A 113,285-nucleotide genomic window follows, 5' to 3' on the forward strand; every position below is an offset into this window, starting at 1 on the left:
ACTGTCTCAGTAGCCGCCGCATTCAAGAAGTCGTTAACCGAAGCTACGTCTTGCAGGGCGTTGGAGCTGGTGGACACAGTTTCCAAACCCTGCGGCCTCCCTTGGGAGGCTTTCTATGACACGCTCTCGGGGGCAAAGCGCTGAATGATCTTCTCCACGTTCGAGGTATCACTGGTGGCACTAGCAAACCGGACATCACCAGAGAGCAATCCACGATTTTGGAACTGCTCAAAAGCCGCTTCCAGATACTTCACCGTGTCTGTGAACTGCGTAAACACGATCAGCTTCTCAGCCCGATCACCACGCTGAAGTATATCATGGGTGCCTACTCGGAGATTTCCAAGGAGTCCCCGGAGCTGTTCGACCTTGTCATCCATCGCGTAGTCGTCCTGAATTTCCTGATGGAACGGTTCCAACGTGGCTTGGAGATCAGAGAGGAGCTGAATGTCAGTCTCAAGATCACGCTTCAAGTCGTCAAGATGGAAAGCCTCCGTTTGGTACGCCGCGTACTCTCCTTCCTCAACCATCGCGTCGATTTCCTCCAAGACGTAGTCGATCTGCTCTCCACTGTTGATGAGCTCGGATACGTCGCTCCCGACAGCCACCGTTCCTTCGTCAAGGAGATTCCGGAACATCCGGTAACTCCGAAGCATCCGGTTGAGGGACGTGTAGAAGGCATGTACACTACTTTCCAACCGCTTCAGAAGGTTGGACTTCATCAACCCACGAATGCTCCTTCCCATTGAGGAAAGGTTCTGATAGGGATCCTGATTCGCGTATCCCGTCTTCAGGTACTCTTCTTGACCCAGGGAATACCGAGCGAACGTGAGGTCCTCTAACGTCTCCACGATCGCATCGTACAGAGAATCATTGACGCCGTCAGCTGTTGAGTATGTCTCGTGCAGATTGTAATCAACCGTCTGTAGGTGCCGATCCGGGAGGTACCGACGTTCCCCACCCATCTGGAGGTACACTTGACCATCCTCATCCTCTTCACCGTACTGGTCGATTATGTCTTGGCGAGTCCGCCGCACCATCACGTGGCTTAGAAGGTTCGAGAGGTCAGTCTCGTCGTTCTCTGCCATTTGGGTGAAGTCATAGAGGTTCGGCGGCGTAATCGGAATCTGCGTGAGGTCTTCGATGTGGAACAGCTTGATCTGATTGTACACGTCCCACGCACTCTTCGTGTACGGCGTCGCAGTCAGGAGGATCGTCTGATTGACCGTCGGCAGGAACGACTGTAGATTGTCGTACCGGTGCGTATCGTCATTCCGGAAGTGGTGGGCCTCGTCGACGAGACACACTGACGCGTCGTCGTGTTCTTCTAGGAGCGTTTCGTGGAAATCCTCTTTTGAGACCATCCCGAGGCTGATCACCTCCGCGTTGAAGTTGTACCGTTTGTTGACCATCCGCTCCCACATCGGCTGGAGATGCTTCGGCGAGATGATCAACATCTTCCCCTTGTTCCCGCGGAGCCGATTCCGCGCATGGAAGTGTTCGAGGAGGCCGAGGCCGACGAACGTTTTCCCCATCCCGACGACGTCGGAGACAAGCACCCCGTCGTACTTGTTGGCGATGCGAATACCTCGATTCACTGCCCACTGCTGGAACTCATAGAGATCCTCGTACACGTCGAACGACTGGAGATAGTCCTCGGCGGTCTCCAACGTCTCCTTGTAGAGTTCGTAGAGGATCTTCGCGTACACTAGGTATGGTGCAGGGAGCCCAGTTCCAGAACTGACATTTCGGAGTGTTTCTACCGTGCCGTCTGGAAGCGATTCACCCGGAAGTGCCGGTGGTTCATCGTCCGTTGAGACGTGCCCGGGGTTGTTCGAAACCCACGAATCTTCAAACGCGTCCAGAAGATCGGCATCGAATTCGACGGCGTCGTCCCACAAGTCATCAAACCACTCCTTCAGTTGGGTGACTTTCTCGTTGTAGACCGGTGCGTTGAGTTCCGTATTGCTGTGGAGGCCGCTGAGGCTGAGGTTGGACGACCCGACGACGCCGACATCCTTGGGTGTAAAAATGTCTCCTTCGTCTTTCTCAAAGAGGTACGCCTTCGCGTGGAACCGCTCCTGAAGGTAGAGCTTCGGCTGAATACGACCCTGTTCGAGCCAGTCAATCAGCTTCGTGAAGAACGCCTGATTCTCAGCAGTTGGGTCTTCGTAGAGCAGTTGGCTTGAGTAGTTGTTTGCAGTATCCGCTCGGATCTCAGGCCGCTCACTCCACTTGACGTTCTGTGACTGCTTGAATTTCGTGCCAGTAAGACGGAGATTCTGGTGTGCCTCGATAAGTTCGTCTAGCCCTTGCTGATCGGGATTACCCATTAGAACTTGGAGTGAGCCACCATTGTCAAGAAATTCATCAAGTTCGGGTCGGAGTCGCTTCAAGCCGCTCATGTAGAGGTACCCGACGGCGATTCGAATTCGATCAACGCCATCTGTTTCGAGTCCTGACTTTAGGACCTCGTCGAGATGCGAATAGCGTCGGTTGTCAATGATCCCAATATTGTTCTCTTCACTCATTGGCGGTCACCGTGAGTAATCGTACTGTGGATTATGCTCAGCGATGGTTTCGCAGAGTGAAGGGTTCTCGTCGGGTTGACGCATGAGACGGTCTCGAACCATCGAGATGATGGTTTTATAAAGCTGATGTTTCTGTTCCTCATCGAAATCAAGTACGTCGAAGAAGATTTGATCCAACGTTTTCCTCTCCGTCTTCACACTATCGAGAGAAAAGTCATCTGGGTTATAAGACCCAAGTTCTTCAAAGACATTTCCAACCTCTTCATCAAGGAGTTCTTCAACCGCATCTTCAATAGCAGATTGGGTCTCATCATCCGCAAGAAGCACAGGCAGAATGAGATACTCTGGCTTGTCAAATAGAAGGGTATTGGTCCAAGATCGGCCAGTTACTTCTTCCATGAACCATCCAAATGAGGAGTTTAGATACCCTGCGAGATATCCTGGTCGGACTTCCTCAGCGCTGGGGAGGTAGTAAAACCGATTAGACACGGTAAATCGGCAGGGGTTATAGTGAAATTGAAGCTGTGCGTTGAATGTATTCGTTAGTATGATATAGGCGTCGTTGATTTTGGGTTGAGAGTACCATTCAGGAGACCGTCCACTAAGTGAACTACGGTCAGGCAGTCTGATATCGTTACTTCGACCCCAGCGTGGTTCCTCTCCGAATTCAACGTAGTCTCCCGCATCAAACTTAGAGACTTCATTACGTGGAACATCGATGGTAATATGCACATGGTTGAGATGATTGGGTTCAATCGGACTAGTTGTAATCTCTCGATTCCGGACAAGTATTAGGTCGGGGATGTGTTCCTCGCCATCAATTTCATATCGGCACTCAAACTGGTCATGGTATGCGTCTGGGACTTCATCAATTGGCCGCATCCAGAATTTAGGTTCAATTTGGAATTCACGTCCTGTTTCCTTGTGTTTTAATTTGAGCTTCCCCGTATCGTTTTCATATTCGCTTTTGAAAGTGGTATTTTCATCCCCGGGTCGGGGGACGAAGAAGAATTTGTTCGTCCCACTCTTGAGACCATATGTTGGCTCGGTTATATCTCCTAATACGTCGAATTTCTCGTGATGGTCGCGCCACAATTCAAAATAGAGGGTGGGTGCATCCACGAACCGGCCCCAAGCACCGTCGCTATACGAGCCGCTTGGTATCTGTATCTCATTTCCGGAGTCAGGACTTGATGGGACTTGATTCGGGGTTAATCCAGTTGCTTCCGAAAAAACGTCATCAGAATCAGGGTCTGCATTTTGTGTCTCTCCTCCACCTAAACGCCAAAGACTGGCGTGATCAATACAAACCGTACGAACGTCGTTTTCTTCTTTGACTAAGAGTTGTTCGTCATCAAGTCGAATGGAACTCCAGGATTCGCCATCATCTGTTAGGAAGGGTAGGAAGTCGTCAGCATAGTCATATTGGTGAAATTGAGACGAAAGACGTACAAAACGGGCGTCGCCTGCAAGGATACCATCGTTTGATCGATTTGCCAACGTAATGTACGTATTCACATCAGCGTCTTCGAATGACTTCATACTCGTATTTCCAATAATATATGATAAATCAGTTAGATCAAGAAGTCCCTCATGAAGGCGTTTTCCGTAGCCAATGTCCATCCAGGAGTTCGAAGTGATGAAGGAAAGTGTACCATTCTCGCGTAGTAGATCAATCCCTTTGAAATAAAAGTACACATAGATGTCACTTCTTTTGTAGGGTTTGATATCGAACCTCTCTTCCACATAATCAACGAGATCGCTTTTGTATTGTTTTTTTAACTTCTTGACCTCGCTACTATCCATCTCATCAAGTCGTTCCGGATGGATTCCTTGGTCAATGATGTCTTCCTGGCGGACGTATGGTGGGTTTCCAATGACTATGTCAAATCCCCCATCGACCATCACATCGGAAAAGTCGATATCCCACATGAAGAACCCTGAATTGCCGGCTTCATCGATGGCAGCACGAACCGCCTGCAACTCTTCGATTCGTTCTTTGGTTTTCTCATCGTCTAATTTGCTACCACTAACTTCGGAAGCTTCGATACCCCCTGCCCATTCATTGAGACTTCCTTGGGAGTGATTTGATGAAAGGTTGTCAATGAGGTCGTTAATGTGCTTCTGAAGGAGTTCTACCTGCTTTTCTTCGATTTCCTGTGTCCGGTCAGCCTCCCCTTCGAAGTGTTCGCGCTTCAGCTCTTTCAGCTCCGTGAGGAGTTCCCCAGTGTCGCCATCGAGCGTGCGTGTGAGCGTGTCTAGTGAAACGAACTCTCCATCAAGCTTCTGAATCAGGCTGTCACCAACCTTGAGCTTGAAGGAAAAGTTCGGCAACACTGGGCGCTGGTCTGGGAGTTGCTCCTCGCCCTCAACGAGCGAAAGCCAAAGCCGGAACTCAGCAACCCGGACTGCCCAGTCCTTGATATCGACGCCGTACAGGTTCTCGTTGATTATCTGCTCTTTGAGGTGGTAGTCCGGGGTCATACCGAGCTTCCGGTAAAGTTCGGTGACCACTTGCTTCATCCCCACCAGGAACGCACCGCTACCACAGGCAGGGTCAACGATACGCAGTTCATGGAGGATGTTCTCCAGTTGCTCTGTTTCTCCGCTATCCGCGTCCCAGTCCTGTGGCTCGCTGAAGATGAACTCTACAATCTGCCGTTTTCCTTCAGCATCGAGATCCTCAGCATGGTCGCAGAACTGTTCGTACAGTGCCATCCGGCACATCAGATCGACCTCGACACGAGGCGTGTAGAAGATACCTGCTTCACCGCGTTCCTGTTCGGCAATCAGAGACTCGTAGATCTTTCCGAGCATTGCCGGATCGACGGCGACGTCGATGTCGTAGGGGCTCTCCTCGGTGACGGTGAAGTTGTACTGTTCGAGGAACTCTTCGATCACCGACTTTAGTGCGGAGTCAGAGAGGAACGTATCGCGTTCGTCCTCCTCAGTCGGCTGGAAGAGTCCACCGTTCATATACGGGAGCTCAGCAATAGCCGTCTCGACTTCGGAAGGGAGGTCAGCATCGATATCTCTGCCTTCCGAGCTGTTCATACCCTCGAAGAACAGCGCCGAGAGCCACTTCTCGTGAAACACGTCCTCCTCGTCGGACTCCTCGTACTGCTGGTGGAACCATCGGACGAAGTCTTTCCGGTCACCAATCCAGCCCTTCTTCTGGAGGTAGTAGAAGAACATCAACCGGTTGAGTGTCGTGTGTGCGTACCGGTCGGCGTCCTCGATTTCCAGTCCCTTGCGGCGGAGTTCCTTGCTGAGTGTGTCGAACGAGCCTTTGTATTTCTCGTAGAAATCCTTGGTAACCGGCTTAACTCGGAAGGCCTCGTCGATGCGTTCCGCCAGCCGACCTTTGCTGGCATCCATACTGGAAAGCGCTTTGGCGACGGTACGATGAGTCTCGCCTTCACCGAGCGTGTACCGACGCAGCACGGGACGACCAGTCGTGATGTCGTCCGTGTCTTCCTCGTAAGGAGTGACGAGGTGCCAGACGTCTTCATCCGGCGCGTGGAACACAGTCAGAAAAGAACCATCGATGGCCCAACCGCTTGTTTGATCGGATCGAGTAAGACTCTGGATAGCGTTTCGTTCCGCCGTCCGAGTCATTTTCTCTAACTCGACGTAGATGACGCGGAAGTTTCCTGCCTCTGCAAAGAGTCGAGCATCTGTTGCCCGGGCGGAGTCTGACCAATCGTGGACTCGGAGGGGGTGCCACGTTTCATCACCAAGAGGGGAAACCGTTTCACTAAAATTGAGTACTTGGACAAATAGGTCTTGGAAAAACTGTGTAGCAGCTTCATCTTGCGAACGGTAGTCACGCTTGAAGGCATCAAGTGAAAGCTCTTCGTCCAGTCGTCGTCGAATCTCCTGTCGTTGTGCGTCAGTCATGATTTGTTGAAGGTGAGGGGGTCGTTCGGTGTGGTGGACCGAACGTGAATACCAAAGCCTGCTTCCCCATACAACTTAAATCTCGGTATCCCTGACTGGATCTGTGTTATCCTCCTCTTTCTCTACTGTCGAGGATTCGTTGCAACATTTCTGCGTCTCGCTTCTTTTCTTCAATATCTTCCCCTAATAACCGAAGCTTGTGTGACAGCTCCGAACTTTGCTTGGAGGACATATCCAACCAGTCATTGATTCGTTCTGGGTCCCATTTCCGGTTGATGATCATAAAGGGAATTAGATTGTACACTACACTCCGAAGAAACTCATTGTCCCGGTGCGTAATCGTTACGCCAACTTTCTCGTGAACGAGCGAATTCCGTTTGTCTGCAACGGTGTCGAATCTCTCCTGAAGCAATGAATCTTGCTGAGGAATGATCGTCCTCGCACGCTCGGCGACCACCTCCATCTTATCGTCTTCATTGAATTTACACAGTGTCTCTACCGTACGCCAGTAGTCTAAGAAGGCCTGCCGGGTATCTGCCTCCGTAGCACCGGACTGGAAGTTCTTGAATGCATTAATGAGCTTTTCTTCAACCTCATTTGGATTGTTCAGTTGGGGAATCTGTTGATATCGTAGTTCCAACCGCTCCTGCCTATCCCGGTACATTTGTATGGTGTGTCTGGGAGAGATATCATCGTCAAAGAAGGCACTGTGGAAGTCGTCTCCTTCCCGAAGGATGTACACAAAGGGAAATCTCAGCTCTGACCAAGGTCGGTTCCAAACGGTCTCCTCATCAAACCTATTCGTGTAACTCCAATCGAACAAACAATAGATCAGCTGCCCCAAAATCACCCCTAAGTACCGCTCGGCAACTTCAAGAACGTGTTCCGAATCTCTTGCTTCATATTCCAACACCCAGTAGGTGTAATCGTCCGCAAAGGAATTGGGAACCTGTTCGAATTGATCGGAGAACTCTGGATTAGCGAGTGCGGGATCAGCAAACTTCTCTGTCCATTCCTGCTTAGTGATAAGTTCAAATCGGTAGTTTCCGAATCCAATCTCGTCAAATGGGATTTGGGGCGAAAGGTTGAGAGGGACACCGAGTTGGTAATTTTTCAACGGAATACTTCTGATTCGATCTGGTAGGTGTTGAAACTCGTCGTCGAAAGCCTCAATTGGGTCACCTCGAGATTGCGACTCATCCAACAAGCCACGGATCTGATTCTCTAATTCATCCCTTGAAACGCGCAGACCTTCGGCATCGGCCGGAAATTCGCTGGCAAAGTACTGAATGAGGTCATCCAAATGACGTTCTCTTTCGGAGCCGCGTAACGGCAAATCTTCTCTGGTTTTGCCCGAAGTAAGGTCAATAGCGTTCTCAATGTACTTCCGTTCTAAATCGGTCATTTGTTTCAGAATTGGCCACTACTCATTTCCGTCAGTTTCAGCCCATAAAAGTGTGTTACCAACTTTTTTTGAGGAGACTATCCCCTTCTCTTCCATTCTCTGGAGTCGTTTGTATGCAGTATCATGGGCGCAACCGACCTGATCCGCGATCTCGCCCGTACCTGCCATCCCATTCGCATTACTGATGGCATTAAGAAAGTCTTCTATAGAGTACTGGCCGGTATATCGACCAGTTTCTTCGTCGCGGTCGGGCATTACTTCCGTATTCTCGGCCGCTATGATTAGTCCTAACGGTATATTGGAGCCCATTATGAGTTCTCCGAAAGGTATTTACCAATCGGAGTCCTCATAATGGATGTGGAGCCCGGCCCCTCGCGGTACTATCACAGTCAGAAGTGCCTGGGTGCTGGAGACACCCGGGCTGGGTTCCCAAACGAATGTGAGCGAACCCATGGAAAGATCAGAACCTACGAATCAAGAAGCTGTCGACAACGGATTGATTGAAGACATATATCAATTGGATAGAATTTCGCTCGGGGAAGGGGCCGCGACGTGTCAATCGTGCGGCTCTTCTCTCCACGAAGGTGATGGGGTTGTTGTGTACGTGTTCCGGCCGGCGGGGTCGGTGCGGTACCAGCTCGGCCATGTTGTGTGTGGTGATGGTCGTCATACGCAGATTGAGGTGTTTACTTTAGGTGTGCGGGAGTTGCTTGTTGAGGGGCGTGTTGGGTGGTGTTCGGATGGGGCGACGCAGTCGTCGTGGCCGGTGTTGCTTGCGCCCGAAGTGGTTGGGGTGAGTACGGCGGCGACGAAGTCACTACGTCTGATTCCGGATGGTGGTAGCACGGGGTCGAACGGTGCCTCCGGTGGTAAGGAGCGGGAGTCCGCTAAGTCATCGGTGGAGGTGTCTGTTGGTGAGGCGCGTCGTCGAGCCGACGGGGCGGATGGTGACGTGGTTCGCGGGTTGTTGTGGGGTGAGCAGCGATGACGTCGCCCCTCGTGGATTCGCATCTTGATGTCGAGTTGGATGTGCCGCGGTCGGTGGAGGAAATGTTGCTACCGGACGTGTACGTGGGGATGGAAATCGATCTGCTGTCCCCGGGTGATGGGATCGTCACGGATCGGCATCATGCGTCAGCGGATCGGTATGAGTCGGATGATCCGATGAATCAGATTGAAGGACAGATAAGCCCGTTCACCCTGTCAGGCTGGCTGCGGCACGGGTGTGAGGAAGTCGTCCAGATTGCAGGGGCAACGGCGTGCCACCCTGGTGAACCGAATGCGGACTACATGCGTGCGGAGACGTACGAGCGTGACTTGGAGTCCGGGTACCACGAGAAGGGAACCTGTCTGGATGAACACGATGATGGGTGCGTCGTCTACGACTTGTTCGGCGGGTTCGGTAACCAGTCGGGGAAGTTGCTGCGCCGGCCAGTGACGTTCTCGCCGATCCGCAGGAACGTGGATGTCTTGGACGGGGAGGCGGAAGCGCACTACCGGCAAATCTCGAATCAGGTTCGGTCGCGGAACGAGGAAGACGGTGGGCAGCCGCTCCGCCAGGCAGATCGTGATGTGCTCGGGAACGTCGAGGGGACGTGGAAGTTGACGCTTCGGGAGTTGAAGCCGGAGTTCGTCGGCCTGCTGTTGGAGGCCGTGTCGTTCCTGGACGCGCATAGCGATGAGTTCGAGTTCCAGGTCGGCGGTGCACGGAATTTCGGCGCTGGGATTGCTGACGTGTGGGTGATCAATCCGTTGTACTCTGAGTCCGAGGTGCGGCGTGTGTTCAATCGGGCGCAGGCGACGACGTCGGCGATGGAGGAGAAGGATGAATTGTGGCGGTCGGAGTGCCGCCCGGAGTTCGTTAGGGCGTTGCAGGCGCGGGTTGCGCAGCGTGATGGTGATGTGCCCTTCCCTGGTGATGATGGGTCAGCGGGTGGTTCGGCATGACTGGTGGGCGTGACGACCGGGATGCTGGTGATGATGATCCGGGGAATGTGGATCAGGACGGTGCGGAGCTGGACAAACTAGCCGAGCCAGCGACTGATCTGCGGACCGCTCAAGAACGGACGGCATCGGAGGAGTCAATTGTTGCGTCTGGCGGTGTAGAGGCGGGTGCTGCGACTGACGGGTCATCAGCGACTGGTAATTCCGACAGTGATGGTCTCGATGAGTTGATGGAGCCGTCGACGGGGCTCCGCACAGCCCGGGAACAAGAGACGGAGACATCGACTGGCGATGACGATGATGACGCTGGTCAGGTGGGTGATCGGGATGTGTGATGCGATCGCCGATTCGGACGTGGACGCTGACGCCGATGCCGTGGACCCGTTGGTGGCGGCGTATCGGCATGATGTGCATAAGTTGCGGGCGCGGGCGCATAGCCATGCAGTGGATTGGGTTGACGGTGTGCGGGTGAATGAGTCGGTGCCGGACGGGGCGGACGGGGATGCGGCGTTGTTGAGTCGGCCGCGCGGTGATCCGGAGCAGACGGTGGATGCGTACGCGTCGTGGCGGCGCGTGTCGCTGTTGACTGGGGAGGTCATTTCGAGTGAGTCGGGTGAATCGTTGGACGAGTTGCTCGTGGCCGATGACGCCGAGCAGTTGCACGCGACGTGGGTGTCGGCGACGCTGCCGGCGGGGTTCAATGAGTCGCCGTACTACCCGTATACGTCGGTGAAGTACCACACGCTCTTGGCGGCGGTGCTGCTGGATAATTACCGGAACGGCCACGAGTTCGGCGACCTATTCCTGGCAGTTGGGGCTGCGGACACGGAGTCTGTAACACCGCATCGAACAGTACTCTCGACGGGTGGGGTATCGTTGGCTGTGACTGGGGAGCCGGGGGATCGGCCGGCAGCGCGGTTAGGTGATGTGCCGGCGCGGTCGTTCGCAGACACGTGGGCGCGGCTCCCAGTGCTCCCGTTTGACGTGGCCGGGTCACGTCGGTGGCGCGTGCTGGATTCGCAGTTGCGGCGGATCCGTTCGTGGTCGGTGGCGCTACAGTTTATCGAGGACTACGTCGCGGCGTTCGCACCGGCGCAGTGCGCTGGGCATGGTCGCCGTGGCCGTCGAGGTGGAGGTGAGGGTCGATGACGCGGATTCAACAGGTTCTCTTCGAGTTGGAGTCGTCGTACTCCGGCAATCCGTATTTCGTGTCGGGGAACGCGGCGTTCAACGCGGTTGCGTCGCGTGTGGATGATGCGACGCGTGGGGCGCTGCATGTGAGTCACGGCGTGTTTCTCCCGGGTGAGTACGGTGAGCACCCGGCAGGCGCGTCGCAGGATGGGTATGCGGGGAAGCTCGGGTTGTCGTTGCCGGACGTGGAGTCGTACGAGGACTTGTTCGTGTTTCGGGACGCGGCGCAGCGGTGGCTGCTGGATTCACGGCCGCGGGATGCGCATAACGTACACCCGTTGCAAACTCATGGTGTCCGTGTTGCGTTCGACGATTCGTGTTGGTTCGGGCGGCCGGCAGAGATGCGGGATCACCGCCGGTCAGTGTCGTGGTTCCTGCACTGCTACTTGCACGCCGGCCGTGACGGTGTCGTACCGGTCGCGGAGGATGTACTGGACGGGATTCGTGTTGGTGGGGCGCGGAATTACGGGTTCGGGGAGGTGTCCGTGGTGGAGACACAACTCGTAGATCTCGATGCGTTGGATTACGCTGGGGTGCGAGGGGCTGACGAGTTGCAGTTGGAGCTTGTGACGCCGTTCGTGTTGGTGAGTGAGGCTCCGAACGCGGATTCGCAGTCGGTGCCGTGGTGGTGGGGCGTGCCGTCTGGCGGGTTGCGTCGCCGGGAGACACGCCTCGTGAGCGGTGACGAGTCGTACGCTGTGGAGACGGTTGACCACGGGCAAGTCGTCGAGTACGTCGGGGATGACGCGGTTCGGACGGCGAAGAACGGTGTGACGCGGGTCGGAACACACTCGAAGTTCGGGTTCGGGGAGTTTCGGCTGCGCCCGAGTGGCGCGGACCGGGTGCCGGAGCGTGCGGCCGCCGCTTCGGACGGAGGTGGTGTGTGATGGTGTTGGAGCAAGTGGCGTTCGACATCGAGACGACTGGGTTCGACGCGGTCGATGTCGTGACGACGGTCGGGTTTGCGGTTCCGATGGGTGTTCGCGTGTTCCTGCAGACCGACGGGCGGGACACGCCGGGAGTTGAGTCGCGTGTTGACTCTGCGGTGTCGGAGACGCTGGTGAACGTGTCTACACACGCGTCTGAACGTGAGTTGCTGGTCGCAGTGTCTGAGTTCGTTGCGGAGCGGATCCGTGATGACATGCTGCTCGTCGCGTACAATGGAGAGAGGTGGAATGGCGGGTTCGACGTACCGTTCCTTCGAACGAGGTACGCGCAGCGTGATTTGGCGTGGCCGTTCGTGGACGTGCCGTACGCAGACGTGATGCCGCTCGTCACGGACCGGTTTAACACGACTGTTGATGGGGCCGAGCAGGGTGGGCTCGTGACGGCGTACGACGTGTTGTGCGGCGGGTCGTACGGTGATCTCGACCCGTTCGACGATAGTGCCGAGGCCGTGGCAGCGTTCGAGGACGGGCGGTTTGCGGAGCTCATGTTGCATAACGTGGCGGATGTGCTGCGGACACGGGCGCTCGGCCGAGTTGCGGAGCGGTACTGTTCGAAATCCGAGTTCAAGGTAAAATCGCTGACGCCGACGAGGTCGATCTGAGATGCAAGTGGACTGGGTTCCGCGTGGGGTTCGCGGCAGGTGGGTTCGTGACTGGGTGGTGCCGCCGGATTCACTGTAAGCGGTACGCGGCGGCGACGCGGGTACGACGGGCTGCGGATTGAAGCGATACTCCATGACTTCCCATTCGAGCGGTGTGAATAGCTGTAGAACCGACCACTGGAAATCAGCGAATGACAGAAACAGAGTCACACGATCACGACGACGCAACGAGTATGAACGAATCGAGCGGTGAACGGACGGAGCGGTTGACGCCTGAGGAGTGCCACGAGACAGTTGACCCGGAGACACGGGAAGCGGTGCTTGACGAGTACTCCCATCGCTGCCAGGTCTGCGGGCGACGCGGACCGGAGAAAGGCGGGTTAGCGACGCTGCACGTCCACCATATCGAACGCGACCCGGACGGGATGGGTGAGCATGATATGGAGAACCTGACGTTGCTGTGTCGGTCGTGCCACAGCTGGTTCCATCAACAGAGCACGCCTGACGACGCGCCCGTCGAGATCACAGAGGAAGACCAGAGCGTGTTGCTTCCGCAGGACATCGAGATCCTACGGTTCTTAGCAGATGCGGGTCCGGCGCGAACGGGTGATATTGCGTCCGGGGTGCCGACTGACTTGACGGTGTCAGCGGTTCGTGAGCGGTTGTGGGTGCTGATGGGACTCGATAACTTGGTCGAAGCCCGCGACCGGCAGATCGTCGATAAGGACGTCGAGACCGGGGAATGGGGACTCACCGAACAGATCGAGAACTCCGCTCGCGGGCACATCCCGGACGACCCACAACTGTTGCTCCAGCGTATGGAGGACGAGAAAGTCCGACAGGCACTCGACCGCGGGTGTGATCGCAGTGACGTCATCAACGTGTTCGATGTCTCGCGGCGGACGACGTTCAACAAGCAGAAGCGAGCCTGTGCGTACGACTTCCCGTTGGCCGCGTTCAACCGCGGGGGCCGGCCGACGACCGATAGCGAGCGGTCGGAACGCAGTCCGGGCACGACCGACACAGTAGAGGACGACGGTGATGAACAGCAGCGACTTGACGCAGTCCCCGAACAGGACACAGACTCGTTGGGCCGAACTGAAACGTGGGATGCGACTGAGACGACTCCCGAATCGGAGCCCTCGAATGAGAGCGTAGAGGGTACTGATCAAGCGGTGAGTAAGAACGGTGCAGATGACGAGGTGCGCGTGCATCTGGAGCACGCAATTGATGCGCTACAAGAGGTAGAGCAAGGGCTGTAACTGAAATACGAGCTAGTCGGAGGCTCGACCGGACTGGGATGTATCACCTGTTTTTATTGATACAGGTGATCTAATTACGAGCAATCAATGTGCCGGTGCTGCTTGACGGAATATATGAGAATCACACCGGAGTGTAGACCCTAAATGAGCGAAATACCGTTTCCAGAAGCGGAGAACCTCGACAAATTACCTAAAGACAAACGCGTATCCAGGATGACTGAGTTGCTCGAAGACAGTCAAGAGATAGTCGCTCTTTCCATCGGTAATACGACCGGTGAGTTACCAAAGACCGGCTCCGTTGCCCGAGGTACGTATCCTGGTGACACGGAAGCAGAAGCTCTCGGTCGAGCCTACCACATCCGTGACCAGATTCGAGAGAATGGTGGCGAGGCTGAAGTCACATACATCGAACCTGTCGCCTACATCGATGGGACGACTTTTCATGAGGTTGAGATTGAGGTCATTGAAGGAAGTGAATAACTAGGTGGTGCTTGCGGGGTGACGTTGGGTTGTGAATGAGACATATTACTGTAGCGTTGGAAACGGGTGGTATGGATACGGCCGAGATCCGGGAGTGGGCGAAATCATACGACGAAAGTTACGATGAGGAACTCCACGAGATTGAACAGACGCTCCATGAAGCGCTACAAGCACAGGAGTACATTACGCAAGGACAGCTTCGTGATGTAGTCACGTGGAAATTGGATAACCAAGCGGGGCGTCGAAGCGGGAATATTGAACGAGTGAATTTGGTTCCCGATAAGTTTGTGCGTCGGGTGAGCGAGGCTGCCTTGTTGGTTGAAGACCCAGAGATTCAACTCAAGACGTTGTCCTCGATACCTGGGATTGGGTGTGCGACAGCGACAGTCGTGCTGACGTTCTACGATCCGGAGCGGTACGCTGTGGGAGATCGGTACATGGTGGATTTGTTCTTCGGTGAAGATCGGCAGATGCGGGTGACAGATTATCCAAAGCTGCTCTCGGAGTTGCGTGACCGGAATCCAGGAGGATTCGATCTCCGAACGGTGGAGAAAGCATACTATCAGAAATATCGAGAAGAGAACGGTATCGCGTAGGCCAACGGTTGAGGACTGCTGGTGTACAGACTATCGCGTGATCTGTAGTTACTCAAGGGATGAACCTGGAGATGTTAGAGTTGCTTTGTCACGTGGTTTCGTCGCCCCTGGATCGTATCCTGCGTCTTGAAGGTTCGAAAGGACATCGTGGATGGTGTCGAGTGTGTCGTACAGGTTTTCTGTGGTGCGGCCGCTGCTGAGGAACTCGTTGCTGTCCGTGTTCTCGACGAGGAGGTTGGCGTGGGCGACGTCGTTACGAAGGTCAGTGACTTCGTGGAGGCGGGAGTCTGCACCGCCTTTCGTAGAGAAGTCGCAGGTTTGCCAGCAGGCTTCGACGCTGGTGACGATGGTTTCGAGCGTGGAGAATTGTGCGTAGTGGATCTCGTCTAACGCGACGTTGGCGGCTTGTGCGTCTTCGTACCGGTCTTCGATGTCGTCGAGTTCGTCTGCGGTGACGGGCGTGGTTTTCCAGTCTGGTTTCGTGTCGAGGATGAGCTCGCGGAGGTGTTCTTCGAGGTAGGTGATGCGGTCGAAGAGGTAGATGCGTACTGGGGCGGTGTTGAGATCGGCGCGGGTGAGGATGCCGGTGATGTTGTTGTGGCCGCCGAGAAAGTAGACGGGTTGCTCGATAAGTGCGGACAGGACGTCTGTGAATGAGGAGTCGCCGCTGATCATGTAGTCGATGGTCAGCGGGGTGAGGTGGTCGTCGAGGGTGTCGCCGTCGTCGTCGGTTGTGACGTCGTCTTTGTGGATGAATCCGATTGGGCCGTCGTCAGTGTAGACGGGGGCGGCGTCGTAGCCGTTCCCGGCGAGCCACGCGGCGGCGTCGCTTGGTGGCGTGTCGTGTTCAAGATGTTCGACAGAGTGCGTGGCGAGTTCGGCCGCGGTGCAGTTGTAGAGGTCGCGGGGCATACCGGCTGGTGGGGACGCAGGGATAGTCAAAATGAGGGAACATGCGGTGTAGTCGCGGATCGAGGCATCCATCCACCACAAAGTTAATGCCTATAGAACATATTTTTCAATTTGATTATGCTCAAAGGGCATTTCAAGTCGGCGGGGGCGAGTATCGAGTACGGTGCTGCTCGCTGTCTCTTCCCCGTCGATGAGCTGGATGCGACGGTGTTCCAGTACCGAGATGCCCAAGTCGCGCTTGACGACGTCGATGGATCGAACGTCATCGTCGTCGCCCCGACGAGCCTTGCAACCAGTTACTTCCTCACCCAGCACGCGCTCACCGCAATCCGCGTCGACAGTCTCTCCACCGCAGTCCGGACACAGATCGCCGCTGCGCTCGACGCTCGCATCGACACGTTCGAGCTCATTCAAATCGGCAAGTGGAACAGTACCAGCGCGAATCACTCGCTCGCCGAATTCACGGAAGCCTGAGCCCCAACGCTTGGACGTACGGACTCAGAAAACCCCAGCAGGACACGACTACCAATGACCGAGACACTCTCCGATGAGTACCCGGAGGCCGCCCCGTACATCCAGCAAGCCATCGATGAGCACGGTGAAGACTGGGTGCTTGAACACTACTACGAGCAACTCTATCTGCTGGGACGGGTGATGGAGATGCCTGAAAAGGACGAGCTCCCTTTCTACGATCCGGACGAGCACGACACGATGACGGAGGAAGAACGAGTGGAGATGTACCAAGCGTGGGCTGAATACCGGGAGAATCTTCGTACCGGAACGAAACCTGACGAGTAACTACCTCCCTACATTTTTCTCAGCGGTAGTTCTTGAGTGACGTATGGATTTGGATCGGGCGCGTGGGGTGCTACTTGGGCTAGCGTGCGGGGACGCGCTTGGCCGGCCAGTCGAGTTTGCGTCTACCTCAGCAATCAGTGCTGAACACGGACGGCTCGACGAGATGATCGGGCACGGTACGTGGAACCAGCCCGCCGGGACGATCACCGACGACACCGAGCAAGCGCTGTGTATCGCACGAAGTCTTGTCGAACACCAAACCTTCGATCCGGCGGATGTCGCTGACCGGTTCGTTGCGTGGTACGAGAGTGGCCCCTTCGACATTGGAGGGATGACGAGGCGGGCGCTCACCCGGCTCAAACGCGGCGACACGTGGGATGAGGCGGGCCAGCAGGTCTGGGAGCAAAGTCAGGAAGGGCAGAACGCGGGCAACGGGAGTGTGATGCGGTGTCCGCCGCTCGCCATTCCGTACGCGAGTGACTGGGATCGGCTTGTCGAGGTGAGTCGGCAGTCCTCGCAGATCACGCACGCTGACCCGCGATGTACTGATGGCTGTGCGATTCTGAATCTCACAGTGGCTGGTCTGCTCGAAGACGTGGACACGCCGTTGCAGGACGCGCTTGAGTACGTCGGTGCGGACGCGCCTGATGAGCTCGTGATGGCACTCCGACAGCTCGCGCGTGGTGACTCACCCAGCAAGCTGGAGACGTCGGGATACGCCGTGCATTCGTTGCAGACGGCACTTCACGACGGGTTATTCGCGGACAGTGCCGAGGACGCGATTGTGACGGCGGTGAATCGTGGCGGTGATACGGATACGATTGGGGCGATTGCAGGTGCAGTCGCTGGGGCGCGGTTCGGGGCGTCACAGCTTCCGGATCGATGGCTGAGTGCTATCGACGAGACCGACGAACTCGAAACGCTGGCTGAGCGACTCGTGGAGGTGGCGTGATGTACGTGTTGGCGTTCGACCGAGACTGGACGGTGGACCTGAATCCGCATCCTCGATGGGAGGCGGTGCCGTTGGAGTGGGTGCGGTACTGGGCACACGAGGCCGGTCACGAAGTCTGGGCGATTGGGAATCAGGACCTCGTCGAGGACGCTGACATTGCGGGCACGGTAGAGTCGATTCGGCGGCGTGACGGACACGTCGATGCGCTCGGCGAACAGGACGAGTACGGGTACTACGAGTGGTGGCCTGAACGTGAAGAACGCCTCCGGATTCTCTTGGAGTTGTTCCCGAACGCCGAGGGGTACATCGCCGTTGATGATCTCGATTTGGGGCACGTTGATGGCTGGGAGCACTTCCACGCGTGGAACTTCGTCGAGTATGTCCGACAAGGCGAACTCGGTCTGTCAGCACCGCCCTCAACTGGTTTGAGTCCGGATGGCGGGTTTGAATCCGGTGACGCAGTTCGGGAGGTCCTTGCCGACGGGTACGTGTTCGAACTCACACACCGGACGGACGGTGAACAGAAGACGCATCTCGTCACGCATTTCGAACCGGATCGCCCGTCGATGACGCCGTTGAAAGGCCCGCCAGCGTTCTGGTTCGAGACTGTCGGGAACGACGAGCGGTTCTCCGTTCGGCTCCCCGAGATTGAAGCGTTGCAGCCGGTCCCGTACGACCGCCTCGCTGACCCACTCGCGGGGGCCGCGTTCGCAGCGGTGCGAAAGCAACTCGAAGAGGACCCTGCGTCGGTAGATGAGGAACTGCTCCGGACGATGCTGTCTGATGCGGCAGCGGACGCGGCGAGCGTGGATCGCCGTAAAGCACTCCGTCTGGCGATGACTGCAGTGAAACACTGTGACGATTCTCGGGAGGTCGCTGTCGATGCAACGTTCGACCTACTTGCTGACGAGCCGTCGGCGCTCGACCGAGCGGCGCTCCAAGCACTTCACGAAGCCGCGACGGACGACCCAACGGTGCTGAAAGATCACGTTGGTGACCTTTCGGCGTATGCGAGTCAGGACTCGATGTACCAGGCTGCTGCGACGCACTGTTTGATGGAGTTGGCGGAAGCTGACCCGACCAGAGTCCTCGACGCTGTCCCTGCCTTGGAAGCGGCGGCGACGGCAGAGACGGAGGCGACACAGAGTTACGCGGTGTACGCTCTTTCCAGTATCGCAGCCAAGTATCCTGAAGAGGTGTTCCCAGCGAGAGACGCCTTGATCGAGGCAATGCAGAATGAAGATGAGACGACGCAGACGAACGCGTTAGCGGCGCTCGGGAAGATCGCGTCGAACTACCCGGATGCCGCAGAACCCATCGTGGACGAGCTGGTGCCGTTGTTGGACGACGACGCGAAACGCGTTCGAAACAATGCGGTCGGATTGCTCGGTGACCTCGCGCAAGAATACCCACCGATCGTGATTGAGTATGCTGATCGGATTGCTTCGCGGTTGGATGACAACAATATTCAGGCGCGTGTGAACGCGTCGATTGCACTCCAGCGAGCAGGTGAGGCAGATCCTGCTGCGATTCGAGCACAACAGAATCGGTTAGAGGCTGCGTTGGAGGATCCGAGTCCGGAAGTCCGGGCGAATGTGTGCTCGCTGATTGGGAATGCGAACGTTAGCGTGCCTATCGAGACGCTTGAAGAAGTGAAAGAGAACGATCTAGACGAGACAGTGCGTGACCGAGCGGCATGGGCGATCTCACGGCTAAACTAAGATACATGATGATTGGGGTCAGGAGGCGTACTGGAGTTGAGTAGGGTGGCGAGGGATCACGTTTGGTCAAGGACGAGTGCCGACCGATTCGGGTAGTAATAGTCGGTTCATCAGGGCGGCTAGCGAACCTACCCATACACGTCAGCATGGACGCCTCGGAGCGTCTCCATCATCTTCGGGACCTGGTCTTCACTGGCGTTGAATTCGTAGAGCGCTTCCTCGCCTTCTTTCCAGTCAATCCGCGAGGCCTCATCCTGTAGAATTGCTTCACGCTTATCGCCAGGTAGGTCAATCAGGATTTCACCCCACTCTAGGCTCACACCCGTTTCCGAGAGGTTCACATCGAACTCCGCGTCGAACGTCTCGCCCTGAAATTCGACCGGATGCTCGATCAGCAGCCAACAAATATCTCCGAGGTGAGGGTCTGGAAGTGGCTCCGTCCCTAAGTCTGCTGCGACCTGCTCACAGAACTCATTCAGTTTACCGTCGTCAGGAACATCGGACATGCGTCTGGCTTCTGATGGTGCTAATATCAATATACTTGCTGAACTCTACGATCCGCTGTCCGGTCGCACCTTCCCGTCAATAGGTTGCGTCAAGAATAGCGAGATCCCGTTCTAATTGAGGTTCGACTTTGGGGCTCCGACAGTCGATGTCGAGTTGCTCGTGTTGCCAGTGTCGACCGTCCTTCGCATTCCAAACCCCGTAGACGGTGACTTTCGGGAGCCGAATGACACCAAAGAGGATTGCAAGGTAGTACAGTAATTCAGCTGCCTGCGTCCATGTTCCCGTGGATTTCCGAGGGATGTCTATCGGGTAATCGATGTGCTGTGCTGGGACGCCAGCGTTGATGCTTCTGTCGACGAACCCGTGATCGTTGCTGAGTAACACCGCTTGCTTTCGACTGTTCTGGTTGAATTCTTGATAGGCAGCGACGATTGCTTCGTCACCGGTGTCGCACTCTATGACATCGACGGTTCGGTTGGTTCTCAAGCGACGGTACTCGTAGAGGCCGAGGAACCCTTCCCGGTTGGATCCGGCAGGCTGGTTGTCGAGACGTGTAAACACCTCGCCGAAGGCTTCGGTCAGCTCGTGTGTATTGTACTGCTTGTAATGCCAGTCCAACTCTTCTTTGACGCCAGTTGCGAGTGCGTACCCGTTGGTTGGTCGTCGATCCCGGTCGTCCGTGGCTCCTGTTTCACTGTCGATGCCCAGAATTTCGGGGAGTCTCCAGGCTATGATGTTGGCATCTAACCCGAGTACGACAGGGTCGTGTCCGGCTTCGAGATCGGCATAGCCGTGTCGTTGGATGAATTCGCCGACATCGTCGTGGTTGGCGAGTTGAACATGGCCGCTAGCGACTGCTATGCGGGTGTACGTCTCAGCATCCGGCAAGTCTTCGTAGGCGGGCTGACCGTGCTTTGCAGGGATCGTTTCACGATTGTCCTGGTACGTCATCGTGCCCTGCGTGAACTGGACCGTGGCTTGTCCATCGTCCTCCAGTTCAATTCGGACGAGTTCGCCGATGTCCTCGCAGGGATGCGTGACAGGGATCGATTTGACGTCCTGATCGTACAAGGCGTTCAGCAGGACCATCAGGCGACGACGCTCGATCTGCATTACAGCACCTCCTTAAAGTCGATCAAGTCGGTCGCGGTTCGCGGGATTTCAACGTAGAATTGCCCGTAATATCCTCCTGCTTTCCGGTGGAAATAGAAGACGTGGTCGGCGTCAAATTTGAACCCGGCCTGGAACGCGATGGCAGACATGAATTTTCGTCCAGGAGTGACGTCGACAGCAACCGTATCGCCATTCTCCCGAGCTGTTTCGATAGTAGACCGGTAGAACTCGATGATACCACGGAAGTCTGTTTCGTGATCTAAATTGTGCACAGAGACGTCGGCGTCTCCACCGTACGCCTCTATGATGACTTCGAACCGGTCGGTGGCGTCTGAGACAGGATTAGCAACTCCTGGATTCGAAAGCACCCATAGTTCCTCCGGGACAAATCCACGGTCGCAGGCGGCCATCAGTGGATTCAAAATTCCCGGCATGGTGGGAGTGCCATTGGTCACCCAGATACGAGCCATTAGTTATTGAGAGTCATTCCACTGTCAATAGTGTTCGCGTGTTCCGACGCAATACCTTCTCTCCTTGGGTGACAGCAGTGAGCGTCGGGACCCCGGGTGTTGGAGAACCCGCCGGACCTCGGCGCGGCTTGGGCTTTGCTCTCCGTTGCCCTCGCCTGGATCGGGTCGCCGAATGCGGTGGTGACGGCCGCGGAGACAGGAGCATTCGTCACGGTGCCGACGGTGGGATATCTCTACGACGTGTGGGCAGAGCGCCGCGAGCGCCGGCAAACCTCGCGGCAACTCGGTCCGGGTCGTTGATCAGGATAGGCGCTCGATTTTTTCCTTGTCAGCGTCGGTGAGTAGGTCGATATTGTGTTCATCCCCGATATCACCGATGTTCTGCAGTAGTTCGAGCGCCATCTCCTCGTTGCCTTCTTTCAGGTGGTATTTCGCTTGCTTCCGCTGGACCTTTGCAACCCCTTTCTGGCCGTCCCGCCAAGAGAGGACGTCGAAGTAGTACTCTTTCGCCTTGTTGAGGTGTGACCACCACCGGTCGGTGTCGCCCTCTTCCTTCCGGAGTTCGCTTGCCCGGTTCCAGTAAGAATCGGCGAGATCGCGGGCAACACGTTTCTTCTCGTTTTCGTCCTCGACCAGTTCGTAAGCCGCTTCCAGTAACTCGACAGCTTCTGCAGGATCCGCATCTTTGCGTTCTTCCAGCAGATCTTCGAACCGTTCGGCGTTGTCTAGTTCTTCGCTCCGCCACACCGTTTCGCCGTCGGGGGAGATCCCGCGGTATCGTTCATCGCCATCAAGGATGTACAGGACGTGCTCGCCATCGATGTATCCGAATTCCTGTGCGGGTGCGTTGTAATCGGATTCATGCCGGGCGGCGAGCTCGCCGCGTTCCAGGTCAAAGAGATAGACTGCGCGGTCGGGGTTGTGGGTCGACGTTGACGCGTACCGGCCATCGTCTGCAATCGCGCACTCCCAGATATTGGCTTCAAACTCGTGTTCGATGATAATCTCACCGGAACCGTCGACCACGGCGAACTCTCCACCGAGCTCCTGATCGTCGGCCGGCCCGATATCGGTGACTGCGATCACACCCGTGTTTGCCACCGCGACGTTCTCCGGCCGCGTGACGGTGATCGCGTAGTGTGTCTGTCCGTCTGCATCGAGAAGGACGACAGGTGATTTATCGGTCACCGCGGATCGAGCGTATAGACACGTCCAATCACCGTTTGGCGAATGTTCCTGTTCGAAGGTGACGCGTTCCCCCTGGTAGGTGCCGTGAACGAACCCGGTTCCAGACGTATCGTCGATCACCAGGTCCGGCTGAGATTCCTGTGGAGGCTCGGCTTCTTGCCCGGAATCGCTTCCACGGTCGAAAATCTTGTCGAGTAGTCCCATGGGAAATAGATCATGTGATGAGGATTAAAGATTGGTGTGCGGCGAATAGGCGGTATGTGAACATAAGTAAGCTCCAAATGAGATATGGATTTTAGACATAGGTGGGTGTTAGTCTCTGACAATCACCTATGTCGGAAGGTCCTATTGTCGTTGATCCCGGCCGTGAAAATCGGCAGGACAAACTGCCATATCCGATTGTACAGTACCCCGCACACTACGGTGTGTTCATCGGCTTCAAACCAGAGCCAGAGGGTTGTCTTCATTTCTGCAGCTGTGCGAAGGACGCCATCCGGAATTACATCCGGAATGAAATGGAGAATCCAGCTGTCTCTGGCCGCACACCAACGGTTGAGAACATTCTCACCCGGAAGTTCCCCGAGGACGCCCTCGACCAGGTCCAGGACGTGGGTCTCGACTCACCGGACGCTACCGTCAATGAACTCAACTTTGCCGACCAGCTCTGCCACCGCTGCAATGGTGTCGTCCCCGAATATCGGTACTGCCACGAGATGTACGGCACCGTCTTCATGCAGAAACACGGCTGGTACGTTAATCAGCAACAGTACGAATACGGTGTCTGCGGCGGGAACGACTATCTACACGACGTCCTCCCCGAAGATATCGCCGACATCGTGGACGATGGCTTCCGCGACCGGATCGAGCGATACGAACACCTCCGGGAGAAGAAATGGGAGAACGAACGGGAGATCCGAGAGGAGAAAGAACAAGCGATTGACAAAGTCCGCGATGAATTGCCTGACGATATCGACCGGGAAGAGCGGTATTGCCGGATCCGCGAAGTCCGGGAACCCTACGAAGAGATGGAACCACTCCCGCAATGCGAAACCGAGGAATTCGACGAGCTGCAGGAGCAGATCCAAGCGGAGCACAAAGAGATCATGGACACTGTCGAGAACGAGGTCCGACAGGCGTTCGGCCACTACAAGAAGGGCAACCGGTGGACCAGCGAAACCATCCTCTACCAGATCGTGGAATCAAACTATCCGGAGCACACAATCGAGCGTCACTACCGGCCGGCCTTCCTCGACGGACTTGAACTGGATATCTTCTTGGAAGAGGCCAGGGTCGGGATTGAATACCAGGGCATTCAGCACTACGAGGCCGTTGATCATTGGGGTGGCGAAGAAGGCCTCAAACAGCGGCAGGAGCGCGACCAGAAAAAGATGGAGCTGTGCAACGAGCACGATATCGAACTGGTGTGCATCCGGCACGACCAGGAACTGACGGACGCACTTATCGACCGGAAAATCGACCCGCTGATCGAGCAGTGATGGCAGCGTGTGGTGTCAGGCGGTGGCCGACCCTTCCGCAGAGGACCGCCGACGCCGGTACCGAAGACTACCGGCGACCGCCATCCCGAACAGGATCCCGGCGCCGTGTGCCACGATATTGGTCAACCCACCGCCGGACGTGATATCGGATGGGAGCGACGCGGCGAATCCTAAGACGCTGACCAGGATCGCCACCACGAGCACTAGACTCAACCGGCCGTTCGCCTCACCCCAGTCGGACAGTTCAGTGGCCGATGCCACGTACTCGGTTCGTGTACCGGCAAACATACCGACGATGATGAGCAGACCCATTACGATGGCCACGATCCGGCCGGTCAGGACGCCGAGCCCCAGCATCATGTACCCGAAGTAGAGGCCCATCGACAGCATGGCCACCGGTTCCTCCTGTTTCTGTGCGAACGTGTAGAGGATGGACATGAGCAGGAACCCGGCCAGCGCCCCGACAACGCCGGAGAACCCGCGATCGTTCTGGAGCTCAAGGTCTAGGATTTCGTAGAATGCGATGTAGCTGCTGGCGCTGATGATGAACGGTCCGACGGCGAAGATGATGGCCAGGCCTGTCCAGAATCGGCGTTCCATGCCGCGGTAGATGTGGAGGATCCAGCAGGGGACCACCAGGAGCAGGTAGCCGACGGTGTTGCCTATCAGGTGGCCGTCGCCGGGGCGGTGGTCGTGGACGAGGGCGTTCGTCCAGAAGTTGTAGAGGCGTGGATTTGTGTGGTCGAGGGCCAGGGATTGCTGGAAGGAGAGGGAGGTGCCGTAGTAGATGACTGCCAGTAAAGCGGGGATTGCCAGGAGGACGAGCGTTTTGAGGTGGCCCCTGGCGGTTATCTGCGGTGTCTTTGGCAGATTCATCACCTATCAGTAGTACGGCTGTTCATAAGTTAGTTGCTGAGAGAATTCAGTTTTGATAGCAGATATGCTAGGTGTGTTTAGCGAGTACGAGCGAACGGGTTACTTATATAAACGTGATTTGACACAGTTACTGTATGGCAATTAGCGGACTTGCTGAATGTGATCACGGTTTGCGACCGAGCGCTTGAGATTGGGACGCCAGACGAAGCGAAAGGAGGGTTCGAAGGGCGGAAAGACCGACACCGCAGGAAACTGGACGGCTAACACGGTCCGTTTTGAGGGTTCTGGAGTTATTTATCGTTGGGTGACTCTTGGTCTTCTCAATCGATTCGGTCGTTCGTTCGAGATCGTCAGGATTCGATGTCCGATCCGATAGCTTCGGCGGGAACGGCACTCCGACACTCGCACGAGCGTCTAAACACGGTCCTTTGGAGAGTGTCGGACCTACTGTTTCGACGGAAGCTTTTCGGACTCGATTTTGTGGCGGGTCACTCTCTCTTTAGCCCGTTTTCGGGCAGCATCAGCATCCGCCTCCGTGAAGTGCTGGTCAAGGACAGCTTGAGGAGACCGCGCACTCCCTTCAGTCGGATCGATGCCAGCTAATTCGAGTAGCACGTACCGGAGGTAGTACTCATCGAGAGACTCCGAATCATCATAGATGGTTGCGCGAAGGCCCTCACTTCCATATGCCCCGCGGTGTTCGATAGTCCTCGTTTCATGGCGATCGATGTCGACAATTTCCCGTTCAACCAGCAGATAAGTGTGACTCATTGTATTCCACTTGCCGTGGTAGAGTTCAAGTTTGAGTCGCGTTCGCTCCTCATCATCGTAATCCAGTTTTCCAGATGTCATCAGGTTCCACGGCATGGTGTCGAGCTCGAAGTCTGTGCGAACGTCGGTGTCACTCGATGGGCTCGGACCCACGAGGGTGCAGAGTCGTTTGGACTGAGCTAGCACCTCCTGAATCTCGTCAATATGGTGGTCGACTGTTTCCTCGGGAAGCTTCAATGTCTCCGCGATCTCCTCTTTGGTGTGATACGTTTTTTGCAGAGCGAGGATCTCTGCTTGCCGCGTTGACAGCGGTGTCTCTTCTTCGAGATACGTTGCGTGGGTTCTCCAGCCAGAATGGCGTAGCATCGTTATTAGACCCACATCATGTAATGAATCATATCGGTATAAAAGGTTGGAAACTGAGGGGAAGAATCGGCCGATTAAAGAGGGCACAGCTCTTTTACCGGGCGAATAGGATTTCTAGACATCAGCGACGTGTGTGGATTCCATAGAAATCATTGTACGATTTGTTTGGTCGACACTCGTCTCTAGCTCGCTCCCGAGGAGAGGTGTGCGGTTGGGGGCGGGACAACTTTGCGATTTTTTAAGTGGATCAATCGCCGAACCGAGCCTGCAATGGTGCCAGAAACCAACGGCGAGACCTCTGCAACGGGCGATCAGAATGCGAGGAATGAATCCCGGCGACCCACGCAGGTCCGGTATCCCGACGATATCAAGCGATGGTTGATCGGGCTGCGACGACGGAACGACAGTAGGGTGCTCAGCACGGCCGCGCCGATGTCCTCGGAGGCCGTCCGGGAGGCAGACGAGAAGAAGACATCGAAGATCCAACGCTCGGCAACACAGCAACTTGCCGCCCCCGAGTAGTGTCGTGGCCGTTGTTGAAACCTACAGTCGGTGAGGGGGAGCTACTGTACCCGTTGACAGACGAGAGAAGACTGAATGATGTCGTCGTTCGGGGAAGACAATGTATTCAACAGCGTTATCCAAGGTCTGTTTGATTATCGTGCTATGGCGGAACAACTCTCATTGAAGCAACTTTGCCAGTACACCTTCGCAACCGACGAACGACTCGCTAAAATGGAATCCGGGACAGAACTTGACGAGGAGCCAACTGCGTTTACGGCGTTCTATCATCGTGACCGCGGCGGCGTCGAAGAGGACGTTCTGGTACGGGATGTGAAGGAAATAATCGAGGAGTCGAAATGGGGTCCGCTGCTGGACAAAGGATTTGAGCGGATTGCGTACCTGCTTGAGGGGGCGAATACCATCCCGGTCGGAGAAAAAGAGAACGGCGACCTCTATGAACTTACCTACGGTAACGGCAAACCAGCAGCCGGGGATAAAGTACAGATCCAGTTGCGGCAGGAGTAGGGGAGGGGATCGGTTTAGCCCTTCGGCACCCGATAATACTGACGCGCTGAATACAAGGTACTAACTTACCGAAGATTCAATATCGCTTCAGTTGCTGCAATCAGAACCTTGCGTTCCTCAGAAAGTTCAGGGTGTTCTTCCCGAACATCAAATTCAATGTCATTAAATTCACTCATATAACTCATTGCGACCTCGCGCTCCTGATTCTTGTTGTCATTTCGAATGTTTACCCTTACGCTGTGCCACGGCATATCGTCAGGAAGCGGAGTCACTTCAACGTCCCACTCGTCACCGATACCGATGAGTTCCAAATTTATAGGTAATCTCGAATGGCTCCAAGTGTCGGAACTATCCTCTGACCATTCTGTGGGAGCCTCTGAATCTGACATTCTCGGCTATCAATTCAAATCAACAGATTATAAGAGTAGTCCCTGAACCCGCCATTAAACCGGATTGAAAGATTGAGTACGACGAACGACAGGTTACTGCTGGACACACACTGAATTCAGCACGACTGCTGGAACCTATCATCAACTGAGGGTCTCAACGAGGACGGAAAGGTCAGAAAGTACGGCTGGAGCGCTCTTTGTCTGTGAGAGTCGGATAGAATGCGTGGAGGTCGATATCCTGGTACAGTCGTTCATCTAAGTCATCGACTACTGTGATACATCTCTCCGACATTTTTAGCAGGTCTTCCCAATCAGAGATGTATAGAATCTGCAGAGGAGAGTGGAGGAAGTCGTGGCGGTGAGACCTTACCCGCTTCACTTTATCGTGACTTAACAACCCGGTCTCATCCATCAACCGAGCCATGTCGGTGATAGAGGACCTCCGACTATTCAACCACTGCATGATCTGTGTACCGTACGGCTCTTCACTGTCCTCGTCGAGAGCACGGTCTCGGTTCTCTTCCATCCACTCCAGAATTTGGTACCCTTCTTCCGTCTCATTTCGGAAGTGGTGGAAGCACAGAATCGGAACTCCTGCCTCGAAATAACTCACTGTCAAGCTATGTAGTTCGTACGTCTTCAACCCGACACCGCCGAAACTGAACTCCATGGGAAGATCCTCATTCTCTGCCTCTTCCCATTCCTGCTGTAATTCCTCATGCAACCGGTGAACTTCATTGTGGAACCCGTCAAGGAATGCCAACGATAATGCATTCTTGACATCATCCGGCATATCGCTTGTATGCCAGTCACTGGACTTTCCATCCTCATCACCGACTATCTCAGAAAATTCCATGGAAGCACAGACAGAACCGTGCCTCAAAAATCCACCTCAGCAAACTGATCCAATGTCAGTCTCCAATCCAGTGGGCATATACTATACCAGAATAGCCAATCATCAGTTAGCCTATTCTGAATTAGGCTATTCGAGAGTTTTATCTGGTTGGGCGTCAGTCAGAGGGTATGGAGCGATTCGTGGATCGGGAGGATGAGCTCAGTCGGCTTCGAGGGTGTTACGATTCTGACGACGCTGACATGGTCGTGATTTTCGGTCGTCGCCGCCTCGGGAAAACCGAACTCGTCCGAGAGTCACTGGAAGGCCGCGATGACGCCATTCTGTACCAGGCCACTGAAACAACTCGGCAGATCCAACTGGATGCGTTCGTGGACGTGGCAGCAGAGTGGTTTCCGGGGATCGATCGGATTGAGGGCGAGTGGGGGTCGTTGCTCGGCTATCTTGCTGACCAGGATGCAGTCATCGTACTGGACGAATTCCCGTATCTGATTGACGCTGATGAGAGTCTCCCGTCGGTGATTCAGCGATTGTGGGATCAGGAGTTGCGTGACACGGGTGTGACGCTCATACTCGTGGGGTCATCGATCAGTATGATGGAAGAAGCGACACTCCTCGGGAACAGTCCGCTGTATGGTCGGTTCACCGAGAAGATTGATCTGCGCCAGCTTGATTTTGCTGCTGCGCGCACGTTCTTCCCCGAGAGCTATTCCGCTGAACAACTGTTCCTCGCGTGGGGTGTGTTTGGTGGGACGCCGTACTATCTGGACGGCGTCGATCTGGACAACGATCTTGGAACAGTCATCCAGCAGTCGCTGCTGTCACGGCAGGGGTTCCTGCATGACGAGCCGGAGTACGTGCTTCGTACTGAGCTGACCGAGCCGAACCGGTACTTTGCCATTCTGAAAGCGATTGCGGCCGGGAACACGACATCGAATGAAATCGCGCAAACGGTCGGGATCGATGGCAAGCAAATTTCGACGTACACGCAGAAACTGGAGCGGCTCCGACTGGTCGAACGAGAGGTACCGGTGACCGAGGACAAGACCAGGTCACGCCGTGGTCGGTACCGGATTCTCGATCCGTTGTTCCGGTTTTGGTTCCGGTTCGTCTATGGAAACGAAGACCGCTACGAGCGGTTAGGTGCTGACGCCTACGAGACGGTCATCGAACCGGAGCTGGCGGACTTCGTGAGTAGAGCATTCGAAACCCGCTGTCAGGATATCCTGCCTGACCTGTATCCTGAGACGATGTTCACCGACATCGGCCGCTGGTGGTACAACGAGTACGAGGTGGATGTGGTCGGGCTCGCTGCAGACGGGACGATGGTGACGGGTGAGTGTAAATTCACGTCTGCGCCTCTCGATTACAGCGCGCTCGCCTCGCTTGAAGACCATACTGATGAGATTCGGTGGTCGCCTGATGGGAGCGAAGTCGAGCACGAGTTTGCGCTGTTTGCGCGGAACGGGTTCACGCAGTCTGTTCGTGACGCGGCCGCTGATCGTGACGACCTGCAGTTGTTCGACCTCGAACAGATTGTTGACCCGGCAAATTCGACAGCGTAAGTGATCGGCGACTAGCTGGTGACGATCGCTTCATTGCTATCTGTGTGTTGTTGATCATCGATGTGCATTAGAAATCATCTAGTTCTGTTTGTGTATCTATATACTGAGCTTGATCGAGGACGTTGGACATCACGTCAGGCAATTCATCCAGTGGGAGCAAGTCCTCAAAGTCGCGTGTTGCCAAGGCTCGAATCGTCTCTCGTTCCTCCTCGTCCGGTCTGTAACTGACTTCAACGTGCTTCTCGTTCTGCGTTCCGGCTTCGTCAGCAACCAGTTTCAACTGGACTTTGTTCTTCCGCAAGACCTTGTGGTATTGAGTGTGCCAGCACTGCCGGAGGTTCTGCATGGTAAGGGGACTCCCATCCTCGCATCTAACTCCTGCTTCCACACAGAGTGCCTCCAACCAGTTATTCAAGGTGTTTGCAGACCGCGATCCTGATTCCGTGTCCGGGTTCGGGAACGGCTTCCCATTCCAGTTCTCCCGTGTCACCTCCATGTAGTCACGGAACGCTGCCAGAAACTCAGGATGTGCGAGTACCGGAACTTCTCCGGGTAGGTTCTTGCGGACCGGGAATTCGATGTATGGATCATCATCTAAGATCCAGTGCTCTCGACAGTTGGTGCGAATATATTCCCTGGACCGAGGCCCGACCCCGACCCCAAGAGTCAGCAAGCCCATCATGAGCACTTGCCATTCTCGAAGCCCGTGGCGTGTAGCCAGATTTTCCACCGGTTCCGTAAGATTACGCCGGTCAGGAAGTTGTTTAAGAGTCTCCCATAGTGTCTGTATCTGATCGTCAGTAGGGGGATCTGGATCTGTGTCGGGTGTCGTGTCGAAGTCGTACTGTCCTTCGACTTCCACAACGGGGTTCTGATCAATCCGGGTTCGAGGTTTAGCGTACTCGTAGAAGTCCTTCAGATAGCGGGTATAATTCTCACCAGCACCACCTGATATTTCGGCTTTCAATTTATCCAGCACAGCCTCCATTTTCACGTTCCGGTCCTGGCGCTCGGGTTCCGTATCGTACCGAGCGAAAAACAGAAGATCATCGATTTCATGAAGATCCTGCATTGCTCGCAGAACTGTTCTCATCGCAGACTCCATCGTTGAGAGGGTATCGTCTGCATCATCATTTCTCTCCCTTCGAGAATCACGGTACCCGTTGAGAAGGTTGATCGTCTCTTCGTGCGTGCTTGGCCACTCACCGTCGCCCTGATGTCCGAAGCCCCGCTGTTGAAGGAAACGGTGAAGCGTCATTTCCGACCCAAAATGACGCTTTATCGCCTGGCTTAGGCCGCGGGTTTCGAATCCTTTGGCGTTGAGGTAATCATACGTCGGGAGATGAGTTGGATCAAGCCCGTCGGCCCGCAGGTGCTCTTGGAGTGTAACTGGAAACTGTTTCTCCAAGTATGTCTTATGGTATTTCTCTGCGGGCATTCTCACTAGAACTCTCAGTCCTCGTCGCTTCGGTATTCACGGAGCCGCTCAAGGTCTTCAACGACGGATGCGACCGCCGGGTCGTCTCCGTACTCAACGAGAGCTGCGAGAGCGAGCGCTCGTGGAAACGTGCTGGAAGAATGTTTGATGATCCGTGAGAGCGCTTCAGCATTCTCGTTCACGTACTGCTCAGGATCCGTTGAAGTTGTCATATCAGGATAATAGGGCCATAGGTGAGTGAGTCCTCTCCTGTGGAGCCGGCTCCACCCCGAAACAATTATATACGAACTGTCGGCAGCAACTCGCTTGCAGACAGAGGTTTAAAAGCGAGTAGTAAAAAGACGGTCTATGAGAAAAGAAGATATCATCGACTTACTCAAGCAGCGGCCTGGATACGAGGTCGTTTTCTTGTTACTCCAGTCGGATCAGAGGCGGAAAGAGTTAGCTGCGTACGCTGGTACGGATGGCGGAACGCTTCAAAGGTGGTTGAGTCTGGCTGAACAAGAGGGCTTCATCGCAAAAGACACGTTTCTCAGTAACGATGAGAAACACGTAGAGTACTCTCTTGACTGTTCCATCCCATCTGAGTTGATCTCTCTCATCGAAGAACGGGGCGGAAACGGTCCGAGGGACACTCGAACTGAGTTCGCTGATACCGCAGGTATCCATCACTGGAACAACTCAAATTCCTTCTGAACACGACCAGATCTCCTTCTATTGCGTGATCGGTCCCTCACTTCACTTGAAACAATTCTGGCAAGGATATGTGGAAAGTCTCTTTATATGAACGCCGACTGAATCTTATACACCTATTGACATTGAGACTGTACCCGTATATTCGGTCAATTGTTGAAATGCCCTAAACTCCCAAACCCTGACACGCGACGAATTATTTTCGGTGGGTATCGGATGAGCCCTCCCTATCGTCGGTTTGATGATCAACGCTTCACCGCGATCTCGACTCACGTCATAATCGATTGGAAGTCAAGATAAAACATCAAAACTGAATATGTGACAGGCCAGCCCTCTATTCTGTATCTTTTCTTTCATATAGTCTTTTATTGCTAGTTGCTACGTATATTCTGTATTCAGCCGCGGATTCGGGTTGGATCCTCTGGTTTCAGACGGGTTCGGAACCCTGTTGTATACCCGTAGCTCTCCCAATTCACTCGGTTGCTTGAACGAAGTCTTTGGCCGTACCGATGACCTCGGCATCTCCACCGAGTGTCTCAATTAAGGGCTCCAGTTCTTCAACTGCGTCCAGCAGTTCTGGATTCTCCTTGGCGATCCGGAGCAGTTCTCGGCGTTGCTCGGACTCCTCTTTTTCGAGCTTGTCTACTGCATCGGGTTCCAGCGCCTGGTGACACCAGACACAGAATGGTTCGTCGCGCGGAGTCTGCTTGTCGCACCGAGGACACGTGAGCGGTGTCCGATCCTCCGTTTTCGCCGTCTGCACATCGAGTCCTTGGAGCTCTGCGTACTGGTTGTTCTCGTTCTCTGGACCGAACTCCGCGATGTATCGCCGCGCGTGGTCGGAAGTCGCTGTTCTGCCCTGCCGGTCGTTGATGAACGACTCGTTCGCGCCCTGTTTGGCGAGCCAGTACGTATTCGACTTCCGGAAGTTCGTCGGTGTGACGGGTTTGTCGATGTCGGCACGACGTCCTGCGTCTTTGAACCGGCCGAGGAACGTCTGGTAGCTCGCGTTGTCGTACGCGTCGTCGAGGTTGCACCAGAGGTACGCCTCGTCGTCGTCCGGTGCGGGGTGCTCGCTGAGCCACTGTTGTAAGTAGGGCACGCTGTTGATCAGGGTAACCGAGTGTTCCCCCTGTTTCCCGTCGAGACTGATCTGAATCCCGTGGTCAGCATCGTTCACCTGTCCCATCAGGACGTCGTGGTTCTCCTCTCCTCGGGGACCGAGTTCGTGGGAGACGGCGATGAGGGCCTTGTCGCGGTGGTTGGTAGTTCCCTCGACGGCCATCTTTTTGGCTTCCTCCCAGTCCAGCATGTCCGACCGGCTAGGTGAGGGATCGTAGGAGTTGCTTGTGCCAGTGGGAACCCACGCTAACGAGTCCGGCACCTCATCATCAGCCATCTTGAGCGTCCGTTTCCCGAAGATTCGAAGCGCGACTCGGTAATCTTGGTTGGTTTCTTCGCTGAACTTTGGGACGCCGCGTTCTCGGTTGATCCACACGACGACTTCTTCAGCAGCGTCACGACTTTCGAGCGCGTCAGCGAGTCCGCCGACCTGCTCCGCCATGATGACGCAATGTCGGAGTAACTTGAGGTGCCTGTAGTCGGTATACTTCGAACTCAGTAGATCGAGCTGCCGACTGAATTCGAGGAGCGCCTCGGCGTCGTCCTCGGAGATCGATGGTGCGTCCTCGTCAGGTTCCTCATCGGCCATACCTGACCGTTTCTTGATGCGTTCTTGGAGGTTCTCGATTTGGTCTCTGGTTCCCATCTCTGCTTATATATTTTATTTGCTGGGCTTTAACCCTTAGCCATAAAGCCGGCCCTTGGCTTTCTTTCCGAGCCGTTCGCGAGTAGCGGTGGTCGCGTCGATCCGAATCAGGAACGACGAGCGGTTCGGACAAGTCATCTCGCTGTCGACGCTGTACCGGCGGAACGGCGCGGGAGTGCTGGGCCTACATACCTCCGGACATCCAGGAGACGACGACACCGGTGCCGGGTTCGACGGCGTCGGTCGGTGTGACCTGGACGACGCGGGCCCACGTGCCGCCGGGCGGAACGTCGTAGATCTCGCCGGAACAGTAGCAAGCGACGGTGATGTCGCCGGCGTGGCCGTCGACGGGATGCCCCGAACGGGTGTACGCCGTCCAAGAGAGGTGGTCGTCGTACTGTCCGACGAGTGTTACAGCCAGTGGCTCACCGACAGGAGTCGTTCCGTAGTGGATGTCGCGCGCGTCGGTCTCCAGGGTGTCGAGGGGCTGTGGATCCGCCGGGAGTAGCGACACTTCGTTGAGGTCCTGTGTCTCGTACGTTTCGGTCGCTTGCGGTGTCGCGTCGTCGGGCGCGTGATACACCTGCGTCGTGAACGGCAACGGCCCGTCCAGTAGATGGTAGCCGATGAGCACTTCGTCTTCGGGGACGGTGACCGCGTCGGTCAGCGTCGCGTGGAGTTCCTCGTCGTCGTGGGACTCGTGCCACTTGACCGGCGAAGCGGTGTCGTCTGCCGAGCTGGTGCGCTCCACAGTAGCGTCGTCTCGCGCTCGCGGGCTTCGTGAGTCGTGGGTGTGCGCGTGCGTGCGATCGGTATCGCCTGCCGTTTCGGCTGTCGACTCACGCTCGACTGCGCTACAGCCGGCGACCCCGACCGCCAGGGCCGCACCGAGCGCGCGGAGGGCGCGTCTACGTGTGGGGCGTTCTCTTACGGAAAGAGGTTTCACTGACCGGTCCAAAGTAGTTGTGGTGATGACATTAACGGCAGTCGAGGGGGTGGTCGGATCAGTTCTCTCCGGGTCGTGGCGTCGGAAGCGAGCGGTGGCGTCGCGGCGGGACGAGGAAGTTGCCGCGGCGGCGGACGAAGATGTACTCGAGGATGCCGTTGTTGACTCGCTGGCGAACCGCGGGGGTCGCTTCCGCGATGTCCGCGCCGTTCATCGCCTCCCTGACCTCCTCGAACGCGGAGATGTGGCGCTGGAGCGACGGGAAGTGGAGGCTGGCGACGGCCTGGTCGGAGCCGATGTCGTCGGTCGACTCGAAGTGACGCCGGAGGAGTCGGACGTCGCCGCCGTCGTCGCGGTTCGCTCTGGCGGCCTTCTGCGCGTGGCCGACGCGGCCGTACTCCCTGGCGTGTGACGCGATGTCGTCGACGAACTGGTCCACGCCGCTGTCGTCGCCGAGGTTGGTCCCGACGCCGTCGACGAGGTTCTCCTCGGCGTGGCCGGGGCTGAACATCTCGGCGACCCGCTCGAACCGGTCCTGTTCGCCGTACCAGTCCTCGAGTCGCTGGCGGACGTTGGCGATCACTTTCGTCGTCCCGTCGGCGAACGGTCCCTCGTCGATCGTCACGTAGTCCTCGGTCGCCTGGTTGCCGGCGAAGCCGGCGGTGAAGCCCATGAACAGCGGCGACGCTTCCGGGACGGGCTTCGTGTCCGGGATGCCCGCGACGTCCTGGTTCTGGGCGGGGAGCCCCTCGCCGACGAATCCGGTCCGGCGGGAGTCGACGGTCGCGACGTCGGTGAGCCGGGCCTCGACCGACTCGCCGTTGGCGCTAGTTCGGTCGCCGGTCAACGCCTCGTCGGCCTCCAGCACGACGTCCGGGCGGTTGCTGGCGAGGTGGACGACCGCGTCCTGGGTGTCGAACGCCGGGGTTTCGAACCCGGAGAGGGCGCGCGGCTCCGGCAGTTCGACGCCGTTGGGGAGGTCGGCCTCGAAGCGGTCGAAGTACGAGGGGGAGTAGGCGACAGTGTGGAGCAGGCCGTCGGCGCTCCACTCGTAGGCCCGGTCGAGCGTCGAGAGGGCGGCCTCGAGCGTCGAGCGGTCGTCGGCGGTGGGTCGGCCCGACCGGTCGACGTTCACGTAGAGGAGCACCTGGTGAGACGGGAGGACGGAGTTCCCGCTGTCGTCGTGCGGGACGTGCTCGCGCCAGGCGTGCTGGCGCGGTGGTTTCGCGGCGGGGTCGCCGCTGGGGACGGATTCGTCGTCCGTTCGGTCGAGACAGGCCGACAGCGCGGCGGCGCCGCCGAGTGCGACGGCGGCCCTAAGGAACTGCCGGCGGGGGAGGTCGGACGCGGGGAGCGGCATGCTGTTGGATAGCGAACCGTTCGACAAGGTGGTTTTGGTCGCACCGAGTCGGGGTCTCACTCCGACCGACGCCGAACTCGTGCGGAGGGCATCGAAGCTGGATCGTGGAGTGGTCACACGGCGCCGTAGCGGCGGAATTGGTAATCATTATACGCAGGGCCGCCCGACCACCCGGGTATGCAACGACGAGCCGCCGCGATATATTTCGTGTTCTTCCTCGTCATCGGGGCCGGCGCATACGGCCTCCTCCAGACGGCGGAAGAGCCGACCATCACGATGGACGGCGAGGCGTACACCGCGGGCGACACGGTGACGCTCGACGACCGCGAGTACACCGTCGCCGAGGCCGACTCGGGGAGCGGCGAACTCGCGTGGACCAACGAATCGGCGGTCCTCTCGACGACCATCGACAACGGGAGCGAAGTGCCCGTGACCGACGTGCGTTGGGAGGACCAGTCCGCGCGCATGGAACAGACGTTCGAAGCCGGCGCGACGGTCGAGTACAACGGGAGCGAGTACGAAGTGAGCGTCAACGAGAGCGCGGGCGCGTTCACGCTCACGCACGCCGACGACGCGTCGGTCAACGAGAGCTACGCGGTCGGCGACACGGTCGACTACCAGGGGAACGAAGCGACAGTGACGAGCGTCACGGGTGACGGCGCCACCATCGTCTGGGGCGGCCCGTACCAGCTCGTCGTCCAGACGGAGGCGGGGGCGAACCCGACGCAGGCGACGTTCGTCGAACAGCGCGACATCGAGGCGATGGTCCAGGCCGACCCGGCGCTGTACGACCAGATCGTCGAACAGGACGGCGTCCGCAAGGTCACGTACCGCACGAACGACACCAACGTCCCGGTCGAGGAGTACTTCCCGGACGTCGAGCGCCACACCATCGAGGAGGGCGAGACGCTCCGGTACCAGGGTAACGAGACGACTATCGACGCGGTGAACAACGAGAGCGTCGAACTCACGCGCCCGGGAGAGGTGACCAACACGATCAGCTTCACCGAGGGCGGGAACTTCACCGCCGGTGACGAGCAGTACTTCGCGCACTTCCAGGACAACTCCTCGGTCCTGCTGGAGAACACCGACGAACGCTACCACGAGTACCGCGCGGAGGAGAACCGGATCGAGTCTTACAACGAACGGATGGTCGGCCTCTGGGGCATCGCGGAACTCAGCCTCCTCGCCGCTATCCTCCTGGTCGCGACCGCGTTCCTGCCCGTCCGGGGCTGAGCCCCGACGCGCTGCGTTCGCCGGCGGCTTCTCTGACGCTGTAACTCGACGAGAAAGACTGCGCTCACGGCTTCGCAGGCTCGGCCTTCTCACTCAGTTCGGACCGAGCGCTGCTAGTCGGACCTCGACGTTCGGACGTATCTACGGCGAAAAGCGGTCGTTCAGTCGGTTCGGCTGAGCCAGACGAGGAGGGCGCCGATCGCGGCGGTCCCGATGGCACCGACGACCTGGATGACCGACGCGAGCGCGTCGCCTTTCGTCGCCCACGGAGCGCCGGCGAGCGTGGCGATCGCGACCAGGACGAGCAGGACGCCGACGGCGACGCCGATCGGCTCCAGCCGATCCGAAAACCGGTTCGTGACGTTCATACACGACGAGTCGGGACTCACCGCCGTAAACTTCGTGGTTCGCGTTCCGGTCAGCGCGAGCGGTCGTTCCCTTCGGGCGTCCAGTCCGGCGCGTCAGTCTCGGTGGCGTGTCCGCCGTTCTCGCTATCCTCACCGCGCTCGCCCGCGACGCCCTCGGCCACCAGTTTCGCCAGCGGGTCGACGGCGACCGAGAGCCGCGCCGCGACGACGACCAGCGGGCCGAGCGCGACGAGCAGGAACGCCGCGTCGTACACCCAGCGAGCGCCGTCGACGAGCGGCGTCACGGCCGGCGCCAGGCCCGCGTGGGCGACCAGCACCGCCGCGAGGACGACCAGCCAGTGGACGACCGACGCGACGTGTTCGACGACCCGGGCGGGCCCGTCGAGGGCCAGCCGCGTCAGCGCCGCCAGCCCCGAGGCCAGATACAGCAGGAGTCCGACGACCGCGAGCGTCGCGAGCGCGCCGACTACCGCGGCGAGGCTCACGGGCGTCCGCGGTACCAGCAGGTCCAGCCCCGGCAACAGCGACGCGAGTGTCAGGACCAGCGCGAGCGCGCCGACTCCGAGGACGATCTTGCTGACCGATTCGACCGTCTGCGGTCCGACGGCAGTTCGGAGCGTGTCTCCGTCGAGGTTCATGTATGCACTCGACCGCAGGAGACGGGACAGATTATAGGCACAAGTTCGTGAGCCCGGATTTCGGCGAATTAAGGCGGTTTAAGCGTTCTATCGGGGCTCTATACGACCCGTCCGCCGCAAACGACGGGCCGGGAGAGACCGAGCGAACGCGAAGCGTTCGCGAGGGTCGAGAGACGCGACGCGTCTCTCGGGAGTTGAACCACGGCCAGAGCGTGCTCCTCCCTGATTCAACTTCCCCCGGCCGGTTCGTTCACCCATTCGCGTTGCTCACGGGTTCACTGTACGGGCCGAGAGAGAGTTGAACTACGTCGAGACATTCCGGGTCGCTCCCTGCGGTCGCTTCCCGGGCTGTGACTCGCCTACTCAACTCCCTCCCGGTTGCGTTGCTGGTCGCTCACGGGTGTTCGCGACACAGCAACGGGCCGGGAGGGAGTTGAACCCCCGACCATCTGGTTAAAAGCCAGACGCTCTGCCTAACTGAGCTACCGGCCCTCGTTACCCTCTCCGGGAGTTCCCGATTAAGTACTTACGATCAACTGTGCTCGAAGCGCCGTTCGAGCGCGGTCGCGACGATCTCGCCGGGCTCGACGTCCTCCAGCGCGGCGCGGCGACGGAGTTCCCGGTAGATCTCCGGGGGAAGTTCCATCGTCAACTCGCCGAGAGTGATGCCTTCGGCGGCGAGCGCGCGCTCGACGGGCGTGCCGTCGTTGACGTCGCTGGCGACCGAGCGGACCTGTCGGACGGTCATGTCGTGGTCGAGGACGGCCCAGGCGAGCTGGAGGCGGGCGGCGCCGGCGACGCGGGCGATGTGCTTGGCGGCGGTGGGGGCGATCCGGCCCATCGCGACGTGTTTGCGGATCGAGCGGGGGAGGTCGTGAACGCGGGACCACTTGCGAATGAACGCGACGGTGGCGTCGCCGCCAGCGCGTTCGGCGGCGGCCTTGTAGGAGCCCTCGCCGCGGACGAGCGCGGCGCAGGCGGCCGCGCCGCGGAGCATGAAGACGGTGTCGGCCTCGCCGGCGGCGTCGCTGGCGAACTGTCGGACGGTCTGTGCGGCGGTCTCGAGGCTCTCCGAGTCGTCGGGGTCGAACTCGACGGCCTCTTCCGGTCGCTGCCCGGTGACGGTCGGGTCGCCCCGGATGACCGGCGCACCGACCGGTGACTCGCGGTCGGTCGGCGGATCGCCTGGCCCCTCGTGACTCATTGCTCACTCATTCGGAACGGTCTGTCAAAAGGCTCTCGTCTGTTGGTACGGGAGACACACGGGCACGCGACGGAAATCGCGTCGAAATCGAGCGATCGACGCCCTCAGTCGTCGGCGTCCGCGCGCTCTTCGGAGAGATGTTCCCAGACCTCGGCACAGCCACAGCCGTCTTCCACGTCGTCGAGGTGGCTGGTGTCCGGCTCGGGCGCTTCGTCGTCGTGGTGGTCGGTTGCCTGCGTCATCTGTTCGACGTGTCCCCTTCTATACGCCGTTCCCCCTTAACGCCGCGCGCTCCCGTAATTCCTACCCGGGCTAGGGTGTACCGGCAAGCCCTTCACCTATCTCGGACGGCCGTCTCGGGCCGCTGGCACGTCGGATTCGCCGGCGAGTGTTGTATCGGCCGACAGGCTCTGGGGGTTCGGGCGCGAAGGCGGTGTAATGACGACCGACGTTCACCAGCTCGACGACGGCGCGTGGATCAGCGTCAACGACGAGCGCCGGATCAACGTCAGCGATCTCTGGCCGCTCGCCCGTCACGACGTCTGTTCCTGCGAGATAGCGGACTTCCTCGTCGAGGGGTTCGCCGAGGTGGGCGTCGAACACCCCGACGTCCAGGCCAGGGTCGCCGGCCGCTGTATCACCTGCGGGACCGAAGGCGTCACCGACTGGATCACCGTCGGCCGCGTCATCGACCCCGAGACCGGCGAGTTCTCGCCCGTGGACGTCACGAGCGTCCACGTCCCGGACAAGCGACACCGCCTCGCCCACCCGGAGTAGGAGGCAATATTATCCTGTTCTCGGGAGAGGTGGGGTCACTTGTCGTTATGCGCGCGCGTTTAAGTGCGGGGACCATGGGATGGGACAAGAATGCCGACGAAAGTCGAAAACTGGAAAGACGAGATTTACGGGAACGAGATACGCGAGCACCTGATGGAGTTCGCGGAGAAGGGCTGGGACGCCATCCCGGACGACGAGCACGACGCCTGGTTCGAGCGCTTCAAGTGGTGGGGGCTGTACCACCAGCGGAAGGGCCAGGAGTCCTACTTCATGATGCGGATCGGGACGCCCAACGGGGTCCTGAAGCCCGGCCAGCTCGAGGTCGTCGCAGAGATCGCCGACGAGTACGCGCGCGGCCCGGTCGACAACCCGGAGTTCGGCGGCGCGTACTGCGACTGGACGACCCGCCAGTCGATCCAGCTGCACTGGATCAAGCTCGAGGACATCCCGGAGATATTCGAGAAGCTCGAGGCCAACGACCTGGGGACCCAGCAGGCATGCGGTGACTCGTGGCGAAACATCGTCGGCTGTCCCGTCGCCGGCAAGGACAAGCACGAGCACATCGACGCGTGGCCGGTCGCCGAGGAGCTCCACGAGACGTTCAAGGGTAACGACGACTACTCCAACCTCCCGCGCAAGTGGAAGGTCGCCGTCACCGGCTGTGACCAGGGCTGTGGCCAGGGCGACATCAACGACCTCGCCTACGAACCGGCCACGAAGGAAGTCGACGGCGAGGAGAAACTCGGATTCAACATCCGCGTCGGCGGGGGCCTCTCCCGCAAGGAACCGCGCTTCTCGCGGTCCATCGACGTCTGGGTGCCGCCGGAGCAGGCGGCCGACATCGGCGCCGGCATGTCCGCGCTCTTCCGCGAGTACGGCGACCGCGACGACCGCTTCAACGCGCGCATCAAGTTCCTCGTGGACGAGTGGGGAACCGAGAAGATGCGCGACGTGCTCCAGGAGGAGTTCGTCGACTTCGAACTGAAGACCGCGGGCGAGAACATGCGCGAGAGCTACACGTACAACGCCGGCGGCGAGGAACACGGCGACCACGTGGGCGTCCACGAACAGCCCGACGGCAACTACTACGTCGGCCTCGACGTTCTCGTGGGCCGGATGGGCGTCGACGACGTGTCCGAACTCGCCGAACTCGCCGACGAGTACGGCTCCGGCGAAGTTCGCCTGACCCAGCGCCAGAACGTCATCGTCACGGACGTCGACAGCGACCGACTCGACGAGTTCCTCGACGAGCCGCTGCTGGAGACGTACTCGCCGGACCCGCACCCGTTCATGCGCGGCTCCATCGCCTGCACCGGGACGGAGTTCTGTTCGCTCTCGATCGTCGAGACGAAGAACCGGCAGGTCCGCTACGCCCGCTGGCTCAAGGACAACGTCGAACTCCCCGAGGGCCTCACGGACTTCCACATCCACCTCTCGGGCTGTACCGCCTCCTGCGCCCAGCCGCAGATCGCCGACATCTCCCTGCGCGGCATGAAGACCCGCAAGGACGGCGAGCCGGTCGAGGCGCTCGACATCGGCCTCGGCGGCGGCCTCGGGGAGAACCCCCACTTCGCCGACTGGGTCGAGATGCGCGTCCCCGCCGACGAGGTGCCGGGCTACATCGAGAACCTGCTCGCCACCTTCGAGGACGAGCGCGAGGAGGGCCAGACCTTCCGCGAGTTCGTCGCAGCGCGTGACGAGGACACGCTGCAGGACCTCGCGGAGGCCGAGGAGACCAGCTACGAGGACCCGTACATGCACAACACGAAGATGACGTGGTACCCCTACGCCGACGAGGACGACATGGGCGACTCGCCCGCCCCGACCGACGGCGAGGGCAACTCGCTCGCGCCCGCCGACGACTGACCGCGCGGCGGCCGTGCTCGACTTCGCCGGCACATTCCTGCTTTGGAGTTTTGCAGTTCGAGTGTGTAGACGAACGCATGTCCGACGACCAGCACGCGCACCCGAACGAGGAGTCCCCGAACTGGGACAACCCCGACTTCTGCCCGTTCTGCGGCGCCGGACTCGTCGACGGCGGCGCCGGGTTCATGGACCACATCGACGAGGCCGACACCTGCCGCGAGCGGTTCGAGACCTGGCGCTCGAACATCGCGGGCGACGTGGGGGGCGAGTGGAGCGGCTGACCGCGCGGACACCGTTCGCCCGGGCGGAGGCGGACTCGCCGCTCCTTAAGTAGCTGCGTCGCCGACTCACGGTATGGTCGACCGCATTCTCAAGGTCAACGCGTACACTACGTTCGACCTCCTCGACGGCGTCGTCGAGGGCCACGGCTTCGACGAGGAGGCGCTCGCCGTGTTGAACGTCACGACGGACACCCGCGACGACCCGGACCACGTCGAACTGCAGGTCGAGATGGACAACACCGACCTCGACGAGGTCAGGGCCCACGCCGACACGGTCGAACTCTCGGCCGCGCAGGCCCGCGAACTCGCCGGCGAACTGGAGAAATACGCCGGCCGGGTGGAGGCCGCCGAGGCGGAGTGACCGGTCGACTCGTCAGAGCGGTGTGTACCGGTCGGTGAGGACGGCTACGGCCACGACGGCGGCCGTCAGGTGCAACAGCGCGAGGAGGGCCACGCCGGCGGTCGTCGCGCCCGGGAGCGTCGGCGCGTAGGTGAAGTCGGGAACCCACGACACGACGAGTACCACGGCGGCGACGACCACGAACGCCCGGTCGGCGTCGGCGAGCGCCCGGTCGAGGAGCGCGTACGTGATCGCCGCGCCAGCGACGCCGACTGCGGTGAAGAAGACGACCGGGCCGACCGAGAGCGGGTCGAATCCCGGTGCGACGCCTGCCAGGTCGGCCGCGAGCGTCACGCCCGCGTTCACGGCGGCGGCGACGGCGACCGCGACGAGGCCGCGCTTGCCGAGTTCGCCCGGGGTGAGGTTCTGCCGGTCCCGCTCCGTCGCACGTTCGGCGCTCATATCGGTGGATCGGTGCCTGCGGGGCTTGAGCCCACGCCCGGCGTTCGCCGGTGTGCGGGTACCACGAGGCTTTTCACGGCGACCGGCAAATCAGGGGGTAATGGAAGCGCTCACGCTCGGTCCGGCGGGGACCTACTCGCATCGCGCGGCGAAGGCGGTCGCCGACGAGGTGGCGTTCGCGGAGTCGAAGACGGCCATCGTCGAGGCGGTCGCCAGCGGCGAGTACGACCGCGGCGTCGTCCCGGTCGAGAACAGCACCGAGGGGTCGGTCACGGAGTCCCTCGACGCGTTCGCCGACTACGAGATCGCCGTCGTCAAGGAACTCATCACGCCCATCAGGCACGCCCTGCTCGCGCAGGGGCCCGAGTTCGACACCGTCGCCAGCCACCCGCAGGCGCTCGCGCAGTGCCGGGAGTACCTCGACGAGAACTACCCGAGCGCGACCCTGGAGGCCGTGGCCTCCACCGCCCGCGGCGTCGAGCGTGCTCGCGAGGACCCGGGCGTGGCCGCCATCGGCCACCCGGAGAACGCGGGGGCGGACCTGCAGGTCCTCGCCGAGGACATCCAGGACCAGTCCTCGAACGCGACGCGGTTCCTCGTCATCTCGCCGGCCGGCGAGCGCACCGAAGCGGGGTCGAAGACGTCGATCATCGTCTACCCGAACGTCGACTACCCCGGACTCCTGCTCGAACTCCTCGAACCGTTCGCCGAGCGGGACATCAACCTCACGCGCGTCGAGTCCCGCCCCAGCGGCGAACGCCTCGGCGACTACGTCTTCCACCTCGACGTGGAGGCCGGCCTCTACGAGGAGCGCACGCAGGCGGCGCTCGACGACATCGAAGCGATCGCCGACGACGGCTGGGTGCGCCGACTCGGCTCCTACGACAGCGAGACGGTCCTGTACTGACGGCCGCAGTCCCGGTGGGCCGGCCGCTCGGCGGAACCGGCAGGCGTCTTAAGGCGGACGGGGGCGTATAGTCGGAGTGACATGGCACGCGGAACCGATCCGTTCGGCGACATCGAGGAACTGATCGACGTGATGACCGGCGGGATGGGAGCGGGCGGTGACCTCCCGGTCGACGTGGCGGACGCCGGCGACGAGTTCGTCGTCGTTGCGGACCTGCCCGGCTACGACCGCGACGACGTCGACGTGCAACTCACCGACGCGACGACGCTCGCGCTGTCGGCGACGCGCGAGACCGAGTCGGTCGAGGAGGCCGACCGCTACGTCTCCCGGGAGCGACACAGCCAGTCCGTGAGTCGGCAGGTCGGCCTGCCCGAACCCGTCGTCGAGACCGAGGCCTCCGCCACCTACGAGAACGGCGTCCTCACCGTCACCCTCCCCAAACAGACCACGGAGTCCGACAGCGGGACCGACATCCCGGTGAACTGACGGCGGCCGCGACGCCGCTCGCCCGCGGGGCCACGTCGACCGCGGCCCGGTTCTCGAACCGGGCCACGCCGACCGCGGCACCGCTCTCGTACCGGTCCGACCGACCGGGGCTGTGGAACCGCAAACGGCTTTCGCCGGCCGGCCGTTGCGGGGGGTATGGTACTCGAACCCGGCGACCCGGCGCCCGAGGTGCGCGCACCGAACCAGGACGGCGAGACGGTCGAACCCGACTGGCGGGGCGTCTCGGTGGTCTACTTCTACCCGAAAGACGACACCCCCGGCTGTACGACCGAGGCCGAGCAGTTCCAGCTGGAACTGGAGAGCTATCGCGACGCGGGCGTGACCGTCTACGGCGTCTCCGTCGACGACGTGGACTCCCACGCCGACTTCGCCGAGGAGTACGACATCGAGTTCGACCTGCTGGCCGACCCGGAGGGCGACCTCGTCGACGCGTTCGACGTGGAGCGGTCCCGGGGCGTCGCGAGTCGGACGACGTTCGTCGTCGTCGGCGGATCGATCCAGGCGGTGTACACGGGCGTCGACCCGGACGGGCACGCCCGGAACGTGCTGGCGGACCTGATCGAGACCGGCATCGTCTCGCTCGACTGAACGACGGAGCGCTCGCGGCCGGAACCGTCGGGCTCGGCGGCCCGACGTGTGGCGCTTCAGAAGACTTATCATCGAAACGACGCCCGATCTGATCGTGAGAATCGCACGCGGGAGCCTCCGGTACGCGCTCCTCGCGGTGGTCGTCGCCGCGGTCGTCTTCCCGTTCTCGCGAGTCGCGAGCGGGGCCTGCGTGGTCGCGGGCGTCGGCGTCGTCTACTTCCACCGCGACCCCGCGCGCGTCGTGCCGCCGCAGGGAGTCGTCTCGCCCGCGGACGGCAAAGTGACCGTGATCCGCGAGGAGGAGGACGGACTCCGCCTGGGCATCTACATGAGCGGGTGGGACGTCCACGTCAACCGGGCGCCGATGGACGGTGTCGTCGAGTCGGTCGAACACGTTCCCGGGTCGAACACGCTCGCGTTCACGAAGGAGTCCGAGCACAACGAGCGCCTCCGCTTCTCGTTCGAGGACTACACCGCCGAACAGATCGCCGGCGCGTTCGCCCGCCGGACCTACTCGTACGTCGAACCCGGCGACGAGGTGGCCCGCGGCCAGCGCATCGGCCACATCTCCTTCGGCAGTCGCTTCGACCTCGTCTTCCCGCCCGAGTACGGCCCCGACGACCTCACGGTCGACGTGGGTCACCGCCTCTTCGCCGGCGAGACGGTCGTCGCGCCCCGGCGCTCGGCCGTCGCCGGGGACACCGACCGCCCGGCAACGGCCTCGACCTGATCGGTCGGTTCGGGCCGCGCGCTCCGTTCACGTACCAGGTACGTGCGGGGAAACTTCTTTCACACAGGAATTACTAGCCTGACATATTTAGGCTCGGGGCGACCAGTTGGGGGCGAGCGATGACAAGCAAGGGGGACGAGCGGGGGCGGTCCGGGATGGAGTCCGCCCACGATCCGTCGGTGGTCGTGCACGAGGAGTCGTTCTTCCGGACGCTCGTCGAGAGCACGCCGCACGCGGTCGTAACGTTCGACGAAACTGGGGGGATCGTGTTCGCGAACCCGGCGGTGACGGAGACGCTGGGCTACGAGCCACAGACGCTGGTCGGTCGATCGGTGACGACGTTCGTGCCGCCGGACCAGCGGACCGGGTTCCGGCAGGCGTTCGAGGCGATACGGGCTGACCCGTCGGTGGCGACCGAGTGGGACGGCGTCGAGACGGTCGCTCGCCATCGAGACGGGCGGCTGGTCCCGGTCGAACTCTCGCTGCACGCACACGAACAGCGGGACGAGTGGCTGCTGACGACGATCGTCAGGGACGTCTCTGACCGTCACGCCGAGCGCATCGAACGCCGTCGCGAGCGGGACCTGACCGAACAGCTCCTGCGGACGGTCCCGACGGGGCTGGTCGTGCTGTCGACCGAGGGCGTCATCGACCGGATGAACGACCGAGCCGGGGAGATCCTGGGGGTCGACCCGGCAACGGTCGTCGGCGAGTCCCGGGACATCGAGGCGTGGCGACTCCTCGACGCCGACGGCGAGCCGGTGCCGCCCGACGAACGGGTGTTCCAGATCGCCCGCGACACCGGCCGCCCGGTGACCGAGGTCGAACAGCAGGTCGAACGGGCCGACGGCGAGCGCGCCTGGGTGCAGGTCAGCGCCACGCCGCTGGCGGGTGGCGACACCGGGGACCGGGTCGTCGTCGCCATCGAGGACATCACGCCCCAGAAGGAGCGCGAGCGCCGGCTGCGCGAACAGAACGAACAGCTCGAACGGCTGGACCGTATCAACGCCGTCATCCGGGAGATCGACCAGGCGCTGGTGCGGGCGACGACCCGCGGGGAGATCGAGGCCGCCGTCTGTGACGCGCTCGCCGCGGCCGACCCGTACCAGTTCGCCTGGATCGGCGAGGTGACCGCGAGCAGCGACGAGGTGACGCCGCGTGCGACCGCCGGCGGCGTCGGCGAGTACCTCGACGCCGTCACGGTCACGCGGTCGTCCGACCCGACGGGTCCGGCGGGGCGCGCCATCCGCTCGCGGTCGGTACAGGTCACCCACGACGTGGAGACCGACCCCGCCTTCGAGGGGGTTCGCGAGACGGCCACCGACCACGGCATCCGCTCGGCCGCGAGCGTCCCGCTCGTGTACGACGAGACGATATACGGCGTTTTGACCGTCTACGCGGGCGAGACGGGCGTCTTCGACGGGACGGAACAGGACGTGCTCGCCGAACTCGGGGCGACGATCGGACACGCCATCAACGCGGTGACGACCCGTCAGGCGCTGGTCGCCGAGCGCGTGACCGAACTCTCGCTCACGGTCTCGGACGACGAGGAGTTCTTCGCGGCGCTGTCGGCCACCCTCGACTGTCGGGTCGCCTTCGAGGGGGCGACCGTCCAGTCGGACGAGGCGTTTCGCTACTACCTCACCGTCGACGACGCGGACCCGGACGACATCCTCGCCTTTACCGACGACTTCGACGGCGTCACGTCCTCGCGCGTCGTCAGCGTCGGGCCCGAAGGCGGGTGTCTCCTCGAAGTGACGCTGGGCGACACGAGCGCGTTCGGCGTCGTCGCGACACACGGCGGGGCGGTCCACTCGGCCCACGCCGCCGACGGCGAGTGCGAACTCGTGGTGGAGATACCGGTCTCGGCGGACGTCAGAATGCTCGTCGACGCGCTCCGTGGGTCGTTCGACGGCGTCGAACTGCGGGCCCAGCACGACCGCCCCCGGTCGGAGTCGTCGACGCTGGAATCGCGCGCCCCGCTGCAAGCGGACCTGACGGAGCGACAGCGGACGGCGCTGGAGACGGCCTACTACGCGGGCTTCTTCGAGTGGCCCCGCGAGTCGACCGGCGAGGAGATCGCCGAGTCGCTGGGCGTCTCGGCCCCAACCTTCCACAAGCACCTCCGGGTCGCGGAGCGGAAGATCATGGCCGCTCGCCTCGGAGACGAGTGACACTCCAGCGGACACTAACCGTTTAGCCACCGAACTGATTACCGTCCGAAGGTATAGCACAGACAGACATGGGACGCAACTACACCGATGTTCTAGAACCGGGGACAGACGGGCGATCGACGGAGACGACCGACGATCTTTTCTCCGTCCTCTCGGACGCGAATCGCCGGTTCGTGCTCGCCCACCTCTCTCAGCGCGACACGCCGCCCGCGCTCGACCCGCTCGCGGGCGCGCTCTGCGAATGGGACGACGATCTCTCTCACGAGGACGCCCGGATCGCGCTCCACCACGTCCACCTGCCGAAACTCGAGGACGCCGACCTCGTCGAGTACGGCGAGCAGATCGAACTGACCGACAGGGCGCCCGAGTCGCTCGCGCTCCTCGACCGCCTGTAGGGGTCGAGGGTCCGGGGTCGTCCGGCAGGGGGCCACAGAACAGTTCTCTTCTTTCGGGGGACAACCGACGAACAGCGGACGCCAGTGGTCGGCCGACCTACCCATTAGCAGACGCCAGTGGTCGGCCGACCCGCCCGATCAGCGGACGCGGCCGCCGCTCACTCGATCCGGATCGCCGGCCGACCGGGCTGTGCGTTGCCGGCGAGGTCGTCGTCGGCGTCCGCGGCCGAGTGGACGACCACGTCCGCCTCGAACTCCTCGGCGATCAGCCACGCGGCACGCTCCAGCGCGGCCCGCTCCTCGTCGGGGGCGAGCACCTCGCCGAGCGCCTCGCGCTCGGCCTGCAGGTCCTTCGCGAAGTCGGCGGCGTCGCTGCCGTGGCGCTGGATCTCGTCGCGGCCCATCAGCGCGCCGACGAGGTTGTCGGCGTCGGAGTCGCGGGCGAACTCGTGGGCCCGGTGCTTCCACTCGGGCGCGACGGCGAGCGTGATCGTCTCCGGGTCTTCTATTCCGACCGTCTCGACGATGTCGCGCACGTCCTCGCGGGTGTTCTCGACGAGGCGGCTGGCCACGTCGTAGTCCGCGGGCAGGTCCGCCTCGGGCCACTCGGCCTCGGCGAGCAGGCCCTCGCCGTCCAGCAGCGCCCAGACCTCCTCGCCGACGTGGGGCGCGACCGGACCGAGGAGTTTCGCGACCGTGCGGACGCCCCGTTCGACCGTGTCGGCGTCGGCGCCGTCACGCTCGTGGTAGCGCCGCAGCAGGGAGACGAGGTCGCGGACCGCCTGCAGGGCGTGGTTGAACCGGAACGCCTCGAACTCCTCGGTCGCTCGCGCGGTGGTCGCCGCGATCTCGCGGTCGACGTAGCCCGCGACGGGGTCCTCGCCGTCGGCGTCGCCGGTCTCGCTCTCGCCCTCGGCGACCTCCTCGGCCAGTCCGTGGACGCTCTGGAGGAACTGGTAGGCCGAGCGCACGCCCTCGGGGCTCCAGGCGAACTCCTTCTCGGGCTGGGCGGCCTCCATGATGAACAGGCGCGCGGTGTCGGCGCCGTACTCGTCGACGATGCGCTGGGGCGAGACGCCGTTGCCCTTCGACTTGGACATCTTGTTGCCGTCCGCGCCGAGCACCATCCCCTGGTTGGTCAGGTTCGTGAACGGCTCCCGGATCCCGTCGACGAGGTCGATGTCGTCGAGGACTTTCGTGAAGAAGCGGGCGTACAGCAGGTGCATGACGGCGTGCTCGATGCCGCCGACGTACTGGTCGACGGGCATCCAGTCGCCCGCGCGCTCGCTGTCGAACGGCGCCGAGTCGAGGTCCGGCGAGAGGAAGCGCAGGAAGTACCACGAGGAGTCGACGAACGTGTCCATCGTGTCCGTCTCGCGCTCGGCCGGGCCGCCGCAGTCGGGACACTCCACCGACTTCCACTCCTCGGCGGCGTCCAGCGGGTTGCCGGTGGTGTGGACGAACTCCGGCAGCTCCACGGGGAGGTCCTCGTCGGGCACCTCGACGTGGCCACACTCCTCGCAGTGGATCATCGGGATCGGGGTGCCCCAGTAGCGCTGGCGGGAGATCCCCCAGTCCCGGAGGTTGTATTCTGTCCTGTGCTCGCCGTCGAACTCCTCGACGAATTTCTCGCGGGCCTCCTCGCTGGTCAGGCCGTCGAACTCGCCGCTGTCGACGAGCACGCCGTCTTCGGGGTACGCCGCTTCCTGCACGTCGACGTCCTCTGGGTCCACGTCGGCGTCCTCGGCCGGTTCCACGACCTGCACGATGTCGATGTCGTGGGCCTCGGCGAACTCGTGGTCGCGCTCGTCGTGGGCCGGCACGGCGTACAGCGCCCCCGTCCCCACGTCGGTCAGCACGTAGTCGGCCACGTACACCGGGATCTCCTCGCCGGTGGCGGGGTTGACGGCGTACTCGCCGGTGAACACGCCGGAGGTCACGTCGAGTTCGTCCTCGTCGGCGTGCTCGGCCTCCTGGATGTACTCGGCGACCTCGTCGTTCTCCTCGGCGATCGCCTGTGCGACCGGGTGGCCGGGGGCCAGCGAGAAGTAGGTCGCCCCGTAGATGGTGTCGAGTCGCGTCGTGAAGATGTCCACGTCGCCGTGGCCGGGGATCTCGAAGGCGACGCTCGCGCCCTCCTGGCGGCCGATCCAGTTGCGCTGCATCTCGCGGACGTTGTTCGGCCACCCCTCCAGGTCGTCGAGACAGTCCAGCAGTTCCTCGGCGTAGTCGGTGATCGTGAAGAACCACTGGTCCATCTCGCGGTGGTCGATGGGGGTGTCACAGCGCCAGCAGATCTCGGCGCCGCCGGGCCCCTCTTCGACCTGCTCGTCCGCGAGGACGGTCTCGCAGGAGGGACACCAGTTGAGTTCGGCGCCCTGCCGTTCGACGAGGTCCTCGTCGCGGAACCGTTTGAACAGCCACTGGTTCCACCGGTAGTAGTCGGGGTCGCAGGTGGTGACCTCGCGCTCCCAGTCGTAGCCGAAACCCATCGACTTGAACTGCTCGGTCATCGAGTCGATGCACTTCATCGTCCAGTCGCGCGGGTTGGTGTCGCGGTCCTCGGCGGCGTTCTCGGCGGGGAGGCCGAACGAATCCCACCCCATCGGATGGAGGACGCTCTCGCCGCGCAGTCGCTCGAAGCGGGCGTAGGCGTCCGTGATCGTGTAGTTGCGGACGTGGCCCATGTGGAGTTCCCCCGACGTGTAGGGGAACATCGCGAGGACGTACTCGGGGTCCTCGGCGTCGTCCGGAATGCGGAACACGTCTTCCTCGTCCCACGTGCGCTGCCACTTGGGTTCGACCTCGGTGTGGTCGAACCCCCGGTCTCGCTCGCGTTGCTCTCCAGTCCCGGCGGTCATGGTCTCACGTCGGACAGCGACGTTGCTATACCTTTCCCTTCTCTGGGAGGGATGGACACGGTCGAGCCGTGGGAAATCGTAGCACCCGTCCCCCGCGCCACCGTGGATTTACGTCCGCCCGTTCCCTGGTCCGGGTATGCGCGTCGTCTCCCTGCTCCCGTCGGCCACCGAGATCTGTTACGCCCTCGGGGTCGAACCCGTCGGCGTCTCCCACGAGTGCGATTGGCCGCCAGAGGCCGCGGCCCTGCCGACGATGAACCGCTCGCGGATCGACCCCGACCAGGACAGCGCCGACATCAACGAACAGGTCGCACGGGCCGAGCAGGACCACGGCGGCGTCTACGAGATCAGACTGGACGCACTCGAAGAAGCGGATCCCGACGTGATCGTGACACAGGGCGTCTGTGACGTGTGCGCCGTCGACACGCTCCTCGTCGAGGAGGCCATCGCACGGACGGACGTGGACGCCGAGGTCGTCACGAGCGACATCCACAGCCTCGACGACCTCTTCGCGGACATCGAGCGCCTCGGAGCGATACTCGACCGCGAGGAGCGGGCCACGGAAGTCGTGGCGGACCTCAGGGAGCGCGTCGGGGCCGTCCGCGACCAGACCGAGTCCGTCGAGGAGCGACCGAGCGTCGCAGTCCTGGACTGGCTGGACCCGGTGATGGTCGCCGGCCACTGGATGCCCGAAGTCGTCGAAGCGGCGGGCGGGACCTATCCCCTTGCGGACACCGGCGACCGCTCGACGCCGCGCGAGTGGTCGGAGATTCGAAGCACGGACCCCGAGGTCCTCGTCGCCGCGCCCTGCGGGTTCGAACTCGACCAGACGCTCGACACGCGGTGGGACCTCACCGAGCGGCCGGGGTTCGACGAGCTCTCGGCCGTCGAATCCGGCCGCGTCTACGCGATGGACGGCCACAACTACGTCAATCGGCCGGGGCCGCGCCTCGTCGACACGCTGGAGCATCTCGCCGGCCTGCTCCACCCCGACCTGTTCGACGCGCCGCCCGAAGCCGTCGCGTGCGGGCTGGTCGCGGACGGAGCGACGAGAGAAGAGCCACGACCCTGATCGTCCGTCTCTCCTCTGTCTCTCCTCCGTCTCGCCCGTCTCTCCTCTGTCTCTCCTCCGTCTCGCCCGTCTCTCCTTCGTCGTCACTCGCGGGACGCACCTGTCGGACGAGAGGCGGGCGCCGCGTCTGGCGGGCACGGTTCGTCGACCGGCCGTTCGTGACTTCGGGCAGGAATTCGTGGAGGGGTGCGGGGCGAAACCCCGGAGCGAAGCGAACGGCTTCGCCGGCCCGTGTCAGCGGGCATGTTCCCGATTACTCGCGATCGGTATAGACGTTGACCCAACTTACTTAGGTAGTGCCGGCGCTCCAGTCGGCGGTTTCGCCGATAGGTGGGGGGAGTCGGACCGGTCAGACGGTCGAGACGGCGACCAGTCCGACGTAGACGTTCCCGAGAACGACGACGGCGCCGAGGCCGATCACGCCCAGAAACCACGCGCGCCAGCACGGCACGCGTTCGATGACGGACCGGCACTCCAGCAACACGACGCCGGCGTACAGCACGACCGCGGCCTTCAGCAGGACCATCAACATCGGGTCGTGGACCAGCAGCAGTCGGATCCACGGGTTGGCCTCCAGCGAGGGGCCGGCGAACGTCGTCGCCACCAGCGTCGACACCGCGTCGCCGAAGCCCCAGACTAGCACCAGCGACAACACTAACTCGACGTAGCCCGGCGTCTCCAGCCGGATCTCCGACAGGTCCAGCGCGTCCGCGATCGTCTCTGTCTCTGACATCCGAATCTGGAGTGTGTGTGCCACTCCAGATGCCTCTCTCGACTGCCACTAAATAAATCCACGCGACCCAGTATCACCGGTGATATTCCGATCGAGTGACGTGACGAGGCGGCAGAACTGTCCCCGCGCGGTCGGGCGGTCGTGGTCGGGTAGTCGGCTCGGGAGGTCGTGGTCGCTCGGTCGGCCCGGATGGCTGTGGTCGCTCAGTCGGCCCGGACGGCGCAGCTCTCCGAATACTCCACGTCGGCGACGGAGTCGATGGGGTCGTCGCCACAGATCCGGCAGTCGGGGTTCGGGCGGACGGTCACCTCCTCGAAGCTCATCTCGGCGGCGTCGTAGACGACCATCCGGCCGTCCAGCGACTCGCCCACGTCGACGAAGTACTTCACCGTCTCCGTGGCCTGGATGGTGCCGATAGTGCCGGGCAGCACGCCCAGCACGCCCGTCGTGGCGCAGTCGGGGACGGCGCCCTCGGGCGGCGCCTCGGGGAAGAGACAGCGGTAGCACGGTCCCTCGCCGGTGAACGTCGTCACCTGTCCCTCGAAGCGGTAGATGGCGCCGTGGGAGAAGGGGACGCCGGCGAGCGTGCAGTAGTCGTTGAGGAGGAAGCGCGTCGGGAAGTTGTCGGAGGCGTCGACGACGAAGTCGTAGCCGTCCACGAGGTCGGCCACCGTCTCGGGCGAGACGGCGGTCTCGTGGACCTCGACCGTCGCGTCGGGGTTCAGCTCGCGGACGAACTCGGCGGCGCTCTCGACTTTCGGGCGGCCCACGTCGGAGTCGCCGTGGACCACCTGTCGCTGGAGGTTCGAGCGCTCGACGACGTCGTGGTCGGCGACGCCGATGGTCCCGACGCCCGCGGCGGCGAGATACTGGAGGACGGGCGAGCCGAGGCCGCCCGCGCCGACGACGAGGACGCTCGCGTCGAGGAGCGCCGCCTGCCCCTCGGGGCCCACGTCGTCCATGATGATGTGCCGGGAGTAGCGGTCGAGTTGCTCGGGGTCCAGATCCGGCCCTGCCATACCCCCGAGTACCGGGTCGAACGAAATAAGCGCCCGGATACGGCCGGGAGCACGGCTCCGGGGCGAGGAGTCACTCCCCGACGAGGCGGTCCATCTCGCGGTTGATGTCCGTCACCTGGTCGGTCTGGTCGTCGGCCTCCTCGGCGATCTCGGCGGTCGACCCTGCGATCTCCTCGGCGGCGCCGGTCGCCTGGTCGACCATCGCCGCGACCTCCTCGGTCGAGGCGGCCTGCTCGTCGGTGGCGGCGGCGATCTCCTTGATGCCGTCGTTGACCTCCTCGACGGACTCGTGGATGTCTTCGAGCACGCCGATGGCCTCCTCGACCATCTCGATCCCGCGTTCGATCTGCTCGCCGGACTCCTCGATGGTCTCGACGGCGTTCTGCGTGTCTTCCTGGATTCCCTCGACCATCTCCTCGATGGTGCCGGCCTGCGACTGGGACTCCTCGGCGAGGCTCTTGACCTCGTCGGCGACGACGGCGAACCCCTCACCGGCTTCGCCGGCGCGGGCCGCCTCGATGGAGGCGTTGAGCGCCAGCATGTTCGTCTGGTCGGCGATGTCGTTGATCACGTCGACGATCCCGTCGATCTCCTCGACGCTCCCCTGGATCGTGCGCACGTCGCCGGCGACGCTCCCCGAGGCCTCCTGGATGTTCTCCATCGCCGTCGAGATGTCCGCCGCCGACTCCTGGCCGGTCTCGGCGAGTTCGCGGGCGGTGGTGCTGGCCGCCGACACCTCCTCCGAGGAGGAGGCGATCTCCTCGACCGCGGCGCTGAGGTTCGACACCTCGTCGGCCACCTGACTCATCCCCTCGTGCTGTTCGGCGGCGTGCTCGCGGATCTCGCCTATCTCACGGGCGATCTCCACCGAGGACCCCTGTAACTCCGCCAGCGACGTCTGGATCTCGCTGGCCGCCTCCGAGTCGTACCCCTGATTCCGGTCGATTCCCTCCGCGATGTCGTCCTGGATGTCCTTGTCGATGTCCTCGTCGATACTCCCGGCCGCCTCTAGCTCTCCGTCTGTGTTCGGACTACCCATATCTGCCATTCTATCCGAGCACGAGGGGTATCCCGAGTAAAAACTTCCCACCCGATTATTGTGTCTGAGAACCGCCTGTCGGGTCTCGGCCGGTCGCGGGAGCGGTCGAAGCGCCCGCTCCCCCTCAGAGGTCGTACAGATCGCCGAACTTCGACTGTGCGTAGTCGAGGAAGTAGTCGGCCGTGAACGACTCGCCGGTCGCCTCGCGGACGAGGTCGTCGGTCTCGTAGCGACAGCCGTGCCGGTGGACGTGCTCGGTCAGCCAGTCGTGGAGCGGGCCGAACTCGCCGGCCCGGATCTTCTCGTCCAGATCGTCGATATCGTCCTCTGCGTGGGCGTACAGCTGCGCGGCCATCACGCTCCCCAGCGAGTACGTCGGGAAGTAGCCGAGCGAGCCGTGCGTCCAGTGGATGTCCTGCAGACAGCCCTCGCTGTCGGTCTCCGGGCGCACGCCGAGGTACTCCTCCATCTTGTCGTTCCACACCTGCGGAACCTCCTCGACGTCCAGATCCCCGGCGATCAGGTCGCGTTCGATCTCGAACCGGAGGATGATGTGCATGTGGTAGGTGAGTTCGTCGGCCTCCACTCGAATGAGGTTGTCCGGGTAGATCTGGTTGGCTGCCTCGTAGAACTCGCGGGGCGCGGCGTCGACGCCCAGGTGCTCGTTCACGGTGTCGGCGAAGCGGTCCCAGAAGGGCCGCGAGCGGCCGACGTGGTTCTCCCAGAGGCGCGACTGGGACTCGTGGACCGACAGGTCGCGCGACTGGCCCAGCGGCGTCCCGTAGTGCTCGTCGGGGAGGCCCAGCGTGTAGGTGGCGTGACCGAACTCGTGGATCGTCGAGCCGATGGCGCCCATCGGGTCCTCGGGGTCGAACCGCGTCGTGATGCGCGCGTCGAACTGCGTCCCCGTCGAGAAGGGGTGAGCAGCGGTGTCGAGGCGCCCGCGGTCCCAGTCGTAGCCCAGGTCGTCCAGCGCGGCCCGGACCGTCTCCTCCTGGGCGTCGGGGCTGTACTCCCCCTCGGCGAAGGGGTCGGCCAGGCTCACGTCGCTGTCCTCGATCTCGTCGATGAGCGGGACGAGTTCGTCGCGCAGGCGTTCGAGGATCCGCTCGGCGGTGTCGAGGCCGAGGTACGGTTCGTAGTCCTCGAAGAGGACGGCGTAGGGGTCCCGATCGGGGTCGATCGCCTCGGCGTAGTCGCGCTTGAGGTCGATCATCCTCTCCAGCGTCGGCGCGAAGGCGTCGAAGTCGTCCTCGGCCTTGGCCTCTTCCCACACCGGGAGCGCGTTCGAGGCGGTCTCGGATATCTCCGAGACCAGGTCCTCGGGGACCTCGACGGCGCGCTCGTGCTCGCGGCGGATCTCACGGGTGACGGCCCGCTGGCCCCCGTCGAGGTCGGTGTCGTCGAGTTCGTCGAGCCACTCGCCGACGCGGTCGTCGGTCAGCCGTTCGTGCGTGACGGCGGAGAGGGCCGCGGACTGCTTCGAGCGGGCGGGCGTCCCGCCCTCGGGCATCGTCACCTGCTGGTCCCACCCCAGCACCGAGCCGACGTTGTTGAGATAGGTCAGCTGCTTCACGTGGTCCTCGAACTCGGGATAGGGAGCGGGTGCGGACTCGGCGTCGGAGTCGCCGTCCGACTCGGGGGTATCGGTTGCCATCGTCACCCGTTAGCGGGCGATGCTGTATCAAACCCCTCTTTTTCGCGGGTGGGCTCGGACGACCGATTCTCGGTCCCGAGTCGATACGGCGGACACGTTCAGTCCTGCCGACACATGATTCTTCACGCTTCGGTACGTGGGTCCGCTGCGACCAGTCAATGGGTACCAGCCGAGTCGCGGGCCACGTGGAGCGAGTTCGAGGGTCGCTCCGAGTAGCCTTCTCCGAAGACCACCCGCCGCGACTCGTCGCCGTCTGTTTCGCGGTCGGGATATTCCTCACGGCCCTCCCCAACCTCGGTGCCGTCGTCCCCGTCTTCACGTGGGTCGGGTATCGGTTCCAGTGGGCCAGCAGACTCGCGTTACTCGCCGCAGTCGTCCTCCTGAACCCGCTGACGAAGGGCGGCGTGTACGTCGCGAGTTTCTTCGTCGGCGTGCGAGTACTCGGCCCGATTCCGGGCGTCACCCGCGCCGACGTCGGGCTACACGCCGGGGTCGACGTGCTCGCTCGGTTGCTCCTCGGGAACGTCATCCTCGCGAGCGGGTTCGCGGTCGTCAGCTACGTCGTCGCGTACCGGACTGCCCGGAGGGTCCGCCAGCGCCGGCACTGACAGCCTTTCCTCACAGGTCGAACTGGAGTACGTCCCCCTCTTCGACGTCGCGCTCGGTCGTCCACCCCTCGTTCACTTCCAGCACGTACTGGCCGCGGCCGGGGTAGGTCTGGTCCTCGCCGTCCTCGTCGGGACCGGGCGCGGGCGCGTGGTGGATGCGCGTGATCTCCCCCTCGTCGTCGGCGTAGACGATGTCGAGCCCGAAATCCATGTCGCGCATGACGTAGGTGTGGTCGCCGACCTCGTCGTAGACGAACAGCATCCCGCGATCCTCGGGGAGGGACTCGGTCTCGCTCAGGCCGGTGTATCGCAGGTCGCCGGTGTCGGCGATGGCAGCGGTCACCGACCCGAGCACCTCGCCGTCGGGCGTCGTGACCTCCACCTCCGTCGTCTCGTACGCCGCGTGTATCGGCGTCCCGGTCGGCGTCGTCGGTGTCGGCTCGGGCGTGGCCGTCGGCGACGGCGTCTCCGTCGGAGCGGGTGACTGCGTCGGGGTTCCGGTCGGCGACCGCGTCGGCGTGGCCGTGCCGGTCGCCGGATCGGGCGTCGCCGTCGGGTCGCCCGTGGTCGCGGCCCCCGGGCCGGCGTCACCGTCTGACTCGGTGTCGTCCCCCAGACAGCCGCTCGCCCCGGTCGCGGCACAGATCGCCAGAAACGCTCGACGTCGCATACCAACCGATAGGAGCTGTCGACTGATAAGAACGACGGGCGGCCCTGGTCCGTCGCCCTCCCGTTCGGTCGTCACGGCGGGCCCGCGCCGCCGCCACTCACCCGCTCCAGGACTCGGCGACGCCCCGGTAGATCTCGTAACACCGGTCCAGCACGTCGAGCGAGACGCTCTCGGTCGCGGTGTGGGCCTCGCCGGGTTCGGAGGGGCCACAGACGACGCAGGCCGTCCCCGCCTCGGCGAGCCACCCGGCGTCGGTCGCGTGGGGCTTGACGACGTGTTCGGGCCGTCCGTCGCCCCCTGTGTCCGCGTCTCGGTCGTGGGCCGCGTTCGCGGCCGCCAGCACCGCGTCGGCGAAGGCGGGGTCCTCGCACGCCATCGGCGGGAGGTCCTGGTCGACGGTCCACGTGACCCCCTCGACTGCCTCGGCGCGTTCGAGCGGCGCGCGCTCGCCCGGAACCGTCCGCTCGTCGACGGTCACCGCACAGCGCTCGGGGATCACGTTCCACGCCGAGCCGCCGTCGATCTCCGTGACCGCGACGCTCCCGGACACCTCGTGGTCCATTACCTCGGTCACCGGAAAGTCCAGCCCGCGCACGACGTCGACGGCGTCGGTCGCGCGATAGATGGCGTTGGCGCCCGCCTCGGGTTCGCTCGCGTGGGCGGCGCTCCCCTCGGCGACGAGCGTCGACCCGCGTCGGCCCTTGTGTGCGACAGCGACGTCGGTGACGCCCGGTGCGGAGTAGCCCGTCGAGCCCTCGCCGACGACGGCGTAGTCGGGCGCGAATCCGCGGTCGACGGCCGCCTGCGCGCCGACGCCGCCCATCTCCTCGCCGACGAACGAAGCGAAGACGAGTTCCACGCCCTCCGGTGGCGTCGCGTCCCGGAACGCACACAGCGCGGCCGCGACGGCGCCCTTCATGTCGGCGCTGCCTCGACCGTAGAGGCGACCGTCGCGTTCGTCGACGACGTAGGCGCCGTCGTCGGTCGTCTGTGACCCGTCCGGCGGCACGACGTCGTGGTGGCCGACGAGCGCGAGCGTGGTGTCGCCCGCCCCCTTCCGCGCGATCACGTTCCCGCCGCGGCCCTCGTCGGTCCCGGCACCGTCACGGGTCAGGTCGGCGTCCGTGTGGTCGCGAAGCCACGTCTCGATGCGGTCGCCCGCCGCCGCCTCGCTCCCGTGGCTCGGGACCGAGACGAGAGTGCGAGCGAGGTCGCACACGTCCATGGCGAGAGGATGGAACGGCGGCGCCTTGAACCTCCCCGTCACGGACCTGCCGACAGGCACTCCGCTCGTGCCGGCGCCGAAACAGCCATTCGAAAATATAGTCTAGACAACTATTCTCGCCACAGGGCTCGGACGCCGACGAGAAGGCCGGAGAGCGACTCTCGCAGTGGAACGGTCCGATCGGTTTCGGTCGACTCGTCCGTTCGGTCGGCCCCGCCCCGGTACGATCAGATCGTAGTCCAGAAAGATTTACATTACTGCGAGGTAACGTTACGAACGGGATGGTGTCTCGAGCGGACGAGGCGTCCCGTGCGGTCGGACGGCGAGCGGCAACCGCTGAACTGTCCGGTTCGCGAGCCAGCGCCGGCGACCGCGCGGAGCGCCGTGATCCCCGCCCCCTCGACAGGGACGGGTGACACCCGCTTCGGAGACAGCTATTCCACCAATCCGAACCCACACCCACCCCGAACCCACGCCACCCCGGACGTTCCGTCCGGGGCCTACCACGCCTGGCGACCGCGCCCGACTGTGTTCGGTCGCGGTCGCACTTCGACGTACTCCACAAGAGACTTGCCGCCCATACTGCAAGGTGTATCCGAATGACCACAGCCCCGGATAGGGCGCGTGAGGACGTACGACTCCGCGAGTCGGTCCCGCCGCTGCGTGCGTGGGCGAAGACGTTCGTCGTCGGCCTGTTCATGGGTACCGCCGACGGCGTGCCCGGCGTCTCCGGGGGCACTATCGCGCTCATCGCCGGCGTGTACGAGCGGCTCGTCGCCGCGATCACCGCGGTCACGCCCCGTCGCTTCTTCGACGGCGTCCTCGCGCTCACGCCGCTCGACGGCGGCGTCTCGCTCGACCGCGCCGCCGCCGTCCTCGAGGAGGTCGACGGCTGGTTCCTGATCGCGCTGTTGGCGGGCATCGCGACCGCGATAGTGACGGTGACCGGCATCGTCGACTGGGCCAGCGGGGCGTATCCGATCCTGCTGTTCGGCGTCTTCTTCGGACTCATCGGCGCCTCGGCGGTCATCCTTCTCCGCGCGATATCGATCCGGGAAGTCGACGAGATAACCGCCGCGGTCGTGGGGTTCGTGCTCGCGTTCGCAGTGTCGGGACAGGCCGCCGTTCTGGAGGGGGGCGGCCTCCCGCTGATATTCGTTGCCGGCGCGGTCGCGATCAGCGCGATGATCCTGCCGGGCATCTCGGGCGCGCTCTTCCTCGTCATCCTCGGCCAGTACGACTACATGTCCGAGCAACTCCACGCGTTTCTCGACGCGCTCGTCGCGCTCGCCCGGGGCGACGCGGTCGGTCCCGTCGTCGACCACGGCACCGTCGTCGTCACGTTCGTCCTCGGTGGGCTCGTGGGGCTGTTCACGGTCGCTCGCGCCGTCAGACGGGCGCTCGAGTACAACCGCAGCGCGACGCTGGCCTTTCTCGTCGCGCTCGTCGTCGGTGCGCTCCGGGCGCCGGTCGTCACGCTGAACGGCGAGGAGTACGCCGTCGTCTGGAACGCCGCGACGATCCAGGCGTTCGCCGGCGCCGCCCTCGTGGGCGCGGCAGTCGTGTTCGCCCTCGAGTGGTACGCCGTCGACATCGACCTCGACAGCGTCTAAACGCCCTTCGCCGCCACTTCTCGTTCGAAAATACGACCCGGCCGCTCAACTGAGGAACAGCCGCCGGTCGGCCCGCTCGTGCTCGGCCGAACACACGTCGACCAGCGGCGCGAACGGCGTCATGTCGTCGAGCGCCCGGTCGGCACTCTCCTCGACGGCGTCGACCATCGCCGGCCGGAGGTCGTCGAGCACGCGCTGGACGTCGGTGTGGCCGAGTCGCAGGAGGCGCTGGGCCGCGCCGAGCTGGGCCGTCGCGAACTCGTGGCAGGCCAGCAGACACGCCTCGCGGACGGGAACCTCCGCCAGCGCGGTGACGACGCCGAGCGCGACGGCGTAGTTCCCGGGCGCGTCGCCCGCGTCGACGGTCGAACCGTACGCCTCCAGCAGGTCGTCGTCGCGAAGGTCGCGCTGGAGGGTCAGCAGCCGCTCGCCCGTCCGCTCGGCGCTCTCGCGGAACTCCGCCGGGAGCGTCACCGCGGTCAGCCGACGGTCGGCGACCTCGACGGCGTCCAGATCCCCGTCGGCCGCCGCGACGTGGGCCGCACGGAGCGCCACGAGGTCGGCCCGGCCGTGCTGGCGCCGGAGGACCGTCTCGACGAGTGCCCGCAGGTCCTCGGCGTCCGCCACGCGGTCGGTCGCGACGAACTGCTCCAGCGCGTAGGAGACGCTGTCCGTCCCGACCGGGAGGGCGGAGTCGGCGAGTCGGAGCGATTCCAGCGTCGCCTCGTCGCTCACGGGTCCGTCCCTCCGTCGGTATCGCCCCCCGGCTTCGGGTCGAGCGGCCGAACCGCGTGAGCGTGGCTGTGAGAGTGGTCCCCCTCGCCGCTGTGGCTGTGGGAGTGCCCCTCACCGCTGTGGCTGTGGGAGTGGGCCACTCCGCCGCTCCCGTGCGAGTGCTCCGCTCCGCTCTCGTCGAACAGCGTCGGCGGCACGTCCTCGTAGCCGACCGTGGCGCGCTCGGGGAGGTGGGGTTCGACGGTCGACTCCATCCGTTCGCGCGTGTCTGCGAGCGGAAGGTAGGCTCGCTCGCCGTCGACGGCAAGGTCCCAGTGGCGGTTCCCGACGGCGTGGCCGAGTTCGAGTGCCGTCGTCACCGCCGCCCGGTCGGGATCCGCGACCTCGCCGAAATCGATCGCCATCGCCTCGACGGATTCGAGGGAGACGACGACCAGCCGGTCCCCGGTACTGAGGACGTCGCCGTCTCGCAACTCGCGGGTGACGACGACGCCGAGGTCCGTTCCGTCGTCGGTGGTCGTACGGAAGCGCGAGCGGCGCCGCTCGGTCCCGTCGACGGCGACCCGGAGCGGGTCGCCCGATTCGACGCGCTCGGCCACCGCCTCGTCGTCGAGCGTCCCGACGAACGCCTCGGCGACGAGCATCAGGGCCTCCTGGAGTCGGGGGCACCGACGCCGAGCAGTTCGGTCCGCGCCTCGTCCCACGCCGCGCGGAGCGGCGCGGTCACCGTCTCCGCGCGGTGGCCCAGTGCGCGCACGACGCACCCCGCGTCGTTCGGGAGGCGAGTCGCACCGGCGCGGACCGCGTCGTCGCCATCGTCGCCGTCGCCGTGCTCCGCCGAGTCGCCGGCCGCGGTTGCGACCGCGTGCAGTCGGTCGCTCAGGTCCGCGGTGTCGGGGGCGTCGTCATCGGACGGGACAAGCACGTACAGCGTCCCGAGCACGGCGAACTCGCCCATCACCCCCGCAGCCGACGGGTCCGCGTCGGCGGGCCGGAGGTGCGTCGCGTCGTCGACCAGTAGTTCGCCGTCGCGGCGGACGCGCAGGCGCGAGAGGTACCGCTCGAACGCGAAGCGCTCGCCGCGGGCCAGTCGACCGGGGACGACCACGTCGCCGACGACGGCGCTCGCCTCGGGAGACAGGTCGAGGTCGGTCCTCTGCACGAACCGGGAGTCGGCGTGGAGGATGGTCGGTTCGGGGACGTAGTCGAGGTGGCCGCCAGAACCCACCGACAGCGACACGTCGGCGGCGGCGTAGTTGTGCTCCATCGAGAGCACCTTCTGGGAGCTCTGGGTGGAGACGTGGGCGACGGCGTCGGCGCCGACCCGCACGTCGATGTCGTGGCGGTCGCCCTGCGCCACGCCGCCCGTCGGCGACTGGACGTACACCGTCTCGGCTTCCGGGAGCGGGTCGTGACCGAGCGTCCCGCTGACGTGGAACGGCGCCCGCGCGAGGTCCCGGACGAGGTTCGTCTCGCCGGCCCCGTCGACCGCGAAGGACAGTTCGAGTCGGCCGTCCTTGCCGGGCGAGCCCACCGCCGCGGCGGGGACTGACTCGGCGGCGTAGTCGGCGAACGACGGATGCGGTGGCTCCGGGGCTGGTTCCGGGTCCGGTTCTCCGGCTGGTTGTCCGGCCCCATCTCCGGCGCTCTCGGGTGTGTCGGCCGCCATCTCAGGCGAACAGCACTCCGTCGCTGACGTGCTTCTGTACCTGTTCGACGCCCTCGCCGGCCTTGCAGTTCGTGAAGACGAACGGGCCGTCGCGCACCGCGTCGGCGTCGGCCTCCAGCACGCCCAGATCCACGTCGACGTGTGGGGCCAGATCCGTCTTGTTGATCACGAGCAGGTCGCACTCGACGACGCCGGGACCGCGCTTGCGCGGGATGTCCTCGCCCTCGGCCACGCTGATGACGTACAGCGAGTAGTCGGCGAGTTCGGGGTTGAACGTCGCGGCGAGGTTGTCGCCGCCGCTCTCGACGATCACCAGGTCGAGATCCGGGTGGTCGGCGAGGAAGTCGTCGATCTGCGCGAGGTTCATCGACGGATCCTCGCGGATGCCGGTGTGGGGGCAGGCACCCGTCTCGACGCCGGCCACGAGGTCCTCGGGGACGACGCCGGCGAAGCGCTCGCGCAGGGCGTCGGCGTCCTCCTGCGTGAGCACGTCGTTGGCGATGACGCCCACGTTCAGGCCGGCGTCCCGGAGTCGGGGGACGAGTTCGGAGACGAGCGCGGTCTTGCCCGATCCCACGGGGCCGCCGATGCCGACCGTCGCCACGTCGCGGTGGGTGAGGCTCACGAGTCGGCCTCCGCGCCGTCCGACGCTCCGCCGTCGGTCGCGGCCTCCTCCGGGGCGTCACCGGACGATTCCGCCGCGTCCGTCGACCGGATCGGGTCGTGGACGGTGACGAGCTTCGTCCCGTCGGGGAAGACGGGCTCGACCTGTATCATGTCGACCATCTCGGGGACCCCCGGCATCACGTCGTTGGGGTCGAGCAACTGGGTGGCCTCGGCACGGATCTCGGCCACGTCCCAGCCGTCGCGGGCGCGCTCGACGCACCAGTCGGAGATGTAGGCGACCGCCTCGGGGTGGTTCAGCCTGACGCCGCGCTCGCGGCGGCGGCGGGCGAGCTCTGCGGCCATGAAGACCGTCAACCGCTCCTCCTCTTTCGGCGTTAAGTTCATTCTGAGACTCCTAGAGCATGTACCGCTGTGCGAGTGGCAGCTCCTCGCTCGGTTCGCAGGCGACGACCTCGCCGTCGACTTTCACCTCGAACGTCTCGGGGTCGATCTCGACGTCGTCGGGGCAGTAGTCGTTGTAGTGCATGTCGTCCTTCCCGGGCGTCCGAGCGCCCGAGACGGGGACGACCGGGGTGTCGAGGCCGTACTGCTCGCCGACGCCTGCGTCGGCCGCGGCCTGACTGACGAACGAGAGGGAAAGGGCGTGTTTCGCCTTCCCGATGGCGCCGGCGCGCGGCCGCTGTTTGATGGGCTCGCAGGTCATCAGCGAGCCGTTGGCTTCGCCCATCTCCGAGTAGGCCGGGAATCCGCCCTTGAACGTCATCTCGGGCTTGATCCCGAAGAACGCGGGGGCCCACAGCACCACGTCGGCGAGGTTTCCGGGTTCGAGCGTCCCGACGTAGTCGTCGATACCCGCGGAGATGGCGGGGTTGACGGTGTACTTCGCGAGGTAACGCTTGACGCGGAAGTTGTCGGCCTCGGGGTGAGTGTCGGCCTCCTCGTGAGTCGGAGACGAACGAGGGCTCGACGAGCTCCGCTCGTCGGTGGCCTCGTCCTCCGGCAGGGGCCCGCGCTGGGACTTCATCTTCGAGGCGGTCTGCCAGGTGCGGGAGATCACCTCGGCCTGCCGGCCCATCGCCTGCGAGTCGGAGGTCATCATCGAGATGGCGCCCTCGTCGTGGAGCACGTCCTCGGCGCCGATGGTCTCGGCGCGGACGCGGGACTCGGCGAAGGCCACGTCCTCGGGCACGTCGGGGTTGAGGTGGTGACACACCATCACCATGTCCAGGTGCTCGTCGAACGTGTTCACCGTGTAGGGCATCGAGGGGTTCGTCGAGGAGGGGAGCATGTTCGACTGGCCGACCATCTCCATGATGTCCGGCGCGTGCCCGCCGCCCGCGCCCTCGATGTGGAACAGGTGCATCGTCCGCCCGTCCACGGCGGCGAAGGTGTTCTCGACGAACCCTGCCTCGTTGAGCGTGTCCGTGTGCATGCACACCTGCACGTCTTCTTCCTCGGCGACGTCGAGGCAGGTGTCGATGGCGTTGGGCATCGACCCCCAGTCCTCGTGGAGTTTCAGCCCGCAGGCGCCGGCCGCGACCTGTTCGCGCAGGGGGCCGGGCTTCGAGGCGTTGCCCTTGCCGTAGAAGCCGACGTTGACCGGCCACTCCTCGGCGGCCTGCAGGAAGCGCTCGATGTTCTCGGGGCCGGTCGTGGTGGTGGTCGCGCCGCCGCCGTAGCCGCCGCCGAGCATCGTCGTGATCCCCGACGCGAGCGCGTGCTCCGGCAACTGCGCGGAGTTGAAGTGGACGTGGATGTCCAGCCCGCCGGGGGTCGCGATCTTCCCCTCCGCCGGGTAGACGTCGGTGGAGGGACCGACGACCATGTCGACGCCGTCCATCGTGTCCGGGTTGCCGGCCTTGCCGATCCCTGCGATCTCGCCGTCGCGGATGCCGACGTCGGCCGCGACGATCCCGAGGACGGGGTCCATCACGAGCGCGTTCGTCAGCACCCAGTCCAGCGCGCCCTCCGCCTGTGTCGTGCCCGGAGACATCCCGAGGCCGTCCCGGAGCGTCTTCCCGCCGCCGAACACCGCCTCGTCGCCGGGCGTTCGGAGGTCCGCCTCGACCTCGACGAACAGTTCGGTGTCGCCGAGTCGGACCCTGTCGCCCGTCGTCGGTCCGTACAGTTCGGCGTACGCCTCCCGGTCGACCTCGCGGGTCACGGTTCGTCCTCCGTCGATTTGTCCGCAAGTTTCCCGGCCTGCGAGGGGATGCCGCCGAACCCCTGTCGTTCGGCCCGCTCGACGGCCGCGGCGGCGTCGCCGTCGACGCTCCCGTTCACGAGCCCGTTCATCCCGTGGGCGACGCGCTTGCCGCCGATGTCCACGAGTTCGACCGTCTGCTCGTCGCCGGGTTCGAACCTGACGGCGGTGCCGGCGGGGACGTTCAGGCGCATCCCGAAGGCGGCCTCGCGGTCGAACTCCAGCGCGGCGTTGGCCTCGAAGAAGTGGAAGTGAGACCCAACCTGTACCGGTCGGTCGCCCGCGTTCCCGACCGTCACCTCGGCCGTCTCGCGGCCCTCGTTGATCGTCACGGTCCCCTCGCCCGGGACCACTTCCCCGGGCACGAGGTCATCAGGCACGCTTGGTCACTCCGTGAGTGGGCATTCGTTTCGTTTCTCCCGTCTGAACTACCGGTTCGTAATCCATCTATCGACGACGTTGCGAGCTTTCGGGTAAAGCGCTACCGCTCAGCGAAAATATCGCGACGACCTGCCTGATCGGTGGTGGAACGATCAGTTTTCGCCGGAATAGAACACACATCACAACGATCGTCCGCCTCGGGTTCGGTGCGGTCCGTCGAGACCTTCGACGGCCGTCACAAGGATTGCGCGACTACGAAGTTATTTGACGCTCGTGGATGAACGGTCGGTGAAATGAAAACGTTCGACAACTCCGTTCGGAGTCGCGCGGACCGCGCGGAGGCGCGGCGATGAGTGCGCCGCTCTGGGGCGCACTGGCGACTGCCGGTATCCTCGGTGTCACCCACGCGATCGAACCGGACCACGTGGCCGGCATCTCGTCGGTCACGAGCCAGTACGGCGACTCGCGGCTGTCGGCGCTCGTCGGCGCCTGCTTCAGCCTGGGTCACGTCGCGCTCGTGGTCGTCTGGCTCGTCGGCGGGTATCTCGTCCTCGGGCGGACGGAGTACCCCGCCGTCTTCGACAGAGTCGGGACGGTCGGCGTCGCCGTCCTCCTCGGCGCCCTCGGCGCGGCGATGGCCGTCGGCGGTCTCCGGTCGATCCGCCACACGCACGCCCACGAACACGACGGCGAGGTCCACGCTCACTCTCACCTCCACCTGCCGTTCGTCGGGAGCGACCACGACCACTCCGAGGAGCCGGTGGACCACTCACACGACGACGGCGGCGTCGCGCATACGCACGACGGAGCACGCTACGACTTCGAACGGACGGTCGAGACGGACTCGTCCGGCGGCGACGACCGCACGGAGGGAGTCGTGCCCCACGGACACGGCCACGGCGTCGGCGCGTATCTGAAGACCGGCGTCGTCGGGGCGCTGTTCACGCTCTCGCCGCCGCTCTCGATGATCCTCTTCGCGTCGACGCTGTTCCCCGACTACGGCGGCGGCGTCGTCGCGCTCGCGGTGGCCGCCTACGCCGTCTCGATCACGGCGACCATGAGCGCTATCGGCGCCGGCGTCGGCACGCTGTTCGGCGCGGCCGCGGTCAGCCCCCGTCTCCACGCCGGCGCGCGCGTGCTCGGCGGCGTCGTCGTCGCCGGGTTCGCCGTCTCGCTGCTCCCCGGGACGATTCTCTGACTGCGTCGAATTTCCTCGCTCCTTCTGATCGCCCGTCCACTGCCACGCTCCGCGGGAGTCCGTCCGGCGACCCGTCCGAACCCGCTCTCCCGCTGTCTTCTCTCAGAACACCATATTTCCACTATTGTAGCCAATTTCGTTCGAAGTTCTACTATTTTCGCCCCTTCCTAACATGTCCTAATATTCAAGCCGGGTGTCTTGGACATCTATAATACGAGAGTGCAAACCCTTATTTACCGTCTACAAAATCGAAGGAATGTACGCATATGATGGACGCTCGTGCGGATATATTCCGGTACAGTGGTGGAAATAGTGACGTTTCGGTCGGTATCGATACCGATCGTAACTTCGGAGGTGCGGGCGAATGAGCCGCGACGGGATCAGTCGGCGAAAGTTCGTCACGGCCGGCGGGGCGGCGCTGGTCTCCGGACTCGCGGGTTGTTCGGGCGGCGAGGCCAGCGACGGGGCGACGACGGACACGATGAGCAGCGCGGACACGGTGAAGATCGGAGTACTGGAGGACCAGTCGGGCAACTTCGCGCTCGTCGGCGACCCCAAACACAAGGCGTCGATGCTCGCCATCCAGGAGATCAACAACGACGGCGGCATCGACGGGAAGGAGATCGAACCGGTCACGCGCGACCCGCAGTCGGACAACCAGCGCTACCAGGAGCTCACCCGCGAGTTCATCAACGAGGAGGAGGTCGACGCGCTCTGGGCGGGCTACTCCTCGGCGACGCGCGAGGCGATCCGGCCGATCATCAACCGCAACGAACAGCTGTACTTCTACACGACCCAGTACGAGGGCGGCGTCTGCGACGAGACCACCTTCGCGATGGGACCGACGGCCCGCCAGCAGCTCGGGACCGTCCTCCCGTACCTCGTCGAGGAGTACGGCCCGGAGATATACACGATCGCCGCGGACTACAACTTCGGCCAGCTCTCGGCCGACTGGGTGAAGGTCCTCGCGAACGAGAACGACGCCGAGGTGCTCGACGAGGAGTTCATCCCGCTCAGCGAGTCCAGTTTCGGCTCGGTCATCAACAACATCCAGGACGCCGACCCCGACTTCGTGATGTCGATGCTCGTCGGCGCGAACCACACCTCCTTCTACGAGCAGAAGGCCTCCGCGGGGCTGGATATCCCCATCGGCACGTCGACGGCGATGGCGCAGGGGTACGAACACGAGCGACTCGACGCGCCGGCGATGGCCAACATCTACGCCGGCGTCAACTACATGCAGGAGGTCCCGACGACGAGCAACACCGAGGACGGCGGGTTCGTCGACCGCTACTTCGAGAAGTACCCCGACGCCCCCTACCTCAACGAGGAGGCCGAGACGAACTACTTCTCGACGTACATGTACAAGGAGGCCGTCGAGCAGGCCGGGACGCTCGAACAGCCCGAAGTCGTCGAGGCGCTCGAATCGGGCATCAGCCTCGGCACGGAGCGTGCGCCGGAAGCGCCCGAGGGCGAGGAGGTCACCCTCGACGGCGCGACCCACCACGTCGACCACCACATGTGGGTGCTCCGGGCGGACGAGGAGCACAACGTCGAGGCGGTGGAGAACCGCAAGGTCCCCGAGCAGTTCCTCTCGGAGACGGTCGGCTGTGACCTGCGCGAGGAGTCCGAACAGACCCAGTACACGCCGGTCGACTACTACGAGGAGGCCGAGTAGGGATGGTCAACGGGCTTAACCTCGCGTTTCAGTTCCTCGATAGCTTCGCGTTCGTCGTGCTCGCGGCGGCGGGGTTGGCCATCATCTTCGGGATCATGGGCGTCATCAACCTCGCGCACGGGGAGTTCATCCTCGTGGGCGCGTACGCGACGACCGTCTCCGCGACCTCCCTGGGCCTCCCGCTCCCCCTGGCGATGGCCGCCGGCGTGCTGGTGACGGCGCTGTTCGGCGTCGTCGTCGAGCGGGTGATCATCTCGGGGTTCGTCCCCAACTGGATCGGCCAGCGGACGGTCGGTCGCGACCTCGTCGAGCCGCTGTACGACCGACTCGCCGACTCGATGGTCGCCACCTTCGGCCTCAGCCTGATCATGGTGCAGGGCGCCCGGATCCGGTTCGGCAACTCGATCGACCAGATCGCGACGCCGTTCGGCAACGTCGCCTACGGCGAGTTCTCCTACTCGACGTACCGCCTCGTCCTGGCCGGTGTCAGTGTCGCGCTCCTCGTCGTCGTGTACTACGTGTTCACCCGCACCGACTTCGGGACGCGCGTCCGCGCGACGATGGCCGACGAACAGACCGCCCGCGCGCTCGGCGTCGACACCGACCGGACGTACATGCTCACGTTCGGCATCGGTTCCGGGCTCGCCGGACTGACGGGGGCGCTCTTCGCGCCGGTCCTCTCGATGCAGCCGACGCTCGGGAGCCAGTTCCTCGTCGAGGCGTTCGTCGCCGTCGTCGTCGGCGGCCCGAGCGTCGTGCTCGGGACGGCGCTGTCGGGCGGGGTGCTCGGCGCCGTCAACGCGACGGTCACCAACCTCACCGACTCGACGACGTTCGGCCGCATCGCGCTCCTGTTGACGGCGATCCTCGCGCTCCGGTTCCTGCCGGACGGGATCACCGGGTTCGTCGAGCGGGTTCGCACCCGCCGCGAGGAGGGCGAGTAGATGGCGACCGGATCGACCGACGGGGTCGCCGGAACCGACCGGAGCCTCCTCGGACGCGTCCGCGGTCGACTGGAGGGGCCCAACACCGTCGGGAACTCCCGCGGCTTCTGGGCGGGCTTCGCGCTCGCCGTCGTCGCGCTGGTCGCCTACCCGCTCGTCGGCAGCGGCGAGCAGTTCTCGCTGTTCCTCGTGCTCGCGCTGCTGGGGCTCTCGCTGTCGGTCGTCTGGGGCTACTCCGGCGTGTTGAGCTTCGGGCAGGTCGTCTTCTTCGGCGTCGGCGGCTACGCGTTCGGCGTCGTCTCGATCAACTTCCCCGACGCGACGGGGATCACCGGCGCCGTCCTCGCGGGCGTCGCGCTCGGCGCCGTCTCGGCGGCGCTGCTGGGCTACTTCATGTTCTACGGCGGCGTCCGCGACGTGTACGTGACGATCATCACGCTCGTCGCGACGATGGTGATGAACACGTTCATGGCCCAGACCGCCGGTTCGGAGTGGACCATCGGCGAGGCCGCCCTCGGCGGGTTCAACGGGATGCCCGCGATCCCCCTGCTCGAACTCGGGGTCTCGGGCGTCGTCTCCTACCAGTTTGTGTTCAACTCGATCGAACTGTTCCTCCCGGCCGTCGGCGCCGTCGAGGTCGACCCGTTCTACTACCTCGCGCTCGCGCTCCTGCTCGCGACGTACCTCGGCCTGCGCGCGCTCGTCAACTCCGACTACGGGCGCGTGATGGTCGCGGTCCGCGAGGACCAGGACCGGACCCGGATGTTCGGCTACGACGTGAAGCGAGTGAAACTGCTCACGTTCACGCTCGGCGGCGCGCTCGCGGGACTCTCGGGCGTGCTGTACGCCGCGCGGAACGTCTACATCGACCCGCAGGTGTTCGCGCTCTGGTTCGCGACCCTGCCCGTCATCTGGGTGAGCGTCGGCGGGCGCAAGAGCCTGCTCGGTGCCGTTCTCGCCACCATCGGCATCGAGTACTTCCGCCTCTCGATCGAGGGCGAGATGGCGCTGGTCGTCCTCGGCGCCCTCCTGCTCGTGTTCATCGTCGCGCTCCCCGGCGGGGTCGTCCCGTGGGTCAGCGACAGGCTCGCGGGGAGCGAACTCGAGATGTCCGAGATCGACGACACCGACGCGCCCAGGGAGGTGACCGACTCGTGAGCGAATCCGACACCGCAGACGACAGCCTCCAGCCGAACGTCCGGCAGACGCCGGCCGGGAAGGCGACGGGCGAACGGACCGACACGCTCCTCCAGACCGAGGACCTCGTCAAGCAGTTCGGCGGGTTCACCGCGACGGACTCCGTCGACTTCGGCGTCGACGAGGGGGAGTTGCGCTGTCTGATCGGTCCCAACGGCGCCGGTAAGTCGACGCTCCTCAATCTGATCGTCGGGACGCTCCAGCCCACGTCCGGCCGGATCTACTACGACGGACAGGACCTCACCGGGCTGGAACCGAACGAGCGCGTCCAGCGCGGCATCAGCATGAAGTTCCAGGTGCCGTCGGTGTACGGCGAACTCTCCGTCCGCGAGAACGCGCGCCTGCCGATCCAGCAGTTCGCCGACGGCGAGGAGCGCCGCCGCCGCGTCGACGCGGCGATCGCAGATGCGGGCCTCTCGGGGTACGAGGAGGTCCAGGCCAGTGCGCTCTCGCACGGCCAGCAACAGCAGCTAGAGATCGGGATGGCCGCGTCGCTCGAACCGGACCTGCTCCTGCTCGACGAACCGGTTGCCGGCCTCTCGGTCGACGAGCGCGACGAGATCGCGGCGCGGATCCGACGACTCAACCGCGAGGAAGGGATCGCCTTCGTCGTCATCGAACACGACACGGACTTCGTCGCCGAGATCGCCGACAAGGTGACCGTGCTCCACCAGGGCGAAGTGTTCCGGGAGGGGTCGATCGAGGCGATCGAAGCCGACCCGGAAGTCAGGCGGATCTACCTGGGGGGCGAACAGTGACGCTGCTCGACCTCTCGGGCGTGACTGTCGGCTACGACGCGCCCGTCCTCAGGGACGTCGACCTCTCCGTCGAGGAGAGCGAGATCGTCGGCGTCGTCGGCAAGAACGGCGTCGGCAAGACGACCCTGATGAAGACGGTCATCGGCCTCCTCGAACCGGACGAGGGAAGCGTCGTCTACCGCGGCGCCGACGTGACCGGGCAGTCGGCCGACGAGCGCGCCCGCGCCGGCATCGGCTACATTCCGCAGGGCCGGGACATCTTTCCCGGTCTCACCGTCGAACAGAACCTGCAGATGGGCGAGCACGTCGACGCCGGGAGCTCGGAGACGCGCTACGACGAAGTCTTCGACCTGTTCCCGGTGTTAGAGGAGCGCCTCGACCAGGACGGCGAGACACTCTCGGGCGGCCAGCAGCAGATGCTCGCCATCGCGCGGGCGCTGGTCGCCGACCCCGACCTGCTCCTGCTCGACGAGCCGTCGGAGGGCGTCCAGCCCTCCATCGTCGACCAGATCAGCGAGGACATGCGCGCGATCAACGAGGAACTCGGGACGACCATCCTCTTCGTCGAGCAGAACCTCGGCGTCATCCGGTCGATGGCCGACCGCTGTTACGCCATGGAACGGGGACGGATCGTCGACGAGCTCGGAGCGGACGCGCTCGCCGACGAGGACACCATCGCGAACTACCTCGCCGTCTGAGCGGGGCACCGGATCCCACCGACGCGGTCGGGATGGACGGGGCGCTCGCCCCGCTCCGTCGGCCGCGAGTGTGCGACACAATTCCACGGTTTCGCGGTCTCTACCGAATGATAATGGGCAAAAGGGGTTATCCGTCTCCAGTGGGTACGTTCGGGTACAGTGAGCGTCCACACCCCCTCCACGCCCGGCCGCGACAGCCGCCGGAAAGCGACGCTGTTCTGCCCGGAGTGTGGACACGAGAGCGCACCGACCGGAGACTGGATCGTCCGCGAGAGCGAAACAGCGGCCAGCGAGAGCGCGGGCGAGGCCGCCTACGAATGTCCCGACTGCGGGACGGTGATCACCACTCGCAACCGGAGCGAACTCGCGCAGTTCGCCTGACGACCGCCGCGCGAGCGCATCGACCCGAACGGTCGCCGGCGCCCGCATCAGGGCCCTTTTCACCACGGGACGCCGTACGGACTGTATGAACATCGTTCCGGACACGAGCGTGGTCATCGACGGCCGCGTGTCCGAGCAGATCGAAGCCGACGCCGACCCCGACTCCGAAGCCGTCGGCGAAGGGTTCGCCGGCGCCACCGTCTACATCCCCGAAGCGGTCGTTGGCGAACTCGAAGCACAGGCCAACGACGGCCGCGAGAGCGGCTGGGACGGCCTCTCGGAGCTCCAGCGGCTCACCGAACTCGCCGACGACGGCACTATCTCCGTCGAGTACGTCGGCCGCCGCCCCGCGGAGGTCGAACAGCGCGAGGCCGGCGAAGGCAAGATCGACGCGATCATCCGCGACCTCGCCGAGGACCACGACGCCACGCTCGTCACGAGCGACGTCGTCCAGAGCGAGGTCGCCCGCGCGAAGGGTCTCGAGGTCGTCTACCTCGAACCCGTCGGTCGCGACGCCGAGTCCCTCGAGATCGAGGACTTCTTCGACGAGACGACGATGAGCCTCCACCTCAAAGTCGGCGTCGCGCCGATGGCCAAGCGCGGCGAGATCGGCGACATGCATTACGAGACCATCCGCGACGAGATATCCACCGAGAGCGACCTCAAGGGATGGGCGCAGGACATCGAGAACTCCGCCCGCGCGAGCGCGGAGGGCTTCGTCGAACTCGACGAACCGGGGATGACGATCGTCCAGTTCCGCCAGTACCGCATCGCCATCGCCCGCCCGCCGTTCGCGGACAAACTCGAGATCACCGCGGTTCGGCCCATCGTCAAGACGGATCTCGACGACTACGAGCACGCCGACGAACTCCGCGAGCGCCTGCTCGAACACCAGCGCGGCGTCCTGATTTCGGGGGCGCCCGGGGCCGGGAAGTCCACCTTCGCACAGGCCGTCGCGGAGTTCCTCGCCGACTCCGATTTCGCCGTCAAGACCATGGAGAAGCCCCGCGACCTGCAGGTCGGCGACCGGATCACCCAGTACACGGAACTCGGCGGGTCGATGGCCAAGACCGCCGACTCGCTGCTGATGGTCCGGCCGGACTACACCATCTACGACGAGGTCCGCAAGACCGACGACTTCGAGGTGTTCGCCGACATGCGCCTCGCCGGCGTCGGCATGGTCGGCGTCGTCCACGCGACGCGAGCCATCGACGCGCTCCAGCGGTTAGTGGGGAGGGTCGAACTCGGAATGATCCCACAGGTCGTCGACACCGTCGTCTACATCGAGGCCGGTGAGGTCGACACCGTCTACGACGTGACCACCGAGGTCAAGGTCCCCGAGGGGCTGATGGAGGAGGACCTCGCCCGCCCGGTCATCATGATCCGCGACTTCGAGACGGGTCAGCCCGCATACGAGATCTACACGTTCAACCGGCAGGTCGTCACCGTCCCGCTCGGCGACAACGCCGCCGACGGCGGGGTCGGCAAGGAGAGCGGCACCGAACGCATCGCCAAACAGGAGGTCGAGCGGGAGATCCGCTCGATCGCCCACGGTCACGTCGAGGTCGAGATCCGCGACCCCAACACGGCGGTCGTCTACGTCGAGGACGACGACATCTCCGCGGTCATCGGCAAGGGCGGCGGCCGCATCACCGACGTGGAGAACCGCCTCGGCATCGACATCGACGTGCGGACCTTCAGCGAGCAACCGCAGGGCGCGAGCGGCGGGCCCGGCGGTGCCGATGGCGGACCCAGCGCGTCCGGCGGTGGCGGGGGCAGTTCGGGCGCCAGCGGTGGCGGCGAGATCGTCGCCCCCGAGATCACCTCGCGCCACGTCATCATCCCGATGGACGGCTACGAGGGCGAGACCGTCGAGGTGCAGGCCGACGGCGAGTACCTGTTCACCGCGACCGTCTCCCGTGGCGGCGAGGTACAGGTCTCCCGTGGCTCGGCGATAGCCGAGGAACTCGAACGGGCGATCGACCGCGGGAAGACGATCATGGTGTCGCCGTCGTAGCGGGCCGGTTGCGTCCGGCGAGGCGCGCAGCGCCGAGCCGGTTCTCCGACGGTGAGGCCGCAGGCCGAACCGTCGGCCTTTTTCGCCCATGTTTTTGTCGGGCGGGTTCCCGCAGCGAACGGAGTGAGCGAGGAAACCCGCCCGGGAAAAAGGTGGTTCTATTCGTCTTCGTCGTCGTCACCGGTCAGCCGGACCAGCGAGTCGCCGTCGGCGCCGGGGGCGTACAGCGAGTCGTCCAGCGCGAGGACGTCCCACGGGATCCACTGAGGGGCGGCCCAGCCCGCGTGAGACGCGTCGTCGGTCTGCCAGAGCAACTCCCCCGACTCCCGGTCGAGCGCTTTCAGCGGGGCGCCGGCCGATTCGTCCGCGAACCCGTAGAGCACGTCTTCGGTCGCGGCCTCCGGGATCATCCCTTCGTCGAACGTCTTCGTGAGGTTGCCCGTCTCCGCGTCGACGACGCGGACGGAGTCCCGGTCCCCGCCGTAGAGCAGGTCGTCCGCGAGCACGTGTACCTGCACGGACTCGGGGACGTCTCTGGTCCAGCGGACGTCTCCGCTGTCGGCGCCGAGCGCCCGGATCTCGTCCGTCTCGCGGCCGCTGTCGTAGGCGACGTGTACCGCGTCGTCGCCCACGACGAGTTCTCTGGGGTCGAAATCGCCCGACGGCGCTTCCCATTCGATCGCTCCGGTCTCGGGCGAGAGCGCGGTGACTTCCGGCGCGACCAGATAGAGGTGGCCGTGCGCGACGGCGAGTTGCCCGAACGGGTAGTACGAGAAGCGCCGCTCCCACTGACTCTCCCCGTCGAGCCCGAGCCTCTGGACCGTTATCCCGGGGACGTCGCGGAGGATGTACACCCCGTCAGAGACGACCATGTCCGAGAAGAGGACGTTGTTCCGTTCGACCAGTGTCCGCCAGCGCTCCGTCCCGTCGGACGCGTCGACGGCGACGACGTACCCCCGTTCGACGCGATTCGGGTCCGGGTCGTCGACGACGAGCTGGACGTACACGACGCCGTCGCGGACCGCCCGTGGGTAGACGACAGTGCCGTACTCGTATCGCACGTCCCACTCGACCGACCCGTCCGCAGCGTCGAGGGACACGAGGCGCGCTTCTTCGTCGTCTACCCGCTCGCCCACGTAGACCGATCCGTCGGCGACCACCGCTCCGGAGTAGTCGAACCCCTTCCTGTTGGTCTCCGCGGAGAGGTCGACCTCCCAGTCGACGGACGGTTCCGTCTGCAGCCCCGCCGCGTCGTCGTTGTAGTTCGTCCGCCGGGGGCCGAACTCGACCTGCGGCCACGTCCCGGCGCCGTCGCGGTCGGCCGGCGACTCGAACACCTCACAGTCGCCGACGGAGAGTTCGCCGACGCAGACGCCGACGTCGTCCTCGTCGAGGTCGTCGATGATCTCCTGCGGGTCGTCGTAGTGCTCCGCGGCGCAGTCGTTCGGGTTCAGACAGAGCGTGCAGCCGTCGTCCGCACGCTCGTCCCCGCGATAGACGTCCTCCTCGACGAACCCGACGATCACCTCGTCGGCCGTCGCCTCGTAGCAGTACGTGTTGTCGTAGTCCCAGCCGACGTCGTCGCGCCCCATCGCCGGGGTGAGTTTCCGGCCCTCGTAGCCGCCGTCGACGCTGACGACGGCGAAGTTCCCGTCGGTGTCGGTACAGACCTCGCCGCATCCGAAGAAGTGCATCTGGTGGGCACTCGCCCGTCCTGTGGCGCCGATCCCGCCGACCACCGCCACGCCCGCCGCCTTCAGGACCGTTCGCCGTGTGATTCGTCCGCTCGTCTCCCCGTCGTCCGAAGACATGTATCGTTCGTCCGTTTGTATACGAATAGTTACCAGTGAGCTATCGGCGTTATACGGTGTCTACTTTCGAAGTATTCGGATCCGAACGGCACGTGAACGGCGACAACGCGGCGAGGCGGCCGGAGCCTGACGGATACCGGCCCGACCGTCGCTGGCGCCGATCCGCCCGGTCCCACCGGTCCGTCGTATCAGTAGAATAATCTGACAGGCTGTCGCATTTCGGGGCATGTCAGGTAGTCACGACCGGGCGGGCTGGACCGTCGAGCGGCCCGGGCTGACCGCGTTCGCGCTGGTGAGCGCCGTCCTCGCGCTGTCGGTCCTCCTGCCGTATCTCCAGTTCGTCCTGTTCGGCGTCGTCCTCGCGTACATCCTGTACCCCGTTCAGCGACGCGTCGAACGGGTCGTCAGGCCGACGTTCGCGGCGCTCGCCCTCGTCGCGGCCACGTTACTCCTCGTGTTGATCCCGCTCGTGTACGTCCTCACGATCGCGATCCGGCAGGCGCTCGGCCTCGTGACGGCTATCAGGGAGGGAGAGCTGGACGTCGAGACGATCGAGGGGATCCTCGAGACGAACGGGTACGCGGTCGACCTCGTCGAACTGTACGAGACGAACCAGGAACGGATCGCGGCGGCCATCCGGGAGGTCACGATGAGCGTGATCGACCTCGCCGGCAGTCTCCCGGGGCTGTTCATCGGGCTGACCGTCACGCTGTTCGTCCTCTTCGCCCTGTTGCGCGACGGGGAACGCCTCGTCGCCTGGTTCCAGTGGGTGTTGCCGGTCGACGACGACGTCCTGGACGAACTCCGCGAGGGACTGGACGAACTCATGTGGGCGTCGGTCGTCGGGAACGTCGCCGTCGCGGCCATTCAGGCCGTGATGCTCGGCGTCGGACTGGTCGTCGTCGGCGTCCCCGCCGTCGTCTTCCTCACCGTCGCCACGTTCGTCCTGACGCTCCTCCCGCTCGTCGGCGCGTTCGGCGTCTGGCTCCCGGCGGCCGCGTATCTCGCCGCGACCGGCCAGCAGACCGCCGGCGCGGGGCTCGCCGTCTACGGGCTGTTCGTCACCTTCTCCGACTCGTATCTCCGCCCGGCGCTCATCGGGCAGACCGCCGCGTTCAACTCGGCCATCGTCGTCGTCGGCATCTTCGGCGGCCTCGTCGTCTTCGGCGCCGTCGGCCTGTTCATCGGTCCCGTCGTCCTCGGCGGCGCGAAACTCACGCTCGACTGCTACGCACGCGCGTCGACCGAGGAGTCGACCGCCGTCGAATCGACCGACGCCGCGCCGGCGGACGCAGGTGGCGACGCCGAGTCCGCGGCTGACCCCGGGTCGGCGGACGCGGGTCCGGAGCCGGCGAGTGACTCGGGCGGTGAGGGCGAGACCGACGAGTGAAGTTCGACGGTCACCCCGTCGACCCGATCAGCCCTCGGTCTCCGTCGGCGTGTCCGTCGCACTCACGTCCTCGCCCTGCTCGGGCGGGACGATCTGCAGGACCGCACCGGTCTCCCCGTCGGGGACGCCGCGGCGGTTCACGAGGACGTAGATCTCGCCGTTCCGGTCCTGACCGAACTGCCTGACGAACCAGTCGAACCCGTCGGCGAACTGGAGTTCCGCCATCTCCCACAGTTCGTCGCGCGGGACGTCGCCTGCTCCGATCCCCGGCGTCTCTTCCTCCTCGCCGGGCGTCTCGTCGCTCTGGGGCGTCCCAGTCCCGGTCCCGGAGTCGGTTCCGGTCTCAGAGTCGGTTCCGGTCTCGGCGGCAGTTTCGGTCTCGGCGGCAGTTCCGGTCCCGGTGGCAGTTTCGGTCTCGGCGGCAGTTTCGGTCCCGGCGGCCGTTCCGGTCTCGGTCTCCGCTCCCTCGCCCCCGGCGCCGAAGTCGTCGGGCGGCGTCGCGGTGAACACCCGGCCGAGCGGTTCGGCGCGGCCGGGGTCGGCCGACCAGTCGCCGAAGACGTACGCGCCCTCGAGTTCGGCGACGGTGTCGTTCTCGTAGCGGTGGCCGCCGACGATGGTGATTCCGACGCTCTGGCCCTCGTAGACGTGCGGGTACTCGACGATCGGATCGATCAGTTCGCTCCCGTCGTAGGGCGCCTCGTCCGGTTCGCTGTCGGGGCAGTCGGTGATCCCCTCGACGTCGCTCGGTTCCTCGGTGCTGAAACAGTGGGTCCCCTCCTTGACGTTCCAGCCGTAGTTGCCGCCGCGCTCGACGACGCTGGCCTCCTCCCAGAGGTTCTGCCCGGCGTCGGAGACAAAGAGGTTCCCCTCGGAGTCGAAGTCGATACCGAAGGGGTTGCGGAAGCCGTAGGCGTATATCTCGTCCATCGCGTCGTCCACGTCGACGAACGGGTTGTCGTCCGGGATCCCGTAGGGCAACTCCTCCTCGTCCGGTCCGGTCGGCGTCCCGCCGGGGGTGGCGGTGCCGTCGTCGGCCCCCGCATCGACGTCGATGCGGATCACGTCGCCGAGCAGGTTGTGTCTGAGGTCCTGCCCGTTGCCGCCGTCGTTGGCCTCGTACCAGTCGTCGGCGTGGCCGTACATGTCGTCGTTGGCGCCGCCGCCGTCGCCCATCGGCACGTACAGGTAGCCGTCGGGTCCGAACGCGATCGGCCCGCCGTCGTGGTTGTACTGCGGGTGGGGGATCCGCAGGAGCTGTCGCTCGGAGTCGGGATCGACGGCGGTCCCGTCCTCGTTCGCGGTGAACTCCGAGACCACCTCGACGTGGTCCCAGTTGATCGACGCCAGCTCCTCGGTCGGCGGGGCGCTGTAGTGGAGGTAGACCCGGCCGTTGTCGGTGAACTCCGGGTGTGTGGTGACCCCCAGCAGTCCCCGCTCGTCGTAGTCCTGCGTCTGGCTCGCGTACAGACCGTAGAACGTGCCGAGTTCGACCATCCGGTCGCTCACGTCGAGGAGCGGCTCGTCGCGCACGCCGTTCTCGCGGACGAGGTACAGCTCGCCGGTCTGGTCGGTGACGAAGAAGCGGCCGGTGCCGTCGTCGGGGTCCGCGAAGTCCGTCGGCGCCGTCAGCGGCCCGTCCGCGACCTGCTGGACGCCCACCTCGGCGCCCGCCTCGAAGAATCCGGCGCCGACGCCCGGGGCCTCGGTTCCGGTCTCGGTCGCGGTCTCGGTCTCGGTTCCCGCTGCGGTCTCGGTTTCGGCTCCCGGTGTGGCCGTGGCGCCCTCCGTCACCTCGATGTCGCCGATCATCGTGTTCGGGTGGACGGTACAGATGTACTGGGCCATCTCCTCGGTCGCCGTGAACGTCAGCGACCGGGTCGCGCCCTCCTCGGACATCGTCTCAGTCGCCGTGATCGTCTCCCCCTGGTCGTCCTGGATCGTGAAGTCGTGGGCCGCGCCGTCCAGGTTCTCCCAGACGACCTCGTACTCGGTCCCGGCGGTCAGTTCCAGCGTCGGGTTCTCCTCGCCCGCGATGGCCTCCGGCTCTTCCCCCGTCCACGCCGACACCTCGCCTCCGAATCGATAGGTCCGCTGCTGGCGACCGAGCGCGAGGGCTCCGAATCCCGCGACCGCACCGGTCGCAGCGCCGACTTCGAGGAGCCGTCGCCGCGTGGGGTGCCACCCGGTAGTCTCGTCCGTCTGCTCAACTGGTCGGTCCGCTTCGCCTGAACTGTCTGTCATGTGTTTCCCCGTCAGTCACTAGACGGGCGCGATGAAAACGACCGAACACCGTTTTCCCGGTATCTGCCGTACAACCTCGATAGAGTAGGCTTAACGTCTCGATCTGGTGGGGGGACCGGTCGGTCGCCGTCCAGTCGTTTCCGGCGAAACCCCGCCTTACGGAGGCCGCGTGGCGGTCGAACGGCCAGGCGGCTACGGGGTGGTGCGAGACGGCAGGAGAGAACGGGAAGGCGTCGTCAGTCGGCGGCGGCCTCGGCTTCGCAGTCGCAGTCGGGCTTGTCTATCTCGTAGAGGTTCTGTCGGGCGTCGGCGAAGTAGACGTCCTCCTCGACGACCCCGACCGTCTCGAGGCGTTCGAGGGCGTAGCGGACGGTGCGTGCCGAGAGCATCGACTCTTCGACGATCCCCTTCTGGGTGAGCGGACCGTCGTACTCCAGTACTTTGTAGACGAGTTTCGCGCTCGGCGGCAAGTCGCTGAGGTCGTCCCCGTCTGTCTCGGGCATCGATAGAGCGGAAGGGCGCGCAAACAATAAAGATTGACACTGGAGACAGCCAACACCCGGAGGAGAAACCGACAGTCCGCCGAAACCGCCAGGGACGCGTCCGGTTCGGGCGGGACGACCGCGCGGCGGGTCGGGGGACTGCCGTCGGTGTGGGACGGGGAACGAACGGCTTTTGGGGACGCGTAGCGGACACAGAGGTATGGCTACCGAAACCGCCGAGGGCTGGGACGACCACCTCCGGGGGCTCACGGTGACGACGCTCGCCTCCCTGCTCGGGCTCGGCGCCGGCGTCGGGGCGTCGTCCCTGGCGACCGGTCCGAACGACCGGCTGGGACTGTACCTGCTGGCAGCGGCGGTGCTCGTCCAGTTCCCGGTCTACATGGCGATCGGTATCGACGTGGACGACTTCGGCGTGAAGGAGTATCTCTACATCGCCTTCATCACCTTCTCGCTGTGGTTCGTCTCCTGGGGCATCCTGCTGACCGCGGAGACCTCCCTGTAACGATGGCGGACGATTCTATCGCGGTCGTCGACCTCGAGCGCTGTCAACCCGACCGCTGTAACTACGAGTGCGCGAACTTCTGTCCCCCGAACCGCTCCGGCAAGGAGTGCATCGTCACGCGCGAGGAGCGCTTCGAGGGCGAGGACGGCTACGAGGGCGGCGCCGACCAGATACACATCTCCGAGGAGATCTGTCTCGGCGAGACCTGCGGTATCTGCGTCAACAAGTGCCCGTTCGACGCCATCGAGATCATCAACCTCCCGCAGGAACTCGACGACGACCCCGTCCACCGCTACGGCGAGAACGCCTTCGCGCTCTACGGCCTGCCCGCACCCCAGGAGGGGCAGGTCACCGGCATCCTCGGCCCGAACGGCATCGGGAAGACGACCGCCGTCCGCATCCTCGCCGACGAGATGGCTCCCAACCTCGGGCAGGTCTCGGGCGACCCGCCCGGCTGGGAGGCGATCATGGACGAGTACCGCGGGACGGAACTGCAGAACTACCTGCAGGAACTGCGCGACGGCGACGTGACCGTCGCCCGCAAACCGCAGTACGTCGACCAGATCCCCGACCAGTTCGACGGGACCACCCGCGAACTGCTCGAACGCACCGACGAACGCGGGGCGCTCGACGACCTGATCGAGCGGGTCGGCATCCGCCCGGTCGTCGACCAGGACATCGACACCCTCTCCGGCGGCGAACTCCAGCGAGTCGCGCTCGTGGCGTGTCTCGCTCGCGACGCCGACTTCTACTTCCTCGACGAACTCACCCCCTACCTCGACATCGGCCAGCGGATGACCGCCGCGCGACTCGTGCGGGAACTCGCCGACGAGGAGGACCGCTCGATGCTCGTCGTCGAGCACGACCTCGCCATCCTCGACCTGCTCGCCGACACGATCCACGTCGCCTACGGGTCACCCGGGGCGTTCGGTGTCGTCACGAGCCCCAAATCCACGAAGAACGGCATCAACGAGTACCTCTCGGGCTACCTCGAGAACGAGAACATGCGGGTGCGTCAGGAGTCGATCACCTTCGAGGAGCACGCGCCCCGCCAGACCGCGGACAGCGAAGTCGTCGTCGAGTACCCCGACCTCAGCAAGTCCTACGGCGACGGCGAGTTCTCGCTCGAAGTCGAGGGCGGCGAGATACAGGAGAACGAGGTGCTGGGCGTCGTCGGCCCGAACGGCATCGGGAAGTCGACGTTCGCCAAACTCCTCGCCGGGCGCCTCGAACCCGACGAGGGCGAGGTGAACGCCCGCCTCGACATCGCCTACAAGCCCCAGTACGTCGAGATCGACCAGCCGATGCGCGTGGACGCCTTCCTCGCCTCTATCACCGACGACTTCGGCTCCTCGTACTGGAACACCGAAATCGCTGAACCGCTCCAGATCGACGCGGTGATGGAGCAGAACCTCACCGACCTCTCCGGCGGGGAGCGCCAGCGCGTCGCCATCGCGGCGTGTCTCTCCGAGGACGCCGACCTGTACCTCCTCGACGAGCCGTCGGCCCACCTCGACGTGGAACAGCGGGTGCGCGCGACCAGCGCCATCCGCCGCTACACCGAGAACCACGACGCCACCGCCCTCGTCATCGACCACGACATCTACATGGTCGACCTGCTCGCCGACCGGCTGCTCGTCTTCGACGGCGAACCGGCCCAGCACGGCCACGCGTCCCCGCCCGTCGGCATGCGCGACGGCATGAACGAGTTCCTCGCGAACCTCGACATCACCTTCCGCCGCGACGAGCGCACCGGGCGCCCCCGGATCAACAAACCGGACTCGCAACTCGACCGCGAGCAGAAGAACGCCGGCGAGTACTACTACAGCGACTGAACTGCGACGGACAGTCGTCCCGGATACGTCCGAACTCTTTTCCGATATTCCGCCGTACCGACTGGTATGAGCACGGGGCGCGAGATCCGACTCGTAGAGGAAGACGACGGCTGGTGGTCGGCTATTGACGAGGAGACTGGAGTCGCGAGCCAGGGGCCGAGCAGGACGGAAGCGCTGGCGAACCTCGACGAAGCCGTCGAGGCGACGCGGGAGGCAGCGGAAGCCGACACTGACGCTCCGGAGCCGGACGCGCCGTGGTTCGACGAGTAGTGCATGTTTTCTCGCGATTTCTCGGGCGAGGAGATCGTCAACGTCCTTCGCAAGTTCGGATATCGCCACGATCGGACGCGTGGCGACCACGCTATTCTCAAGTACACGCATCCGGAGACGGAGGAGAAGCGGACGGTCACCGTCCCACTACACGACCGCGTTCGGACTGGGACGCTGCAGAACATCGCCGCTCAGTGCGGAGCGGAAGACTTCCGTTCGTGGTGTGAATGGATCGACGAACACCGGTGATGGGAGCGGCTCGTCCCGGCCGAGATGCGCGACGGCACGAACGAGTCCATAGTCGACCTCGAATCACTTCCGGTCACAGCGATCGGGCCGGTCTGCTCGGAGCGAAGTTCTCGACTACCCGGACTGCGCCGACGCGAGCACGCGGGCGACGTACTGCTGTCGCCAGAGCAGCCAGCCGCCGAGACACACCGCGAGCAGACCCAGCGCGGTGACGCCGACGGCGTCCCAGTGGGTCTTCGCGAGCGCACAGGACAGCGTCTCCCGCGCACACGCCCCGAACAGGGGTCGGGCGACGGCACCGAGATACACCAGCCCGGTTCCTACCGTTACGGCGGCGAGGCCCGCCAGTCCCTTCAGCAGGATCTCCCGAGTGCTCGGCGGGTCGGTGAGGATCGACTCTCGCACGTCTGCGCGCGGTCCCGCCGCCTGCGAGAACCCGGCGGTCAGGAGCAACAGGAGCGCGACGGGGGCGACGAACAGCCCGATCGACATCATCCCCAGGATCGCGAGGCCCGTCGTCGGGAGAGCGGCCGCCCAGACGAGCGGCGTCCGGTTCGTCCACGCGCCGACCGCGGCGACGACGGCGAGCGCGACGACGGACAGTACCCACGCCGCGAAGTACGCGTCGGCGAACGGGTCCGGGTAGAGCAGGGCGAACGCGGCCGCACCCGAAGCGACGACGGCGAGCGCGCTCGACTGGCGGGCGGCCGCCTCGGGCGACGGGACGCCGATCGCGAGCGTCACGGGCGCGGAACACCCCGATTTTCGCCGCGCGGTTCGACGGTCGGGCTCGCGACCGAAGGGCACATCGCGACAGATCCTTCGTAGAGGGGGACCGTCAGAGTATCGCCGGTCGCCGGCATCACCCCCAGTCGACACGGCCAGTCCCGCTGTACGGCCCGCCCTTCGTACGCCGGCATCGGGCTTACCGCTCCGACGGGAGTACCGACCGTAGAGCTTCGATTATGCCCGAAATCGGATACACCCTGTCGAGCGAGGAGCACCACCCGAACGACCTCGTCGAGTACGCCACTCGCGCGGAGGAGGTCGGCTTCGACTTCCTCTCGGTCTCCGACCACTACCACCCGTGGAACAGTAATCAGGGCGAATCGCCGTTCGTCTGGTCGACGCTCGGCGGCGTCGCCGCGGCGACAGACGACATTGACGTCGGCGTGGGCGTCTCGGCACCGATCGTTCGGATGCACCCGGCGGTCTACGCGCAGGCGGCCGCGACGGCGGCGGCGATGTTCGACGGCCGGACCTTCTACGCCGGCGTGGGGACCGGCGAGGCGCTCAACGAGCACGTCGTCGGCGACCGCTGGCCCGAACACGAGGTCCGCCTGGCGATGCTCGCGGAGGCCGTCGAGGTCGTCGACCGACTCTGGAGCGGCGAGCAGGTCAGCCACCACGGCGAGCACTACACCGTCGAGAACGCGAAACTGTTCACGCTCCCCGAGGAGCGCCCACCGATCTGCGTCTCGGCGTACGGCGAGCGCACCGCGAAGGCAGCCGCGGAGTTCGGCGACGGCTTCTGGTCGGTCGGCCCGCAGGAGACCGTCGAGACGTGGGAAGAAGCGGGCGGCGACGGCCCCCGGCTCTGCCAGCTACAGGCCTGCGTCGCCGACAGCGAGGCCGAAGCCGTCTCGACCGCCCACGAGCTGTGGCCGAACTCGGCGTTACCGGGCGAGTTGAGCAACGTCCTGCCGACGCCGGTCCACTTCGAGCAGGCGACGGAGCTGGTCTCCGAGGAGGACATCGCCGAGGGGAGTATCCTGACCGGCCCGGATGCCCAGCAACACATCGATTCGATTCAGGAGGCGATCGACATGGGCTACGATCACGTCTACACCATGCAGATCGGCGACGACCAGGAGGCGCTGTTCGACCTCTACCGGGAGGAGGTCCTCCCGTCGTTCTAGGTGGGCCGACGACCCGGACCGACGACCGTCGCGGCCCGTCGGCCGTGCTGTCGCCGCTCGCACCCGGTCGCTCCTCCACTCCGAAACGCCGTTGCACGTGCGGCCCGACACACCGCCATGGGAACCATCACTGCCGATTTCTCCGACGAGACGGTGATCGTCACCGGCGCGAGTTCCGGCATCGGCCGCGCGGTCGCCGTGGGGTTCGGCGAGGCCGGCGCGACCGTGATCAACGCCGACGTGCGCGCCGACCCCAAGGACCAGAACGCCGAGGCAGCGGCCGGCGACGCCGAGACGCCGACCCACGAACTGATCGACGACGAGACCGAGGGCCGCGGCGTCTTCGTCGAGACGGACGTCTCGGAGTACGACGACCTCGCCGCCGTCGTCGAGGGCGCCCGCGAGTTCGATGGGGTCGGCGTGATGGTCAACAACGCGGGTATCCACGTCAGCCGCGAGTTTCTCGACGTGACGCCGGCGGAGTACGACCGCCTGCACGCCGTCAACGCCCGCGGGGCCTTCTTCGGGACGCAACTCGCCGCCCGGGACATGATCGACCGCGGCGAGGGCGGTGTCGTCGTCAACACCGCCTCGACCACGAGCGGACACGCCGAGTGGGAGCACTCACACTACGCCACGACCAAGGGCGCGGTGAAGATGCTGACCCAGAGCGCGGCGCTCGAACTCGCCGAGCACGGCGTCCGCGTCAACGCCGTCGCGCCCGGTCCCATCGCCACCGAGATAACCGAGGGCTGGTCGCAGCGCGCCGAGGACTCCGTCGGCGGCGGGCGACGGCCGCCCACCCGCGCCGGTCGCCCGGAGGACCTGAAAGACGCCTACCGCTACCTCGCCAGCGAGGGCGCCGACTACGTCACCGGCGAGACGCTCTGGGTCGACGGCGGAAGCCACATCTGACCGGCCGCTACTCCTCTCGACTTTCGAACAAAAACCGGCTTCAGCGAGCGCTTTTCTGTCGGTCGGTCGTCGGTTCGTACATGCTGTTCGCCGGGAGCGACGACGGTGTGTATCGGTTCTCGGGGATCGACGCGTCGGACGAGTCGACCCCGACGCAGGTTCTCGACAGCGGTCGCGTGCTACGACTCCGGACGTTCGACGCGAGAGACGGCCTGTTCGCAGCGACGACCACGGGGCTCTTCCACTCGCCCGACGGCGAAGCGTGGACCGACCTCGGCGTCCCCGAGGACCGGGTGTACGCAGTCGGGGCCAGCGGCGACGGCAGTCGGCTCTACGCGGGCACGCGGCCCGCACACGTCTACGTGGCCGAACAAGAGACCGCAGGCGGCCCCGACGACCCCGACGGCCCCGACGACTCTGGCGACTCCGACGACTCCGACGATTTCGATTCCCGCCAGTGGCGCGAGTGTGAGGGGTTCCAGACCCTCCCCTCGCGCGAGGAGTGGCGGCTCCCTCGCCACGAGGACCTCGCGCAAGTCCGGGACGTCCACGCCGACCCCGCCGCACCGGACCGAATCGTCGCGGGCGTCGAAGTCGGGGGCGTCCACGTCAGCGACGACGGCGGCGAGACGTGGGCCGAGCGCCGTGAGGGCGTGAACGACGATATCCACGAACTCCACGTCGTCGGCCCCGGCGAGTACGTGGCTGCCACCGGGTTCGGGCTGTTCCGCACGACGGACGGGGGGGAGTCGTGGACGCGACTCGACGAGGGGTTCGACCAGCGCTACTTTCGGACGGCGTTCTCGGTGGACGGGACCGTCTACGCCGCCGGTGCGCTGGCGAACTCGTCCACGTGGGACGACCCGGCCGCCGATCCCGAACTGTTCGCCCTCCGCGACGACACGCTGGAGCGGGTCGCGTTCCCCGCGCCCGACGAGACGGTCACGGGGACGACCGCTGTCGACGGAGCCCTCGTCGTCGCGACCCATCGCGGGTCGGTGTTCGCTCGCCGCGGGGACGAGTGGGACCGGGTCGGCGACCTGCCGGTCGCAGCAGACCAGACGGGCCGCTACACGCCGCTCGCACGATTCGAGGGGTGACCGGCGGGACGCTCTCACTCACCGACCGGTGGGACGCTCTCACTCACCGACCGGTGGGACGCTCTCACTCACCGACCGGCGGGACGCTCTCACTCACCGACCGGCCGCGCCTCGGTGGCGGCGGACGCCTCCTCATCGGCGGCGGTGGGCAGTTCGACGACGACGGTCGTCCCACCGGGGTCGTTCCCTTCGATCCGGAGGTCGCCGTCGTAGCGCTCGACGAGCGTCGAGGCGATCTGGAGTCCGCCGCCGCTCGTCCCCTCACCCCTGCTGAACGCCGACGGGCGTTCGTCGGCCGGGATCCCGGGGCCGTCGTCGTCGACGGTCAGGCGAGTGTGCTCCTCGCTGCGCTCGACCGCGAGCGAGACTCGCGGCTCGTCGCTGTCGTTGTGCTCGACGGCGTTCTCGGCGAGGTTGTCGACGACCGAGCGGAGGCCGGCGTTGGCGACGACCGGTGCGCGGTCGGGGAGGTCGGTCGTCACCGTCGCACGCGTCGCGCTCTCGAGGGTGTCGGCGACGTCGGCGACGACGGCCGCGAGGTCGACGGGTTCGTAGTCGGCGTCGCCGGCGACGGTCCTTGCCAGCGACCCCGTCGCGTCGATCCGGTCGTAGGCCTCGTCGGCCTTCTCGCGGACGATCTCGGCGTGCTCGGACACCTCGTCGTCGGTGTCCGTGTCCGCGCTCTCGATCTCCCCGGCGTAGGCGTGGATCACCTGGATGTCGTTGCGCAGGTCGTGGCGGATGAGGCCGTTGACGAACGCCAGCGTGTCGCTCGCGCGCCTCGCGCGATTCGCGTCGGCGACCGCGCGCGCCCGGTAGTACCCCGCGACAGTCCCCGCGAGCCCGCCGAACGAGGCGGTGACCAGCAGCGTGAACTGCGGTTCCGAGACCACTCGCTCCTCGAACAGTCGGACGAGGATCGTGAGCCCGACGGCGCCCGTGAACGCGACGACGCCGCCGAGACACCACACCGCGACCACCCACTTGTACGCCGAGTCGAGCTCGGTCTCCCGGAGCCGGTAGCCGCCGTAGGCGAGTGCGACCGCCGGCGTGCCGTCGAGCAACAGGGCCAGCGCCGGTGCCCGAAGCGACCCCAGCGCGGCGGCTTCCGCCGAGTGGTGGACGACTGCCGTCAGCGCGAGCACGCTCCCGACGCTCGCGACGGCGACCGACCCCGCGTCCCACCGACGGTGGCGCTTCATACGCTTCGCAAGGACTCTCCCCATTTCAATGGGGTACCTAATGAGACCGGACGTGGCCGCCAGTGTGAGAGAAACCGGCCCCGTCCCGGCAGGTAACCGGCGGCAGTTCTGGGGCGCTCGCGGGTCAGTCCCGCCCGGCGGAGACGCGTTCGATGGCGTCACAGACGATGTCGAGACCGACTTCGGCCTGTTCGTGCGTCATCACGAGCGGCGGGAGCAGGCGCAGGACGTTGTCGTCGCGGCCGCCGCCCCAGGCGAGAACGCCCCGCTCCAGACAGCGCTGGCGCACCTCTCCGACGGCGTCCGGCGCCGGCCGCCCTTCCTCGTCGACGAACTCGGCGCCGACGAACAGGCCCATCCCGCGGACCTGCCCGACGAGCGGGCTGTCGACGCGGGCGAGCCGTTTGCGGATGTACGTCCCGAGCTCGGTGGCGTGGTCGAGCAGGTCGTGGTCCTCGACGTACTCGATCGAACGGAGCGCCGCCCGCATCGCCACGTTGTAGCCGCGGAAGGTCCCGGTGTGGCCGCCCGGCCCCCACGTGTCTAGTTCCTCGCGATACACGGTCGCCGAGAGCGGGTGTCCGTTGCCGACGCCCTTCCCGACCGTCATCGCGTCCGGGGTCACGTCGAAGTGGTCGCTGGCCCACCACTCCCCGGTCCGGCCCATCCCCGTCTGGATCTCGTCGACGATCAGCGGCACGTCGTGGTCGTCACAGAGGTCGCGCAGCCCCGACATGAACCCCGCCGGCGGGACGACGATGCCGCCCTCGCCCTGGATCGGTTCGACCCACACCCCCGCGGGGTTGGGCATCGCCCCGTACCGGTCGGCGAGCAGCGTCTTCACGTCCTCGAGCGCCCGGTCGACCGTCTCCTGTGGCGCCCCGTCCTGCCGGAACGGGTACGGGTACTGGGCGTGTTCGACCTCGGCGAGCAGCGGCGTGTAGTCGGCCTTGTACTTCCCGTCGGCGGTGAGGCTGTACGCGCCGGACGTCTCGCCGTGGAAGGCGCCGTAGAACGCCACCATCCCCCTGTTTCCGGTGTACTGTTTGGCGAGCTTGATCGACCCCTCGACGGCGTCGCTCCCGGTGGGTCCGCCGAAGACGACGCGGCTCGCGCCCGCCATGTCGCCCGGTGCGATCGCGTCGAGTTTCTCGATCAGGTCGAGTCGGGGCTCGGTGGGGAAGTCGAGCGAGTGAGGGAGCCGGCGGGTCTGTTCGGCGGCGGCCTCGGTGACGTAGGGGTTGCAGTGGCCGACGTTGAGGACGCTGATACCGCCGAAGAAGTCGAGATACCGGTTGCCGTCGACGTCTTCGAGGGTCGCGCCCCTCCCCTCGTGGAAGGCGATCGGCATCTCGGTGGGGTAGAGCACCGCGGAACTCTCGGCGGCGCGCTGGCGCTCGCGCAACGCTCGGGACCTCGGACCGGGGACCTCGTCGACGTTCGGTGCGTCGTCGAAGTGAAGCTCCGTGATCGGTGGCGAGGCAGTCATGGCGGCCCTAGGGGAACGGGGGGTTTCCCCCTTGGCTTCCCCCACTGATTTTCCGCTTCTGGGCCGCGCGCGTCGAGCGCGGCTCCGACGACGGCAGTGGCTCTCACACCCCCGCAAGACCCTTCGCCGTGGCCGACCCATCGACAGACGTGTACGACTATCACGTCCACTCGTCGTACTCGGACGGCGAATTCCTGGACCGGATGCTCGGGGCGGCCGCCGACGCCGGCCTCGACGGGGTGGGGTTCGCCGACCACTGCAACGTCTCCGAGCGCGACCACCTCCGGCGCTACAAGAAGCGGTTCGGCTTCAACCTCGACGTGACCTACGAGCGCCGCCGCGAGGCCATCGCCGCGCTCCGCGAGGAGTACGACCTGCGGATCTTCGACGCCGTCGAGGTCGACTACCACCCCGCGGACGAGCCCGCGATCCGCGCGTTCCTCGACGACGCCGACTTCGACTACACCGTCGGGAGCGTCCACGAGGTCAGGACCTACAACGTCCACGAGGGGTACTTCGCGGAGCTGTCGGCGGCCGAACGGCGCGAGGCGGTCGACGAGTACTTCGAGCGACTCGTCGCGCTGGTCGAGTCGGACCTGTTCGACGTGGCGGCCCACCTCGACATCGTCGAGCGCAACCCCGCTCTCCGGGGACACGCGACGCGAGACCACTACGAGGCGGTGGCCGCGGCGCTGGCCGAGGCGGAGACGGTCCCGGAGGTCAACGCCGGACGGATCGACCGCGAGTACGCGGAGTTCCACCCGGCCCCCGAGTTCCTGGACGTGCTCGCCGACCACGGCGTGGCCGTCACTGTCGGCTCGGACTCGCACGACCCGGAGGCGCTCCGAGAACGGATTCCGCTCCTGCGAGACAGGCTCTCCGACGCCGCGGTCGACGTCGCCGACCTGTCGGTCTAAGCCCTCTCTCTACGCCGCGTCGAGGTCGGCGTCGATGGCGTCGTCGAGGCCGTCGTCGGCCACGGCGTACTCCTCCTCGTCGGCCTCGGAGACCTTCTCGCCGCCGTCTTCCTGGGACTCCGTGACGGTGTCGTCGCCGGTGACCGAGACGAACAGTTCGCCGAGTTCCTCCGTCCGATCGCCGTTTCGTGATTCACTCATACTCCCTCGTTGGACTGGACCGGAGATACCGCTGGTGCCTAACTATGTTGGCTCGAACGCGGTACTGCGGGAATACACCGGTGAGAGCGGCCGACTCGGGGGGACGGTGTGTCGGGATCGGGCCGTCCCGTCGGTCACATGACCTGGCGCTGGCAGGTGCCACAGAGCGCTTCGTCCTTGATGTCGACTTCCCGGACGGTCGGGGAGAAACTCATGACGCAGCGTTTGTTGTCGCAGTGTTCGAGGCCCATGGTGTGGCCGATCTCGTGGATGACCTCCTTGCGGACGCGGTCGGAGAACACCTCTTCGTCCGAGCGCCGCGAGATGCCGCCGTCGGAGGAGGTGTTGAGTCGGTACGTCGAGATGACCGACCCCTTGCCGTCGAGGTAGGCGAGGCCGAACACGTAGTTGCGGCGGTGGTAGAACAGGTCTTTCGGCGTGATGGCGATGTTCTTGTCGCCGTCGCCCACGCGTGTGGCGAGTTTGATGAACGCTTCCGCGCTGTACTGGTCGCGACTGCGGTCGTACGCGCCGGAGGGGATCGACTGCGTGTCGTGCATCGTCACGTCGCTCTCGTAGACGGCCCGCAGGCTCGCCGAGGCCTCGCGTTTGACCTCGGCGCGGACGTCACCCACCGGCACGATGTCGACGTGCATACGGGATGTTTATGAGAGGGGACGTGATAAATACCCCGACGTGATCCCGGAGACCGTAGACGCACTCGTCGCTCGCCTCGCCGAGTTCGACACCGCCGTCGAGGTCGGCGTCGGCCGCCGGACGACCGTCGCCGCGGCGCTCGCCGACAGCGGGACCGACGTGGTCGCGACGGACCTGCGCGACCGGACCGTGCCCGAGCCCGTCCGGTTCGTCCGCGACGACCTGACGGACCCCGACCCGTCGGTGTACGCGGACGCCGACGTGATATACGGCCTGAACCTCCCGCCGGAGCTCCACCGGCCGGCGCTCGCGGTCGCCCGCGAGGCCGGCGCCGAGTTCCTGTTCACGACGCTCGGGACCGACCAGCCCCTCGTTCCGGTGGAGCGAGCCACGCTCCCGGCCGAGACGCTGTTCACGGCGCGGGGCCGACGGGAGTGAGAGTCGGAACGGATTTTTGAGTGGAGTGCATCCCCGGAGACACCAATGAACGCGGACGCGGTCGTGCTCGACGTCGACGGCGTGCTCGTCGACGTCGCCGACTCCTACCGCCGGGCGATCGTCGAATCCGTCGCGCACGTGTACGACGAGACGATTCCGAAGGAGGGAATCCAGCAGTTCAAGGACGCGGGCGGGTTCAACAACGACTGGGAGCTCACGGACGCCGCGGCGCTGTACGTGCTCGCACGCCGCGAGGGGCTCTCGCTCTCGCTCTCGTCGTTCACCGAGCGCGTCGCCGCCACGGGCGGCGGCGTCGCCGCCGCCGAGACGGTCGTCCTCGACGCCCTCGGCCCCGCCGAGCGCGAGCGCGTCATGAGCGAGTGGGACCCCGACCGACTCCGCGAGGTGTTCCAGCAGCTCTACCTCGGCAGCGACCTGTATCGCGACCTCGAGGGCGCCGAACCCGACATGGACACGCCCGGCTACATCAACGACGAACCGGTGATCCTCGAACGGGCGACGGTCGAGGCCCTGCGAGACCGCTACGACCTCGGCGTGTTGACCGGCCGCCCCGCCGCCGAGGCGGATATCGCGCTCGACCGCGTCGGCCTCGACGTGCCCGACGACCACCGGTTCACGATGGACGACTGGGACGAGGGGAAACCCGACCCGAGCGCGCTCGTCACGCTGGCCGAGCGCTTCGACGCCGACTCGGTCGTCTTCGTCGGCGACACGCTCGACGACGTCAAGACGGCGGTCAACGCCGCCGGCGTCGACTCCGACCGCACGTATCGCGGCGTCGGCGTCCTCACCGGCGGGCTGACCGGCGCCGACGGCCGCCGGAAGTACGACGGGGCGGGCGCGGCCGCGGTGATCGATTCGGTCAACGACCTCCCGGCCCTGCTCGGCGGTGCGGACGACGCCGACGCCGACGCTGACGCCGACGACGACGCTGACGCCGACGCCGTCGACGAGTGACCGTCCGTCCGGTTCGCCGAATCGCCAATGCTTATCCTGATCTCGTCCGAGACACCGGTATGGACATCGCACTGCTTGGCGGAACCGGAGACATCGGAGAGGGGCTGGCCCTGCGCTGGGCCTACGACACGTCCCACGAGGTCATCGTCGGCTCGCGCGACGCCGAACGAGCCGCGAACAAGGCCGAGGAGTACGCGACGGAACTCGACAGCCGCGGCGTCGACTCGTCGGTCGCGGGCTACGAGAACGGCGAGGCGGCGGCCCGCGCGGACGTGATCGTCTGTGCGGTCCCGGCCTACCACCTCACGGACACCATCGAGTCGGTCGCCGACCAACTGGACGAGGGCGACGTGCTCGTCTCGCCCGCTGTGGGCATGAAACGCGACGAGGCCGGGATGCACTACAACGAACCCGGCGCCGGGAGCGTCACGGCGCTCGCCGCGGACGCGGCCCCCGACGGCGTCTCCGTGGTCGGCGCGTTCCACAACCTCGCCGCCGACCGACTGGCGAACCTCGACGCGGAACTCGACGTGGACACGCTCGTCGTCGCGGACGACGACGACGCCGCGGACACCGTCTCCTCGCTCGCCGAGGGGATCGAGGGGCTCCGTCCGGTCTCCGCCGGCGGCATCGCCAACGCCTCGGAGGTCGAGGCGCTGACGCCGCTGCTCATCAACATCGCGATGAACAACGAGAAGATGCACGACGTGGGCGTCAAGTTCCACTGAACTCGGGGCCGTTCGTCTCCCCCGCGACCGATCAGTCGTCGCGGTCGGCGCCCGCGTCGACCGCCGCGCCGTCGCTGACCGCGCCGAACTCGAAGCGCACGCCGCCGCTCTCGCTCTCGGTGACCTCGACCTCCCAGCCGTGGGCCTCGGCGATGGTGCGGACGATGCTCAGGCCCAGCCCCGTCCCCTCGTCGCTGGTCGAGTAGCCCGCGTCGAAGACGCGGTCGCGGTGTTCGGGGGGGATGCCGGGGCCGTCGTCGGCGACGAAGAAGCCCTGTCGGTCCGCGAGCGTGCCGACGGTGACCGTCACCGCGTTCCTGCCGTACTCGTCCGAGTCGTCGGTGTCGTCGGCCTGTGGCCGACTGCTCGTGGAGCCGTGCTCCACGCTGTCCTCTCGAGCGTGCGACGGAGGGCTCGTCGAACCGTGTTCGACGGAGTTCCGGAAGACGTTCTCGAGGAGTTGCTGGAGGCGGCTCGGGTCGGCCAGCAGGCGCGCGTCGGTCGCGACGTCGAGGGTCGCCGCGTCGGTCTCGACGACTCGCCAGGCCGCTCGGGCCACGTCGGCCAGTTCGGTCGGCTGGGGGTCGCTCACGGTCTCGCCCTCGCGAGCGAGGGTGAGCACGTCGCCGACCAGCGCGTCGATCCGGTGGAGCGCGCGCTCGATAGCGTCGAAGTGCTCCTCGTCGCCCTCCGCGCGAGCGAACTCCAGTCGGCCGAGCGCGACCTCGAGCGGGTTGCGCAGGTCGTGCGAGATGACGCTCGCGAACCGCTCCAGCCGCTCGTTCTGTCGTTCGAGCTGTGTCTCGTACTTCTTGCGCTCGGTGATGTCACGGGTCACGCCGACGACGCCGAGGACGTCCCCGTGTTCGTCGCGCCAGGGCGCCTTCGACGTCGTCACGTAGGTCTCCTCGAGGTCGTCGCCGTAGGCGTGTTCGATCCGGTCCTCGATCGACTCGCCGGTCTCGACGACCGTCCGGTCGTCCGCGACCGCCTCCTCGGAGAGTTCCGGCGGGTAGAGGTCGTAGTCGGTCTTGCCGAGGATGTCTTCGGCGGTGTGGTGGCGTTTCCCGTCCGGGCTCTCGAGGTAGGGCGGACCGGTGAGCCGCGGTACCTCGTCGCTGAGTCGGACGTGGCGACTCTGTCGGTCCTTGAAGTAGATGGACAGCGGGACGTTCTCCAGCAGGGAGTCGAGCATCGTCGACTCGCGGCGCTCCGCGCGGCGGCGCTCGACCAGCGACACGAGTCTGCCGAGGGTCGCGACGCGGTCGAAGTCGTCGTCGACCTGGAGATAGCTGTCGACGCCGAGTTCGGCGGCGGTCGCCGGTGCGAAGGAGTCTGCGGCAGCGAACACGACGACCGGTAGCGAGTCGGAGTACTCGCGGACAGCCTCGACGACGGCCGGTCCGTCGAAGGACGCGTCGCTGTCACAGACGACCGCGTCGAACTGTCCGTCGCGTAGCTCTGCAGACACGTCGACCGGCGGAGTCGCGGCGCTGAGCGCGAGCGCGCCGCTGGATTCGCGCCAGCGCTCCGTCACGGTCGGGGCGTCCGGGCCGACGTAGAGGACCGCAGGTGGCGTGTGCATACGGGACTCCGAGACGATGTATCCGTTAGCGCCTGCCCGTGCATAAGTACGGGGGTCGATCGAACCCCGCTCCGCGAACGGGGCCGCGGTCGGTGGATACGGCTCGGCCGCCGGCGCCCGAGACGCGGGATCCGGTGGGCGGGGCCGGGCCTCCGCCGCGTGACGGTCGGCTCCGCGGCGCTTTTGACCGCGGGCGCCCTACGGCGGCTATGACGACCCAGCCATGCGACGGCTGTGGCGACGACGTGAGCATCGCCGGCGGCATCGCCAACATCTGGACGCTCGAGAAGTCCACGACCGACGGCATGACGCTGGAACTCGCCGACGGCTCCGAGCACTTCCTCTGTTACGACTGCATGGAGCGACTCCCCGACGACCACGACCCCACGGCCGAGGACGTCGCCGACCTGTAGCCGTCGACGCGGGCGACCGCGTCTCCGTCAGGCGTCCGGTCCCTCGTCGTGGTCGAGCGTCGACGACGTCTCGCCGTCGTCGGCGGTCCAGACGACGCTGAGGACGTAGTCGCTCGCGACGCCGACGGCGACGGAGTCGCCCGCGACGACGGTCTCGCCGTCGCCGCTTGCCGACCCCTGCCACGGTCCGGCGCCGGTCTGGTCCGCGCCTTCCACGTCTTCGAAGCCCTTCCCTCGAATCGAGAGGGCGCTCCGGTCGATACTGTCCCCTCCCTCGTGACTGACGGTGCAGATACCGCGACCGTCGCCCCGCTCCTCGTAGTCCATCGACAGCGAAACCGTCGGCGCGTTGGGCCGTGTGTCGTCGCTCGAGACGTTCGGCCCGGGAAACTCTCCGGGGAACTCCGTGACCTCGCCGGTCGGGACGAGCGCCGTCGCGGTGACCGCCCGGCCGTCCGCGCGGACCGTCGGGTCGCTGCCGAGGAACGCCTCGGAGTCGCCCGCCCAGTCGGCCATCGCTGACCGGTCCGACCCCTCGTCGGCGAAGACGGCGGCCGCGTGGGCTCGGGTCTCGTCGCTCCCGACGTGGTAGCCCATCCCCTCGCCGACGCCGCCCTCGAAGGTCTCTCCGGCCTCGTGCGTGCGCCCCTGGAGGACGTGCGCGCTCCCGACCGCGTCGAGGAGGCGGGCGCAGTCGTCGACGGCGTCGACGTACTGCGCCGCGTTGCCGGTCCGGGCGTCGACGACCGCTTCGACGACCGGCCGTTTGTCCGAGTCGTCCCAGCTACTGACCGCACCCGCGGTGACGAGCATGCCGTCGCGGACGGCCACCGCTCGCTGGTCGTCGGTGCTGAAGATCCGGAAGCCGTGCCGGGAGTCGTCGGCCTCGAAGCCGTGGTCCCGGAACCCGTCCTCGACGCGTTTCCGGCCGAACTCGCCGACGAGGACGGTAGCGGACCGGGCGAACCGATAGATCGCGGTCAGGTCACCGAGCGTCCCGACGCCCGGGATCGGGTACTCCTCGTCGAAGTCCGCCAGCGCGTCCGCGCCGAGGTCGCCCTCGTGCTCGCGCAGTGATCGCGGCGCCATCGCGAGGAACGCGTAGCCCGAGGCGTCCGTCTGGTCGAGCGACTCCGGGTCCGGCATCCACTTCGCCAGATCCGAAACCGGGGTCTCCGGTCGACTCGCGACGGGCGTCGCCGTCGCCGTCCCCGAGGCCGTGGCGGTGTCGGTCGCGGTCGGGGTACTCCCGCCGCCGTCTCCGTCGCCGGTCCCGCCTCCGTCGCCGGATCCGTCTCCATCGCCGTTCGGCTGTTCGGTCGCAGTGCCGTCGCCGCCGCCCAGACACCCCGCGAGCGACGACAGCCCGGCGATCGCGACTCCCCCTCGCTTCAGTACGTTTCGGCGCGTCTCCTGCATCGACTCGGTGTCTTTCGAGTACCTGTAAAGTAGTTGCGGAGTACTCCGGTGGGCGCTCGCGTCACCGCGCCCCTCCGAGCGTCAGGCGTCTGGGCCTTCGCCGTGCATGATCGTCGCCGAGGCGTCGCCGTCTGGGGACTGCCAGACGACGCTGATCTCGTAGTCGCTGGCGGCGCCCACCTCGACGAAGTCACCTGCGATGACCGACTCGTCGTCCGCGCTGGCGGTTCCCTGCCACTGCCCGCCCTCGGTCTGGTCGACCTCGTCCACGTCGGCGAAGCCCGACCCGTGGAGGAACAGTTCGTCCCGCGGGATCGACTCCCCGCCGTCGTGGGTCACTTCGAGGACGCCGACGCCGTCGCCCGTCTCCTCGTAGTCGTAGCCGAACGTCGCCGTGGGCGTCTCCGAGCCGCGGCCGCCCGACTGGCCGGGCACGTCCGAGCGGAAGGTACCGATCTCACCGCTCGGGACCGTCGCCGTCGCGGTGGCGACCCGACCGTCCGTCGCGATGTCCGGCTCCTGCCCGTAGAACACGTCGGTCTCGTCGGCCCAGTCGGCCAGCGGTTTCGCGTCCGTCCGTCCCTCGCGGAAGACGACCGGGGTCGTGACGTGCGTTTCGGCACCGTCGACCTCGATCCCGAGCCCACCCGCGACCGCGCCGTCGAAGGTCTCGCCGACGGGGTGGGTCCGCCCGCGGAGGAGGTGAGCAGAGCCGAGCGCGGTCGCGAGTCGGTCGCAGTCGTCCGCCGCGTCGACGTAGCGCTCGCCCGCACCAGCCTTCGCGTCGACGACTGCCTCGACGGTGGCTCGCGCCTGTGTCCCGTCGCTGACGGCGGGTGCGGAGACGAGCGCGTTCTCGCTCAGCGCCGCCGCGCCGCCGCCGTCGCCGCCGGCGGTGAAGACGGCGAACCCGTGTCTGGTGTCCGTCTCGGACAGTCCCCGACTGCGGAAGCCCTCGGCGGCGCTCTCGCGGTCGACGCCGCCCTCGAAGACGAGGGCCCGCAGGCCGATCTGGTGGAACTTCGTCGCGTCCGCGTAGGTGTCGACGCCCGGCACGTTCGCGTCGGACCGCAGCCCTTCCGTCGTGCCGTCGCCGAGGGCCGATTTCTGGGCGACGATGGCCGCGGGCGCGATGGACGTGAACTCGTAGTGGTCCTGACCGAGGGCGGCGGGTGCCGGGAACCACGCCGCGTAGTCCGCTGTCGAGAGGGGCGCCGACCCGTCGACCGGGGTCGGCGTCTCGGTCGCGGTGGCCGTGTCGGTCGCCGTCGCCGGTTCGGTGGCTGTGGCCGTCTCGGTCGCAGTGGCCGCGGCGGTCGGGTCGGGCGGGGCCGTGTCGGTCGCCCCGGCCGGGCGGTCGGGGGTGTCTGTGGCGTCACCGTCACTCAGACAGCCGGCGATCGATCCGGCGAGGAGGACGCCGGTCGCGCGTTTCAGAAACGTGCGTCGCGGGGATGGCATCGTCACGGCGTTTCTCGCGGGGTCGCAAATAACTACTGTTTGACACGGGCGTCGGCGGGCGGCGACGGTCGTCGTCGGGTCGACGCCCCGACGTCCGTGCCTTCCGGCAGGTTTACCCTCCCTGCACCAGTGTCCTCTCACGTGCAACCGGGTCGGATATTCGACGAGTTCCCGGCGCCCTCCTACCGTGGGGCCCAGGAGCAGGCGCTCGCTGACATCCGCGACGCCTTCGAGGCCGACAACGACGTGGTCCTCGTGCGAGCCCCGACCGGCAGCGGGAAGTCCCTCCTCGCGCGCGCCATCGCGGGCTGTGCCCGCACCGCGGGCGAGAGCGAGGCCGGCGAGGTCATCGACGCCTACTACACGACCCCGCAGGTCTCCCAGCTGGACGACGTGGCCGGCGACGACCTCCTCACCGACCTCAAAGTGATCCGCGGGAAGAACAACTACGACTGCATCCTCCCCGGGGAGACCGACACCCCCGTCGACCAGGCGCCCTGCGCCCGCGAGCGGATGTTCGACTGCCAGGTCCAGCATCGCTGTCCGTACTTCTCCGACCGCGCCATCGCCGCGAACAACCGCATCGCGGCGATGACGCTCGCCTACTTCATGCAGACCGCCGGCTCCGACGTGTTCGGCCAGCGCGACGTGCTCGTGATCGACGAGGCCCACGGATTGGGCAACTGGGCGGAGATGTACGCCACTATCGACCTCGGGCCCGACAGCGTCCCCATCTGGGACGCCTGCGAACCGCCCGACGTTGACGGCCTCGACGACGCCGTCAGCTACGCCGACACCCTCCACACCATGGCCGGCCGGCGACTCACCGAGGTGCGCCAGCAGGCCGAACTCGACCCCGAGGAGGCCGCAGAACGGGACAAACTCGTCCAGTTGCAGTCCGACCTGTCGTGGTTCTCCGAGGACTACCGCGACCCAGAGAGCGCGACGACGTGGGTCGTCGACCAGCCCGACGGTGAGGGCTCGCGGGTGACGATCAAGCCGATGGCGCCCGAGAAGTACCTCAAACACACCGTGTGGGACCGCGCCCAAAACTTCGCGCTCCTCTCGGCGACCATCCTCAACAAGGACGCCTTCTGCGCCAACGTCGGCCTCGCGCCCGACCGCGTCGAACTCGTGGAGGTGCCCCACACCTTCCCCGTCGAGAACCGGCCGCTGTACGACGTGACGCAGGGGAAGATGACCTACGAGGCCCGCGACGAGACCATCCCGCGCGTCGCCGAGACGCTCGTCCGGATCATGCAGGCCCACCCCGACGAGAAGGGGATCGTCCACTGCCACTCCTACGCCATCCAGGACCAGTTGCAGGCGCACCTCCGCGAGTTCGGCGTCGACTCGCGCGTCCGCTCGCACGACTCCGCGGACCGCGACGCGCAACTGTCGACGTGGAAGCGCGTCGACGACCCCGACGTGTTCCTCTCCGTCAAGATGGAGGAGGCGCTGGATCTGGAGGGTGACCTCTGTCGCTGGCAACTGCTCTGCAAGGCGCCGTATCCCAACACCCGCGACTCCCGCGTCGCCGCGCGACTGGAGGACGACCAGTGGGGCTGGTACTACCGGACGGCGCTCAGGACCGTGATCCAGGCCTGCGGGCGCCCGGTGCGAGCGCCGGACGACTACGGCGCGACGTACCTCGCCGACTCCTCCTTGCTCGACCTCTTCGAGCGCGCCCGCGTCGACATGCCCGGCTGGTTCGCCGAACAGGTCGACCGGATGAGCGAGCCGGACTTGCCGGCGTTCGACGCCGGAGCCGCGACCGCTTCGAGCGGCGGGGCGACCGGCGGGTCGAGTCGCTCGCGCTCGTCGAGTTCCGGGAGTTCCAGCGGGAGCGGTTCGGGGTCGGCCGGCGCTTCGGCGTCCGGCTCACAATCGGGATCGGGCGGTGACGGCGACGGCGGCAACTCGCGGAGCGGTCGCCGCCGCTCGCGCCGCTCGAAGTCCAAATCCAACCCCATCGCGGACGTGTGGGACACGGAGTAGCGGCCAGTTACGGGTTCAGACACCGGACCCGACTTCGTCCATCGCGGCGTCGACCAGCTTCGCCTCGGCCTTCCTGAGATGGTCCCCTGCGGTCTGTGGTGAACACCCCAGCACCGCCGCGACGTCCTCGTGGGTCGCCTCCCGGGGGCTCTCGTAGTACCCCAGTTCTTTCGCCGCGACGACCGCTTCACGCTGTCTGTCGCTCAGTCCGTTCGTCGACCCGTCATCCACCGACGGCGTCGAGGTGATCTCGTCGATCCGCACCTCGATATCGTCGCCCTGCCGCTCGAAGGCGTCCTGCAGGGGACCGGGGTCGCCGACGATCCTGGCGTGCACCTCGCCGTCCCGGAACACGACGGGCGTTCGCACGATCAGCCCGCCGGCGTCGAGCGCGCTCGCGAGGCAACTGAATATCGGAACCGCCGACCGACGGACGTGGACGAGCACGCGGGCGCCCTCCTCGTTCTCGCCGGACACCTCACACCGCTCGACGCCCCTGAATTCGGGCGCCGAGTCGGTCAGCGGCGAGGGGTCGCCGTCGACGGCGAACAGGAGCATCGCGTCCTCGCTGGTCAGGTTCCAGTCGAGCACGCGCGCCCGGTCGATATCGGGGGTGTTCGCCAGCCGGTCGAACAGCGGCGGCGCCCGCTCCGGGTCGACGCGCGCGGTGACGCGGACGTGTTTCATCGCCCGACACGTCAGCCGAGTGCGTAATAAAACCCGATTCTATGCCGTACAGAACGCCCACCCGGGCGCCGGGACTCCGACGGTATACATGGCAGACACCTCAGCGCGAAGGCAGCGAGACGACACCGCCGAGACGAGAGCCGCCGCGGCCGACGGCACCCCCTCCATCGACGTCGAGCACCTCGAACTCACCTACGGCGACGGGACGCGAGCCGTCGAGGGCGTGACGTTCTCGGTGCCGCGGGGAGAGTTCTTCGGCTTCCTCGGCCCCAACGGCGCCGGGAAGACGACGACGATCAAGGTCCTCGCTACCCTGCTCGAACCGACGAGCGGGCGCGTTCGAGTCAACGGGCACGACGTGACCGCGGACCGCACCGCAGTCAGAGCCTCCATCGGCTACATGGCCCAGGAGACCAGCGTCGACGAGGAACTCACCGCCCGCGAGAACCTCGCGTTCGCCTGTGACGCTTACGGGGTCGCCCGCGGCGAGCGCGGCGAGCGCATCGACGACCTGCTCGACCTCGTCGACCTGGCGGACGTCGCCGACACGCCCGCCGGAAACTTCTCCGGCGGGATGAAGAAGCGACTGGACGCCGCCACCGCGCTGGTCCACGACCCCGAACTCGTCTTCCTCGACGAGCCGACGACCGGACTCGACCCGAAGGCCCGCAATCGGCTGTGGGAGTACTTCGAGCGCATCAACGAGCGCGGGACGACGGTGTTCCTCACGACGCAGTACCTCGAAGAGGCCGACCGGCTCTGTGACAGGCTGGCGGTCATCCGCGACGGCCGCATCGTCGAGGACGGCTCTCCCGACGAACTGAAGCGGCGCGTCGGCGGCGAGGTCCTCGAACTCGAGATCGACGGGAGTTCGGAGATCACTGAGTCGGCCGCCGAAGTCGTCCGCGACGCGGCGACGCTCGATCCCGCGGCGACCGTCGAGGCGGTCGACGGCGCGGTCAGGGTCACGGCGCGGGACGCCGGCGCCCTCGGTCCCGACCTCCTCCTCGCGCTCAGCGATGCGGGCGTGACAGTGACCGGGTTCGCCGTCGCGGAACCGACGCTCGACGACGTGTTCTTCGCTATCGCCGACGAGTCGGTCGACGCGCTGGAGGCGCACGGGACGCGGCCGACCGACGGGGACGACACCGCGGGGCGACACCGAACGGAGGTGGACGCATGAGCGGATCGGGAGCGTCGACTACCACCGAGACCGGTAACACGTTCCTCGGCGACGTCTGTGTCAACGTCGAGCGCTGGACGCGCAAGGCCGTCCACAACCCGACGGCGTTCCTCCTCGAGATCGTCGTCGCCACGTTCTCGCTCGTCCTCTTCACGGCCGTCTTCGGCGACGTGGGTGCGGTCGCGCTCGAACGCGCCGGCTTCGCCGACGTGGAGTACGTCACCTATCTCTTGCCCGCCGTCCTCATGCAGGCGACGATGGGGTCGGCGTTCTCCTCGGGGATGGGGCTCGTGCGGGACCTCGAGAGCGGGATGTTCGAGAAGACGGTCGTCACGCCGATGTCGTGGACGGCCGTCTTCACCGGGAAGGCCGCCGCGGAGCTGGCTCGCATCGTCGTCCAGTTGCTCGCCGTCGTCGGCCTCGCCGTCGCGATGGGAGCGGGTATCGAGACCGGTGCAGTCGGCGTGGTCGGCATCGTCGCCGTCTGCCTGCTCGTCGGCCTCCTGTTCATGGCCGTCTCGAACGTCGTCGGCCTGCTCGCGCGCGACGAGGAGGTCATCAACGCCGCCTCGATGCTGTTCATGTTCCCGCTGCTCTTCCTCTCGCCGGCGTTCGTCCCGATGTCCGAGGACATCGAGTTCGTCGCCGCGTTCAACCCGATCACATACGGCGTCGACGCGGTCCGGGCGCTGGTGCTCGGCGAGGACGTGCTGACGGTGCTTTCTATCTCGCGGTTCGGGGGACTCGCCGACACGCTCGTCCCCGCGGTCGCCGTCCTCGTGGCACTGAACCTCGTCGTCGGTGCCGTCGCGATTCGGCTGCTGGCGCGGGCCAGTAGCGCGACGGCGGCCTGACGCCCGACGCGGTGGGGCGTGCCCGAACGGCCACACGGTCGCACCGCTCGACGCTCTCGAGCCGGGGCTGTTCTCCGCAGGCGTCGTCGGCGCTGTCGCGACCGTCGTCCGTCGAGCCATCTGCGGACCGCTCCCCGTGACCGATCCGCACACCGGCCGAACGGATAAGTGACCGCCAGCCGACGGGCGGGCATGGACGAACTCCCGGCCGACGCGATATACGACCGGACGTGGCCGACCGGCCTCGACCTCTCGCCGAACGGCGACCGCGTCGCGTTCACCGCGACCGAGGCCGACCCCGACGAAGACGAGAACCACCAGTCGGTGTTCGTCGTCCCCGCCGACGGGAGTCGCGAGCCCCATCGATTGACTCGCGCCTCCGGCGCGTGGAACGTCGAGTGGTCGCCCGACGGGTCGAAACTCGGCGTCGTGATGGTCCGCGACGACGATATCGCCCTGCGTGTGGGCCGTGACGACGACGGGGAGTCGGACGAAGACGGAGACGCGGACGACGAGGACGGAGAAGAAGGCGAGGGAGAGGACTCCAGCGAGGGGAACGACAACGGCGAGAACGGCGACGACGACCCGAAGCCGCAGGTGTGGGTGTACGACCTCGAACTGGGCGGGGACGCTCGGCAGGTCACGGACCGCGAGGAGGGCGTCCGCGACTTCGACTGGGGGCCCGAGGGAGAGCGGATCGTCGTGTCGGCCCGCGATCCGACCGACGAGGAGCGCGAGTACCTCGACCAGCGCCGCGACGACGGCCCGATCGAGACCGAACGCCTCCAGCACAAGTTCGACGGGCAGGGCTGGCTCGACACGGTGACGACCTACCTGTTCGTCGTCGACGTCGAGAGCCGCGAGGAGCGGCGCCTCGACGACGCCTACGCCGGCGGGATTGGCGGCGAGGGCACCGGCATGCAACCGGTCTGGCACCCCGAGGACGACCGCATCGCGTACACGTCCTACGACGGCGACGACGGGGACGACACGTACGTCCAGGACGTGTTCGTCGCGGACGCCGAGACCGGCGAAGTGGACCGGCTCACCGACGGCGAGTACCGCGCGGCCAACCCCGTCTGGAGCCCCGACGGCGACCGACTGGCGTTCGCCGGACGTGTGCCGGACAACCTCTATCGCCCCTTCGACGTGTTCGTCGCCGACCCCGACGCGGGGGAATACGAACCCATCACGGACGGGCTCGACAGGACGATCGGCTGGTTCGGGATGCCGGTCTGGATGGACGAGGAGACGCTGCTCACGACCATCGGCGACGGGGGTTGGTCTCGGTTCGTCCGGCTGGACGTCGAGGGAGGACACGAGCGCGTCTTCGACCGCCAGCCCCGCGACGAGACGCTCCGGCAGTTCGACGCGGGGAGCGAGACGGTCGCAGTGATGCGCAGCGACCCTTCCGAAGGGGTCGACGTTCACGCGATGGACCGCGCCGACCTCGACGCCGGGCCCTCCGACCCGGACCCGCGTCGCCGACTCACGGCACTCAACGACGACCTCCTCGGCACCTACGAGTTCCCGGAGACCGTCTGGCGGACCTTCGAGAGCGACGACGGCACCGAGGTCGAGGGGATCACGTACTACCCGCCGGACTTCGACCCCGAGGATCCTGAGTCTCGTCCGACGTTGCTGTGGATCCACGGCGGCCCGATGGCCTACGACGAGCCGAGCTTCGACTTCCAGGCCGCGTTCTGGACGACGCGCGGGTACCTGGTCGCGACCGTCAACTACCGCGGGTCGACCTCCTACGGGCGCGACTTCTGCGAGGCACTGAAGGGGAACTGGAACACCCTCGAAGTCGACGACCTGCTCGCGGGGACCGAGGACCTCGTCGACCGCGGCTGGGCCGACCCCGACCGGCTGTTCGTCGGCGGGTTCTCGCAGGGCGGGGTCAACACCGCCTACGTCCTCACTCGCACAGATCGCTTCCGTGCGGGGCTGGCCGAGCACGGCGTGTACGACATGCGGTCGTCGTTCGGCACCGACGACTCGCACAAGTGGTTCGAACACGACTTCGGCCTCCCGTGGGAGAACCCCGAGGCGTACGACGCCGCCTCGTCGATCACCGACGTGGGCGATATCGACACGCCGCTCCTGCTGACCGCCGGCGAGGAGGACTGGCGCTGTCCGCCTACCCAGTCCGAACAGCTCTACCGCTCGCTGCGCAAGCGCGGCGTCGAGTCGAAACTCGTCGTCTACCCCGACGAGCACCACAACGTCGGCGACCCCGACCGGGCGATCCACCGGCTGGAGACGCTCGACGACTGGGTCGCTCGCTTCGATCCCGAGCGCGAGTCCGACGAGGACGGGGACGAGGACGAGGGCGAGAGCGGAGACGCCGATTCGTAGCCGCCCGGAGCCCGTCCCCTGCCATCGGCTGCCACGCCGACCAAACGCCCAAGGACTCGCAGGTCGACGCCGGTTCATGGACGAACTCCCCACGGACGCGCTCTACGATCTGGTACGCCCCCTGTCGGTCGCGGTCTCGCCGGACGGCGACCGGGTCGCCGTTCGGACCCTCGCGTACGACCGCGAGGCGGACTGCCGACGGAGTTCGGTGCTCACGGTCCCCGCCGACGGGAGTCGCGACCCGCATCGGCTCGCCCGGGCCTCCGACGTGTCGGCGATGCAGTGGAGCCCCGACGGCACCAGACTGGGGGTCGTGACGGCGCGGGAGCGCGACACCGAACTCCGGGTCGACGACGGCGCGGAGAGCGACGAGGGAGACGATGGCGACGGGTCGGAGAACGGCTCCGACGCCGCCAGTGGCGACGCCGACCCGAAGCCACAGGTGTGGGTGTACGACCTCGAACGGGGCGGCGACGCCCGGCAGGTCACCGCGTTCGACGAGGGCGTCCGGGAGTTCGACTGGGGCCCAGACGGCGAGCGAATCGTCGTTTCCGCGCGCGATCCGACCGAGGAGGAACAGGCGTACCTCGACCAGCGTCGCGACGGCGGCCCCATCGAGACCGAACGCCTCCAGCACAAGTTCGACGGGCAGGGCTGGCTCGACACGGTCACCACCTACCTGTTCGTCGTCGACGTGGCCACTCGCGAACAGCGGCGCCTCGACGGCGCCTACGGCGGCGGGATCCCCGAACAGTCGAGCGGCCTCCAGCCCGCGTGGCACCCCAGAGACGACCGGATCGCCTTCGTCGGCTACCACGGCGACGACTCCGACGACAGCTACGTGCAGAACGTCCACGTCGTCGATGCGGGGACGGGGGAGACCGAGCAGGTGACCGACGGCGAGTACTTCGCCGGGGGACCGGTCTGGAGTCCCGACGGCGCTCGTCTGGCCTTCCTCGCCAACAACCCCACCAACTGGTACGTCCCGACGGACGTCTGCGTGGCGGACGCCGACACGGGTCGGTACGAGGTCGTCACCGGCGAACTGGACCGGAGCGTCGCGTGGTTCGAGGAGTTCGCGTGGCTGGACGACGACCGGTTGCTGCTGGCGATCGGTGACGAGGGGTGGTCGCGGTTCGTCCGGCTAGACGCGACGGGCGGCCACGAACGCGTCTACGACTGCCAGTCCCGCGACGAGTCGCTGATGACGTTCGACACGGCGGGTGGAACGGTCGCGTTCGTCCGCCAGCACCCGAGCGACGGCGTCGACGCCTTCGGGGTCGCGGCGTCGGATCTGGACGCCACGGCGGACGACCCGGACCCTCGACGGCGGCTGACCGAGCTGAACCCCGACCTCGTGGCCGACTACGACCACCCGGAGATCGAGCGCGTCACGTTCGAGGGCGCGGACGGCGACGCGGTGGAGGGGGTCGCCTTCCTCCCGCCCGACTTCGACCCGGCGGACCCGGACGGCGACCGCCCGTTACTCCTCTCAATTCACGGCGGGCCGCGCCGCTACGACGGACCGCACTTCGACTTCGACACCGCGTACTGGACGACGCGGGGCTACGTCGTGTTCAAAGTCAACTACCACGGGTCGACCTCGTACGGGCGCGCGTTCTGCGAGCGACTTTCGGGTTCGTGGGGGGACGTGGAGGTCGAGGACGTGCTCGCGGGGACGGACGAACTGGTCGAGCGCGGCTGGGTCGACCCGGACCGCCTGTTCGTCACCGGCTTCTCCTTCGGCGGACGGTCGACGGCGAACGTCCTCACCGAGACCGACCGGTTCGCCGCGGGCGTCGCCGAGCACGGCGCTTACGACCTGCGCTCGTCGTTCGGCACCGACGACTCGCACAGGTGGACGGAAAACGAGTTCGGCCTCCCGTGGGAGAATCCCGAGGCGTACGACGCCGCCTCGTCGATCACCGACGTGGGCGATATCGACACGCCGCTCCTGCTGACCGCCGGCGAGGAGGACTGGCGCTGTCCGCCCACCCAGTCCGAGCAACTGCACGTCTCGCTCAAAAAGCGCGGCGTCGAGTCGAAACTCGTCGTCTATCCCGACACCCACCACGTCCACTACTACGTGGCCGCTCCGGGCCGGGCAACCCATCGGCTGACGACGCTCGCGGAGTGGTACGCCCGCTTCGACCCCGAGCGGGAGGCCGGCGCGGAGTGACCGCTCGCTACCCGCCGAACGCGTACGCGAGCACGTAGACGACCGACGACCCGATCATCAGGAAGACGAGGATCAGTGCCAGGATCTGCTGGCGATCCAGGCCCGTGACGTTCATGCGCGGTAGTTGCCGCGGGGACGGATAGGGTTTTCGCGCCGCCCCCACCGGGGTGGACCCGCCGGTCGGCGGGAGCGAGTTCGACCGGTCGCACGGAAAGGTTAACCTTCGAACAGCTCGAAGCCCGCGTATGCGAACGCCCTCCGCCGACGGACTCGTCTCGCTCGCCGGGACGCTCCTCGGATTCGTGTTGCTCCTGTTCGGAGCCGCCCTGACGGCGGTGGCCGGTTTCAAACTCGTCTTCGTCATGGAGTGGTCGCTCGGGTCGCCGCCCGCGGCGGTCTGGCGCGCGGCGACCGGTCTCGCCGTCCTCGCGGCCGGGTACCTCGTCCTCTCGTCCGTCGGCCGCCGAGACGGCAGGGAGTCCACCGACAGTACCGCCCTCTCGGACACCGCCAACGTGCACTTCTGGGACAGCTAGCTGCCCCGTTCGTCCTGTCGTCGCCGGCGCCGGCTTCACCGCCCGCGACCGCCGTGGTCCATACGTTGATTAATCGATAGCTCCATGTACCGGTATGGGAGACGATTCGCCGTTCGGATCCGGATGGGGCGCGTCGGTCGCCGGCACGCTGGCCGGACTCGCGCTGGTCGGCCTCGGCGTCGCGATGGCCGGGTCCGGCGGGTACGAACTGTTGCTGGCGTCCGGCGTGGCCGACCGGTCGGCACCGAATGCCGTCCCGCGTGCCCTCTACGGCGTCGCAGCCGGGGCGCTCGGGCTGCTCGTGCTCTCCAGGGTCGTCGACCGCGACGACGCGGCGGAGGACGCGCAGGAAGCTACCCCCGCCGAGTCCGCCGACATGTACCAGTTCGACACCTGAGCGGTCCACTCCCCCCACAGCAGGCCGTTCGAGACGGTTCTTCGCGCTCACGTTCTCCCGTCGTCGACCGACAGCCGTCCGTCTCCCCTCGTCGCCCGCCTCGACCACTAACGCTTATAACTCGGTAGTACAACCTAGTAGTTATGTCGACGCAACTGGAGCGCGCGCGGTCTGGGGAGGTGACGCCGGCGATGGAGCGAGTCGCCGAGCGCGAGAACCGGGATCCGGAGTTCGTCCGCGAGCAGGTCGCCGAGGGGCAGGCGGTCGTTCCGACGAACCACGGGCACGAGTCGCTGGACCCGATGATCATCGGCCGGGAGTTCGGGACGAAGGTCAACGCCAACATCGGCGCGAGCGAGACGACGAGCGACCTGGAGGAGGAACTGGAGAAGCTCCACAGCGCCGTCCACTACGGCGCGGACACGGTGATGGACCTCTCGACCGGTGGCGACCTCGACCACATCCGCGAGGCTAACGTCGAGTATTCGCCGGTGCCGGTGGGGACGGTCCCGATATACGAGGCGGTGACGCGGGTCGACGACGTGGCCGAGTTGACCCACGAACTCCTGCTCGACGTGATCGAGAAGCAGGCCGAGCAGGGGGTCGACTACATGACCATCCACGCCGGCGTTCGGATGGAACATCTCCCGCTCACCGACGGTCGCAAGACCGGTATCGTCTCCCGTGGCGGGTCGATCCTCGCCCAGTGGATGGAGGAGAACGGGATGGAGAACCCCCTCTACACGAAGTTCGACGAGATCTGCGAGATATTCGCCGAGCACGACGTAACCTTCAGTCTGGGGGACGGCCTCCGGCCGGGGTGTCTCGCCGACGCGAGCGACGAGGCGCAGTTCGCCGAACTGGAGACGCTGGGCGAGCTGACCCGCACGGCGTGGGACCACGGCGTGCAGGTCATGGTCGAGGGGCCGGGCCACGTGCCGATGGACGAGATCGCCGACAACGTGGAGCGCCAGCAGGAGGTCTGTGACGGCGCGCCCTTCTACGTGCTCGGCCCGCTCGTGACCGACGTGGCGCCGGGCTACGACCACATCACCAGCGCCATCGGTGCGACCGAGGCGGGCCGCGCCGGCGCCGCGATGCTCTGTTACGTCACGCCGAAGGAACACCTCGGCCTGCCCGACGCCGAGGACGTGCGCGAGGGGCTCGCCGCCTACCGCATCGCCGCCCACGCCGCGGACGTCGCGAACGGCCGCGAGGGCGCGCGCGACTGGGACGACGCGCTCTCGGAGGCGAGGTACGAATTCGACTGGCGTCGGCAGTTCGAACTCGCGCTCGACCCGGAGCGCGCCCGCGAGTACCACGATCAGACGCTCCCCGGCGACAACTACAAGGAGGCCCGCTTCTGCTCGATGTGCGGCGTCGACTTCTGTTCGATGCGCATCGACCAGGACGCCCGCGAGGCCGAGGGCGAGGGCCAGATGGAGGCCATCGACGACGAGACCGACGTCGAGGCGTCGCCCGCTGCGGAGGTCAACCGCCCGCCCGTCGGCGAGCACGACGCGAGCGACGTGCCCGACCTTCCGGAGTTCGTCGAGTACCCCCATCCGGATCACGAGGAAGCCGCGGACGACTAATAGCGGGGCACGAACGGGAACCGACCCCGCTCGGTCCCGCGATCAACTGCAAACGCCGCGCGAGTTGTTCCGAGTGCTACACATCTATTTGGGCTTGCGGGCCCCGGATACGCGTATGCGATGCGCTACCACGCGGAGGGGTCGACAGTGACCGAACAGTTCTCCGTCGCCGGACAGGCGGCAGTCGTGACCGGGGGGACGAAGGGGATCGGTCGCGCGATCGCGGAGCAGTTCGTCGCCGACGGCGCGGACGTGGCCATCTGTGCCCGCACGGAGGAGGACGTGGACGAGGCCGTCGACGAGTTGAACGAGGGGGACGGCGGCGACGCCGTCGGCCGGGCGTGCGACGTGCGCGACCGCGCCGCGGTCGAGGCGCTGGTCGACGCGGCCGCCGCGGAGTTCGGGACGGTCGACTGCCTCGTCAACAACGCCGGCGCGAGCTTCATGGCAGGTTTCGAGGACATCTCCGAGAACGGCTGGGAGAGCGTCGTCGACGTGAACCTCACCGGGACGTACAACTGCACGCAGGCGGCCCGGGAGCACCTCGTCGATGGCGGCGGGACGGTGATCAACGTGGCGAGCGTCGCCGGCCAGCAGGGCTCGCCCTACATGAGCCACTACGGCGCCGCGAAGGCGGCGATCATCAACCTCACGAGCACGCTCGGCTACGAGTGGGCCGGCGACGGGGTCCGGGTCAACTGTATCGCCCCCGGCTACGTCGCCACGCCCGGCGTCGCCAGCCAGATGGGCGTCGAACCCGGCGCGATCGATCGGGACGATATCGACCGCAACGTCGGTTTGAGCGAGGAGATCGCCGACGTCGCCCAGTTCCTCGCCAGCGACGCTAGTTCCTTCCTCGTCGGTGAGACGGTCACCGCCCGCGGGGTGCCCGACATCGAGGAGACCCCGGACCTATGAGTGACAGCGCACCCACCCGCGACGTGTTCCTGCCCGTGGCCGCACAGCCTTCCATCGATACCCTCGTCGAGTACGCACAGGACGCCGAGGCACTGGGTTACGACCGCGCGTGGCTACCCGAGACGTGGGGCCGCGACGCCGTCACGGTGTTGACCGCCATCGCCGAACGCACCGACGACATCGGCATCGGCACCTCCATCGCGAACGTCTACTCCCGGTCCCCGGCGCTCATCGGCCAGACCGCGGCGACCCTGCAGGAGGCCTCCGACGGCCGCCTCAGGGTGGGTCTCGGCCCGAGCGGACCCGCGGTCGTCGAGGGCTGGCACGGCGCCGACTACGACCGACCCCTGCGCCGGACCCGCGAGACCATCGATATCGTCCGCCTCGTCCTCTCGGGCGAACGCGTCGAGTACGACGGCGACATCTTCACCCTCTCCGGCCTGCGTCTACGCTGTGATCCACCGGAGACGCCGCCGGGGATCGACGCCGCCGGCATGGGCCCGAAATCCGTCGAGTTAGCCGGTCGCTTCGCCGACGGCTGGCACGCGCTCATGCTGACCCGGGACGGGTTACGGGACCGACTCGACGATCTGGAGCGCGGTGCCGAACTGGGGGAACGGGAGTTCGAGGACCTGCGCGTGACGCTTTCGCTCCCCTGTATCGCGCTGGACGACCGGGAGCGCGCGCGGGCCCTGGCGCGGAACCACCTCGCGTTCTACGTCGGCGCGATGGGCACGTTCTACCGCCAGGCGCTCGAACGCCAGGGCTACGCGGACGAGGCCGTCGAGATCGCCAGCGAGTGGGCCAATCGGAATCACGACGCCGCCCA

110 protein-coding genes and 1 tRNA gene (1 of these 111 running past the window's edge) are annotated in these 113,285 nt (G+C 65.0%); 61 read left to right on the forward strand and 50 right to left on the reverse strand.

Features of this window, described 5'->3' with window-relative positions; all coding sequences use genetic code 11:
- Positions 1–113 precede the first annotated feature (113 nt).
- The 4 genes from D1409_RS15375 to D1409_RS15390 all read right to left on the reverse strand — a co-directional run bounded on the left by D1409_RS15375 (position 114) and on the right by D1409_RS15390 (position 8,088).
- Complete coding sequence (locus D1409_RS15375) at positions 114–2,528, reverse strand: SNF2-related protein (protein ID WP_206425086.1); 2,415 nt, start codon at positions 2,526–2,528, stop codon at positions 114–116.
- Between the two features lie 6 nt (positions 2,529–2,534).
- Complete coding sequence (locus D1409_RS15380) at positions 2,535–6,428, reverse strand: Eco57I restriction-modification methylase domain-containing protein (protein ID WP_123537879.1); 3,894 nt, start codon at positions 6,426–6,428, stop codon at positions 2,535–2,537.
- A gap of 106 nt (positions 6,429–6,534) precedes the next feature.
- Positions 6,535–7,833 (reverse strand): hypothetical protein, encoded by a 1,299-nt coding sequence (locus tag D1409_RS15385; protein ID WP_123537880.1) that lies wholly within the window; start codon positions 7,831–7,833, stop codon positions 6,535–6,537.
- Between the two features lie 18 nt (positions 7,834–7,851).
- A complete protein-coding gene (locus D1409_RS15390) occupies positions 7,852–8,088 on the reverse strand; it encodes a transcriptional regulator (RefSeq protein ID WP_123537881.1) in 237 nt (78 codons plus the stop codon).
- Positions 8,089–8,817: 729 nt separating this feature from the next.
- Between D1409_RS15390 and D1409_RS15400 the strand changes: the two genes are divergently transcribed.
- The 7 genes from D1409_RS15400 (at position 8,818) to D1409_RS25435 (ending at position 14,855) form a co-directional block, all read left to right on the forward strand.
- Positions 8,818–9,780, forward strand: coding sequence for a hypothetical protein (locus D1409_RS15400; protein WP_123537883.1), 963 nt, complete (start codon positions 8,818–8,820; stop codon positions 9,778–9,780).
- Positions 9,781–10,068: 288 nt separating this feature from the next.
- Entirely contained in the window at positions 10,069–10,926 is an 858-nt protein-coding gene (locus D1409_RS15405) for a hypothetical protein (RefSeq protein WP_206425087.1), read from the forward strand.
- Complete coding sequence (locus D1409_RS15410) at positions 10,923–11,855, forward strand: hypothetical protein (RefSeq protein WP_123537884.1); 933 nt, start codon at positions 10,923–10,925, stop codon at positions 11,853–11,855. The genes D1409_RS15405 and D1409_RS15410 overlap by 4 nt, the downstream gene beginning before the upstream one ends.
- Positions 11,855–12,517 carry a 3'-5' exonuclease family protein gene (locus tag D1409_RS15415; RefSeq protein WP_123537885.1) on the forward strand — a complete coding sequence of 221 codons (663 nt, stop codon included), beginning with the start codon at positions 11,855–11,857 and terminating at the stop codon, positions 12,515–12,517. The genes D1409_RS15410 and D1409_RS15415 overlap by 1 nt, the downstream gene beginning before the upstream one ends.
- A 233-nt stretch (positions 12,518–12,750) precedes the next feature.
- On the forward strand, positions 12,751–13,779 hold the full coding sequence (locus tag D1409_RS15420) for an HNH endonuclease (protein ID WP_394339043.1): 1,029 nt from the start codon (positions 12,751–12,753) through the stop codon (positions 13,777–13,779).
- Positions 13,780–13,923: 144 nt separating this feature from the next.
- Positions 13,924–14,259: a hypothetical protein gene (locus tag D1409_RS24640; protein WP_164471719.1), complete on the forward strand. Its 336-nt coding sequence runs from the start codon at positions 13,924–13,926 to the stop codon at positions 14,257–14,259.
- Positions 14,260–14,330: 71 nt separating this feature from the next.
- Positions 14,331–14,855, forward strand: coding sequence for a hypothetical protein (locus tag D1409_RS25435; RefSeq protein ID WP_123537887.1), 525 nt, complete (start codon positions 14,331–14,333; stop codon positions 14,853–14,855).
- Positions 14,856–14,903: 48 nt separating this feature from the next.
- On the opposite strand, the gene D1409_RS15430 is transcribed toward D1409_RS25435, so the two are convergent.
- On the reverse strand, positions 14,904–15,767 hold the full coding sequence (locus tag D1409_RS15430; protein ID WP_123537888.1) for a CBS domain-containing protein: 864 nt from the start codon (positions 15,765–15,767) through the stop codon (positions 14,904–14,906).
- 117 nt (positions 15,768–15,884) lie between these two features.
- On the opposite strand from D1409_RS15430, the gene D1409_RS15435 reads away from it, so the two are divergent.
- The 4 genes from D1409_RS15435 to D1409_RS15450 are packed head-to-tail and all read left to right on the forward strand — an operon-like array spanning position 15,885 to position 19,238.
- The gene (locus D1409_RS15435) at positions 15,885–16,241 is read left to right on the forward strand and encodes a hypothetical protein (RefSeq protein WP_123537889.1); all 357 of its coding nucleotides are present in this window, start codon (positions 15,885–15,887) and stop codon (positions 16,239–16,241) included.
- Positions 16,242–16,295: 54 nt separating this feature from the next.
- Positions 16,296–16,565 (forward strand): hypothetical protein, encoded by a 270-nt coding sequence (locus D1409_RS15440; RefSeq protein WP_123537890.1) that lies wholly within the window; start codon positions 16,296–16,298, stop codon positions 16,563–16,565.
- A 43-nt stretch (positions 16,566–16,608) separates the two neighbouring features.
- Positions 16,609–17,517: an ADP-ribosylglycohydrolase family protein gene (locus tag D1409_RS15445; protein ID WP_123537891.1), complete on the forward strand. Its 909-nt coding sequence runs from the start codon at positions 16,609–16,611 to the stop codon at positions 17,515–17,517.
- Complete coding sequence (locus tag D1409_RS15450) at positions 17,517–19,238, forward strand: HEAT repeat domain-containing protein (RefSeq protein WP_123537892.1); 1,722 nt, start codon at positions 17,517–17,519, stop codon at positions 19,236–19,238. Before D1409_RS15445 ends, D1409_RS15450 begins: the two co-directional genes overlap by 1 nt.
- A 128-nt stretch (positions 19,239–19,366) precedes the next feature.
- Here the strand turns inward: D1409_RS15450 and D1409_RS15455 are convergent, their stop codons facing one another.
- The 4 genes from D1409_RS15455 to D1409_RS15470 all read right to left on the reverse strand — a co-directional run bounded on the left by D1409_RS15455 (position 19,367) and on the right by D1409_RS15470 (position 22,720).
- Complete coding sequence (locus D1409_RS15455; RefSeq protein ID WP_123537893.1) at positions 19,367–19,744, reverse strand: hypothetical protein; 378 nt, start codon at positions 19,742–19,744, stop codon at positions 19,367–19,369.
- Between the two features lie 76 nt (positions 19,745–19,820).
- Complete coding sequence (locus tag D1409_RS15460; protein ID WP_123537894.1) at positions 19,821–20,858, reverse strand: hypothetical protein; 1,038 nt, start codon at positions 20,856–20,858, stop codon at positions 19,821–19,823.
- Complete coding sequence (locus D1409_RS15465; protein WP_206425088.1) at positions 20,858–21,328, reverse strand: CRISPR-associated ring nuclease; 471 nt, start codon at positions 21,326–21,328, stop codon at positions 20,858–20,860. Before D1409_RS15465 ends, D1409_RS15460 begins: the two co-directional genes overlap by 1 nt.
- A 300-nt stretch (positions 21,329–21,628) precedes the next feature.
- Positions 21,629–22,720, reverse strand: a complete 1,092-nt coding sequence (locus D1409_RS15470) for a hypothetical protein (protein WP_123537895.1) — start codon at positions 22,718–22,720, stop codon at positions 21,629–21,631.
- Between the two features lie 128 nt (positions 22,721–22,848).
- On the opposite strand from D1409_RS15470, the gene D1409_RS15475 reads away from it, so the two are divergent.
- Entirely contained in the window at positions 22,849–24,012 is a 1,164-nt protein-coding gene (locus tag D1409_RS15475; protein WP_164471720.1) for a hypothetical protein, read from the forward strand.
- A 15-nt stretch (positions 24,013–24,027) separates the two neighbouring features.
- Here the strand turns inward: D1409_RS15475 and D1409_RS15480 are convergent, their stop codons facing one another.
- Both D1409_RS15480 and D1409_RS15485 read right to left on the reverse strand, forming a co-directional pair.
- Complete coding sequence (locus tag D1409_RS15480; protein WP_123537897.1) at positions 24,028–24,888, reverse strand: hypothetical protein; 861 nt, start codon at positions 24,886–24,888, stop codon at positions 24,028–24,030.
- 444 nt (positions 24,889–25,332) lie between these two features.
- Complete coding sequence (locus D1409_RS15485; RefSeq protein WP_235853587.1) at positions 25,333–26,040, reverse strand: helix-turn-helix domain-containing protein; 708 nt, start codon at positions 26,038–26,040, stop codon at positions 25,333–25,335.
- Positions 26,041–26,295: 255 nt separating this feature from the next.
- Between D1409_RS15485 and D1409_RS15490 the strand changes: the two genes are divergently transcribed.
- Both D1409_RS15490 and D1409_RS15495 read left to right on the forward strand, forming a co-directional pair.
- Positions 26,296–26,547 carry a hypothetical protein gene (locus D1409_RS15490; RefSeq protein ID WP_123537899.1) on the forward strand — a complete coding sequence of 84 codons (252 nt, stop codon included), beginning with the start codon at positions 26,296–26,298 and terminating at the stop codon, positions 26,545–26,547.
- Between the two features lie 144 nt (positions 26,548–26,691).
- Positions 26,692–27,054, forward strand: coding sequence for a hypothetical protein (locus D1409_RS15495; RefSeq protein ID WP_123538133.1), 363 nt, complete (start codon positions 26,692–26,694; stop codon positions 27,052–27,054).
- Between the two features lie 65 nt (positions 27,055–27,119).
- Here D1409_RS15495 and D1409_RS15500 read toward each other — a convergent pair whose 3' ends face one another.
- Positions 27,120–27,443: a hypothetical protein gene (locus D1409_RS15500; RefSeq protein ID WP_123537900.1), complete on the reverse strand. Its 324-nt coding sequence runs from the start codon at positions 27,441–27,443 to the stop codon at positions 27,120–27,122.
- 172 nt (positions 27,444–27,615) lie between these two features.
- Positions 27,616–28,299 carry a hypothetical protein gene (locus D1409_RS15505; RefSeq protein WP_123537901.1) on the reverse strand — a complete coding sequence of 228 codons (684 nt, stop codon included), beginning with the start codon at positions 28,297–28,299 and terminating at the stop codon, positions 27,616–27,618.
- 167 nt (positions 28,300–28,466) lie between these two features.
- On the opposite strand from D1409_RS15505, the gene D1409_RS15510 reads away from it, so the two are divergent.
- Complete coding sequence (locus D1409_RS15510) at positions 28,467–29,861, forward strand: ATP-binding protein (protein WP_123537902.1); 1,395 nt, start codon at positions 28,467–28,469, stop codon at positions 29,859–29,861.
- A gap of 67 nt (positions 29,862–29,928) precedes the next feature.
- Here the strand turns inward: D1409_RS15510 and D1409_RS24645 are convergent, their stop codons facing one another.
- Both D1409_RS24645 and D1409_RS15520 read right to left on the reverse strand, forming a co-directional pair.
- Complete coding sequence (locus D1409_RS24645; RefSeq protein ID WP_164471721.1) at positions 29,929–31,299, reverse strand: hypothetical protein; 1,371 nt, start codon at positions 31,297–31,299, stop codon at positions 29,929–29,931.
- Positions 31,300–31,313: 14 nt separating this feature from the next.
- The gene (locus D1409_RS15520; RefSeq protein ID WP_123537904.1) at positions 31,314–31,511 is read right to left on the reverse strand and encodes a hypothetical protein; all 198 of its coding nucleotides are present in this window, start codon (positions 31,509–31,511) and stop codon (positions 31,314–31,316) included.
- Positions 31,512–31,647: 136 nt separating this feature from the next.
- On the opposite strand from D1409_RS15520, the gene D1409_RS15525 reads away from it, so the two are divergent.
- A complete protein-coding gene (locus D1409_RS15525; protein WP_123537905.1) occupies positions 31,648–31,995 on the forward strand; it encodes a hypothetical protein in 348 nt (115 codons plus the stop codon).
- A gap of 469 nt (positions 31,996–32,464) precedes the next feature.
- Here D1409_RS15525 and D1409_RS15530 read toward each other — a convergent pair whose 3' ends face one another.
- From D1409_RS15530 to D1409_RS15540, 3 genes are all read right to left on the reverse strand, one after another.
- Positions 32,465–33,760: a tyrosine-type recombinase/integrase gene (locus D1409_RS15530; RefSeq protein ID WP_123537906.1), complete on the reverse strand. Its 1,296-nt coding sequence runs from the start codon at positions 33,758–33,760 to the stop codon at positions 32,465–32,467.
- A 184-nt stretch (positions 33,761–33,944) separates the two neighbouring features.
- Positions 33,945–34,511, reverse strand: coding sequence for a hypothetical protein (locus tag D1409_RS15535; RefSeq protein ID WP_206425089.1), 567 nt, complete (start codon positions 34,509–34,511; stop codon positions 33,945–33,947).
- Between the two features lie 253 nt (positions 34,512–34,764).
- Entirely contained in the window at positions 34,765–36,066 is a 1,302-nt protein-coding gene (locus tag D1409_RS15540; protein WP_123537908.1) for a DUF7405 family protein, read from the reverse strand.
- Between the two features lie 177 nt (positions 36,067–36,243).
- Here D1409_RS15540 and D1409_RS15545 point away from each other — a divergent pair, with 177 nt between their 5' ends.
- A complete protein-coding gene (locus D1409_RS15545; RefSeq protein WP_123537909.1) occupies positions 36,244–37,302 on the forward strand; it encodes a hypothetical protein in 1,059 nt (352 codons plus the stop codon).
- A 161-nt stretch (positions 37,303–37,463) separates the two neighbouring features.
- Here D1409_RS15545 and D1409_RS15550 read toward each other — a convergent pair whose 3' ends face one another.
- The 5 genes from D1409_RS15550 to D1409_RS24650 all read right to left on the reverse strand — a co-directional run bounded on the left by D1409_RS15550 (position 37,464) and on the right by D1409_RS24650 (position 39,754).
- Positions 37,464–37,670 (reverse strand): hypothetical protein, encoded by a 207-nt coding sequence (locus D1409_RS15550; protein WP_123537910.1) that lies wholly within the window; start codon positions 37,668–37,670, stop codon positions 37,464–37,466.
- A 50-nt stretch (positions 37,671–37,720) separates the two neighbouring features.
- On the reverse strand, positions 37,721–38,308 hold the full coding sequence (locus tag D1409_RS15555; RefSeq protein WP_206425090.1) for a hypothetical protein: 588 nt from the start codon (positions 38,306–38,308) through the stop codon (positions 37,721–37,723).
- 418 nt (positions 38,309–38,726) lie between these two features.
- Positions 38,727–38,800, reverse strand: a tRNA-Lys gene (locus D1409_RS15560).
- Between the two features lie 40 nt (positions 38,801–38,840).
- On the reverse strand, positions 38,841–39,512 hold the full coding sequence (locus tag D1409_RS15565; protein WP_123537911.1) for a DUF7119 family protein: 672 nt from the start codon (positions 39,510–39,512) through the stop codon (positions 38,841–38,843).
- A gap of 104 nt (positions 39,513–39,616) precedes the next feature.
- Positions 39,617–39,754, reverse strand: coding sequence for a hypothetical protein (locus D1409_RS24650; RefSeq protein ID WP_164471722.1), 138 nt, complete (start codon positions 39,752–39,754; stop codon positions 39,617–39,619).
- A gap of 196 nt (positions 39,755–39,950) precedes the next feature.
- On the opposite strand from D1409_RS24650, the gene D1409_RS15570 reads away from it, so the two are divergent.
- From D1409_RS15570 to D1409_RS15585, 4 genes are all read left to right on the forward strand, one after another.
- Complete coding sequence (locus D1409_RS15570) at positions 39,951–40,289, forward strand: hypothetical protein (protein ID WP_123537912.1); 339 nt, start codon at positions 39,951–39,953, stop codon at positions 40,287–40,289.
- Positions 40,290–40,379: 90 nt separating this feature from the next.
- Positions 40,380–42,155: a nitrite/sulfite reductase gene (locus tag D1409_RS15575; protein ID WP_123537913.1), complete on the forward strand. Its 1,776-nt coding sequence runs from the start codon at positions 40,380–40,382 to the stop codon at positions 42,153–42,155.
- Between the two features lie 77 nt (positions 42,156–42,232).
- Positions 42,233–42,436, forward strand: a complete 204-nt coding sequence (locus D1409_RS15580) for a DUF7501 family protein (protein ID WP_123537914.1) — start codon at positions 42,233–42,235, stop codon at positions 42,434–42,436.
- 73 nt (positions 42,437–42,509) lie between these two features.
- A complete protein-coding gene (locus D1409_RS15585) occupies positions 42,510–42,797 on the forward strand; it encodes a DUF6360 family protein (RefSeq protein WP_123537915.1) in 288 nt (95 codons plus the stop codon).
- A 12-nt stretch (positions 42,798–42,809) separates the two neighbouring features.
- Here the strand turns inward: D1409_RS15585 and D1409_RS15590 are convergent, their stop codons facing one another.
- Positions 42,810–43,238: a DUF6069 family protein gene (locus D1409_RS15590; protein ID WP_123537916.1), complete on the reverse strand. Its 429-nt coding sequence runs from the start codon at positions 43,236–43,238 to the stop codon at positions 42,810–42,812.
- A 100-nt stretch (positions 43,239–43,338) separates the two neighbouring features.
- On the opposite strand from D1409_RS15590, the gene pheA reads away from it, so the two are divergent.
- From pheA to D1409_RS15620, 6 genes are all read left to right on the forward strand, one after another.
- Positions 43,339–44,145, forward strand: a complete 807-nt coding sequence (gene pheA / locus D1409_RS15595; protein WP_123537917.1) for a prephenate dehydratase — start codon at positions 43,339–43,341, stop codon at positions 44,143–44,145.
- A gap of 81 nt (positions 44,146–44,226) precedes the next feature.
- Positions 44,227–44,631 carry an Hsp20/alpha crystallin family protein gene (locus tag D1409_RS15600; protein WP_123537918.1) on the forward strand — a complete coding sequence of 135 codons (405 nt, stop codon included), beginning with the start codon at positions 44,227–44,229 and terminating at the stop codon, positions 44,629–44,631.
- A 156-nt stretch (positions 44,632–44,787) separates the two neighbouring features.
- Positions 44,788–45,240, forward strand: coding sequence for a peroxiredoxin (locus D1409_RS15605; protein ID WP_123537919.1), 453 nt, complete (start codon positions 44,788–44,790; stop codon positions 45,238–45,240).
- Between the two features lie 94 nt (positions 45,241–45,334).
- Positions 45,335–45,970 carry a protein sorting system archaetidylserine decarboxylase gene (locus D1409_RS15610; protein WP_123537920.1) on the forward strand — a complete coding sequence of 212 codons (636 nt, stop codon included), beginning with the start codon at positions 45,335–45,337 and terminating at the stop codon, positions 45,968–45,970.
- A gap of 119 nt (positions 45,971–46,089) precedes the next feature.
- A complete protein-coding gene (locus tag D1409_RS15615; protein ID WP_123537921.1) occupies positions 46,090–48,144 on the forward strand; it encodes a bacterio-opsin activator domain-containing protein in 2,055 nt (684 codons plus the stop codon).
- Positions 48,145–48,212: 68 nt separating this feature from the next.
- The gene (locus D1409_RS15620) at positions 48,213–48,539 is read left to right on the forward strand and encodes a DUF7344 domain-containing protein (protein ID WP_206425091.1); all 327 of its coding nucleotides are present in this window, start codon (positions 48,213–48,215) and stop codon (positions 48,537–48,539) included.
- A 158-nt stretch (positions 48,540–48,697) separates the two neighbouring features.
- Here the strand turns inward: D1409_RS15620 and leuS are convergent, their stop codons facing one another.
- Positions 48,698–51,400 carry a leucine--tRNA ligase gene (gene leuS, locus D1409_RS15625; RefSeq protein ID WP_123537922.1) on the reverse strand — a complete coding sequence of 901 codons (2,703 nt, stop codon included), beginning with the start codon at positions 51,398–51,400 and terminating at the stop codon, positions 48,698–48,700.
- A gap of 136 nt (positions 51,401–51,536) precedes the next feature.
- On the opposite strand from leuS, the gene D1409_RS15630 reads away from it, so the two are divergent.
- The gene (locus tag D1409_RS15630) at positions 51,537–52,472 is read left to right on the forward strand and encodes a cobalamin-binding protein (protein ID WP_123537923.1); all 936 of its coding nucleotides are present in this window, start codon (positions 51,537–51,539) and stop codon (positions 52,470–52,472) included.
- A gap of 349 nt (positions 52,473–52,821) precedes the next feature.
- Here D1409_RS15630 and D1409_RS15635 read toward each other — a convergent pair whose 3' ends face one another.
- From D1409_RS15635 to D1409_RS15650, 4 genes are all read right to left on the reverse strand, one after another.
- A complete protein-coding gene (locus D1409_RS15635) occupies positions 52,822–53,205 on the reverse strand; it encodes a hypothetical protein (protein ID WP_123538134.1) in 384 nt (127 codons plus the stop codon).
- A 203-nt stretch (positions 53,206–53,408) separates the two neighbouring features.
- Positions 53,409–54,224: an SAMP-activating enzyme E1 gene (ubaA, locus tag D1409_RS15640; RefSeq protein WP_123537924.1), complete on the reverse strand. Its 816-nt coding sequence runs from the start codon at positions 54,222–54,224 to the stop codon at positions 53,409–53,411.
- A gap of 70 nt (positions 54,225–54,294) precedes the next feature.
- Positions 54,295–55,272 carry a methyl-accepting chemotaxis protein gene (locus D1409_RS15645; protein ID WP_123537925.1) on the reverse strand — a complete coding sequence of 326 codons (978 nt, stop codon included), beginning with the start codon at positions 55,270–55,272 and terminating at the stop codon, positions 54,295–54,297.
- Between the two features lie 115 nt (positions 55,273–55,387).
- Positions 55,388–56,920, reverse strand: a complete 1,533-nt coding sequence (locus D1409_RS15650; RefSeq protein ID WP_123537926.1) for a carboxypeptidase M32 — start codon at positions 56,918–56,920, stop codon at positions 55,388–55,390.
- A gap of 158 nt (positions 56,921–57,078) precedes the next feature.
- On the opposite strand from D1409_RS15650, the gene D1409_RS15655 reads away from it, so the two are divergent.
- Positions 57,079–57,528 carry a DUF2062 domain-containing protein gene (locus D1409_RS15655; RefSeq protein WP_123537927.1) on the forward strand — a complete coding sequence of 150 codons (450 nt, stop codon included), beginning with the start codon at positions 57,079–57,081 and terminating at the stop codon, positions 57,526–57,528.
- Positions 57,529–57,538: 10 nt separating this feature from the next.
- Here D1409_RS15655 and D1409_RS15660 read toward each other — a convergent pair whose 3' ends face one another.
- Both D1409_RS15660 and D1409_RS15665 read right to left on the reverse strand, forming a co-directional pair.
- The gene (locus D1409_RS15660; protein ID WP_123537928.1) at positions 57,539–58,198 is read right to left on the reverse strand and encodes a DUF192 domain-containing protein; all 660 of its coding nucleotides are present in this window, start codon (positions 58,196–58,198) and stop codon (positions 57,539–57,541) included.
- Between the two features lie 97 nt (positions 58,199–58,295).
- Positions 58,296–59,423, reverse strand: coding sequence for a M20 family metallopeptidase (locus tag D1409_RS15665; protein ID WP_123537929.1), 1,128 nt, complete (start codon positions 59,421–59,423; stop codon positions 58,296–58,298).
- A 599-nt stretch (positions 59,424–60,022) separates the two neighbouring features.
- On the opposite strand from D1409_RS15665, the gene D1409_RS15670 reads away from it, so the two are divergent.
- The gene (locus tag D1409_RS15670) at positions 60,023–61,036 is read left to right on the forward strand and encodes a DUF368 domain-containing protein (RefSeq protein WP_123537930.1); all 1,014 of its coding nucleotides are present in this window, start codon (positions 60,023–60,025) and stop codon (positions 61,034–61,036) included.
- Positions 61,037–61,081: 45 nt separating this feature from the next.
- Here the strand turns inward: D1409_RS15670 and D1409_RS15675 are convergent, their stop codons facing one another.
- From D1409_RS15675 to D1409_RS15705, 7 genes are read right to left on the reverse strand one after another with little or no spacing between them, the layout of a single operon-like run.
- Positions 61,082–61,771 (reverse strand): urease accessory protein UreF, encoded by a 690-nt coding sequence (locus D1409_RS15675; RefSeq protein WP_123537931.1) that lies wholly within the window; start codon positions 61,769–61,771, stop codon positions 61,082–61,084.
- Positions 61,768–62,415, reverse strand: coding sequence for an urease accessory protein UreE (locus D1409_RS15680; protein WP_123537932.1), 648 nt, complete (start codon positions 62,413–62,415; stop codon positions 61,768–61,770). The genes D1409_RS15675 and D1409_RS15680 overlap by 4 nt, the downstream gene beginning before the upstream one ends.
- Positions 62,415–63,440 carry an urease accessory protein UreD gene (locus D1409_RS15685; protein WP_123537933.1) on the reverse strand — a complete coding sequence of 342 codons (1,026 nt, stop codon included), beginning with the start codon at positions 63,438–63,440 and terminating at the stop codon, positions 62,415–62,417. Before D1409_RS15685 ends, D1409_RS15680 begins: the two co-directional genes overlap by 1 nt.
- A gap of 1 nt (position 63,441) precedes the next feature.
- Positions 63,442–64,065: an urease accessory protein UreG gene (gene ureG, locus D1409_RS15690; protein ID WP_123537934.1), complete on the reverse strand. Its 624-nt coding sequence runs from the start codon at positions 64,063–64,065 to the stop codon at positions 63,442–63,444.
- Positions 64,062–64,451: an urease subunit gamma gene (locus D1409_RS15695; protein ID WP_123537935.1), complete on the reverse strand. Its 390-nt coding sequence runs from the start codon at positions 64,449–64,451 to the stop codon at positions 64,062–64,064. The genes ureG and D1409_RS15695 overlap by 4 nt, the downstream gene beginning before the upstream one ends.
- A 10-nt stretch (positions 64,452–64,461) precedes the next feature.
- The gene (locus D1409_RS15700; RefSeq protein ID WP_123537936.1) at positions 64,462–66,231 is read right to left on the reverse strand and encodes an urease subunit alpha; all 1,770 of its coding nucleotides are present in this window, start codon (positions 66,229–66,231) and stop codon (positions 64,462–64,464) included.
- A complete protein-coding gene (locus tag D1409_RS15705; RefSeq protein ID WP_123537937.1) occupies positions 66,228–66,650 on the reverse strand; it encodes an urease subunit beta in 423 nt (140 codons plus the stop codon). The genes D1409_RS15700 and D1409_RS15705 overlap by 4 nt, the downstream gene beginning before the upstream one ends.
- A 350-nt stretch (positions 66,651–67,000) precedes the next feature.
- Here D1409_RS15705 and D1409_RS15710 point away from each other — a divergent pair, with 350 nt between their 5' ends.
- From D1409_RS15710 to D1409_RS15745, 8 genes are all read left to right on the forward strand, one after another.
- Complete coding sequence (locus tag D1409_RS15710; RefSeq protein WP_123537938.1) at positions 67,001–67,849, forward strand: HoxN/HupN/NixA family nickel/cobalt transporter; 849 nt, start codon at positions 67,001–67,003, stop codon at positions 67,847–67,849.
- 364 nt (positions 67,850–68,213) lie between these two features.
- Entirely contained in the window at positions 68,214–69,527 is a 1,314-nt protein-coding gene (locus tag D1409_RS15715) for an urea ABC transporter substrate-binding protein (protein ID WP_123537939.1), read from the forward strand.
- Positions 69,528–69,529: 2 nt separating this feature from the next.
- Complete coding sequence (gene urtB, locus D1409_RS15720; RefSeq protein ID WP_123537940.1) at positions 69,530–70,471, forward strand: urea ABC transporter, permease protein UrtB; 942 nt, start codon at positions 69,530–69,532, stop codon at positions 70,469–70,471.
- Positions 70,472–71,629, forward strand: coding sequence for an ABC transporter permease subunit (locus D1409_RS15725; protein WP_123537941.1), 1,158 nt, complete (start codon positions 70,472–70,474; stop codon positions 71,627–71,629).
- The gene (locus tag D1409_RS15730) at positions 71,626–72,426 is read left to right on the forward strand and encodes an ABC transporter ATP-binding protein (RefSeq protein ID WP_123537942.1); all 801 of its coding nucleotides are present in this window, start codon (positions 71,626–71,628) and stop codon (positions 72,424–72,426) included. The genes D1409_RS15725 and D1409_RS15730 overlap by 4 nt, the downstream gene beginning before the upstream one ends.
- 2 nt (positions 72,427–72,428) lie before the next feature.
- The gene (locus D1409_RS15735) at positions 72,429–73,124 is read left to right on the forward strand and encodes an ABC transporter ATP-binding protein (RefSeq protein WP_123538135.1); all 696 of its coding nucleotides are present in this window, start codon (positions 72,429–72,431) and stop codon (positions 73,122–73,124) included.
- A gap of 159 nt (positions 73,125–73,283) precedes the next feature.
- The gene (locus D1409_RS15740) at positions 73,284–73,505 is read left to right on the forward strand and encodes a phage terminase large subunit family protein (RefSeq protein WP_123537943.1); all 222 of its coding nucleotides are present in this window, start codon (positions 73,284–73,286) and stop codon (positions 73,503–73,505) included.
- Positions 73,506–73,590: 85 nt separating this feature from the next.
- Positions 73,591–75,522 carry a PINc/VapC family ATPase gene (locus tag D1409_RS15745; RefSeq protein WP_123537944.1) on the forward strand — a complete coding sequence of 644 codons (1,932 nt, stop codon included), beginning with the start codon at positions 73,591–73,593 and terminating at the stop codon, positions 75,520–75,522.
- A 158-nt stretch (positions 75,523–75,680) separates the two neighbouring features.
- Here the strand turns inward: D1409_RS15745 and D1409_RS15750 are convergent, their stop codons facing one another.
- The gene (locus D1409_RS15750) at positions 75,681–77,333 is read right to left on the reverse strand and encodes an outer membrane protein assembly factor BamB family protein (protein ID WP_123537945.1); all 1,653 of its coding nucleotides are present in this window, start codon (positions 77,331–77,333) and stop codon (positions 75,681–75,683) included.
- Positions 77,334–77,559: 226 nt separating this feature from the next.
- Here D1409_RS15750 and D1409_RS15755 point away from each other — a divergent pair, with 226 nt between their 5' ends.
- Complete coding sequence (locus tag D1409_RS15755; protein WP_123537946.1) at positions 77,560–78,723, forward strand: AI-2E family transporter; 1,164 nt, start codon at positions 77,560–77,562, stop codon at positions 78,721–78,723.
- Positions 78,724–78,750: 27 nt separating this feature from the next.
- On the opposite strand, the gene D1409_RS15760 is transcribed toward D1409_RS15755, so the two are convergent.
- Positions 78,751–80,967, reverse strand: a complete 2,217-nt coding sequence (locus D1409_RS15760; RefSeq protein ID WP_123537947.1) for a PQQ-dependent sugar dehydrogenase — start codon at positions 80,965–80,967, stop codon at positions 78,751–78,753.
- A gap of 236 nt (positions 80,968–81,203) precedes the next feature.
- The gene (locus D1409_RS15765; protein WP_123537948.1) at positions 81,204–81,470 is read right to left on the reverse strand and encodes a MarR family transcriptional regulator; all 267 of its coding nucleotides are present in this window, start codon (positions 81,468–81,470) and stop codon (positions 81,204–81,206) included.
- 199 nt (positions 81,471–81,669) lie between these two features.
- Between D1409_RS15765 and D1409_RS15770 the strand changes: the two genes are divergently transcribed.
- The 4 genes from D1409_RS15770 (at position 81,670) to D1409_RS15785 (ending at position 84,326) form a co-directional block, all read left to right on the forward strand.
- Positions 81,670–81,972 carry an EMC6-like membrane protein gene (locus D1409_RS15770; RefSeq protein WP_123537949.1) on the forward strand — a complete coding sequence of 101 codons (303 nt, stop codon included), beginning with the start codon at positions 81,670–81,672 and terminating at the stop codon, positions 81,970–81,972.
- Between the two features lie 2 nt (positions 81,973–81,974).
- Positions 81,975–83,807 carry a ribosome biogenesis/translation initiation ATPase RLI gene (locus tag D1409_RS15775; RefSeq protein WP_123537950.1) on the forward strand — a complete coding sequence of 611 codons (1,833 nt, stop codon included), beginning with the start codon at positions 81,975–81,977 and terminating at the stop codon, positions 83,805–83,807.
- Between the two features lie 66 nt (positions 83,808–83,873).
- Positions 83,874–84,077 (forward strand): type II toxin-antitoxin system HicB family antitoxin, encoded by a 204-nt coding sequence (locus D1409_RS15780; protein ID WP_123537951.1) that lies wholly within the window; start codon positions 83,874–83,876, stop codon positions 84,075–84,077.
- Positions 84,078–84,080: 3 nt separating this feature from the next.
- Positions 84,081–84,326 (forward strand): type II toxin-antitoxin system HicA family toxin, encoded by a 246-nt coding sequence (locus D1409_RS15785; protein ID WP_123537952.1) that lies wholly within the window; start codon positions 84,081–84,083, stop codon positions 84,324–84,326.
- Between the two features lie 114 nt (positions 84,327–84,440).
- Here D1409_RS15785 and D1409_RS15790 read toward each other — a convergent pair whose 3' ends face one another.
- The gene (locus D1409_RS15790; protein WP_123537953.1) at positions 84,441–85,070 is read right to left on the reverse strand and encodes a hypothetical protein; all 630 of its coding nucleotides are present in this window, start codon (positions 85,068–85,070) and stop codon (positions 84,441–84,443) included.
- Between the two features lie 221 nt (positions 85,071–85,291).
- Here D1409_RS15790 and D1409_RS15795 point away from each other — a divergent pair, with 221 nt between their 5' ends.
- From D1409_RS15795 to D1409_RS15805, 3 genes are all read left to right on the forward strand, one after another.
- On the forward strand, positions 85,292–86,245 hold the full coding sequence (locus tag D1409_RS15795; RefSeq protein WP_123537954.1) for a TIGR03557 family F420-dependent LLM class oxidoreductase: 954 nt from the start codon (positions 85,292–85,294) through the stop codon (positions 86,243–86,245).
- Between the two features lie 117 nt (positions 86,246–86,362).
- Positions 86,363–87,160: an SDR family NAD(P)-dependent oxidoreductase gene (locus tag D1409_RS15800; RefSeq protein ID WP_123537955.1), complete on the forward strand. Its 798-nt coding sequence runs from the start codon at positions 86,363–86,365 to the stop codon at positions 87,158–87,160.
- 80 nt (positions 87,161–87,240) lie between these two features.
- Complete coding sequence (locus D1409_RS15805; protein ID WP_123537956.1) at positions 87,241–88,260, forward strand: WD40/YVTN/BNR-like repeat-containing protein; 1,020 nt, start codon at positions 87,241–87,243, stop codon at positions 88,258–88,260.
- A gap of 89 nt (positions 88,261–88,349) precedes the next feature.
- Here D1409_RS15805 and D1409_RS15810 read toward each other — a convergent pair whose 3' ends face one another.
- Together D1409_RS15810 and D1409_RS15815 are read right to left on the reverse strand one after the other, a co-directional pair.
- Positions 88,350–89,462 carry an ATP-binding protein gene (locus D1409_RS15810; protein ID WP_123537957.1) on the reverse strand — a complete coding sequence of 371 codons (1,113 nt, stop codon included), beginning with the start codon at positions 89,460–89,462 and terminating at the stop codon, positions 88,350–88,352.
- 124 nt (positions 89,463–89,586) lie between these two features.
- Positions 89,587–90,951, reverse strand: a complete 1,365-nt coding sequence (locus D1409_RS15815) for an aspartate aminotransferase family protein (protein ID WP_123537958.1) — start codon at positions 90,949–90,951, stop codon at positions 89,587–89,589.
- Positions 90,952–91,100: 149 nt separating this feature from the next.
- Here D1409_RS15815 and D1409_RS15820 point away from each other — a divergent pair, with 149 nt between their 5' ends.
- Positions 91,101–91,868: a PHP domain-containing protein gene (locus D1409_RS15820; protein ID WP_123537959.1), complete on the forward strand. Its 768-nt coding sequence runs from the start codon at positions 91,101–91,103 to the stop codon at positions 91,866–91,868.
- Between the two features lie 9 nt (positions 91,869–91,877).
- On the opposite strand, the gene D1409_RS15825 is transcribed toward D1409_RS15820, so the two are convergent.
- Positions 91,878–92,069, reverse strand: coding sequence for a hypothetical protein (locus D1409_RS15825; RefSeq protein ID WP_123537960.1), 192 nt, complete (start codon positions 92,067–92,069; stop codon positions 91,878–91,880).
- A 134-nt stretch (positions 92,070–92,203) separates the two neighbouring features.
- The gene (locus D1409_RS15830) at positions 92,204–92,725 is read right to left on the reverse strand and encodes an archaemetzincin family Zn-dependent metalloprotease (RefSeq protein WP_123537961.1); all 522 of its coding nucleotides are present in this window, start codon (positions 92,723–92,725) and stop codon (positions 92,204–92,206) included.
- A 40-nt stretch (positions 92,726–92,765) separates the two neighbouring features.
- On the opposite strand from D1409_RS15830, the gene D1409_RS15835 reads away from it, so the two are divergent.
- Genes D1409_RS15835 through npdG form a run of 3 tightly spaced genes read left to right on the forward strand, consistent with a single transcriptional unit; the run spans position 92,766 to position 94,870 of the window.
- Positions 92,766–93,164: a UPF0146 family protein gene (locus tag D1409_RS15835; RefSeq protein WP_235853589.1), complete on the forward strand. Its 399-nt coding sequence runs from the start codon at positions 92,766–92,768 to the stop codon at positions 93,162–93,164.
- Positions 93,165–93,209: 45 nt separating this feature from the next.
- Entirely contained in the window at positions 93,210–94,142 is a 933-nt protein-coding gene (locus D1409_RS15840) for a TIGR01548 family HAD-type hydrolase (RefSeq protein ID WP_123537962.1), read from the forward strand.
- Between the two features lie 59 nt (positions 94,143–94,201).
- Positions 94,202–94,870, forward strand: a complete 669-nt coding sequence (gene npdG / locus D1409_RS15845; RefSeq protein ID WP_123537963.1) for an NADPH-dependent F420 reductase — start codon at positions 94,202–94,204, stop codon at positions 94,868–94,870.
- Positions 94,871–94,901: 31 nt separating this feature from the next.
- Here npdG and D1409_RS15850 read toward each other — a convergent pair whose 3' ends face one another.
- Positions 94,902–96,455, reverse strand: coding sequence for a sensor histidine kinase (locus tag D1409_RS15850; RefSeq protein ID WP_123537964.1), 1,554 nt, complete (start codon positions 96,453–96,455; stop codon positions 94,902–94,904).
- A 209-nt stretch (positions 96,456–96,664) separates the two neighbouring features.
- On the opposite strand from D1409_RS15850, the gene D1409_RS15855 reads away from it, so the two are divergent.
- Positions 96,665–96,868: a DUF7561 family protein gene (locus tag D1409_RS15855; protein ID WP_123537965.1), complete on the forward strand. Its 204-nt coding sequence runs from the start codon at positions 96,665–96,667 to the stop codon at positions 96,866–96,868.
- Between the two features lie 27 nt (positions 96,869–96,895).
- On the opposite strand, the gene D1409_RS15860 is transcribed toward D1409_RS15855, so the two are convergent.
- Together D1409_RS15860 and D1409_RS15865 are read right to left on the reverse strand one after the other, a co-directional pair.
- Positions 96,896–98,287: a hypothetical protein gene (locus D1409_RS15860; RefSeq protein WP_123537966.1), complete on the reverse strand. Its 1,392-nt coding sequence runs from the start codon at positions 98,285–98,287 to the stop codon at positions 96,896–96,898.
- Between the two features lie 81 nt (positions 98,288–98,368).
- On the reverse strand, positions 98,369–99,748 hold the full coding sequence (locus D1409_RS15865) for a hypothetical protein (RefSeq protein ID WP_123537967.1): 1,380 nt from the start codon (positions 99,746–99,748) through the stop codon (positions 98,369–98,371).
- Positions 99,749–99,889: 141 nt separating this feature from the next.
- Here D1409_RS15865 and D1409_RS15870 point away from each other — a divergent pair, with 141 nt between their 5' ends.
- Positions 99,890–101,746 (forward strand): ATP-dependent DNA helicase, encoded by a 1,857-nt coding sequence (locus tag D1409_RS15870; protein WP_123537968.1) that lies wholly within the window; start codon positions 99,890–99,892, stop codon positions 101,744–101,746.
- A 15-nt stretch (positions 101,747–101,761) separates the two neighbouring features.
- Here the strand turns inward: D1409_RS15870 and D1409_RS15875 are convergent, their stop codons facing one another.
- On the reverse strand, positions 101,762–102,433 hold the full coding sequence (locus D1409_RS15875) for a helix-turn-helix domain-containing protein (protein WP_123537969.1): 672 nt from the start codon (positions 102,431–102,433) through the stop codon (positions 101,762–101,764).
- 88 nt (positions 102,434–102,521) lie between these two features.
- Between D1409_RS15875 and D1409_RS15880 the strand changes: the two genes are divergently transcribed.
- From D1409_RS15880 to D1409_RS15920, 9 genes are all read left to right on the forward strand, one after another.
- A complete protein-coding gene (locus tag D1409_RS15880) occupies positions 102,522–103,616 on the forward strand; it encodes an ABC transporter ATP-binding protein (protein ID WP_123537970.1) in 1,095 nt (364 codons plus the stop codon).
- Complete coding sequence (locus D1409_RS15885) at positions 103,613–104,470, forward strand: ABC transporter permease (protein WP_123537971.1); 858 nt, start codon at positions 103,613–103,615, stop codon at positions 104,468–104,470. The genes D1409_RS15880 and D1409_RS15885 overlap by 4 nt, the downstream gene beginning before the upstream one ends.
- Positions 104,471–104,662: 192 nt before the next feature.
- Positions 104,663–106,831 carry a S9 family peptidase gene (locus tag D1409_RS15890; RefSeq protein WP_123537972.1) on the forward strand — a complete coding sequence of 723 codons (2,169 nt, stop codon included), beginning with the start codon at positions 104,663–104,665 and terminating at the stop codon, positions 106,829–106,831.
- 76 nt (positions 106,832–106,907) lie between these two features.
- On the forward strand, positions 106,908–109,010 hold the full coding sequence (locus D1409_RS15895) for a S9 family peptidase (protein WP_123537973.1): 2,103 nt from the start codon (positions 106,908–106,910) through the stop codon (positions 109,008–109,010).
- 245 nt (positions 109,011–109,255) lie between these two features.
- Complete coding sequence (locus tag D1409_RS15900; RefSeq protein WP_123537974.1) at positions 109,256–109,546, forward strand: hypothetical protein; 291 nt, start codon at positions 109,256–109,258, stop codon at positions 109,544–109,546.
- Between the two features lie 94 nt (positions 109,547–109,640).
- Entirely contained in the window at positions 109,641–109,943 is a 303-nt protein-coding gene (locus D1409_RS15905; RefSeq protein WP_123537975.1) for a hypothetical protein, read from the forward strand.
- 143 nt (positions 109,944–110,086) lie between these two features.
- Positions 110,087–111,538: a phosphomethylpyrimidine synthase ThiC gene (gene thiC / locus D1409_RS15910; protein ID WP_123537976.1), complete on the forward strand. Its 1,452-nt coding sequence runs from the start codon at positions 110,087–110,089 to the stop codon at positions 111,536–111,538.
- 120 nt (positions 111,539–111,658) lie between these two features.
- Complete coding sequence (locus tag D1409_RS15915; RefSeq protein ID WP_123537977.1) at positions 111,659–112,456, forward strand: SDR family NAD(P)-dependent oxidoreductase; 798 nt, start codon at positions 111,659–111,661, stop codon at positions 112,454–112,456.
- Positions 112,453–113,285, forward strand: the 5' portion of a protein-coding gene (locus D1409_RS15920) for a TIGR04024 family LLM class F420-dependent oxidoreductase (protein ID WP_123537978.1). Its footprint extends 181 nt past the window's final position; the window shows 833 of its 1,014 coding nt (coding positions 1–833); the start codon lies at positions 112,453–112,455; its stop codon lies beyond the right edge, outside the window. Before D1409_RS15915 ends, D1409_RS15920 begins: the two co-directional genes overlap by 4 nt.

The sequence above is a fragment of the Halosimplex salinum genome (assembly GCF_003730195.1).
In the GTDB taxonomy this organism is placed as follows: Archaea; Halobacteriota; Halobacteria; order Halobacteriales; family Haloarculaceae; genus Halosimplex; species Halosimplex salinum.

Coding starts and splice junctions, on each gene's coding strand:
- D1409_RS15895 (WP_123537973.1), top strand. CDS start 106,908: ATGGACGAACTCCCCACGGACGCGCTCTACGATCTGGTACGCCCCCTG.
- D1409_RS15620 (WP_206425091.1), top strand. CDS start 48,213: ATGGGACGCAACTACACCGATGTTCTAGAACCGGGGACAGACGGGCGA.
- D1409_RS15455 (WP_123537893.1), bottom strand. CDS start 19,744: ATGTCCGATGTTCCTGACGACGGTAAACTGAATGAGTTCTGTGAGCAG.
- D1409_RS15585 (WP_123537915.1), top strand. CDS start 42,510: ATGGTCGACCGCATTCTCAAGGTCAACGCGTACACTACGTTCGACCTC.
- D1409_RS15430 (WP_123537888.1), bottom strand. CDS start 15,767: ATGCCCCGCGACCTCTACAACTGCACCGCGGCCGAACTCGCCACGCAC.
- D1409_RS15825 (WP_123537960.1), bottom strand. CDS start 92,069: ATGAGTGAATCACGAAACGGCGATCGGACGGAGGAACTCGGCGAACTG.
- D1409_RS15440 (WP_123537890.1), top strand. CDS start 16,296: ATGACCGAGACACTCTCCGATGAGTACCCGGAGGCCGCCCCGTACATC.
- D1409_RS15510 (WP_123537902.1), top strand. CDS start 28,467: ATGGAGCGATTCGTGGATCGGGAGGATGAGCTCAGTCGGCTTCGAGGG.
- D1409_RS15815 (WP_123537958.1), bottom strand. CDS start 90,951: ATGACTGCCTCGCCACCGATCACGGAGCTTCACTTCGACGACGCACCG.
- D1409_RS15580 (WP_123537914.1), top strand. CDS start 42,233: ATGTCCGACGACCAGCACGCGCACCCGAACGAGGAGTCCCCGAACTGG.
- D1409_RS15465 (WP_206425088.1), bottom strand. CDS start 21,328: ATGGCTCGTATCTGGGTGACCAATGGCACTCCCACCATGCCGGGAATT.
- D1409_RS15670 (WP_123537930.1), top strand. CDS start 60,023: ATGACCACAGCCCCGGATAGGGCGCGTGAGGACGTACGACTCCGCGAG.
- D1409_RS15655 (WP_123537927.1), top strand. CDS start 57,079: ATGGGTACCAGCCGAGTCGCGGGCCACGTGGAGCGAGTTCGAGGGTCG.
- D1409_RS15490 (WP_123537899.1), top strand. CDS start 26,296: ATGGTGCCAGAAACCAACGGCGAGACCTCTGCAACGGGCGATCAGAAT.
- D1409_RS15545 (WP_123537909.1), top strand. CDS start 36,244: ATGCAACGACGAGCCGCCGCGATATATTTCGTGTTCTTCCTCGTCATC.
- D1409_RS24650 (WP_164471722.1), bottom strand. CDS start 39,754: ATGACGCAGGCAACCGACCACCACGACGACGAAGCGCCCGAGCCGGAC.
- D1409_RS15715 (WP_123537939.1), top strand. CDS start 68,214: ATGAGCCGCGACGGGATCAGTCGGCGAAAGTTCGTCACGGCCGGCGGG.
- D1409_RS24645 (WP_164471721.1), bottom strand. CDS start 31,299: ATGCCCGCAGAGAAATACCATAAGACATACTTGGAGAAACAGTTTCCA.
- D1409_RS15840 (WP_123537962.1), top strand. CDS start 93,210: ATGAACGCGGACGCGGTCGTGCTCGACGTCGACGGCGTGCTCGTCGAC.
- D1409_RS15410 (WP_123537884.1), top strand. CDS start 10,923: ATGACGCGGATTCAACAGGTTCTCTTCGAGTTGGAGTCGTCGTACTCC.
- D1409_RS24640 (WP_164471719.1), top strand. CDS start 13,924: ATGAGCGAAATACCGTTTCCAGAAGCGGAGAACCTCGACAAATTACCT.
- D1409_RS15400 (WP_123537883.1), top strand. CDS start 8,818: ATGACGTCGCCCCTCGTGGATTCGCATCTTGATGTCGAGTTGGATGTG.
- D1409_RS15695 (WP_123537935.1), bottom strand. CDS start 64,451: ATGAACTTAACGCCGAAAGAGGAGGAGCGGTTGACGGTCTTCATGGCC.
- D1409_RS15865 (WP_123537967.1), bottom strand. CDS start 99,748: ATGCCATCCCCGCGACGCACGTTTCTGAAACGCGCGACCGGCGTCCTC.
- D1409_RS15805 (WP_123537956.1), top strand. CDS start 87,241: ATGCTGTTCGCCGGGAGCGACGACGGTGTGTATCGGTTCTCGGGGATC.
- pheA (WP_123537917.1), top strand. CDS start 43,339: ATGGAAGCGCTCACGCTCGGTCCGGCGGGGACCTACTCGCATCGCGCG.
- D1409_RS15875 (WP_123537969.1), bottom strand. CDS start 102,433: ATGAAACACGTCCGCGTCACCGCGCGCGTCGACCCGGAGCGGGCGCCG.
- D1409_RS15660 (WP_123537928.1), bottom strand. CDS start 58,198: ATGCGACGTCGAGCGTTTCTGGCGATCTGTGCCGCGACCGGGGCGAGC.
- D1409_RS15505 (WP_123537901.1), bottom strand. CDS start 28,299: ATGGAATTTTCTGAGATAGTCGGTGATGAGGATGGAAAGTCCAGTGAC.
- D1409_RS15460 (WP_123537894.1), bottom strand. CDS start 20,858: ATGCAGATCGAGCGTCGTCGCCTGATGGTCCTGCTGAACGCCTTGTAC.
- D1409_RS15575 (WP_123537913.1), top strand. CDS start 40,380: ATGCCGACGAAAGTCGAAAACTGGAAAGACGAGATTTACGGGAACGAG.
- D1409_RS15435 (WP_123537889.1), top strand. CDS start 15,885: ATGCTCAAAGGGCATTTCAAGTCGGCGGGGGCGAGTATCGAGTACGGT.
- D1409_RS15905 (WP_123537975.1), top strand. CDS start 109,641: ATGGGAGACGATTCGCCGTTCGGATCCGGATGGGGCGCGTCGGTCGCC.
- D1409_RS15540 (WP_123537908.1), bottom strand. CDS start 36,066: ATGCCGCTCCCCGCGTCCGACCTCCCCCGCCGGCAGTTCCTTAGGGCC.
- D1409_RS15775 (WP_123537950.1), top strand. CDS start 81,975: ATGGCGGACGATTCTATCGCGGTCGTCGACCTCGAGCGCTGTCAACCC.
- D1409_RS15770 (WP_123537949.1), top strand. CDS start 81,670: ATGGCTACCGAAACCGCCGAGGGCTGGGACGACCACCTCCGGGGGCTC.
- D1409_RS25435 (WP_123537887.1), top strand. CDS start 14,331: ATGGATACGGCCGAGATCCGGGAGTGGGCGAAATCATACGACGAAAGT.
- D1409_RS15745 (WP_123537944.1), top strand. CDS start 73,591: ATGAACATCGTTCCGGACACGAGCGTGGTCATCGACGGCCGCGTGTCC.
- urtB (WP_123537940.1), top strand. CDS start 69,530: ATGGTCAACGGGCTTAACCTCGCGTTTCAGTTCCTCGATAGCTTCGCG.
- D1409_RS15450 (WP_123537892.1), top strand. CDS start 17,517: ATGTACGTGTTGGCGTTCGACCGAGACTGGACGGTGGACCTGAATCCG.
- thiC (WP_123537976.1), top strand. CDS start 110,087: ATGTCGACGCAACTGGAGCGCGCGCGGTCTGGGGAGGTGACGCCGGCG.
- D1409_RS15635 (WP_123538134.1), bottom strand. CDS start 53,205: ATGTCAGAGACAGAGACGATCGCGGACGCGCTGGACCTGTCGGAGATC.
- D1409_RS15495 (WP_123538133.1), top strand. CDS start 26,692: ATGGCGGAACAACTCTCATTGAAGCAACTTTGCCAGTACACCTTCGCA.
- D1409_RS15500 (WP_123537900.1), bottom strand. CDS start 27,443: ATGTCAGATTCAGAGGCTCCCACAGAATGGTCAGAGGATAGTTCCGAC.
- D1409_RS15755 (WP_123537946.1), top strand. CDS start 77,560: ATGTCAGGTAGTCACGACCGGGCGGGCTGGACCGTCGAGCGGCCCGGG.
- ubaA (WP_123537924.1), bottom strand. CDS start 54,224: ATGGCAGGGCCGGATCTGGACCCCGAGCAACTCGACCGCTACTCCCGG.
- D1409_RS15900 (WP_123537974.1), top strand. CDS start 109,256: ATGCGAACGCCCTCCGCCGACGGACTCGTCTCGCTCGCCGGGACGCTC.
- D1409_RS15420 (WP_394339043.1), top strand. CDS start 12,751: ATGAACGAATCGAGCGGTGAACGGACGGAGCGGTTGACGCCTGAGGAG.
- D1409_RS15760 (WP_123537947.1), bottom strand. CDS start 80,967: ATGACAGACAGTTCAGGCGAAGCGGACCGACCAGTTGAGCAGACGGAC.
- D1409_RS15890 (WP_123537972.1), top strand. CDS start 104,663: ATGGACGAACTCCCGGCCGACGCGATATACGACCGGACGTGGCCGACC.
- D1409_RS15795 (WP_123537954.1), top strand. CDS start 85,292: ATGCCCGAAATCGGATACACCCTGTCGAGCGAGGAGCACCACCCGAAC.
- D1409_RS15590 (WP_123537916.1), bottom strand. CDS start 43,238: ATGAGCGCCGAACGTGCGACGGAGCGGGACCGGCAGAACCTCACCCCG.
- D1409_RS15385 (WP_123537880.1), bottom strand. CDS start 7,833: ATGACCGATTTAGAACGGAAGTACATTGAGAACGCTATTGACCTTACT.
- D1409_RS15405 (WP_206425087.1), top strand. CDS start 10,069: ATGACGATGATGACGCTGGTCAGGTGGGTGATCGGGATGTGTGATGCG.
- D1409_RS15650 (WP_123537926.1), bottom strand. CDS start 56,920: ATGGCAACCGATACCCCCGAGTCGGACGGCGACTCCGACGCCGAGTCC.
- D1409_RS15800 (WP_123537955.1), top strand. CDS start 86,363: ATGGGAACCATCACTGCCGATTTCTCCGACGAGACGGTGATCGTCACC.
- D1409_RS15565 (WP_123537911.1), bottom strand. CDS start 39,512: ATGAGTCACGAGGGGCCAGGCGATCCGCCGACCGACCGCGAGTCACCG.
- D1409_RS15375 (WP_206425086.1), bottom strand. CDS start 2,528: ATGAGTGAAGAGAACAATATTGGGATCATTGACAACCGACGCTATTCG.
- D1409_RS15525 (WP_123537905.1), top strand. CDS start 31,648: ATGAGAAAAGAAGATATCATCGACTTACTCAAGCAGCGGCCTGGATAC.
- D1409_RS15520 (WP_123537904.1), bottom strand. CDS start 31,511: ATGACAACTTCAACGGATCCTGAGCAGTACGTGAACGAGAATGCTGAA.
- D1409_RS15600 (WP_123537918.1), top strand. CDS start 44,227: ATGGCACGCGGAACCGATCCGTTCGGCGACATCGAGGAACTGATCGAC.
- D1409_RS15850 (WP_123537964.1), bottom strand. CDS start 96,455: ATGCACACGCCACCTGCGGTCCTCTACGTCGGCCCGGACGCCCCGACC.
- D1409_RS15680 (WP_123537932.1), bottom strand. CDS start 62,415: ATGCTCGTCGCCGAGGCGTTCGTCGGGACGCTCGACGACGAGGCGGTG.
- D1409_RS15855 (WP_123537965.1), top strand. CDS start 96,665: ATGACGACCCAGCCATGCGACGGCTGTGGCGACGACGTGAGCATCGCC.
- D1409_RS15415 (WP_123537885.1), top strand. CDS start 11,855: ATGGTGTTGGAGCAAGTGGCGTTCGACATCGAGACGACTGGGTTCGAC.
- D1409_RS15390 (WP_123537881.1), bottom strand. CDS start 8,088: ATGCCCGACCGCGACGAAGAAACTGGTCGATATACCGGCCAGTACTCT.
- D1409_RS15785 (WP_123537952.1), top strand. CDS start 84,081: ATGTTTTCTCGCGATTTCTCGGGCGAGGAGATCGTCAACGTCCTTCGC.
- D1409_RS15810 (WP_123537957.1), bottom strand. CDS start 89,462: ATGAAGCGCCACCGTCGGTGGGACGCGGGGTCGGTCGCCGTCGCGAGC.
- D1409_RS15645 (WP_123537925.1), bottom strand. CDS start 55,272: ATGGCAGATATGGGTAGTCCGAACACAGACGGAGAGCTAGAGGCGGCC.
- D1409_RS15605 (WP_123537919.1), top strand. CDS start 44,788: ATGGTACTCGAACCCGGCGACCCGGCGCCCGAGGTGCGCGCACCGAAC.
- D1409_RS15555 (WP_206425090.1), bottom strand. CDS start 38,308: ATGAACCTCGACGGAGACACGCTCCGAACTGCCGTCGGACCGCAGACG.
- D1409_RS15685 (WP_123537933.1), bottom strand. CDS start 63,440: ATGGCGGCCGACACACCCGAGAGCGCCGGAGATGGGGCCGGACAACCA.
- D1409_RS15860 (WP_123537966.1), bottom strand. CDS start 98,287: ATGCAGGAGACGCGCCGAAACGTACTGAAGCGAGGGGGAGTCGCGATC.
- D1409_RS15915 (WP_123537977.1), top strand. CDS start 111,659: ATGCGCTACCACGCGGAGGGGTCGACAGTGACCGAACAGTTCTCCGTC.
- D1409_RS15750 (WP_123537945.1), bottom strand. CDS start 77,333: ATGTCTTCGGACGACGGGGAGACGAGCGGACGAATCACACGGCGAACG.
- D1409_RS15550 (WP_123537910.1), bottom strand. CDS start 37,670: ATGAACGTCACGAACCGGTTTTCGGATCGGCTGGAGCCGATCGGCGTC.
- npdG (WP_123537963.1), top strand. CDS start 94,202: ATGGACATCGCACTGCTTGGCGGAACCGGAGACATCGGAGAGGGGCTG.
- D1409_RS15765 (WP_123537948.1), bottom strand. CDS start 81,470: ATGCCCGAGACAGACGGGGACGACCTCAGCGACTTGCCGCCGAGCGCG.
- D1409_RS15570 (WP_123537912.1), top strand. CDS start 39,951: ATGACGACCGACGTTCACCAGCTCGACGACGGCGCGTGGATCAGCGTC.
- D1409_RS15780 (WP_123537951.1), top strand. CDS start 83,874: ATGAGCACGGGGCGCGAGATCCGACTCGTAGAGGAAGACGACGGCTGG.
- D1409_RS15880 (WP_123537970.1), top strand. CDS start 102,522: ATGGCAGACACCTCAGCGCGAAGGCAGCGAGACGACACCGCCGAGACG.
- D1409_RS15380 (WP_123537879.1), bottom strand. CDS start 6,428: ATGACTGACGCACAACGACAGGAGATTCGACGACGACTGGACGAAGAG.
- D1409_RS15475 (WP_164471720.1), top strand. CDS start 22,849: ATGTCGGAAGGTCCTATTGTCGTTGATCCCGGCCGTGAAAATCGGCAG.
- D1409_RS15480 (WP_123537897.1), bottom strand. CDS start 24,888: ATGAATCTGCCAAAGACACCGCAGATAACCGCCAGGGGCCACCTCAAA.
- D1409_RS15830 (WP_123537961.1), bottom strand. CDS start 92,725: ATGCACGTCGACATCGTGCCGGTGGGTGACGTCCGCGCCGAGGTCAAA.
- D1409_RS15665 (WP_123537929.1), bottom strand. CDS start 59,423: ATGGACGTGTGCGACCTCGCTCGCACTCTCGTCTCGGTCCCGAGCCAC.
- D1409_RS15630 (WP_123537923.1), top strand. CDS start 51,537: ATGCGCGTCGTCTCCCTGCTCCCGTCGGCCACCGAGATCTGTTACGCC.
- D1409_RS15725 (WP_123537941.1), top strand. CDS start 70,472: ATGGCGACCGGATCGACCGACGGGGTCGCCGGAACCGACCGGAGCCTC.
- leuS (WP_123537922.1), bottom strand. CDS start 51,400: ATGACCGCCGGGACTGGAGAGCAACGCGAGCGAGACCGGGGGTTCGAC.
- D1409_RS15710 (WP_123537938.1), top strand. CDS start 67,001: ATGAGTGCGCCGCTCTGGGGCGCACTGGCGACTGCCGGTATCCTCGGT.
- D1409_RS15470 (WP_123537895.1), bottom strand. CDS start 22,720: ATGGGACTACTCGACAAGATTTTCGACCGTGGAAGCGATTCCGGGCAA.
- D1409_RS15885 (WP_123537971.1), top strand. CDS start 103,613: ATGAGCGGATCGGGAGCGTCGACTACCACCGAGACCGGTAACACGTTC.
- D1409_RS15445 (WP_123537891.1), top strand. CDS start 16,609: ATGGATTTGGATCGGGCGCGTGGGGTGCTACTTGGGCTAGCGTGCGGG.
- D1409_RS15615 (WP_123537921.1), top strand. CDS start 46,090: ATGACAAGCAAGGGGGACGAGCGGGGGCGGTCCGGGATGGAGTCCGCC.
- D1409_RS15530 (WP_123537906.1), bottom strand. CDS start 33,760: ATGGGAACCAGAGACCAAATCGAGAACCTCCAAGAACGCATCAAGAAA.